The organism is Salipiger aestuarii (assembly GCF_003259905.1).
GTDB classification, from domain to species: Bacteria; Pseudomonadota; Alphaproteobacteria; order Rhodobacterales; family Rhodobacteraceae; genus Salipiger; species Salipiger aestuarii.
In genome coordinates, this window is the sequence record NZ_QLMG01000003.1 from 1 (window position 1) to 114167 (window position 114167).

Here is a 114167-nt window from a genome sequence, read left to right on the forward strand (position 1 = left end):
CTAAGAAAACCGAAAGCCGTACAAACAGTGAAGCTGACACTCAATCATCGGATCATCCAGCCAAACCACAAGGGCACAGCCAAAACATCCTAAGAGCGCGATATACAGAGACCTGATCCATCGAATGAACCAAAGTCGCCCGCATATCTCTTCAGATACCAGCAATGTCAAATAACGTGAGAGACAAAAACCAGAACGATGCGCCAATATCAAGGCGCGCCGCCCGTCCCTACCTCTCGAATGTCCGTCGCGCCCCAAACCGTCCGTAACTCAGCAGCTCCGCTACCTCATCCCGTCCAGCCCGTCCGGCGCCCCGTCCAGCGCCTCAGCGCCGCCGGTGAGGGGCTATCTACTGTTTGATGCCGAAGGTCGCAAGAGCTTTTTTCAAAAAACTCAGTTTTACCTAGCGTCACCCAAGATAAACGTCGCAAATTGTGGCCTTGCCAGCCTCAGGGCGTGATCAGCGTCACATTCTGCATGCGGCCGATCTGCCAGACATCTTCGTCGTAGATCTCGGTCAGCATGTCGACATAGGCTGCATCCCATCCCGGAAGGTCCAGTTCCTGCTCGATCGCGTCGTCCAGACCGTACTTGTCCAGAAACGCTGTCATCACCCGACGTTTTTGCGCTTCGTTCACCGTCGGGTTGTCGTTCAGGAAACTGCGGAACCGCCGCATACCCTCGGGGGTGATGATTTCGGACAGCATGGCGAACGAGCCGATGATCTTTCGATCCAGCGGGACGCCAGCCATCTCGCGCAGGATCTGCCCCCAGATCAGCGGCGTGTCCTCGTTGCACCAGCAGGTCACAGGGACGTGCGATGCGATACGCGCCACGAAATCCGACCAGCGCAGGTGCATCGGGTTCGCCCCGTTCAGAAACGCATCAAAGCTTTCCAGCGGCGAGCACTGCCAGGCCGCCGGCAGAAAGGTCGCGAAATCGCGCAACCCGAGAAACACGCGAATCTCATCGCCGGGGAACAGCCGCTGCATCGTCTCAAGCCGGGCCTCGAACTTGCGGTACAGCCCCCCCCCCGCCAGGATCAGCTTTGGCACCGACAGCAGATTCTCGTGACTGAGCACAAGGCGGCGCACCTCGTCGGGGTCCTCATCCAGCATCGTATCAAGCAGCACTTCGCGCGCTTCCGGTGCGGGCGCGCGGTCCCCCAGCTGGTGAATGGTTTCCGACAACAGGCGCCGGTAGCGCCCCGGACCGGGGATGGCGACCGCCTCCTTGCGAAAGTCGCCCGCGTTGCGCAACATCCCCCTGAGCAGCCGATCTTCGTCCGTGCAATGGGCGCCAAGGTGAAGAATGATCTGCATGGTCCGCTCTTTCGCTGTCTTGCCCGGCACTATAAGAGCATTCACCGCGAGGAAAACAGCAATTGGCGCCGGGGAACGCCCCTGACGCCGCCAATAAGGACGCCCCGATGAGCCTGGCCCAGAACCGTCATTCCAGCCGACGGGCGATCCGCCTGCCTTCGCCGTGGTCGTGGGGCGCCGCCCTCATCGCGATGCTGGTGCTTGCACCGATTCTCGCGGTGTTCTGGATCGCCGCGTTTCCGGCGGAAAACATCTGGCCGCATCTGGTGGCGACCACCCTGCCCCGGTATCTCGGCAACACCCTGATCCTGATGTTCGGTGTCGGGCTGGCGGCCGGCGCTTCGGGGTCGGGCGCGGCCTGGCTGATTTCGCGCTATGACTTCCCCGGCCGGCGCTGGCTGGAATATCTGCTGCTGCTGCCGCTGGCGATCCCCGCCTATGTCGGAGCGTATGCGCTGGTCGATTTTCTGGAATACGCCGGGCCGGTGCAGACCGGGCTGCGCCAGATCTTTGGCTGGCAGACCGCGCGCGATTACTGGTTTCCCGAAATCCGGTCGATGGGCGCGGCGATCGTCGTACTCGCGGCGGCGCTCTACCCTTATGTCTACCTGCTGGCACGCAATGCCTTTCGCGAGCAATCCGCATCGTCGCACGAGGTGGCCCAGTCGCTTGGCGCCGGGGCGCTGGGGCGATTCCTGCGTGTTGGTCTGCCGCTGGCCCGCCCCGCCATCGCCGCGGGCATGGCCATCGTCATGATGGAGGCGGTGAACGATTTCGGCACCGTCGACTATTTCGCCGTCCAGACCCTGACCACCGGCATCTTTTCCGTCTGGCTGCAAAGCAACAACGCGGGCGGCGCGGCGCAGATCGCCTCGACCGTTCTGGCGCTGGTGATTCTTCTGGTGCTGCTGGAAAAAAGCTCACGGCGCCGGATGCGGTTCTTCAACCTGTCGACCCGGCATCGCCCCGTGGCGCGCAAGCGGCTTGGCCGCAGCATGGGCTGGGGCGCCTCCATCGCCTGTTTCCTGCCGTTCGCGATGGGCTTCCTGCTGCCCGGCGGCGTGATCCTGAAACATGCGCTGGCCAACGCCGACGCCTGGACGGACCCGGCGCTGTGGCGGGCCGGGGTACATACGCTGACGGTGGGCGGCATCGCGGCGGTGGCCACGGTGCTTGGGGGGATCTTTCTGGTGTACGGCGTGCGGATCTCGCGGGCGCCGCTGCCCCGATTGCTGATGCCGGTGACCACGATCGGCTACGCGGCGCCGGGGGCGGTTCTGGGCGTGGGCATCCTTATTCCCCTCGCGGCGCTCGATCACCTGCTGGCGGACACGGTCGAGACGGTGACGGGCATCGACATCGGGCTGGTCCTGACCGGATCGGCCTTTGCGCTGGTGCTGGCCTATTTCGTGCGGTTCTTCGCCATCGCTCAAGGGGCCGCGGATGCGGCGATGGGCCGGGTGTCGCCCAATCTCGCCGCCGCCGCCCGCTCGCTCGGGCGCTCGCAGGGACAGACCCTTCGGCAGATCTACTACCCGCTGATCCGCGCCTCGGTCGCGTCGTCGCTGCTGCTGGTGTTCGTGGATTGCGTCAAGGAACTGCCCGCAACGCTTTTGCTGCGGCCGTTCAACTACGAAACCCTTGCGACGCGGGTGCATGACCAGGCATCGCTGGAAAACCTTGGCCAAGCGGCGCCGGCTGCGGTGCTGGTCACCCTGACCGGGCTGGCTGCGGTCGCATTGCTGGCGCGCACCAGTCGCTAGCCCAGGGCGCCGATCCCCCGATCACGCCCCACACCCGGCAACGCAAACGAGCGACGGGGACGCCCGCCGCTCATTGCCTTCTGTCCGCGATGACGTCGTGATGCGCGCCCGATCAGTTCGGGATTAGATCAGGCACGATGGTCACGATCCCCGGCGCGAACCACAGCAGCGCAAGCCCCGCCATCTGGATCAGCACAAAGGGAAGCACGCCGCGATAAATGTGCCCCGTCGTCACCGACGCCGGCGCCACGCCGCGCAGATAGAACAGCGCAAAACCGAACGGCGGCGTCAGGAACGAGGTTTGCAGGTTCACCGCGATCATGATCGTCACCCATTTCGGATCGAACGATCCGCCATAGATCACCGGCCCGACAATGGGCACGACGATGTAGATGATTTCCAGGAAATCCAGCACGAAACCCAGCACGAACAGCACCAGCATCACGACCAGGAACACCTTGTGTTCGTTGTCGAAGCTTTGCAGGAGTTGCTGGATGTAATGCTCGCCGCCGAAGGAAATCACCACCAGGTTCAGCAACTGAGAGGCGACGAGGATGGTGAACACCATGCTCGTCACCTTGGCCGTCTCGCGCACCGCAGGTGACAGCACCCCGGCCCTGAACAGCACCCAGCAGGCGAACAGCAGACCGAACAGCGCATAAAGATAGGCCGCCTGCGCCACCACGAAGGCGATCCAGGTTTCGGCGCCCGCGCCTTCGACGCCGGTGCGCAGGTCAAAGTTGATGCCCACAAGGATCATCACCACCACGGCAAAGGTCGACCACAGGATGACCTTGGGCGACCGGTCCTGTTCGCGCAGCTTGCGGAACGCGGCCAGCATGATCGCGCCGGCCGCCCCCAGCGCCGCTGCGGGCGTCGGGTTGGTGATGCCGCCCAGGATCGACCCCAGCACCGCGACGATCAGCACCAGCGGCGGAAACACCACGCGGATCAGTTCGTTGGTCGCCATGCGCCGAGTGGCAAGCGCCGCCCCGTAAAGCATGATCGCCCAGGGGATCGCCATCATCAGCACCGTCGCGCCGGGCGAGGTGGTGGGCCCGATGAACAGTGCGTCCACGATCAGCCCAAGCACAATACCGCCGGCTCCGATATACAGCGGCACCGGGTCCGACATCGGCGACGTCGCGCGCCCCCACGCCAGAACGATGCCGAAGAACACCGCGATGATCGCGATGCCGGTGCCGATGGGCGCGGCATTGTCGATCTTTGCCTGAAGCGCCACGGCCATCTCGTCTTCGGACAGGCGGTGGCCCCGGTCCGCGCCGCCAGCGGCGTCGATTCCCGACTGCTGCGCGACGGCGGCATCCCAGGCGGCCTGGCCGTGCAGCTCGATCATAGCCGCCTGACATTGTTCCCCGACATTGGTGCGCAGGCTGGCGGACTCGCCGGCGTCCGAAAAGCTGGAGACCACGGTGGATTGCGACCCCACCACGTTGATCTGGCTGAAACCGATGATCGCGACGATCAGCAGCGCCGGCACCCCAAGATACCAGGTAAAGGCCTCGCGCCGCGTGACCGGCTCGCCGATGCTGCCCTCGCCTTGCACGGGCGGCGCCTTGTGCGGGTTGAACATGGCATAGACAAAGGCATAGCCCGCATACAGCGTCGCCAGCAGGATTCCCGGCAGCAGCGCTGCCTGGAACAGCGTACCGACCGACACCACCGCCGGTTCGCCCAGATAGGTCAGCGCATCGGTACACCCAAACGACTGGGCGCGGGCCTCTTGCGCGGTGGAATACAGATCCCCCGCCAGCGTGCCCAGCAGAACGATCACGATCGACGGCGGGATGATCTGCCCCAGGGTGCCGGACGCGGCGATGACGCCGGTGGCCAGTTCGGGCGAATAGTTGTTGCGCAGCATGGTCGGCAGGGCCAGCAGGCCCATGGTCACCACCGTGGCCCCCACGATCCCGGTCGAGGCCGCAAGAAACGCCCCCACCACCACGATCGACACCGCAAGCCCGCCAGGCAGCGGGCCGAACACCCGCGCCATGGTCTGTAGCAGGTCGTCGGCGATCTTGGACCGTTCCAGCACGATGCCCATCATGACGAACATCAGCACCGCCAGCAGGGTTTCGATGCTGGCGCCCGCAATGACCCGTTCGTTCACGCGGTTCACGATGAACGACAGGTTGCGGTCCAGCGCGACCTCCCAACCCCGGTCGAACACCGGCATCGCATAGCGCGGCAGCTCGGGGTAGCGGAACACCGAAATCGCGTCCTCGGCCACGCCGCTCGCGACCAGATCACGGTAGGCCTGTGACCCGCTGTCGATGGCCTGGTGCACCAGCAGCCCCGCGCTATCCAGCGCGGCGATGATGCCAAAGGAAATCACCCCCGAGCCGCCAATGGCAAACGCCACCGGAAAGCCGGAAAGGATCGCGGAAAAGAGCGTGAGAAAGACGATGATCAGGCCGATCTCGACGCCGTCCAGTCCGAAAAGCATTTACGTTGTCCCTCTCAGAATTCGGCGTGATCGTAGGCTTCTTCGCCCATCTCGATCTTGTCGTGGTCGTGGTAGCGGCCTTCCGATTCCGGCCCTTCGCGCAATTCCATCAGCGAGCGCCAGAAGAAGGTGACCCCCTGCAGGAAGATGAACCCGCACATCAGAACGATGAGGATCTTGAACAGGAAATAGGCCGAAAAGCCGTTGGGGCTGAACGCGATGGTTTCGACGTTCCAGCGCAGCGCGCGGGCCTTGTTGATGAGCCGGTCCAGATCTTCGGAAGCCGACGGTTTGGGCACGATCAGGTGGCGCCACAGGAAGAACCACGAATAAAGCCACATCAACGTAGCCATCGGCAGCATGAAGATCAGGCTGCCCACCATGTCGATGATCTTTTTCGTGCGGTAGCTGACCGGTGCATAGATCAGGTCCACCCGCACATGACCGCCCTGGACAAAGGTATAGGCCAGGCACAGCGCGACAACGAGGGCGTTGTAAACCTTCAACTCTTCGGACCACCAGCTGACGTCGAAGCTGATCGGCACGCCAAAGCCAAAGGCGATCTCGGGCTGGGCAAAGATGCGCTGCACGAAGACAATGATGACCTGTTGCAGCACCATCAGCAGACCCGCCCAGGCGGCGACGCGCCCGACGCTGTTGTGAAAGCTTTCCAGCCCGCGCACCAGGCCCCACATGAACCACCCGCGCCAAAGCCCGATGGCCGTCAGCAACAGAAAGGCGGTGAAGACGACGAAAAACAGTTCGGTCGATGCGCCGTAATAGACAAACCGCATCACGGCCTGATTGTCGGACCAGTCCAGCCAGCTTGCAGGGTGGCTGAGCGCATAGCCGAAATTCCAGAACGACATGGCAATATTGCCGAAGAACCAGGCCAGACCGTCCAGCACTGCGCCGAACGCCCCGCCCGAGGCCGCCTCATCCATGGCCCTACCCCCGTTTCATGTTGTGTCGTGTGCCCGCCCGGACCGCGGGCGGCATCGTCAAAAGAGATGCGCCCCCGCAAGCCGGCGGGGGCGCATATCAGGCTACCCGCCCGATCAGATCCCCAACACGCGGTTACGCTGCGCGGTGAAGGTGCCTTCGGACCGCGCGATCCACGGGGCCGAGGATTGCAGCGAGGTCATGTAGCTGTCGTAGCATCTGGCATACAGCTCGTCGCCCATGCTTTCCTCGACCACTTCCTTGGCCGCCGCGCCGAATGCGTCCCAGACGCTGTCGGGGAATTCCATCACCTTGACGCCGCCCGACTGCAGGCGCTGAAGCGCCGCCGAGTTGTTGGCCATGAACAGCGACATCGTCCAGATGTTGCCCGCGCGGGCCACCTGCGACACGATCTCCTGCTGCACGGGTGTCAGGCTTTCGTAGACGTCCAGGTTCATGGTCAGGTTCAGGTTCGGACCCGGCTCGTGGAAACCACCGGTATAGTAGGTCTTGGTGATTTCCTGGAAACCGGCCTTTTCATCCGCCCAGGGCCCGATCCACTCGGTGCCGTCGATGGCGCCCGACGACAGCGCCTGGTAGACTTCGGCACCGGGCAGGTTCTGCACCGACGCGCCCAGCTTGCCCAACACCTGGCCGCCCTGGCCCGGCATGCGGAACTTGAGGCCCTGGAAATCTTCGGGGCTGTTCATTTCCTTGGCGAACCAGCCGCCGGACTGCGGGCCGGTGTTGCCCGACGAAAACGCCTTGAGGCCGAAGATCGAATACAGCTCGTCGGACAGCTCGCCGCCGCCATCGTGATAGATCCAGTTGGCATATTCCATGAAGGTCATGCCGAAGGGGATCTGGCTGAAAAAGCTGATCGCCGGGTGCTGGCCAAGGAAATAGTAGTCCACACCGTGGTACATGTCGGCCTGACCGGCGGACACGGCGTCGAACACCTCGAACGCCCCGACAAGCTCACCGGCGGCCTTGAGGTCGACGGTCAGCTGGCCGTCGGTCGCGGCGGTGATCTGGTCTGCGCAATATTGCGCGCTGTCGTGAACCCCGGCGAGGCCGCGACCCCAGGTGGTCACAAGCGTGAGGGTGCGCTTGCCCTGCGCATAGGCAGGCGCAGCCAGCGACGTGGCGGCAGCAGCGGCACCACCGGCGGTGGTAGCGCGCAAAAAGGAACGGCGATCCATGTATGTCCTCCCGATTTGACGTGCGGGTGAGGCTCCTCCCCTTCCCGCGCGGATCGTTTCGTGTCGGCAACTTTAAGGCTGCCGACACCGCTAGAGAATACCCACTGCTACGGAGATGGGCAGGTTTATTTCGCCCCCGGCCGGTTTTTTTTGCGATTTTTGCCTTCTGTCGACCTGTCCCGGCACAGGACAACGGGGTTTATCGGCGCGCCGCCTTGGGCTAACGCCCTTGCATGCCCGCGATTCTCGACCGCCTGCACCTGACCTATGGCCAGAAGCTTTTCCTTCTGGCGTCGGTGCCGCTGACCCTGTCGGCGGCCTCGATCGCGTTGGTCGTCGCCTGGCAATCCAACGCCATGGCCACCCGCGAGATCCACGCGCTTGAGACGCAACTGATCGAAACCAAGATGCAGGAGCTGCGCAACTACGTCACCCAGGCACGTAACGGGTTCTATTTCATCTACGGCAGCGCCGCCCCCGACGATGCAGACGCCAAGACACAGGTGGCGCAGATCCTCGCGGCGATGATCTACGGCGAGGACGGGTCGTTCTTTGTCTACGATTACGACGGGACGAACCTTGTCTCGCCGCGCCGCACCGAGATGATCGGCAAGGACTGGTCGGGCCTGACCGACCCCGAAGGCACCCCCATCACCGACCGCCTGATCGAAATCGCGCGCGCCGGGTCGGGCTACCATGACTACCTCTGGCCCAAGCCGTCGACCGGCGAAGAGGCGAGGATGATCTCGTTCGTGCTGGGCTTTCAGGATTGGCAATGGGCCGTCGGCACCGGCGTCTGGATCGACGACATCACCCGCGAGATCGCCGCCGCCCGCGCCGGGGTCGAAGCGCAGGTGAGGCACACCTTCCTGTATATCGGGGGGATCACGCTGACAGCGCTGCTGATGGTGTCCTTTTCGGGGCTGATGATGAACCTGCGCGAACGGCGGCTGGTGGATGCCAAGCTCAAGGAACTGACGCAGCGGGTGTTCGATGCCCAGGAAGAGGAACGCGGTCGCGTCGCGCGCGAATTGCACGACGGTATCAGCCAGATCCTCGTCGGGGTGAAATACACGCTGGATATTGCCAGGCGGCGCCTGAGTGCCGGCGACGCACGCGCCGGCGAGGCGCTGGCGCGGGGGCAGGAAAACCTGTCCGGTGCCATCCAGGAAGTGCGCCGCATCAGCCGCGATCTGCGCCCCGGAACGCTTGACGATCTTGGCCTTGGCCCGGCGCTCAAGGCGCTGACCGAAGAGTTCCACACCCGGACCGGCATCGACACCTGTTTCGACACTGTGGTGTTCCGCAACCGGATCGACCAGGAGGGGCGCATCGCGCTGTATCGCATCGCCCAGGAGGCGCTGACCAACGTCGACCGCCACGCCGGCGCCACCCGTGTCGACATCGACCTGCGCGGCCACCGGCGCGGTTGCACCCTGCGGATTGCCGACAACGGCTGCGGCATCGACCGCGACACCCAGGACCGGCGCGGCATCGGCCTGCGAAACATGCAGGAACGCATGGATCAACTTGGCGGCGCGCTGCGGGTGTTGTCATCGCGCGAGGGCACCGTTATCGAAGCCGAAATTCCCCTGTCGCACCTGCTTCCGCCCGAAGGCAGCATGCCCTCGGCTTGGCCTGGCACATAAGGCACCCCGCATGAGCAACACCCGCGTCGTGATCGTGGACGATCACCCCCTTGTCGCCGAGGGCATCGAGGCGATCCTGGAAAGCTATGACGATATCACCGTTGCCGCGACCCTCGCGGGTGGGCAGGAAATGATTGACCGGCTGGACGAGCTGGGCCCCGACGTGATCCTGATGGATCTGAACATGCCGGGGCTGAACGGGCTGTCCGCGACCGAAATGATCCTGGAACGCCGACCCGAAACGCGCATCCTGGTGCTGTCGATGCATGACACGCCCGAATATATATCGACCGCGCTGGGGCATGGCGCGGTGGGCTATGTTCTCAAGGACGTGCCAAGCGAAGAGGTGAAGCAGGCCATCGATGCGGTGATGCGCGGCGAACGCTACCTTTGCACCGGTGCGGTCCGGGCGCTGCGCCCGGAGATGTCGGGCGGGCGAGAGCAACTGACCAACCGTGAACAGGCTGTGCTGTTGCAACTGGCGCTGGGCAAGTCGAACAAGGAAGTCGCCGTAAAGCTGGATATTTCGGTGCGCACCGTCGAAACCCACCGCAAGAACATCAAACGCAAGCTGGGGATCAGTTCGACTGCCGGGTTGACCCGCTACGCGCTGGAACACGGCATGCTGCAGGGAACCGGGGTCAACGTCTGATGCGTCGGTCCTGGCGTCGGAGTATCAGATCACGACGCCGGGCAGCGCCTGACTGGCACCTGGCGCGCCGGTGACCGGAATGACCATCGAATGGGCGCCATCGTCATCGGCGGCAATGCCGTCGTGATGCTGTGCCGGGGTCAGCCAAAAGCCGATCCCCATAAGGGCAACAAGCACCACGGCCTTGACCATGTTGAAATCGCGAACCCGGTGGTGCGGAACCGTCTGGAGGTGCATGTCGTGATCCCTCGTCCTTGTGAAGCCGATGCCTCAACCGTTTGCGATAGCCTGCCCCAATGGCATGTTTCATGCAATTCACGTCTGCGCGCGGGAAGCGTGTAGACATGGCCTATCTGCGGGGCTGCCGACGTGCGTTTCGAATACCCCCCTATTTCTTTACGAATATTGCCGTTCTTCCAGGATATTTGAAACTTTCGAAAACAAAAACGCCGCGCGGGACAGATTCGACGGTTGACCTCTGCCCCCTGCCCGCCTAATGTCCGCTCCGCGCAACCTCAAAGGAATGCCCAGGGTGGACCGACTGGTACATATTGTAGGAACAAGGCGCATGGGCCGGTAAAACGGAGCCATAACGGATCCCCATGCGCCCCCGATCACCCTCGGGGGCTTTTTTATTGCGCAAGACCAAATGCAATGACGTCGTAAACGGAGACACGCGATGACACGTCAGATGACCGGAGCGAAAATGTTGGTTCAGGCCCTCAAGGATCAGGGTGTGGACACCGTATTCGGCTACCCCGGCGGCGCGGTGCTACCGATTTACGACGAGATCTTTCAGCAAAATGACATCCAGCACGTTCTTGTCCGCCATGAGCAGGCCGCCGTTCACGCCGCCGAAGGCTATGCCCGCTCGACCGGCAGGGTCGGCGTGGCGCTGGTGACCTCGGGGCCCGGAGCGACAAATGCAGTGACCGGGCTGACCGATGCGCTGATGGATTCGATCCCGATCATCGTGCTGTCGGGCCAGGTCCCGACCTTCATGATCGGCTCGGATGCCTTTCAGGAGGCGGACACCGTCGGCATCACCCGCCCTTGCACGAAACACAACTGGCTGGTCAAGGACACGGCCAAGCTGTCGTCGGTGATCCATCAGGCGTTCCATGTGGCCTCGTCCGGCCGCCCCGGCCCCGTGCTGGTCGACATTCCCAAGGACGTGCAATTCGCATCCGCCGAATACACCCCAAAACCCAAGGCGCCGGTCGGCCATTACCAGCCGCAGGTCAAGGGCGACATGGAAACCATCACCGCGCTGGTCGAAGCGATCGAGACCGCCGAAAGGCCGGTATTCTATACCGGCGGCGGCGTCATCAATTCCGGCCCCGGCGCCAGCCAGCTTCTGCGCGAACTGGTCGAGGCGACGGGCATTCCCATCACCTCGACGCTGATGGGGCTTGGCGCCTACCCGGCCTCGGGCAAGAACTGGCTTGGCATGCTGGGGATGCATGGCCTTTACGAAGCCAACATGGCGATGCACGGCTGCGATCTGCTGATCAACATCGGCGCGCGGTTCGATGACCGGATCACCGGGCGTCTGGATGCGTTCTCGCCGAACTCGAAAAAGGCGCATATCGACATCGACCCCAGCTCGATCAACAAGGTCATCAAGACCGACCTGCCGATCGTGGGGGACGTCGGCCATGTGCTGGAAGACATGCTCAGGGTCTGGAAGGCGCGCGGACGCAAGGTCAATCGCGAAGGCCTGGCAACGTGGTGGCGCCGCATCGACGAGTGGCGCACGGTCAAGTGCCTGACCTACAAGACCTCGGATACGGTCATAAAACCGCAATACGCGCTGGAACGCCTTGAAGCGCTGACCAAGGGGATGGACCGCTACATCACCACCGAAGTCGGCCAGCACCAGATGTGGGCGGCGCAGTTCCTCGGGTTCGAAGACCCCAACCGCTGGATGACGAGCGGTGGTCTCGGGACCATGGGTTACGGATTCCCGTCTTCCATCGGAGTGCAGATGGCGCATCCCGACAGCCTGGTCATCAACGTCGCGGGCGAAGCGTCGTGGCTTATGAACATGCAGGAAATGGGCACGGCCGTTCAGTATCGGCTGCCGGTCAAGCAGTTTATCCTTAACAACGAACGGCTTGGCATGGTACGCCAGTGGCAGCAATTGCTTCACGGCGAACGCTATTCGTCAAGCTGGTCCGAGGCGCTGCCCGATTTCGTCAAGCTGGCCGAGGCGTTCGGGGCCAAAGGCATCCTCTGCAAAAATCCCGGCGATCTGGACGATGCGATCATGGAGATGCTGAACCACGACGGCCCGGTGATCTTTGACTGCCTTGTCGAAAAGCATGAAAACTGCTTCCCGATGATCCCCTCTGGCGAGCCCCACAACAAGATGCTGCTTGGCGACGCCAAAGCCACCAACGCCATCGCGGGCAAAGGGGCCGTGCTGGTCTGAGACCGCGCCAAAGCCCAAGATTTTTCGTACGAAAAATCTTGGGCGCCCTCCGCATCCAGAAGATTTTTCGTACGAAAAATCTTCGATCTTCCGACCGGAAAGGAATTTCAGATGTCCCCGCTACAGATCAAGAAGGGCTCGAACAAGCATTCTGCCTACAACCTCCGCCCGACCTTCTCGGATGTGCAGGAAGCGCACACGATCACCGTTTTGGTGGAAAACGAACCGGGCGTTCTTGCCCGTGTGATCGGCCTGTTTTCGGGTCGCGGCTACAACATCGACAGCCTGACGGTGGCCGAGGTCGACCACCAAGGCCACCTGTCGCGGATCACCATCGTCACCACTGGCACGCCGCAGGTGATCGAACAGATCAAGGCGCAGCTGGGACGCATCGTTTCGGTGCGCGAAGTACATGACCTCACCGCCGAGGGAGCGTCAGTCGAACGCGAACTGGCGCTGATGAAGGTCACTGGCAGCGGCGAAAAACGCGTCGAGGCATTGCGCTTGGCCGACATATTCAGGGCCAACGTCGTGGATTCGACACTGGAAAGCTTCATCTTCCAGCTCACCGGCGCCCCTGATAAAATCGACGCTTTTGCCGACCTCATGCGCCCGCTTGGACTGATACAGGTCGCCCGGACCGGGGTCGCGGCTCTGGCCCGAGGTCAGGGCCAGAGCTGATCTGCGTGGTCAGCCCGCCTGGGACGCCCTGAGCGTTCCAGGCAGCAATTTCTGTGCCGGAAATGGCACGACATTGCCCTCCGGGCGCCCTGTCGTGCGGCGGGGCGCGGACCTGACGCGCGTCGTGTCGACCTTTTGCAGCACTTCGGCCAGTTCAGGGCAGTGTTTTTGTGCCAGCAGGCGCGGATTGCGCGCGAAGCGCAGATTGCGATCCTGCCTCATGTCGAATTGTATCAAATCCCCAGCATCAAGCGACACGCCCGCGTGGAGGTTGCTCTCGGTGTCGGGATAAAGTGCGAGATCTCCCTGATCTTCGCACCAGATGACCGCCTTGTGTTCCTGGCGGTCCGCCCAAAGCACCACACCGTACATCGTTTGTGTCATGGTTGTCCCCTTGTCGGTCCCCTGGGGTCGAGCATGCGCAATTCCTGCCACAGGCACATCGGAAGAAACGTGTCTCGGGGTTGCTTTTTGTGTCCGGCGTCGTATCAATTGGCGCCACATCGCGTCAGGTGTGACGCCAATGAGCATCAGACGTCCGTGTGCGACAAGAATCTTGCGCCGGGCGGCCACAGGTCAGACGATAGCATCGATATATGAAGGACAACTAAATGGCGACTCTTCCGCGCGACCGCGACGCCCAGCCCAGCCCGGCCGAATTGCGCGGCGTCTTTGGGGCGAACCTGCGTCAGCTCGGAGACCAAGCGCCGTCGATCTCGGCGCTCTGCCGCGATCTCGGAATCAACCGGACCCAATTCAACCGCTACCTTGCTGGCGAGAGCTTTCCACGTCCGGATGTGCTGCACCGGATCTGCCAGTTTTTCGACGTTGACGCGCGGATTCTGCTTGAGCCGGTCGGGGACATGGCCGCCGAACCCTCCGGAATGTTCAATCACCCCTTCATCGCGGAATTCGTCGGCGCCCAGATGACCGGCCTGACCGAAGACCACTTCCCCTCGGGGTTCTACCGGTTCAGCCGCGCCGCGTTCAGCGATACAGACCGTTTCGTGGTCGGGCTGGTGCATGTGTCGCGCGAACAGGGCTACACGTTCCTGCGCGGCTTCGAACCGAAAGAGGCCCTGAGCATGCACAACATGCCCACCGATCCGCGCACCCGCGAATTTCGCGGCCTCCTCATGCCTCAGGCCGAAGGTGTCGCCGCCATGGTCAGCCGGCGCGATGCCGTGACGAGCACCTTCAACTATCTTGCCCGGACCCCGGCCATCGCCAAGATCTTCTGGCTTGGCTACACCGTGCGCACCATGCCCGAGGACCCGATCGGCCGGCGCGTCGCCCGCCTTGTCTACGAATACCTCGGCACCAATACCGCGCAGATCCTGTCGACAGCGCGCAAGGCCGGATATGCGACCGAACAAGACCTGGAGCCGTTCCACCGCAAGCAGCTTCGCATCGCGCAGCCGTTCTTCTGATCCGGGACACCGCACGCTCATGCGGGCATCGCGCCCGTCAGATCGCCCTGGATGGCCCCGGCTTTCAGCAAATCGTACAGGTGCCAGGTGGCATGGCCCAGAACCGGCAGGACCACGAAAAGCCCGAGAAACGCGGGCAGCATCGCAAGCAGGGTCGCCAGCGCGATGAACCCCGCCCAGCCGAACATCAACACGGGCTGCGCCGCCACATATTGGAACGACGCGATCATGGCGGTGACGAAATCGATCTCGCGGTCCAGCAGCATCGGCAGCGCCAGAACGGTAATCATGTAAAGCAGCGCGGCAAAGCCCGCCCCCACCGCCGTTCCGATCAACAGCATCGTGATGCCGTTCGACGTCAGGAACACCTCGGGGCTCGACGACACATTCGTCATGACCGACAGCCCGAGAAACAGGGCAAAGATCATGTGTCCCAGAAAGAACCAGAACAGAAAGACGATCACGATCACCGCGCAGATCGACGGCAACTGGCGTTTCGACTGGCGCAGGATGACAGTGAAAACCTGCGCCCAGTCCATTGCAAGCCCACGCTCCAGCCGCCGGCTGACGTCATAGAACCCAACCGCCGCGAACGGACCCAACAGTGGAAAGCCGATCGCCGCAAGCACCAGCCAGAAGGTCTGCCCGGTGATCCATGTGACCCATGTCATGAACAGCCCTGCCGCAACGTAGAATCCCGCAAAGACCAATGCAAAGCCCGGCGCCCGTTTCAGATCCGCGCCTCCGCGACGCAGTGCCTCGATGAGAGTGGGCAAGGTCACTCGCGCCAGCGGCGGAACCCCTGGCGTCGCATCTGTGAGCATCCCGTCCTCCATGGTCCGATCCGTGCCTCCGGGGCAAACTCTGCCCGACGGTCACGCCCTCATGCAAGAAAATTTGCACACTCTCCCGCTGCCCACGCACGCTGTCCGACTTGTGAACAGTGCGCCGCGGGCCTATCTGTGGCCCCGCGAGCAAGGAGCCACCGGTGGCAAGGACGCAGAACACACGCGGCGGCGCGGCCGACTGGATTGCCGACCGGACGCTGCGCGGGCTGATCGCCCTGGCGCTGGCCCTGCCGCACCCAACGCGGGTGCGGCTCATGGGCTGGATGGTGCGGCGCGTGATCGGGCCTCTGGCCGGGTACAGGCGCCGCGCGTTGGATAACCTTGCCTATGCGCGGCCCGCTCTGACAGACGACGAGCGGCGCCGCATCGCGGACGCCGTTCTGGACAACGCGGGCCGCACGATGATCGAAAACTACGACGTGCCAGGGCTGTTGGCCCGCATGGCCGATGCCCGGATCGACGGCGCGGGCGTTCCCGACATGGAACACGCCCGCGCCGAAGGCCGCCCCATCCTGTTCGTCACCGGCCATTTCGGAAACTTCGAAGCGCCGCGCGCGGCGCTCGTGGCGCGCGGCTGGCGCATTGGCGGGCTGTATCGCCCGATGGCCAATCCGTTCTTCAACGCGCATTATGCGGCGAACATGCATGCGCTCAGCAATCCGGTGTTCGAACAGGGACGGCGCGGCACCATGGGTCTGCTGCGCCACATCAAGAAAGGCGGCATGGGCGTTCTGCTGTTCGATGTCTATTCCAGCGACGGCGTGCCCATCGACTTTCTGGGCAAGCCCGCGCCCACGCTCACCTCGGCGGCGGACATCGCGCTGCGCACCGGCGCCCTGTTCGTGCCGTTCTTCGGCATCCGGCGACCCGATGGCATCGGCTTCGATGTGGTGTTCGAAGCCGCCATTCCGCACGGCGATCCTGCCGAGATGATGCACGAGGCGACCCGACGGCTGGAAGCGCGCATCGACGCCGACCCCGGCCAGTGGTTCTGGATCCATCGCCGCTGGAAACCGCGGCGCCAGGCCAAGCGTCAGCGCAAGCGCGACGCGGCCAATATCGGGCCGTAACCCTTTTCCTGCAGGATCACGACCACCGGATCGTCGCCCGTCACCTCGGCCTGCATTTCCAGCGGGGCCTCGCCGTTCCACAGCCCCAGGACCTGCCAACCATGGGCAATGTGGGTGTAGAACACGGTGCGCCCCTCGTTCTCGCCCGCCGTGATGTCGACCGTCGCCCTGGGGGTGTAGCGCACAAGATGCACCAGCGTTTCGGGCAGCGGCCCCAGCGGATCGGCCCGGATCAGCAACATATCGCCATCGCGCGTGATCGTCAGCGTCGCGAGGGCCGGTGCGTCCAGCGCGTGCTGCACCGCGTCCATCACCTTCATCGGGCGCGATCCGACCACGTCGAACGCGCCGCCGATCATCATTTGCGGTGTGTAGATCGACCGCCGCCCCGCCGCGCGTGCATAGCCTTTTTGGCGTTTGGTAAACGCCGGATCGCCGAAGCTGTCGCGCCAGCCGATGTAATCCCAGTAATCCACATGCAGCGCCAGGGCGATCACGTCGTCGCGCTGCCCCAGTTCGGCAAGCACCGCGTCGGCTGCGGGGCAGGAAATGCACCCCTGCGAGGTGAAAAGCTCGACCACCACCGGCGAGTCATGGTCCCGCGAACGTTCCTGCGCAAGCGTGGCGCTTCCGGCGACCGCGAGGCATGTCGTCGCGATCCAGCTGGTGAGTCGGTACATATGCCGCAAGATCCCGTGTCTGTTCCCGTTCCAAGGGCTACCCAAGCCGGTTTGAAATGGCCAATCAAGGTTTTGCGAGAGCCTGTGCCTGGCTGTTAGCGCAACTAAGCGGCATTTTTTTGTATTCTACGGTATACAAGGCGGCTCATTCCCCTTGAATGCAACTACAGCTTGATGCAGATAACGTGCCAAGCGAACCCTTTTCTCAAGCATCTGCAAGGGAGCCAACCATGCCCATCACCGTCGGCCAGGATACTTCGAGCACGCGCAAGTCGCTCGACGTCAACGGCAAGTCCTATGCCTATTATTCCATTCCCGCGGCCGAAGCCGCCGGTCTTGGCGAATTTTCCAAGCTTCCCGCCGCGCTCAAGGTCGTGCTTGAGAACATGCTGCGCTTCGAGGACGGCAAGACCGTTTCCGTCGATGACATCAAGGCGTTCTCCGACTGGGGCAAGAACGGCGGCAAGGGCGATCGCGAACTCGCCTACCGGCCAGCCCGGGTGCTGATGCAGGACTTCACCGGCGTTCCCGCCGTGGTCGACCTGGCCGCCATGCGCGACGGCATCAAGGCCCTTGGCGGCGATGCGCAAAAGATCAATCCGCTGAACCCGGTCGATCTGGTCATCGACCATTCGGTCATGATCGACGAATTCGGCAACCCACGCGCGTTCCAGATGAACGTCGACCGCGAATACGAGCGCAACATCGAGCGTTACGAATTCCTCAAGTGGGGCCAGTCGGCATTCAACAACTTCCGCGTTGTCCCCCCCGGCACGGGCATCTGCCACCAGGTGAACCTGGAATATCTGGCCCAGACCGTCTGGACCGACGCGGATCAGGACGGCGTCGAAGTCGCCTACCCCGATACGCTTGTGGGCACCGACAGCCACACCACCATGGTCAACGGCGCTGCCGTTCTGGGCTGGGGCGTGGGCGGCATCGAAGCCGAGGCCGCGATGCTGGGCCAGCCGATTTCGATGCTCATCCCCGAAGTCGTCGGCTTCAAGCTGACCGGCGAGATGATGGAAGGCACCACCGGCACCGACCTCGTGCTCAAGGTCGTGGAGATGCTGCGTGAAAAGGGCGTGGTCGGCAAGTTCGTCGAATTCTACGGCCCCGGCCTCGACAACCTGCCGCTGGCGCAGCGCGCCACCATCGCCAACATGGCGCCCGAATACGGCGCGACCTGTGGCTTCTTCCCGATCGACGCGGAAACCATCCGTTACCTCGAACAGTCGGGCCGCGAAAAGGACCGCATCGCGCTGGTCGAAGCCTATGCCAAGGCCAACGGCATGTGGCGCACCCCGGATTACGCGCCCGTCTATACCGACACGCTGTCGCTGGACATGAAAACCATCGTTCCGGCCATTTCCGGCCCCAAGCGTCCGCAGGATTACATCACGCTGGACGCCGCCGCCCCGGCTTTCGCCAAGTTCGTCGAAGGTCAGCGGTCCGGCAAGGACGCCTCGGCCAGTTCCGAAGTCCGCTGGGAAGGTGAAGGCGGCGCGCCCGAACCGACCGAGATTCCCGGCGATGAAGGTCACCACAACAAGGGCTGGTATCAGACCGACGAAGGCCCCTACCAGTTGCATGACGGGTCCATCGTGATCGCGTCGATCACCTCCTGCACCAACACGTCGAACCCCTATGTGATGATCGGCGCCGGGCTTGTGGCCCGCAAGGCACGCGCGCTTGGTCTGAACCGCAAGCCCTGGGTGAAAACCTCGCTCGCGCCCGGCTCGCAGGTCGTGTCCGACTACCTTGAGGCCGCCAACCTGCAAGAGGATCTGGACGCCATCGGCTTCAACCTCGTGGGCTATGGCTGCACCACCTGTATCGGCAACTCCGGCCCGCTGGACGCGCCGATCAGCAAGGCGATCAACGATTACGACCTGATCGCCACCTCGGTGCTGTCGGGCAACCGCAACTTCGAAGGCCGGATTTCGCCGGACGTACGCGCCAACTACCTCGCCTCGCCGCCGCTCGTGGTGGCCTATGCGCTGGTGGGCGACATGAACGTCGACATCACCACCGAACCGCTGGGCAAGGACAAGGACGGCAACGACGTTTTCCTGAAAGACATCTGGCCGTCTAACGCCGAAATCGCCGAGCTGGTCGAAAAGACCGTCACCCGCGAATCCTTCCAGTCGAAATATGCCGACGTGTTCAAGGGTGACGAGAAATGGCAGGCCGTCGAGGTCAAGGGTGGCGAAACATACAGCTGGCCCGCCACCTCGACCTATGTACAGAACCCACCGTATTTCCAGGGCATGTCCAGGGATCCGGGCGTCATCACCAATATCGAGAACGCGCATGTTCTGGCGGTTCTCGGAGACATGATCACCACCGACCACATCTCGCCCGCCGGCTCGTTCAAGGAAAGCACGCCCGCCGGGCAGTACCTGATCGAACGCCAGGTCCCGGTGCGCGAATTCAACTCGTACGGGTCGCGTCGCGGTAACCACGAGGTGATGATGCGCGGTACCTTCGCCAACATCCGCATCAAGAACGAGATGCTGGACGGGGTCGAAGGCGGCTACACGCTGGACCCGAACGGCAATCAGGCGTCGATCTACGACGCGGCGATGGCCTATCAGGAACAGGGCACGCCGCTGGTGATTTTCGGCGGTGAACTGTACGGCGCGGGGTCCTCGCGTGACTGGGCGGCCAAGGGCACGGCGCTTCTGGGCGTCAAGGCTGTGATCGCCGAAAGTTTCGAGCGTATCCACCGGTCGAACCTGGTGGGCATGGGCGTCATCCCATTCGAATTCACCGGGGCGGACACGCGTGAGACGCTGAAGCTGACCGGCAAGGAAACCGTGTCGATCACCGGACTTGACGATGTGAAGCCCGGCCAGATGACCCCGTGCGTGATCACCTATGCGGATGGCGCGACCAGGGAAATCACCCTCAAGTGCCGCATCGATACCGCGATCGAACGCGAATACGTCGAACATGGCGGCGTTCTGCACTATGTGCTGCGCGACCTCGCCAAGTCGTAACGCCACAGCGACAAGACAGGAAAAGACCCGCCAGAGCGATCTGGCGGGTCTTTTTATCTGTCGGCGACGCTCAACCGCGCCCCAGCTCATCCTTCAGCGTCGGCAGCGTGTCTCCGGGCGCGGGCGTTGCCTCCCACACCGCCCGCGCGATGGCCCGCGACAGGCACAGGCTCGCCGCGTGACCAATTCCCGCAAGTTGCGCCCCCGGCGCATCAAGCGCGCGCGCGCCGGTTGACGCGGCAAACACCAGATCGCCATCCATCGGAGAATGCGCCGGCAGAATCGCCCGCCCGATGCCGTCATGAGCGGCCACCGCCATGCGGTGACACTGCGCCTTGTCCAACGCCGCATCGGTCGCCACCACCGCGATGGTGGTGTTGCCCAGCCCCGCCATGGCGGACACCTTGCGCGAGGCCGGCAAGTGGATCGACGGCACCGGATCCACGCCCAGCCCGCCGAACTCGCCCTCAATCTCAAACGGTGCCGCCCAGAAATGCCGCCCCGACGGCGTGGTCACGCTGCCCATCGGGTTCACCGCCACCAACGCCCCCACGGTCACTCCATCGTCCAGCACAAGGCTCGCCGACCCAAGCCCGCCCTTGTGCATCGCCGTCTGGGCGCCGCAGCCCGCGCCGACGCTGCCAAGCGCAAAACGATCGCCTGCCGCCCCGAACGCGGCCTGCCCCAGCGCCGGATATGGCGAAACGACCCAGCCCTTGTCCCCACCATTCAACAAATCGAACAGAATCGCCGCGGGCACGATCGGCACCCGCGCCGACAGCACCGAAAATCCGCGCCCCGCCGCGTGAAGCGACTCCATGACCCCCTGCGCCGCAGCCAGGCCAAAGGCGCTGCCCCCGGACAAGACCAGCGCATCGACGCCGGGCGCGCTTTTGTCCGGTGCCAGCAAATCCGTCTCACGCGTGCCGGGAGCGCCGCCCATTACCGCAACCGATGCCGCAAGCGGGGCATCTGCGGTCACCACGGTGACGCCGGATTTCAGCACCGCGTCCTCGGCGTTCCCGACCCGCAGGCCGTTGACATCGGTGATCAGGTTCCTGGGTCCGGGCCGCATGCTACCTCTCCATCAAGCTGCCCCGAACCTCGCCCGCGCCGACGCGGCGCGCAACCCCGCCCTTCATCTTGCCCGATAAACTCCGGGGGGCCGAAGGCGGGGGCAGCGCCCCCTGCCCGCTCGGGATTATGCGGAAATGCTCGGCCCGGTCTGGACCGGCGCGGCGAGGCACCCCGGCACTGTCATGACCGTCGAATACCGGCCGTGCATCGTCACCAAGGGTGGCCTTGCGCCATTCCCTGGCATGGAACACGACCGCCGCGTCGCACGCCCTTCCGTCAAGCGTCGCGAACCTGTCGCGGCGGCGGACGTGCAAGGCGCGGCGCCGCGTCGAGCAGCAACTTGGTATACCAATGTTGCGGAGCAGCGAAAACCGATGCGGTCGGCCCCTGCTCGACGATCTTGCCCGCCTTCATCACCAGCAGCCGGTCTGTCACACCCCGCACCACCGAAAGGTCATGGCTGATAAACAGCGACGTCAGGCCGTGCCGGGTGGTCAGTTCTGCGATCAGATCCAGAATACGCGCCCGCACCCGGACATCCAGCGCCGACACCGCCTCGTCAAAAATCACCAGCTCGGGGCGGATGATCAGCGCGCGGGCGATGGCGATGCGCTGGCGTTGACCGCCGGAAAAGGCATGGATGTGGCGGCGCGCATCTTCGGGCGACAGCCCGACCTCGGTCAGAGCCCGCGCGATGGCGTCCTGCAGGGGGGCGTCCTGCGGTGGCGCTGCCAGGTGGAACGGTTCGGACACCAGCCGCCCGACGCGATGGCGCGGATTGAAGCTGCCATAGGGGTCCTGAAACACCGCCTGCATCCGGCGGCGGGTCGGCGGGGTGCCCACGGGCTGCCCATCCAACACGATGGTGCCGCCCTGCAACGGCTCCAGCCCCAGAATGGCACGGGTCAGGGTGGATTTCCCGCATCCGGATTCGCCCACCAGGCCGACGCGTTCGCCCTTGGCGATCGTCAGGCTGACGCCATCCACGGCACGGATCTCAGGGGCGCGGCGCAGGCCGACGCGGCGGCCGGGATAGCTGCGGACGACGTCGCGCGCCACAAGAAGCGGCCCCCCCGGCACCGGGGGGGCCAGGTGCGGGCGGTGGAAGGACGCGTCCAGCAGCGCCTGCGTGTAGGGGTGACATCGCTGGCGCAGAACCTCGGCGGTGGCACCGGTTTCGACGATGGTGCCCTCTTTCATCACCGCGATCCGGTCGGCGTGTTGCGCCACCACCGCAAGATCATGGGTGATGAGCAACATCCCCATGCCGTCGTCCTTCACCAGCCGGTCCAGAAGGTCAAGGATCTGCGCTTGCGTGGTGACATCCAGCGCCGTGGTCGGCTCGTCCGCGATCAGCAGCTTGGGCCGCATGGCGATGGCCATGGCGATGACCACGCGCTGACGCTGCCCGCCCGACAATTCGTGCGGGTAGCGCGAGGGCGGAATCCGCGCCGGGTCCAGCCCGGTGCGGGCCAGCAGCTGTGCCGCGCCGTGGTGCGCCGCCGCGCGGCGCATGGCACCGTGAATGCGCAGGGTTTCTGCCACCTGGTCGCCGATGCGGTGAAACGGGTTGAGCGCGGTCATCGGTTCCTGAAACACCATGCCGATGTCGCGGCCCCGGCGGGCGTTCATGGCGCGGTCCGGCAGCGGCAACAGGTCTTGCCCGCTCAGCGCGATGCTGCCCGTGGCGGTCGCCGCATCCGGCAGCAGGCCCATGGTCGCAAGTGCGGTCATGGATTTCCCCGAGCCGGATTCGCCGGTCAGCGCGAGGATCTCACCTGGGTCGAGGGTCAGGGCGACATTGTCGAGGATCTGTTTCGACCCGATGCGCAGCGACAGGGCCGCGATGTCCAAAAGAGGCGCCGCCGCCAGCGAATCGCGGTTCTGCCCGGTGTGTTTCCCGCCCGAAGTGTCCATCAGGTCGCTCCTGGCCCCAGCCGAGGATCGAGCCGGTCGCGCAGCCCGTCCCCCAGCAGGTTCAGGCCAAGCACTGTCAGCACGATGGCGGCCCCCGGAATGATCGCCACATGAGGCGCGAGCGCCACCATGGTCTGGGCATCCGCAAGCATCCTGCCCCAGGACGGGACGGGCGGCTGTGCGCCCAGGCCGACATAGGACAGCCCCGCCTCGGCCAGGATTCCAAGCGAAAACTGGATCGTCCCCTGCACGACCAGCAGATTCAACACGTTGGGCAGGATATGTTCGGCGCTGATGCGCGGGGCGGTCTTGCCGGCGGTGCGGGCCGCAAGAATGAAATCGCGCCGCCACAGCGGCAGCGCCGCTCCGCGTGTCATCCGGGCAAAGACGGGAATGTTGAAGATGCCGATGGCAAGGATGGCGTTCACCGCGCCCGGACCCAGGATCGCCGTCAGCAGGATGGCAATGACAAGGCTGGGAAAGGCGAAAACGAGGTCGTTCAGACGCATGATGACCTCATCCAGCGCCCCGCCGTGACGGGCGGCGGCGGCAAGGCCCAGCGGCACGCCCGCTCCCATGCCGATGCCCACCGCCACCAGCGCCACCGCCAGCGACGTGCGCGCGCCGGTCATGATCATGCTCAGCATGTCGCGGCCCAGATGATCGGTGCCAAGCCAATGCGGCGCCGACGGCGGCTGCAACCGCGCGGGGATGTTCACGGTGGTGACATCCCCCGGAGTCCAGATGAACGATGCCAGCGCGGCGGCGATCATCAGCGCACTCAGCAGCGCGCCAAGGGCAAGCGTTTTCATTGCGCCCTCAGCCGGGGATCGGCGGCGACATAGGCCAGATCGGTCAGCAGGTTGACCACGATCACCGCGAACACCAGCAGCATCGTCACCGATTCCACCACGATCAGGTCGCGCTGGGTGATCGCCTGAAAGATCAGCCGCCCGAGGCCCGGCAGAAAGAACACCTGCTCGATGATGATCGCCCCCGCCAGCAGGAACGAGAATTGCAGCCCGAGAATCGTCAGCACAGGGATCAGCGCCGCCCGCAGCCCGTGCCGCCACAGCGTCTGGCGGCGCGACAGGCCCTTGGCGCGGGCGGTGCGGATGAAGTCTTCGGCAAGGATATCGATGAGCGATGACCGCAGCACCCGCGCCAGGATCGCGGCCTGCGGCAAGGCCAGCGCCACCGCCGGAAGCGTCAGCGATTTCAGCGCCAGAAGCGGGTCGGACCAGCCGGGAAAGCCGCCCGCGCTGAACCAGCGCAGCTTCAGCGCGAACAGCAGGACCAGCAGCATGGCGAACCAGAAATTCGGCACCGCGATGCCCAGTTGCGTGGCCCCGACAACCGACAGATCCGCCAGGCGCCCCCGATGCGTGGCGGCAATGATCCCGGCGGGCAGCGCAATCAGCACCGACAGCCCCAGGGCATAAAGCGCCAGCGGCAGCGACACCTGCGCCCGTTCGGCGACCATCTGCGCCACCGGCGCACGATAGGTGTAGGACAGACCCAGATCGCCCCGCAGCATGCCGCCGACCCAGGCGAAATATCGCTGCAGCGGCGGCTGATCCAGCCCCAGTTCGACGCGCAGCGCCGCCACCGTGTCGGGCCGCGCGTTCATCCCCAGCATGAAGCTGGCCGGGTCGCCCGGCGCCACCTCGATCACCACAAAGATCACCACGGATGCAGCTGCAAGGCTCAGGGTCAGAATGACCAGCCGCCGGATCAGATATGCCGCCATCCTAGCGCACGATCGTTTCAAGCGGGTCGTAGCTGACGCCGACACCCCAGGCCGCATTGCCAAGGCTATCGGGTTTGTGCCGCAGGCCCGCCAGCTCGGCACGGCTGAAAAAACGCCGTTCGGTGACGACGCCTTCGGGGTCCTGCCAGTCGTCGGACACCGCCCCGCCCACCAGGGTGCAGCGAAAGAACAGTTCGACCTGATGAAATCCGCGCGTGGGGTCGTGAAATTCATTGACCAGGGCGATGTCGCCGACCGCGATGTCCAGCCCGGTTTCCTCGTGCAGCTCGCGCCGCAGGTTGTCGGGCAGCGACCTGCCCTTTTCTACGCCACCGCCGGGCGCGCACCACAGGTCGCTGACCCCGCCCGGATAGGCGTTGACCAGCAGCAGGCGATCCTGATGCAAAAGCAGCGCGCGGGTGGCAAGGCGGGGAAAGCTCATGACACGAATCTTTGCACCTTTAACGGGGCGGCGGAAGGGCTTATTCCCACCCCCAGCCACAGGAGACCGAAGATGATCGCGCTTGGATTCGAAGGCGCCCGCGTGATGCGCCATGACGGGTGGGACGATGGCCCCCTTGCCATGGCGCAGGGACGGATCGTTGACGGCGATGCCCCCCGCGTGGATCTGTCGGGCTACGACATCCTGCCGGGAATCGTCGATATCCATGGCGACGGATTCGAACGCCACATGGCGCCCCGTCGCGGCGCGCTGCGCGAACGCGCATCCGGGATCGTCGCCTGCGCCGCCGAGCTGGCCGCCAATGGCATCACCACCGCGATGCTGGCGCAGTTCTGGTCTTGGGAAGGTGGCATGCGCGGGCCTGAATTCGCAACAGAGGTTTTCGCCTCGGTCCAGGCGGTCGCACCGACGGTGCCGGTGGATCTGCGCCTGCAATTGCGGCTGGAGACGCATTTTCTGGACAGTTTCGCGGACGCCGAGGCGGCGATTGACCGATGGGGTATCCGTCAGGTGGTGTTCAACGATCACCTGCAGCACGACCGGATCGCGGCGGGGCGCAAGCCGCAACGCCTGACCGGACAGGCGCTGAAATCCGGCCGCTCGCCCGAGGCGCATCTGGCGATGATGACCGCGCTGCACGACCGGCGCGCCGAAGTGCCCGCGGCGCTGGATGCGATCTGTGCGCGGCTTGCGGCCAAGGGCGTGAACCTTGGCAGCCATGATGACCGCACCGCAAACGACCGCGCGATCTGGCGCGCGCGCGGGGCCCGTTTGTCGGAGTTTCCCGAAACCGCCGCAGCCGCCCGCGCCGCGGGCGGCGCCGGGGACGGTATCGTGCTGGGGGCGCCGAACGTGGTGCGCGGCGCGTCGCATGCGGGCAACATCGCCGCAGCGGATCTGATTGCCGCAGGGCTGTGCGACGCGCTCGCCTCGGATTACCACTACCCCGCCCCTGCCCGCGCCGCGTGGCGCTGCGTCGAACTGGGGCTGCTGAGCGAAGCGGCGGCGTGGCGGCTGATCTCGGATGGTCCGGCCCGGCTGCTTGGCCTGCACGACCGGGGCCGCATCGCGCCCGGTCTCAGGGCCGATCTCGCGATCCTCGATCGCCGCACAAGACGGGTCGCCGCGACGATCGCGGGCGGCCGGATCGCCTGGATGTCAGGCGACATCGCATCCCGTTTCATTGCGCGCGGCTGACGGACCTCGCGCAATGAAACGGCTCAGGCCGGGCAAGGCGAGTCCGCGCTCACTTGCACCGTTTCTCGGCATCCTCGATCGCGGCGGTGAACCCCATCAACGAGAACGTGTCCTTGGTCTGCGTGCCCCGCGCCGATCGCGCGGTCAGCACCGCATCCGTGCCGGACCGCATCGCCGTGATGAGCTTGGCGTCGTCCGCCGGGCTTGCGGGCCAGGCCCATTCGCCCTCGACATAAAGCTCGAACTGATTGCCGCTGACGTTGGCGTTCACCGTCGATCCGGGCGCAAACGGATAACCCCCGGTAAAGGCGACCTGCCCGGTCACGTTGGCGCCGGGGCGATAGAACACCATCAAAAGAATGTCGCCGCGCCGCACCGATACCACGCGCCCGTCCTTGGAGTTGACGCTTTCCTTGTAGGTGGTCACCGCCCAGCATTCACGCGGGTCGTTGCCTTCGAACACCGACCAGTCGGTGATCGCGTTCACGCGGTTTTGGCTCTCTTCCTGCGCCGGAGCCGTCGTTGCGATCGCAATCGCCGCGGCCCCGATCATCGAACCGAGAAATGCCTTCATGTCCTGCAGCCTCCAGCTGTCTTATTGCCTTGCGTTCGGCGTCGCGTCACGGCCCCTGATCCGGCGGACCGGAGCACGATCTCCGGAAGCTTTGGGCACACGACAAATTTCTACTCGACGGCGGCAGAATAGCCTGAAAAACACATGGTCATAAAGCCCCCGTTGGCAAGATATCGCTTAGATGTGAGGACCCGCCATGCCCCGCCCCGCCGTTCCCATGGTCGACGTCATCCGCGGGCCCTTTGCGGAAAGCGCGCACAGCGGTCACGCGGTGCTGTGCGACGACACCGGCGCGATTGTTCAGGCCTGGGGCGATGCCGATGCGGTGATCCTGCCGCGCAGCTCGGCCAAGATGATCCAGGCGTTGCCGCTGGTCGCCTCCGGCGCTGCCGACGCGCATCGCCTCGGCCCGCAGCGACTGGCGCTGTCCTGCGCATCGCACGAAGGCGCGCCCGTGCATGTGGCAGCGGTGAACGCCTGGCTGGCGGACCTTGGGTTGGGCGATGACGACCTGATCTGCGGCCCGCAGCCATCCCGCGACAAGGCGCTGAAACTGCAAATGATCCGAAACTACGAAAGCCCCTGCCGCGTCCACAACAACTGTTCAGGCAAACACGCGGGCTTTCTCACGCTGACCCGCCACCTGAAGGCCGGCGCCGACTACGTGGACCCCGCCCATCCGGTGCAGGTCGCCATCAAGGAGGCGTTCGAATCGGTCACCGGCGCGCCCTCGCCCGGCTTCGGGATTGACGGATGTTCGGCGCCGAACCTTGCGACCACGATGCATGGCATGGCGCGCGCCATGGCGTTTTATGCGTCGGCCCATACCCGCAACGATGCGCTGTCCCGCGCCGCCGCCGCGCTGACCGACGCCATGATCGCGCATCCGCTGCTGGTCGCCGGCGAAGGGCGCGCCTGCACCCGGCTGATGCGCGCGGCCCGCGAGCGCGTCGCCATCAAGACCGGCGCCGAGGGCTATTTCGTCGCCATCCTGCCGGACCGTAGACAGGGCCTTGCGCTCAAGATCACCGATGGCGCGACCCGAGCGTCCGATTGTGCCGTGGCGGCAATCCTGGTGCAGCTTGGTGTGCTTGATGCCGCTCACCCCGATGTCAAACGCTCGCTCAACCCGGATGTCCACAACTTCGCGGGCCTGACGACCGGCGAAATCCGCCCCGCCACGACCTTCCCCTGACGCGCGCGGTCAGACGAATTCTGACCTGGCGTACCCCTGCAAATAGAGCAGCGCCGAAAGATCGCCGCGGTTGATCCGCAGACCGCACTGGGCCTGCACCGACGGCTTGGCATGCAGCGCCACGCCCATGCCCGCGCGGGTCAGCATGTCCAGATCGTTCGCGCCGTCGCCCACCGCGATCACATCGGTCGGTGTGATCCCGAGCCGTGCGGTGATCTCTTCGAGCGCCTGCACCTTGGCCGCGCGCCCCAAAATCGGACGCGCGACCTCGCCGGTCAGATGACCGTTTTCGACAAGCAGCCTGTTGGCGCGGTTTTCGTCGAACCCGACCAGGTCGGCGACCCGCGCGGTGAACGCGGTAAAGCCGCCCGACACCAGCGCCGCATAGGCCCCCCCCTGTTTCATCGTGGCCAGCAACGCCGGCCCGCCGGGCATCAGGGTAATGCGGTCGGCCAGCACCGTGTCGATCACGGCTTCGGGCAGCCCGCGCAACAGCCCTACCCGTTCGGTCAACGCGCCTTCGAAATCCAGCTCGCCGTTCATGGCGCGGGCCGTGATGTCCTTGACCCGCGCGCCGACCCCGGCCTCATCCGCCAGTTCGTCGATGCATTCCTGCTGGATCATCGTCGAATCCATATCCGCCAGCAGCATCTTCTTGCGGCGCCCCGCGGCGGGCAGCAGGTTCAGGTCGGCCCGATCGGCAACCGAGGCGCGCAGATCGTCAAGGTTCTGCGGCGCTACCGCAACCGGAAATTCCGCCGCTTCGCCGGGCGAAAGCCAGACGATGTCGCCCCCCCCAAGCCCGTTGCAAAGCGCCAGGACCAGCGCGCTGTCCAGCGTGTCCGGCCGGGCGATAAGTGAGACGATGTGCATGGCGGGCTCCTATCCGGGGTGCGGGGCGCTTCTGGCATGCGCGGTGCGGCATTTCCAGCCCCGCTGTTGCCCCGGCTGGCGCTGTGGGGGACCGCCCCCCACACCTCTGGAATATTCAAGGCAGCAAGAAACACCGGCGCGGCGTCTAGCGTTCAGTGAGTTTCAGCTCGATCCGTCGATTCTGCGCGCGCGCCTGAGGCGTGTCGGCCGGGTCGACCGGCTGGTATTGCCCGAACCCGTTGGCAGCCAGCCGTGACGGCGGAAAGCCCAGGTGATCCGTAAGGTAGCGCACCACCGAAAGCGCACGGGCCTGGCTGAGTTCCCAGTTGTCGCCATAGCGCCCGCTGCCGCTGAGCGGAATGTTGTCGGTGTGGCCATCCACCCGCAGGATCCAGTCGATGCCTTCGGGGATGTCGTTCATCACGCCGCGCAGGATGCCCGCGATCTTGGCGATTTCGCGTTCGCCGGCCGGTGACAGGTTGGCGGCGCCGGGGTCGAAGAGCACTTCGGAGGAAAACACGAAGCGGTCGCCTTCGATACGAATGCCCTGCTGGTCACCCAACACATCGCGCAGCCGCCCGAAGAATTCCGAGCGATAGCGTTCAAGATCCTTGGCCTGTTCTTCCAGCCGCCGGCGTTCGGCCTCTTCAAGCTGGCGACGGCGGCGTTCTTCGGCGGCAACGCGCGCCAGAGCCGCGTTCAGGTCCTGCCCGAGATTTTGCACCTGTACCTGGCTGGCCACGTCGCGCTGTTTCGCGTCGTCCAGCAGCGATTGCAATTGACCGAGCTGGGCGCGCAGCGCCGAAACCTGCTGGTTGAGCAATTCTGTCTGACGTTCCGCCGCCCCGGCGCGCGCTTCGGTGTCGGACAGCTCATCGCGAGCGACGCTGAGCAGGGCGGCCTGCTTTTCAGCCTCGGACAGCCGGTCGCGCAGGGTGTCGGCGTTTTCGGCGTTGGCGCGGGCGGTGTCGAGTTCGGCGGCAAGATCCTGCCGGGCGGCACGGGCGGCAGCAAGCAGCGTCAGCGTTTCCTCGGCCTCGCGGCGTTTATCTTCCAGCGCCAGCGTCATCGCGGTCAGTTCGGTGTCGGCGTTTTCCAGGCGTTTGCGCAGGGCAGAGGCGGCTTCGGCTTCGGCGAGGCGCGCGGCCTCTTCGTCGCTGAGCGACTGTTCAAGCGTATCGACCCGATCCGACAACCCGCCGATACGCGCGCTCTGGTCGGCGTTCTTGGCGCGCAGGTCTTCGGTCAGGGCCTCCAGCGCCTCGCGACGCGCGGCGGCAAGGCGCGCGGCCTCTTGCGCCGCGTCGATTTCCGACCGGCTGGCGGCCAGCGCAAGGTTCAGCGCGTCGCGTTCCGACAGCGCCTGCGCGCGCGCCGCGTCAAGACTGTCGCGATCCGCCGCAAGCGCGGCGATTTCATCGTTGGCGTCGGCTTGCTGGGCCAGCAGCGCCGCCACGCGATCTTCAAACCCGGCAATGCGCCCCTGCGCATCGACCAGGTCGGCCGCCTGTCGGTCGCGGGTTTGGCTCAGTTGCGAAATCAGCCCAAGCTGTTCTGCCATCCGGGTCTGCGCATCGGCCAGCGTGGTTTCCAGTTCTCCGACCTGAGTGTCAAGCTGCCGGTTGCGGCGTTGCGCCAGCCCCAGCGCCTGACTGAGGTCGGACAGTTCGGACGACAGCGTATCAAGCTGGCTTTCCTGCCCCGAAATCGTGTCCGACAACATCGACTGGATGACCATGAAGATGGTCAGCACGAACATCAGCACCAGCAGCAAGCCGGTCATCGCATCGACAAAGCCGGGCCAGATGTTGGCCTGAAGCCGTGCACCGGTGCGTCGCGACAAGGCCATGGGTCAGCCGCCGTCCCGTGGCGGGCGTTGTGGGCGTGCGGGGGCGGCGGGCCAGGGCTGGCCAAGCTTGGCGATGGTCCGGTTGAGATGCGCCAGATCGGTGCGCAGTTCGGCCATGGTTTCCTGCCGCCCCGCCGAGATTTCCTCGAGCAGCCGCAGCATCTGCACGTCGATGGACCGCAGGCGCATCCGGCTTTCGGCATCGAACCCGTCGGCGGTTTCGCGATCCGAAATCGCCTCGACCAGCCGTTCCTGCCCCTCGGCGATGCGGGCCAGCGAATTGGACGACGGCGCGGTGGCCTCCAGCCGTTCGGTCATGCGCTCCAGCGAATCCGCCAGCTGGCCAAGGCGTGCATCGACCTCGGCCTGCCCGTCTTGCGAGCGCGAGAACATCAGCGTCAGGCGTTCCAACTGGTCGGTCATCTGGTCCAGCACATGGGCCACGACATCGGTGCTGCCGCCTTCCCCATCGCCGGAAAAGCTGAGCCGGGTGATCGAGCTGAGCCATTCTTCCAGTTCACGGTAAAAACGGTTCTGCCCGTGACCGGCGAACAGTTCCAGCAAGCCCACGATCAGCGACCCCGCAAGGCCCAGCAGCGACGAGGCAAAGGCCACGCCCATCCCGCCAAGCTGGCTTTCCAGTCCCGTCATCAGCCGGGCGAACGTGTCCATGTTGCTTTCGCCCTCGGACGGGGCGAGACCGCGAATGGTGTCGACAAGCGCGGGCACGGTGGTCGCAAGCCCGTAGAACGTGCCCAGCAGCCCAAGGAAGATCAGCAGGGACACAAGATAGCGCGTGATCTCGCGCGCCTCGTCGATCCGCGTGGCAACCGAGTCGAGGATCGAGCGGGTCGATGTGGTGGTGATCTGCATCCGCGTGTCGCGCCGCCGCAGTAAGGCGGCAAGCGGGGCCAGCAGCCGGGGTGGCGTGGCGCCGACATCCTGTCCGGACGCAAAGCGTTCGATCCAGCGCACCGACTGGATCAGTTGCACCACCTGCCAGAAGCAGGCCACCACGCCGATCCCGAAGACAAAGGCGATGAACCCGTTCAGATAGGGATTCGACTCGAATACGGGCAGGACTCGGGGCAAGGCAAGCACCCCGCCCGCCGCGCAAAGGCCCACAGCCAAAAGCATGAGCGCAGTCTGGCGGAAGGGCTGGCTGAAATGCGGCTCGGCCTCGAAGTCGGGCTTGTCCATATCGCGTCCGGGTCGCCTTGTGAGAAACTGTCTTGCTTGACGCGAGTCTAAGGCGACATCCCTGTCAAGCCAAGCGGTTATCCGTCAGATCGCGCACACGGTCACGCAACCAGTGCAGTTCGGCATCGGGAATGCCGATCTGATCCAGATGGGCCGAGGTGTTTTCCAGATATTGCCGGTTCGGCCCCATGCCGCCGCTGGCGCGCGCGATGATTTCGGCCTGTTCTTCCAGCGGCAGACCGCCGCAATACTGCACATGGTCCGGGTCGATCACATAGGTAACCGCCTCGATCCTGCGCCCGTCGCGCAGGTCAACCCGCAAGCGCATTTCCAGATAGGCCGAAGACACAAGTTCACGCTCGCGCAGGTAGGCAAGCGTCGCCTCCTCGGTGCCCGGCGCGGCCCTCAGGGCAAGCCCCTTGCACAACGCACCGGGACTTTCATCCAGCGCAAGAACGAGGCCGGGGGCGGCAATTGATCCGCGATGATGGATCGAGCGCATGCAAAAGCTGCGGTGATAGTCGGGCAGAATGGCATGAACGCCCTCCGCGACATCAAAGCCGGGATTCCACAAAAGCGAGCCATAACCGAAGACCCAGAGCGGCATGCGTTTTCCTTTCACCTTTGGGGCTGTAAACACCATGCAAGATCGTCATGAAAGGGGCTTGCCCGTGAAACGCCTTGTTGTCGTCATCCTCGTCGCCGCGCTCGCCTGGTCCGGCGCCTGGTTCTGGCAGGCCCACGCCCAGAGAAAGGCGATCGACGCCTGGGCCGCTGAACTGGACGCACGCGGAATCGCGGTCACCTGGGACGACCTTGTGATTCGCGGCTTTCCCAACCGGCTGGACAGCACCTTCACGGGGTTTGCCAGCAGCGACCCACAGAACGATCTGAAGATCGAAGCGCCGGTGGTGCAGGTGCTGTCGATGATCTGGAACCGCGACCATGTCATCGCCGCCCTGCCCCGCGGCGCGGGCCTGACCCGTAACGGCAAGAGCTATGCGCTTGACGGAGAAGGCATTCGCGCGAGCCTGGTGCGCCACGGCACTGTGCTGCAACGGGTCCATGTCGAGGCGACGGTGCTTAATCTGTCGGGCGAGATCTCGGTCGCGATGTCGGGCGTCACCGGGGCGGTGACGCTGGCCGACGGTGAAACGGCCTACCGCGTCGCGTTCAACGCCGACGATTTCGCCTTGTCGGCGCCAACCGGGCGCGGGGCCTTGCGGCTGGACGCCACGGTCGACCTTGCCGAGAGCGCAGCGGCGCCGCACATGGCTGTCCAGAACGTGACCGCGATTCGCCTGACGCGGATGGAACTGGAACTGGGGCCGCTGACGCTTGCCGCGGCCGGCACGGTGGATGTGGATGCGGACGGCCTGCTTGACGGCGCTGTCAGCGTCCGGGCCGACAACCTGTCCGAAGCCATTGCGGCCGAACGCGCTGCGGGGGGCGGCGCGCCGAGAATGCTCCTGGCGATAGAGCAGGCGGTGTCCCTGTTTTCGGGGCTTTCTGGCCGAAAAGACGGCATCGAGGCCACCTTCGAGTTTCGCGGCGGCAAAACCTGGGTCGGCATTCTGCCCATCGGGCCTGCCCCACACCTGAGGTAAGCGCCAAAGAAAATTCGTACGAATTTTCTTGATCCCGGTTCAGCGCACTGCGCGCCGCCACGGAGCCCAAGATTTTTCGTACGAAAAATCTTGGGTGGTGCAGCACGGCTTGCGCAACCTGTCGATCTTGGAAACACTGCCTCCATGACTGACCTGCTTTCCCAACGCATCGAAGCGAAACGTGGCGACCTTGTCGCGCTGACGCAATGCCTGATCCGTATTCCCACGCTCAACCCACCCGGTCAGCATTACCATGACATCTGCGAACTGCTGCGGACCCGCCTTTCGCCAACTGGTTTCGCATGCGAGTTGATCCGTGCCACAGGAGCGCCCGGTGACAGCGACCGCTATCCCCGCTGGAACCTGATCGCCCGGCGCGAGGGCACCCGCCCCGGCGAATGTGTGCATTTCAACAGCCATCACGACGTGGTCGAGGTCGGCGCGGGCTGGACCCGTGCGCCCTTTGGCGGCGCACTTGAGGGCGACCGGATCTATGGCCGGGGGGCCTGTGACATGAAAGGCGGTCTTGCAGCTTCGGTCATTGCCGCCGAAGCCTTCGTCGAACAACATCCTGATTATGCCGGCGCAATCGAAATCAGTGCCACGGCGGACGAAGAATCCGGCGGCTACGGCGGAGTCGCCCATCTTGCCGGGCTGGGGTATTTCTCGCCCGATCGGGTGCAGCACGTCATCATTCCCGAACCGCTTGACAAGACCCGCATCTGCCTTGGCCATCGCGGCGGCTGGTGGGCCGAAATCGAGACGAAGGGCGAAATCGCCCATGGCTCCATGCCGTTCCTGGGTGATTGCGCGGTGCGGCACATGGGGGCGGTGCTTCAGGCGTTCGAAGACCGGCTCTATCCCGCAATGGCCACCCGCCACACCGACATGCCCGTCGTGCCCGAAGGCGCCCGCCAGTCGACCATGAACATCAACGCCATCCACGGCGGCCAGCCGGAAAACCCGCCCGGTTTCGACGGCCTGCCCGCGCATTGTGTGCCCGACAGCTGCCGCATCACCATCGACCGGCGTTTTCTGGTCGAGGAAACCGCGGACGGTGTGCGCGACGAGGTCATTGCCCTGCTTGACGACCTGAAACACCGCCGCGCCAATTTCAACTATGAGATCCGCGAATTGAACCGCGTCGTCCCGTCAATGACCGACAGGGACGCACCCGTGGTGACCACCGTCGCAAGCGCTATCCGCGAGATGCTGGGCACCGACCCGACCTATGTCGCCTCTCCCGGAAGCTACGACCAAAAGCACATCGACCGCATCGGCAAGCTGAAAAATTGCATCGCTTACGGTCCCGGCGTGCTGGAGCTGGCGCATAAGCCCGACGAATGGGTCGGGGTTACCGATATGATCGACAGCGCCCGCGTGATGGGGCGCAGCCTTGAGAAACTGCTGCTGCCGTGACGCGGGAACGCGGCCTCAGGCAGGCGCCCGTTCATCGACAGGCACGACATCGACCATATGGCGCGTGTCGTGCCCGCCCTCGGACCGCAACGAGCCCTTGGAGGGCGCCACGTCGGAATAGTCCCGGCCAAAGCCCACGATGACGTGATCCAGCCCCGCACGGATCGCGTTGGTGGGGTCGAATTCGACCCAGCCCGCATCGGTGCCGCACCAGGCGCGCACCCAGGCGTGCATGGCGTCGGCGCCTTCCAGCCGGGGTTGGCCCTCGGGGGGAAGCGTGCGCAGAAACCCCGACACATAGCCCGCCGGGATGCCGATTTCCCGCAAGGCGGTGATCATCACCTGGCTGATGTCCTGACACACGCCGCGTCTGGCGCGAAACGCGTCGATGGGCGTGGTCGTAACCTCGGTCGCGCCTGAATCGAAGTCGAACAGCGTGTTCAGCGCAAGGCTGAGCGCCTCGGCCGCCTCCAGCGTCGACATCGAGTCTGACACGCACTCACGCGCAAAGGCCGCGATTTCCGGTTCGTGCCGCAACCGGGGCGAGGCTCCGAGAAAATGGTGCGGACTGGTGGGTGCGATGCTGTTGATCTGCGCGATCTCACGCGGCAGGGCGCGCAAGCCACAGGACAGGTCCAGCCCATCGCCGGGGGCGTGGCGCAGCACGCGGCCCTCGAATTGGAAATCGACCTCGGACAGGCGCGCCTCGTGGGCGACCTCGACCGTTGGATTGCCAAAGAAGTCAATGTCATCCAGTCGGTAGTCCGGCGCCGGGTCGGACGTTACAACGCCGGACAGAAGCTGCTGCTGGCCCGCGATGTTGCGCGGCAGGATTCGCAGCAAGGTGCGCTGCGCCGCCGCCGGGCTGTCGTAGCTGTAGGCGATGCGAAGCCGGATGTCGTAGATTTGCGACATGGGTCTGTCCTCAGCTCAGGTATTGCGCCGTAAGCGCCTCGGAGATCGCGGCCAGCTCGCGCCGGATGCGCACCAGCCTGCGGGTCGAGATCTGTTCGGGTTCGGACACTGCAAGCATGGTCTGCATCATCAGGATACGCCGCGTCGCCTCGCCCACGCGCGGACGTGAGCTGACGGCGGCAAGCTGTTCTTCTTCCTCGCGCAGCCGGTCGATCTGAAACAGGATCGAGCGCGGGTTGTCGCGGTCAAGCGCCAGCATGTCGATCACCGTCTCGCGAGAACTTTCAATGGTATAGCGGCGCCGGTGGGTCATCACGCTGTCGCCGACCTCAACCGCCGCGTCCAGCCCGCCAGCCGGCGTTTCGGCATCCGCCAGCGCCGCCAGAACCGCGGCCATGTGATCGGCGCGTTCCAGCGCCCGGCCCAGCGTCAGGAACCGCCAGCCCAGAAAGCGGAACATGTTTTCGTGCACCAGCCCCGAAAACCCGGCCGTCTTGCGCAGCAGCACCGACATGGCGTGGGCCGCATCGTCGCCGTGATGCACGCGTTCGGCCAGCCGACCGGCGGACCCGGCCAGGTCGTTCAGCGCGTTCCAGCCATCGGTGGAAAATCGGTCGCGCACCTTGCTGGCGCAGATCACCGCCGCGTCGAGCTGGCCCAGCAGATGCGTCGGGATCGGTTCTTCGGGATCGTGTCCGAACGTGCTCAGGAAATCGCCCAGCGCGGACACCAGCGGCACGGTGCGCGTGCCGTGTTCTTCCAACCGCAAATGCCAGGCGCGCAGCACCCGCATCGCGCCTTCGGCACGTTCCACATAGCGGCCGAGCCAGAACAGGTTGTCCGCCGCTCGCGCCGGAAGCAAGCCGGGCTGGCGACGCAGGAACGGGCCCGCCGGTGCCCTGGCGAGCGTGTCCGCCGGTTTGGCGGTTTTCGACATGACCCAGACGTCGGCCACCGACCCTCCGGCCTGCATCGCCAGCGCCGTCGGATCGCCACCGCGCCCGATGCGGGCATAGCCGCCGGGCATGACCTCCCAGCCGTTTTCGGTTCGGGTGGCGAACACCCGCACCACCATGGGGCGCGGCCTGAGCATGCCGTCGATCATCGCCGGGGTGGTGGACAGCGTCACCGCCTCTTGCCCGACCAGCCGCGCGCCTTCGCGCTGGATCCATTCGGTCACCGGACCCTGCGCGCTGTCGCGAAACTTGCCGCCCAACGCGGTGGTGCGGTCGATGTCAAACGGCAGCTTGGTCGACAGGGCCGAACCGATCATCATCCGTTCAAGGTTTTCCAGCACATAGGCGCGCTCGGATTCCTGCCCGCACCACCATGTCGCGATATTGGACAGCTTCAGCGGCTCGCCCATCAGGTGCTCGCAGATGCCGGGCAGGAACGCCATCAGCGCGCGCGCTTCCAGCACGCCCGAGCCAAGGCAGTTGACCATATCCATGGCCCCTGCCCGCAGCGCCGCAACCATCCCCGGCGTGCCCAGAGCCGAGGTTTCATCCAGTTCCAGCGGATCGGCAAAACGCGAGTCCAGCCGCCGCCACAGCACCGAAACCGGTTTGGGGCCATTGATCGTGCGCACCGACAGCTTGCCGTCCTGCACCTTGAGATCCTCGCATTCCAGCAGAAGGAATCCAAGATAGCGCGCGATATAGGCGTGTTCGTAATAGGTGTCGGTGTGCTGGCCCGGCGTCAGGATCGCCACCCGCCCGTCCGCCGGCCCGCGCAGACCAAGCATCGCATCGCGAAAGCTGCGGAAAAAGCCCGCCAGCCGCGCGACTCCGCTTTTGGGAAAATGATCGTGGAACACCCGGCTGGAGGCCATGCGGTTTTCCAGCGCGAACCCCGACCCCGACGGGGCCTGCGCGCGGTCCCCCAGCACGAACCACGACCCATCGGGCGAGCGGCCGATCTCGAACGCCAGAAAATGCAGGAAATGTTTCGATCGCGGCTTGATGCCGACGACGGGCCGCAGCCATTCAGGGTTCTGCGCGATCAGGTCGGCGGGCAGAAAGCCATCCCTGACAAGTTCGGCCTTGCCATAAAGGTCGGCCATCACCCGTTCGAGCAGTTCGGCGCGCTGCGCGATACCCGCCGCCAGCCCGTCCCATTCGTTTTCCGAAATCACCACCGGCAGATGGCTCAGCGGCCAGCTGCGCACGGTGGATTCCGCGCCCGAATACTGGCGGAAATAGACGCCGGTGTCGTGCAGGTACTGGTCGCCGCGCGCAAAGGCGCGGGCCAGTTGTTCGGGGCTCTTGCCCGCGACGTAGCGCATCAGCGGCTCCCAGACGGGACGCATGGTCCCGTCGGGGCGCTTCAGCTCATCGGCGACACCCGGAAGCGGGTCATAGCCCGAAAGGAAGCGCGACAGCGCATCGGGGGTGCCAGCCTTGTTCACCTGCGGGGGCCTCCATCATCGTCACAGTCCGGGCATGCGACGCAGATCAAGCGTCATCGGAAACTCGGGGTGCGGGTGTTCCGGCGCCGGCCAGTAAGAGCCGGGGGTATGACCCAGTTTCTCGAATCGCGCAAGGCGGCGGGCGTCGGCCTCGTTGGTGTTCACCGGGAAGGTATCATAGTTGCGCCCCCCCATATGTGCGACATGATAGGTGCATCCGCCCAGCGCCCGACCGGTCCAGGTGTCGAAGATGTCGAACACCAGCGGCACGTTGACCGGCAGCGTCGGGTGCAGCGCCTCGGCGGGTTGCCACGCCTTGAACCGCACGCCGCCCACTTTCATGCCACTGGCACCCGTGGGCGTCAGGGGCACGGGGCGCTTGTTGCAGGTGACGGTATAGCGGTCCGGGTCCATCGCGGTCAGCTGCACCTGCATGCGTTCGACAGAACTGTCGGTATAGCGCACGGTGCCCCCGATCGCGCCGCGTTCGCCCAGCACATGCCAGGGTTCCAGCGCCTGGTTCAGTTGCAGGTGGACGCCTTCGTAATCGACCTCTCCGATGAACGGAAAGCGGAATTCCTTTTGCGCCTCGTACCAGTCCGAACGGAAGTCGAAGCCATGGTCGCGCAAGTCACGCAGCACGTCTTCGAAATCCTGCCAGACGAAATGCGGCAGCATGAAGCGGTCGTGCAGCGTGGTGCCCCAGCGCACCGGGCGCCCCTGCACCGGCTCTTTCCAGAACCGGGCCAGCAGCGCGCGGATCAGCACCTGCTGGGCAAGGCTCATCTTGGCATCCGGCGGCATCTCGAAGCCGCGGAATTCCACCAGGCCAAGCCGCCCCGTCGGCCCATCGGGCGAAAACAGCTTGTCGATGCAAATTTCCGCCCGGTGGGTATTGCCGGTGACGTCGATCAGCATGTTGCGCAGCAGACGGTCGGTCAGCCAGGGCTGCGGGGGTTCGCCCTGATCGGGGGCCGGGAAATGCGACAGGGCGATTTCCAGCTCGTACAGGCTGTCGTGGCGGGCCTCGTCAATGCGCGGCGCCTGAGACGTCGGCCCGATGAACAACCCCGAGAACAGATAGGACAGCGACGGGTGGCGCAACCAGTACAGCACCAGCGAGCGCATGAGGTCGGGACGGCGCAGAAACGGGCTGTCCAGCAGCGTCTCGCCGCCGACGACGACATGGTTGCCTCCGCCGGTGCCCACATGCTTGCCGTCGATCATGAACTTGTCGGCGCCAAGGCGGATCTGGCGGGCGTCCTCGTAGACGCCAAAGGTGATGTCCTTGCAATCCTGCCAGTCATGCGCGGGGTGGATGTTGACCTCGATCACGCCGGGGTCGGGGGCGACGCGGATGACGTTCAGGCGGCTGTCGCCAGGGGGCGTGTAGCCTTCGACATGGATCGGCAGGCCCAGCGCGGCGGCGGTTTCCTCGGCGGTGGTGAGCAGTTCGAGATAATCTTCAAGCTGTTCGACCGGGGGCATGAACAGGCACAGCCGCCCGTCGCGCGGTTCGACCGCGATGGCCGTGCGCACCTGCCCCGCCGCCGGATCCGTGGCCTGCTGCATCACCCGTTGCCGGTCGCCGGTGTCGCGTGCGGCGGTCACAGGCTGGTCGTGGCCAGGGGTGACATCGGGCAGCGTTTCCGCTTCTTCTTCGGCGATGCGAGTGAGTTCGCTCATCAGCGCGATGCGCTTTCCCTCACGCTCGGCGTGGAAATCGGGCAGGTCGTCGGCCGGCACCGAAGGATCCGCCGGATAGACATATGGAAAGGCCGTGGGTGCGATATGGGGCAGCGCCCCCAGCGGCAGGCGAAAGCCCACCGGGCTGTCGCCTGGGATCAGGAACAGATGGCCACGCCGGGTTCTCCATTTTTCCGACTTCCAGCGGCTGGCGGGCTGGTGCCTGGATTGCCACTGGCGCTGAAGCGGCAGCACATAGCCCGCCGCCTTGTCCAGCCCCCGGCTGAACACCCGCGCGATGCGCGCCCGCGTTTCGGGGTCTTTCAGCTTGCTGTCTTCGGGTGTCACGTTCACCGGAAGGTCGGCTTCCTTGATGATCCACTCGACCGGGTCCTCATAGGCAGGCTGGGCGTAATCCGATTCCAGCCCAAGGTTTTCCGCGAATGCGGTCATGAACCTGCCCGCATCGTCCGGGGTGACGCCGTCGGCGGTCTCGCGCGCCACCAGATCGGGGTTCTTCCACACCGGCAGGCCGTCGCGCCGCCAGTACAGCGAGAACGTCCAGCGCGGCAGCGTTTCGCCCGGATACCACTTGCCCTGCCCGTAATGCAGGAACCCGCCGGGCGCGAAGCGTTCGCGCAGGCGGCGGATCAGCTGGTCGGCCTTGTCGCGTTTGGTCGGGCCGACGGCGTCGGTGTTCCACTCGGCGCTTTCGAAATCGTCGATGCTTACGAACGTCGGCTCGCCGCCCATGGTCAGGCGCATGTCCTGTTCTTTCAGAACCTCGTCGACCTTGTCGCCCAGCGCGTCCAGCGCCTTCCAGGAATCCTCGGAAAACGGCTTGGTGATGCGCGGATGCTCGGCCACGCGGGTCACGGTCATGTCGAAATCGAACGTGGTCTTGGGATTGCCATCCGCGGCAAACCCGCCGGTGATCGGCGCGGCATTGCGGTAATGCGGCGTCGCGGCCAGCGGGATATGCGATTCCCCGGTCAGCAGCCCCGAGGTCGGGTCCAGCCCGATCCAGCCCGCGCCCGGCAGGAACACCTCGCACCAGGCGTGCAGGTCGGTGAAATCGTGATCGGTGCCGGACGGGCCGTCAAGCGACTGAAGATCGGGTTTCAGCTGGATCAGGTAGCCCGAACAGAACCGCGCCGCAAACCCGAGGTTGCGCAGGATCTGCACCAGCAGCCAGGAGGTGTCGCGGCACGACCCCTTCTTGTGCTGCAGGGTTTCCTCGGGGGTCTGCACGCCCGGCTCCAGCCGCACGATATAGTCGATGTGCTGTTGCAGCCTGGCATTGATGTCCACGAGGAAATCGACCGTGTTCATCTTTTTGCGCGGAATCGTCCTGAGATACTGTTTCAGATGCTCGCCGATCGGTTCGGGGCGGGCATAGATGCGCAGGTCGTTGCGGAATTCCTCGGGGTATTCGAACGGCCACTGATCCGCGATCTCGTCCACGAAGAAATCGAACGGGTTGTAGACAGTCATGTCCGCGACCAGATCGACCTCGATCTTGAATTCGCGCACCGGTTCGGGAAACACGAACCGCGCCAGCCAGTTGCCGTAGGGGTCCTGCTGGTGGTTGACGAAATGCCCCGTGGGCGAAACCCTGAGCGAATGCGAAATCACCCGCGTGCGCGAATGGGGCGCGGGACGCAGGCGGATCAATTGGGGACCCAGCGTGACCGGCCGGTCGTACTTGTAATGCGTCAGGTGGTGAATGCTTGCAGTGATCGCCATGTCTGTCCGTCCGCGCGAATTGAAGTTGCGTGTGTTGGCATTCACCTGAGCCGCAGTCAGCTTCAATGTAAACCCCGGCCGGGGATCGGGGCCGCCCAGCGGGAGCCGTGCCGGCGGCATCGCACCATCGTTGCGCATCGCGCCGCGCGCCTTGTCCGCTGGTCGCATATCGCGCCTGCGCCACAACCCGCATGACACCAGCGCGCGCACATATCGACAGGGTCTTTCGGACTGTCGCATCCGGGCCGTACGGCGGCCCGCTTGTCGCTGGCGGCGTCGCGGAACTGGTCGATGCGGCGTCAGGGCCTGGCCCCGGCAACCGCGACTGGCACGCGCAAGGTGATTCCACCGGCCGCTGGGGACGGACACCTCGGGCGTTACCCCGGCAGGCGGATCACCACCTTGCCCGTGGATTTGCGGTCGCGCAGCAGCGCAAGCCCCTCGGCCGCCCGGTCAAGCGGCAGCACATGGCTGACGTGGGGCCGGATGCGCCCGTGGGCGTACCAGTCGAACAGCGTGGCAAGCGACCCGGTCAGAAGTTTCGGCGCGAACCCGAGATAGCCCCCCCAATACAGCCCCATGACGGTCAGGTTCTTGACCAGCAGGTGGTTGGCCTTGATCTGCGGCACGTCTCCGCTGGCAAAACCGATGCTGAGGATGCGGGCCTCGGGCTTACAGGACCGGAAGGCGGCGGTGAACTGGTCTCCCCCCACCGCGTCGTACACCACATCCGCCCCCCCCAGCGCCAGAACCGCCTCGCGGATGTCGTCGCCAGTGGCATCAATCAGATGATCCGCCCCGGCCCTGCGCGCGATGTCCAGCTTTTCCGGCCCCCGCGCGCAGGCAACCACCCGCGCGCCCATCAGCTTGCCGATCTCGACCGCCGTCAGCCCGACGCCCCCGGCCGCCCCCAGCACCAGCAGCGTTTCGCCGGGTTGCAGCCGGGCGCGATGATCCAGCGCCAGATGCGAGGTGCCATAGGCGATCTGGAACGCCGCCGCGTCGTCAAACCCCATGACGTCGGGCATTATGACCGCGCGCGCCGCATCGAACACGCCGCGCTCGGCCAGCCCGCCCTGTCCGCCGAACACCGCCACCCGGTCGCCCACGGCAAAGCCGGTGACGCCCGCGCCAAGCGCGTCGACCACGCCCGCGACCTCCATCCCCAGGGTAAAGGGCAGCGCGGGGGTGTCCTGATAGGTGCCGCGCATCATCAGCAGATCGGCGAAATTCAGCCCGCAGGCGCGGATTGTCACACCGATCTGGCCGGGACCGGGCGCGGGATCGGGCAGATCGGTCAGCTGCGGAGATATGTCATGGGATACGAGGTGATAAGCGCGCATGGGGCCTCCGGATTTTGCCAGACCCTGCCCCGTTGCGACAATTCATGTCAATAACACGAAAATATCGAACGGGTGCTGTTGTTCACTCTACCTTAACGTGCCCAATGTTAACCGTCTTCACCGCTAGGGGCGCAAAATGCTTGATTCCACGCGGAAGGCCGATGTAGCTTCGCGCCATCCGGGAACGGCGAAGCTTCATGCATCTCCAGATGGGCATGGCCGCTGCGCCTATTGGCTATAGAATAAAAAGAAAAGCAGCCGCCTCAGCAGAGGGGCGTGGTAGAAGGAACAACCGATGACGCATCCCGTCGACGTCCATGTGGGTAAACGCATCCGCCACCGCAGATGGCTGGTCGGAATGACGCAGCAGCAGCTTGCCGAGCAGGTCGGGATCAAGTTCCAGCAGATCCAGAAATACGAAACCGGGGCGAACCGCGTCAGCGCCTCCAGGCTTTGGGACATCGCCGATGCGCTCGATGTTCCGGTCAGCTTCTTCTTCGAAGGTATCGAAACCGAACAGGACACGGACGATGCACCGGTCGCGGCGATGCCCGCCGACATTCTGGGCGACAAAGAAGCGCTGGATCTGGTGCGGTCCTATTATGCGATCCCCGAAAACCAGCGCCGCCGCCTGTTCGAACTTGCGCGCGTGCTGTCTGACGTGGCTTGAGCCTGTGCGCCCGCTGCGCTAGCTGATCCCAAGGATCAAGCAACGGAGCGGGCGACATGGCCAACCTGCGGGCCCCTGAAAAGGCTGATATTCCCGACACCCTCGCCTCCGGCCTATGGGATACCGCGCACGCGCTGGCGGATGCCGCGCGCGACGCCATCCTGCCGCATTTCCGTGCCCTTGGTCTGGATGCGGAAAACAAGGATGCAACAGGGTTCGACCCGGTCACCGTCGCGGACCGCGCCGCTGAACTGGCGATGCGCGAGGTGTTGGCCCGGCGGCGCCCGCAGGACGGCATCCTTGGCGAGGAATTCGGCACCAGCGCTGGCGATAGCGGGCTGACCTGGGTGCTTGATCCGATCGACGGCACCCGCAGCTTTCTAAGCGGCGCCCCCACCTGGGGCGTGCTGATCGCGCTATCGGATGCCACCGGGCCGCGCCTTGGGATCGTCGATCAGCCTTACACCGGAGAACGGTTCAGCGGCGGGCTGGGGCGCGCAAGTTACACCGGACCGCTGGGAGAGCGCCCGCTGGGCACCCGCAGCACCGCGATGCTGAACGAGGCGATCCTGTTCACGACCTTTCCCGAAATCGGCACCCCCGAAGACCGCGTCGCGTTCGAACGCGTCAAGACCCGGACCCGGCTGACCCGCTATGGCACCGATTGCTATGCGTACGCGCTGCTTGCGGCAGGGCATATCGACCTGGTGATCGAGGCGGGACTGTATCCCTATGACGTCGGCGGCCCCATCGCGGTGATCGAGGCCGCGGGCGGCATCGTCACCAACTGGGAGGGCGGCCCGGCCCATGGCGGCGGCCGTGTGCTGGCAGCGGCCAACGCCGGTCTGCACGCGCAGGCGCTGGCGCTGCTTCGGCGTTGATCGCCCGCGCCGTCAGTGCGCCCTGGCCAGCAGTGACGGCGCCAGGGCGGCCAGCTGCCGGATCATCAACGCCCCGAAAGCGGCGTTGGCGTGATGTTCGTCTTCGGGGTTTTCGTGACGGTACTCGGGCCGCATGAACCCGTCGGCGTCAACGCAGTCGGGCGGCACGTCCAGCACCGGAATGTGGCGCGCCGCCAGTTCTTCAAGCATGATCGCGCGATAGCCATCGAACATGGCGCGGACATGCTCGGGCGCCATCTGACGCAGCGTGGCATGATCGCGGAACATCACCGGCGGCGACACCGCGAGAACCGGCATTCCCACCCGCTGCAGCAAAGCGCACAGCGCAAGCACCTGTCCCTGATCCTCCATCACGAGGCGCCGGAACACCGCGCGCGAGATCGGCTGCCCGCCGGGAATCGCCGCATCGATGCTGTGGCGCGGCCAGACCATCTGATGCATCACCCGCATCGGCCAAAGCGGTGCCGACAGGGCGATCATGTCCGCGTTGATCGCGTGCGGCGGCAGGCGGTGGAAATTGCGCCGGTAATCGGGATCGACGATCTGGGCGTAGGTGCCCGCGTCGCGAAAAAACGGCGTGGGCAGAATATGCCCGCCGCCCAAGGGCTTGACCACGATGTCGATGCCGCCCGGCAGGCCATCCCGGACCTGCGCCAGCCCCTGCGACAAGGCGCCGGTGTGGCTGTCTCCGGTGATCAGGATTTTCATGGTTCGCCCTCGCCGAACACGGCGAGCAGCTCTTCGTCGCATTTGACCCGCTCGGCGCGCTCGGCTTCGGACAGCTCCGGTTCGGGCGGCGCGGGGGCGGCGGGCATCGGTGCCCCGCCCTGCGCCGCAAAGAAGGTTTTCATCACATGCGCCACCCCGTGCGGCGACACCTCGCGGCGGTCGGGTTCAAAGAAATACCCCTGCATGAACGGCTGGGTGATGATCTCGTACGAGGGAAAGTAATCGACGAAATCATGGGCGTCGCACAGCTCGCCCGCGACCGCGCGCAGCACCGATTTCGAATAGCTTGACGCGACAGCCACCTGCGCCTGCGTCGCGGTCGCCATCAACGGCACGGGGCTGACGGTCAGGAACACCTCGACCGACGGATTGAGCGCGCGCAGCTCGGTCAGGAACGCGTCCATGTCGGCGCGCACCTCGGCGGCCGACAGGTTGCGAAACCGGTGGCGCGCAGGGTCGAACGTGCCCCCCGCCGTGCCCGGACACAGCGGAAAGGCGGTGCCATCCGCCGCCGAAAGCCAAGCCTCGGTCAGTCCCAGCGTAAAGACAAACACCTCGGCCCGTTCGAACATGTCCAGCACCCGCGCAAGATGGTCGCGGCGCAGCATCTCAAGCTCGGCCACCGACGCAAAGGGTTCGGCCTCGATCGTCGGACGCAACGGGTCGACGACCCCGCCCCTGTGCGGCCAAGCGGTTTCGGCGGGGGTGAACCGCCCCTGCGCCCTGCGCAACAATTGCAGCAGCTGCCGCGAGGTGTAGACGTTGCCGTAGCGCGCCGAATACATGCCATAGCCGAAATCCATGTGCGCCTCGGGCGGCAGGCCCTTCGGCGCGGGTTCCGCGTCGATGTAATCGAACCCCGAACCGCGCAGCGCCCGACCGATATGCTGCGCGAAACAGCTTCCGGCGGTGGCGATGGACTTGCCCTCGAACAGGATGCGCGGGCTGTACCAGTCGCCCACATCCATCGGATGCCGGTGCGACACCGTCTTTTTCCAGAAGGCGCGCGGCGGCTGGCTGCGGTAGGGATGGGACATGGCAAAGCTCCTTGGCGCGATCCTAGCCGCGTCGCGCGCGGGGTCAACTCGGGCGCGTCCGTTCCGGCGCCGTCGCCGGACCAGACGGGTAAAATCCCAGCCATGTCGCAAACGGCACAGGTTTCGCCGCTGAAAGCGACAGACAGCCCCGCCCATGCGTGCGAGGGCGGATACAAGTCGATGTGCCGCGAGAGGAAACCGTCATGATCCAGGTACTGTCTTCGGTCTGGGCGCTGCTTGTCGGCATCGTCTTCATCATGCTGGGCAATGGCATGCAGTTCACCTTGATCGGTCTGCGCGGCGACATCGAAGGCTTCAGCCCCGCGCAACTGGCGGTGATCACATCCGGCTATTTCGCGGGCTTCCTGCTGGGTGCGCAAGGGACGCCGCGGATGATTCGCCGGGTGGGCCATGTGCGGGTCTTTGCAGCACTTGGCAGTTTCATGTCCGCAGGGCTGATCGCCTTTCCGCTGTTGACCGATCCCATCGCCTGGACCGTGCTGCGCCTGCTGGTCGGATTTTGCATGTCCGGGGTCTATGTCACTGCGGAAAGCTGGCTGAACGATGCCTCGACCAACGCGACGCGCGGCAAGGTGCTGTCGGCCTACATGATCGCGCAGACGCTGGGGCTCATCGGGGCGCAAGGCTTGCTGACGCTGGGCGATGCGGCCACGTCGGTTCTGTTCATCGGAGCATCGATCCTGGTGTCGGTGTCGTTTGCGCCGATCCTGCTGTCGGTCAGCCCGGTGCCCGCCGCCGCGATCACCCGGCCGATGTCGCTGCCCCGGCTGTTTTCATTTGCGCCGCTCAGCACCGTCGGGATTCTCATCCTGGGCGGCAGCTATTCGACCCTGCTGGGGATGGGCGCGGTGTTCGGCACGCAGGCCGGGCTTTCCCGGAACGAGATCGCGCTGTTCGCCGCCATGCCCTTTGCCGGGGCGCTGCTGCTGCAATATCCCATCGGCTGGCTGTCCGACCGGATCGACCGCCGCCTGCTGATCACCGGCTGTGCCGTCATTGGCACCGCCGCCAGCGCGCTGGGATGGATCGGGGGCGATGACCCGGTGCCGCTGTTCGCCGCGGCCTTCATCGCCGGGGGGGTCACCACGCCGCTTTATGCGCTGTTTCTGGCCTATACCAACGACTACATCACCGTCGAAGACATGCCCGCCGCGTCCGGGGGGCTGGTGTTCACCTTTGGCATCGGGGCCATCGGGGGCCCCTTTCTGACCGGCTGGGCCATGCAGGCGATCAGCCCCTATGCGTACTGGCTGGCACTGGCGCCGACCTTTGCGGCCATCGCGCTGTATGCCGCATGGCGCATGACCCGGCGCGACTCGGTGCAGGTGTCGGACACCGAAAGCTATCTCGGCGTCCTTCCCAGCGCCTCGCCCGTCGCGGTCGAGGCCGCAGGAGCCTGGGCAGTAGAGCAGGCAGAGGGCGGCGACGCGCTGGGCTAAGGGTCGCGGATCACAATCCCGCCCCGCGTGCGATCGCACCGGCCTGTTGAGTCGGGCACAGACCGATGCGACCAAATGATCTCTTGATAATTCGACTGGCTGGGGGTGAAAACACCCGCGTCGCAGGCAGGCCCGACAGTGCGACCCGAACACCGCTTCGACCATCGCGCGACGGCGCGGGATCATTCGCGTCTTGATACCCCCCGCCCGCACGCGATAAGGCAGGCGCCATGAGTCACCCTTGCGGAGCCCGCGTGTCCCGTTTCACCGCCCCCCTGCTTTTTGGCCTGATCGGCGCCGGTATCCTCGTCGCGCTGGGGACGTGGCAGATGCAGCGGCTCGATGAGAAACTGGGCATACTGGCCCAGATCGAGTCCCGCATCAGTGGCCCGCCAGAGCCGTTGCCGGTCGTGGTGTCGCCCGCGGATCAGAAATACCAGCCGGTCGCCCTGCAAGGGGAAATCCTGCCGGCAGAGATCCGCATCCTCGTGAGCCGCAAGCAGGTTGGCGCGGGCTATCTGATCGTGTCCCCCTTTCGTACCAAGGATCGCCTGATCCTGCTGGACCGGGGCTTTACCCGCGCCGAAAACAAGGACGCGGCCCGCACCTCTGGCCCGGCCGAGGTGGTGGGCAACCTGCACTGGCCGGACGATCGCAATTCGGCGACCCCCGAAAACGATGTCGATGCCAACATCTGGTTCGCCCGCGACATCGCGGCCATGGCCGAACAGCTGGGAACCGAACCCCTGCTGGTGGTGGCCCGCAAGATCGACCCCCAAGACCCCGATATCGAGCCGATGCCGGTGGACACCGCCGGCATTCCCAACGATCACCTGCAATATGCCATCACTTGGTATTCGCTTGCCGTGGTGTGGCTGGGCATGACCGCCTATTACATCTCGCGCCAACGCAAGACCGGAGAGACCTGAATGCGCTATATCTCCACCCGCGGCCAATCGCCGTCGCTGAGCTTCGAAGAGGCCATGCTGTCGGGGCTGGCGCGCGATGGCGGGCTGTATGTGCCCGAAACCGTGCCGACCCTGTCGTCCGATGACATCCGCGCCCTGCACGGGCTGTCGTATGAGGAAACCGCGTTTCGCGTGATGCGCCCCTTTGTGGGCGACAGCTTTACCGATGCGACATTTGGTGACCTGATCGCCAGGGCCTATGCGGGCTTCGGCCACGATGCGCGCGCACCGCTGGTGCAGTTGGCGCCGGGGCATTTTCTGCTGGAACTGTTTCACGGCCCGACGCTGGCGTTCAAGGATTTCGCCATGCAGCTGATCGGCCAGCTGTTCGAAGAGGCGCTGACCCGGCGCGGCGAACGCGTCTGCATTGTCGGCGCGACCTCTGGCGACACCGGCAGCGCCGCGATCGAGGCGTTCCGGGGTCTGGACGCTGTCGACGTGTTCATCCTCTATCCGCATGGCCGCGTGTCCGAGGTGCAGCGCCGCCAGATGACCACGCCAACCGAGACCAACGTGCATGCGCTCGCGATGGACGGGCATTTCGATGACTGTCAGGCTCGGCTCAAGGATATGTTCAACGATTTCGCCTTTCGTGACGAGGTGCGGCTGGCGGGCGTGAACTCCATCAACTGGGCGCGGGTGCTGGCACAGGTGGTCTACTATTTCAGCTCTGCCGTGTCGCTGGGCGCGCCGGACCGCACCGTCAGCTTCACCGTGCCGACGGGCAATTTCGGAGACATCTTTGCCGGATATATCGCCAAAAAGATGGGCCTGCCCATCGACCGGCTGGTGGTCGCCACCAATCAGAACGACATCCTGCACCGCTGCCTGACCTCGGGCGATTACGCCACCAGCGAGGTGCATCCGTCGATTTCGCCGTCGATGGATATTCAGGTCAGCAGCAACTTCGAACGGGTGCTGTTCGATGCCTATGACCGCGATGGCAAGGCCGTGGCGCAGCTGATGGACGAGCTGAAGGCAGGCGGATTCAAGGTCAGCCAGGGCGCACTACAGGCCCTGCGGGAAAATTTCGATTCGGGGCGCGCGTCCGAGGGCGAAACCCTTGCCACCATCCGCACCGCCCAGGGCACGATGGGCGAGCTGCTGTGCCCGCATTCGGCCATCGGTGTCAAGGTCGCCGGCGAACACCGCGACCCGACGGTCCCGATGATAACCCTTGCCACCGCCCATCCGGCGAAATTCCCCGATGCCGTCGAAAAGGCCAGCGGCATCCGCCCGCCCCTGCCCGACCGCATGGCCGACCTGTTTGATCGCCCCGAACGCCTCACCCGTGTCGGCAACGACCTGACGGCCCTTGAAACCCTGATCCGCGAGCGTACCCTGAAGTGACCGTCGAACTGACCACCCTTTCCAATGGCCTGCGCATCGTTTCGGAACGTATGGACGGGCTACAGTCCGCATCCATCGGCATCTGGGTGTCGGCCGGCGGGCGCAACGAGCGCCTCGAACAGAACGGCATCGCACATTTCCTGGAACATATGGCGTTCAAGGGCACCGGAACCCGGACCGCGTTGCAGATCGCCGAGGCGATCGAGGATGTGGGCGGCTATATCAACGCCTATACCTCGCGCGAGGTGACAGCGTATTACTGCCGCGTGCTGGAAAACGACACGCGTCTTGCCATGGAAGTTATCGCCGACATCCTGCGCAATCCGCTGTTCGACCAGCGCGAGATCGAGATCGAGCGCGGCGTCATCCTACAGGAAATCGGCCAGGCGCTGGATACCCCCGACGACGTGATCTTCGACTGGCTTCAGGATCGGTGCTATCAGGACCAGCCGCTGGGCCGCACCATCCTGGGCGAAACCGCCAACGTGCGCGGCTTCAGCCAGGACGACCTGAAGCGCTTTGTCGGCGAACATTACGGCCCCGAGCAGCTTATCCTGTCGGCGGCGGGCGCCGTCGATCATGCCGAACTGGTCGCGCAGGCCGAGGCGCTGTTCGGAGACATGCCCCGGCGCGGCGCGATGGCCTTTGAACCGGGGCGGTTTACCAGCGGCGAAATGCGCCGGGAAAAGCCGCTGGAACAGGCGCATTTCGCGCTCGCCTTCGAGGGGCCGGGCTATCGCGATCCGGACTTTTACACCGCGCAGATCTATTCCATCGCGCTTGGCGGGGGCATGTCGTCGCGGCTTTTTCAGGAGATCCGCGAAAAGCGGGGCCTGTGCTACACGATCTTTGCCCAGACCGGCGCCTATGAGGACACCGGCCTGATGACCGTCTATGCCGGCACCAGCGGCGACGAAATGGCGGACCTGGCGGGCATCACCATCGACGAGATGAAGCGCGCCGCCGAAGACATGTCCCCCGAAGAGGTCGCGCGCGCCCGCGCCCAGATGAAGGCAGGCATGCTGATGGGGCTGGAAAGCTCGTCCAACCGGGCCGAACGCATGGCCCGCATGGTGCAGATCTGGGGCGATGTCCCCCCGATCGAGGACACGGTCGCCAAAATCGACAACGTCACCACCGGCGATGTGCGCGACTTTGCCGAGCAGATGGCCACGACCGCCCCCGCAGCACTGGCGCTGTACGGCCCGGTAACTAAGGCGCCGGATCTAGGCACACTTCAGGCCCGCCGGGCGGCGTGATGCTGGGCCGGAAGCGCAGGTTCCGGCTGGATACCGAACGGCTTGTGCTGCGCCCGCCGCAGCACGGCGATTTCGCGCCATGGGTGTCGCTGCGGGTGGAAAGCCGCGCCTATCTGGTGCCGTGGGAACCGTCCTGGGCAACCGACCACCTCAGCCGCCGCGCGTTCACCAACCGTGTCTATTGGGCCAACAGGTCCGTCGCGGCGGGCACGGCGGTGCCGTTGTTCATCTTTCGGCGCGACGACGAACAACTGCTGGGCGCCATCACGCTGGACAACATCCGCCGCGGCCCGGCGCAATCGGGCGTTCTGGGATACTGGACCGGACAGCCCTACGCGCGGCACGGATACATGCACGAAACCATCGCGGCGCTGGTGCACCACGCGTTCGACCGGCTGGACCTGAGCCGGATCGAGGCGGCCTGCCTGCCGGAAAACGTCGCCTCACGCGGGTTGCTGGAACGGTCGGGCTTCAAGTTCGAAGGCGTGGCGCAAAGCTATCTTCAGATCAATGGGCGCTGGCGGACCCATGTTCTGTATGCCTCGCTGCGCCATGACCGGCGCGGCAAGACCCAGATCGGGTGACCTGATCGGGGCGGCGCGCGCGCCCTGAGCGTGAAAAACCGTCATCTGACACGATTGTCAGGCCGGTGCGCGCACGGACCTGATAGCCTGACCTCACGCACCCCGGAGGTCACAGATGCTGCGCCCGCTCGCCACAGTCGCTTTCGTCATTGCCACATTCGCCCCGCCACTGGCGGCACAGGACGCGCGCCGCCCATCCCATTGCATCGCCATTGCCGATGCCGCGCCCGGCCTGCGGTATCTGCACAAGGCCGCGTGGAGCGACCCGATCCCCGATCATGCGGTGCGCATCCACTACATTGCCCATGCCAGTTTCATGATCCAGACGCGCGGAGGGCTGGCGGCGATCACCGATTACAGCGGCTTTGTCGGCCAGACCGGGCTGATTCCCGACATCGTCACGATGAACCACGCTCACAGCACCCACTGGACCGCCAGCCCCGATCCGGCAATCCCGCACATCCTGCAAGGCTGGGGCGCCTTCGGGCAGGGCATCGAGCATCACCTCGATCTGGGTGAAATGCTGGTGCGCAACGTGTCCACCGACATCCGCTCGCAATATGGTCGCGCCGAAGAGCGCGGCAATTCGATTTTCGTGTTCGAGGTCGAAGGCCTGTGCATCGGCCACCTTGGCCATCTGCACCACGAACCGAACGACCGCCAATATGCCGCGCTCGGGCGGCTGGACGTGGTGATGGTGCCCGTCGACGGCGGCTATACCATGGGGCCAGACACCACGGTCAAGGTGGTCGACCGGCTGAAAAGCCGCATCATCCTGCCAATGCACTGGTTCGCGGGCAGCGCGCTGGAACGGTTCATCGCCGATGTGTCGGACCGGTTCGCCATCGACCGCCGCGCCGGCCCCGATATGCTTGTCAGCCTGCGCGACCTGCCCGCGCGTCCCACGGTCGTGGTCTTGCGGCCCGAATGGCTGAGCGACTGACCCCCTTGGCATCCGCCGCGAACAATCGCAGTCTTGGCGCCCGACAAAGGAGCGCCCGATGACCCTGACCGCCGCCGACGACAGCTTTGCCTCTGGCCTGGCCGCGCTGTTGCCCGACAACACGCTGCGCCGCGCCGAACCGCGCCATCTTGAGGAACCGCGCGGGCGCTGGACGGGCGTCTCGCGCTGGATCGCCCTGCCCCGCAGCACCGAAGAGGCCGCCATCATCATGCGCCACTGCAACGCCGCGCGGGTCGGGATCGTGCCGCTGGGCGGCGGTACCGGGCTCGTCGGCGGGCAGGTCGCCCCGGAGGCGCCCGCGCCGCTGATCCTGTCGCTGGAACGGATGACCGCCATCCGCGCCACCTACCCTGAGGAAAACGTGATGATTGCCGAGGCCGGCGCGGTGCTGGTGGATGTACAGGGCGCCGCAACGGATGCCGGGCGGCTGTTCGCCCTGTCGCTGGCGTCCGAAGGCACGGCGCGCATCGGCGGCCTGCTGGCGACCAACGCCGGCGGCGTCAATGTGCTGCGCTACGGCAATGCGCGCGATCAGGTGCTGGGGCTGGAGGCGGTGCTGCCCGACGGCACCGTCTGGAACGGCCTGAAGCGGCTGCGCAAGGACAACACCGGGTACGACCTGCGCCATCTGCTGATCGGGGCCGAGGGCACGCTGGGCCTGATTACCGCCGCCGCGCTGAAACTGTCGCCCGTGCCCGCCGCCACCGGCACCGCGCTGTTCACCGTGCCCGACCCCAGGGCGGCACTCGGGCTGCTTGCGCTGGTCCGCAGCCGGCTGGGCGAAGGCATTTCCGCGTTCGAGCTGATCTCGCGCCAGGGGCTGGCGTTTCTGGCCGAAACCATTCCCGACCTGCGCCAGCCCTGGGACAGCCCGCCGGACTGGTGCGTGCTGGTCGACCTGGGTCTTGCGCGCGGGCTGGACCCGGCGGCCGCGCTGGAAGACATCTTTGCCGCCGCGTTCGAGGCGGATCTTGTGTCCGACGGCATCGTCGCGCAATCGCAGCAGCAAAGTCAGGATTTCTGGGCGATCCGCGAACGCATCCCCGAAGCGAACCGCGCCATCGGCGCCATATCCTCGCATGACATATCCGTGCCGCTGGGGCGGGTGCCCGACTTCATCGCGCAGGCGGGGCCGAAGCTGGCGGCGCTCGGGGCGTTTCGCATCAACTGCTTTGGCCACCTCGGTGACGGCAACCTGCACTACAACGTCTTTCCCCTGCCCGGCGGCGACAAGGCCGACCACCAGCACCAGCGCGAAGACATCACGCGCACGGTCCATGACCTCGTGCACAGCTTTGGCGGATCGGTCAGCGCCGAACACGGGATCGGGCGGCTCAAGGTCGCCGACCTGGAACGCTATGGCGATCCCGCCAAGCTGGCGGCGATGCGCGCCATCAAGGCGGCACTTGACCCGAACGGCATCATGAACCCCGGCGCGGTGCTGCGCGTGCGCTAGTTCGTCGTGCCGCGTGCGCCCTGGTTCAGCGACGCGACCTGAAACACGCAGCCGTCCGACACCAGCATCGGCGGCGTGAGACACAGCGCCCGCGCCACGCTGAACGCCGCCAGAACCTTGGGCACATAGTCGCGGGTTTCGGCATAGGGCGGCACACCGTCGAATTTCGGGATCGAATTTTCCCCCGCGTTGTAGCCTGCCAGCACAAGGATGGGATCGCCATCAAAGGTTTCCATCAGGAAATCCAGAAACCGCACCGCGCCCCGGATATTGTCAGCGGGATCGAAAGCATCTGTCACGCCGAACCGCTCGGCCGTGGCAGGCATCAGCTGCATCAGCCCCTGCGCCCCGGCGCCGCTTTTCGCATCGGCCTGCCCGCCGGATTCCACCGCCATCACCGCCAGCGCCAGCGCGGGGGAGACCTGCGTGCCGACGGTCGCCTTCAACAGCTCGATTCCGTGCGCGGCGGCCATGCCTTGCAGCGCCTGAAGGCGCGGCGCCGCGACGCCCTTGCCCACGGGCGGCTTTGACAGCCCGGCCAGCGCCGGTTCCAGCCGCCCCGGCCCACTTTCGCGCAACGAGGGCGAAACCACATCCCAGAACCAGTCGTAATTGCCAGGCCCCGCAGGCCGCCCCGTCGGCGCCGCGCCTGGTACGGGGGGCGCCGCGACGGCAGGCACGATCGCCTGCGGTTCGATCTGAACGGTGATGCGCTTCTTGGTACCGGGTTTGGGCACCTTGACGCGCTTTGCCGAAAACTCGGGGAACGCAGGCGGAGATTCGGCCCATCCCGCCCCCGCGCAGGCCATCGCCCCGCAAAAGGCGGCGAGGGCCGCCCAACCCGCTGCTCGATACATCGGTTTCACTGCCTCTGGTGTCTTGTTTTGCCGGATTCTGACACGATGGCCCGTTTGCGCCAATACCGTTGCCGCATTCTTCGCCGGCGCGTGCCATTTTCGCCCGGATTGCAGCCCTTTTACCCCTTTCCCGCAAATTTCATAAATTTTTATCCTCACTAAACAATGCGTTAATCTTGATTTGGCAGGAAACCTTCCTCTTACCAAAATCACACCAATTGCGCCCAAATCCTGCCCGATTCCGGGGGCTATATATCCTCATACCGCAGCGAGACGGGGCAAAGAGAGAGGCCCTTAACGGATCGCAGCGGTGAACGTGAGCAACAAGATACCCCATCCTACCTCTGGAGAGAGACATGCTGAATTTCATCAAAAACTTCCGCGCAGACGAAGACGGTGCCGTGACGGTTGACTGGGTTGTGCTGACCGCAGCCGTGGTCGCCATGGCGATCGGCGCGTACAGCACCATCCGCGACAACTCGGACAACATGATCAACGCCGCAGGCGATGCAGTCGCTGCCGAGCAGCTCGAACTGTTCCCGGCCGCCGACGGCTAAGTCCACCTGAATGCGCCACCGGATCGACCTTCGGGCCGATCCGGTGGATGTTGCAAGACCAGGTTCCACGGCGACAGGTTTAACGATGGTTCGCAAGTTCAAGACCTTTCTACAAAGTGACGCGGGGGCGGTGACCGTTGACTGGGTCGTCTTGACCGCTTCGGTGGTTGCCATGGCGGCGATTTCATTCTTTGAAATTCGCGACAACGCCGACAATATGGACAACGCCGCAGGCGATCGGCTTGGGCAAGAGATCACCGTTCTGTACCCCGCAGATTGACGCCCTTGCGCCACCTTGCCAAAAGCCGCTTCGCTTTCGAGGCGGCTTTTGGCGTTGCGAAGGCGCCTGGCGGCGTGATCGCGAAACAAAGCCCCGAAAGCGATCCGCAATGGGCCAGAAACAGCCACAATCCCCCCTTAAACCTGAAACCTGAACGCGCCACGGACCCAACCGGCGCGGCGATGAAACCCGAGAGGAACACGACATGCGACTGGTTTTCGGACTCGTGCTGCTCGCAGGACTGGCGCTGGCCGGCTTCGCGGTGCATATGGCCAAGCAACAGTTCGGCGCCTATCAAAGCGCGCTGCAACAGGAGCGGGACAGGGCCGGAGCGGCGATCCCGACCCGACAGGTTTATGTGGCCACCCGTGCGCTTGTCCGCGGCGAAGAGCTGAAGCCCAACGATATCCGCATCGCCCCCTGGCCGGTCGAGATCCTGCCCGAGGGCGTCTTTGGTGAACAAAACCCCCTGTTCCGCGACGGCGAGGATGCCCGCGTGGTGGTTCGCGCGATGGACAAGTTCGACGCTCTGACCGAAACCCGCGTCAGCGCGCCGGGCGGCGACGCCGGACTGACGTCGCAGCTGCGCCCCGGCGAGCGCGCCTTTGCCATCCGGGTCGATGTGGCCTCGGGCGTGTCGGGCTTTCTGCGGCCGGGCGACCGGGTCGATGTATACTGGACAGGCCGGATGCCCGGTTCCGACGCGAACCTGCCGCGCGGAGATGTAACCCGGCTGATTGAAACCGGCGTGCGACTGATCGCCATTGACCAGAAGGCGGATGCCAGCGCCGCCGACCCCAGCATCGCCCGCACCGTCACCGTCGCCATCAGCCCGCAGCAGGTTGCCGGACTTGCACAGGCGCAAAGCACGGGCCGCCTGTCGCTGTCTTTGATGGCGGTGAATGACGAAAGCGTCGCCGAAGCCATCGAGATGGATCAGCGCCAGTTGCTTGGCCTGACCGAACAGGTGCAGGTGGTTCAGCAGGCCGCGCAGGTCTGCAACACCCGCGTGCGCCGCGGCGCCGACGTGGTCGAAATCCCGATTCCCTGCCCGAACTGAACGATTACAGAGACTTGTCTGACGGGGGCGCGCATGACGCCCCCGTCCTGTTGCGCGATACCCACATAAGGCTTTCGCCCGAACCCTTTGATTCTTGCAAAAAAATACAAACTGGCCCACAGTCCACCGAAAGCAGGCGCAAGAAGACCTGCACCCGAGGCGTGATCGAGAGGCAGGTCACATGACAGTCAAGAAGACCCTGAAGGCAGCCCTGCTTGGGCTGACCTTGAGCGTGAGCCCCCTCGCGCTGACGGCCAACGCCGATACCCTGCGCGTCGTGCAAACCGGGACCGAGCGTGTGCTCAATGTTCCGATGAACCGCGCCGTGGTGGTCGAAAGCGAATCTCCGTTCGCGGAATTGTCGATCGCAAACCCGGCCATCGCGGATATTTCATCCTTGTCCGAACGCACGATTTACGTTCTGGGCAAGACGCCGGGAATCACCACGCTGACCATTCTGGACCAGAACGGCCAGTTGATCACCAATGTCGACGTGGTCGTCGCCGCCGATATCACCGAATTCAAGGAACGCCTGCGCCAGATCCTGCCGGGTGAAAAAATCGAGGTGCGCACGGCCAATGACGGCATCGTGCTGTCGGGCGTGGTGTCCAGCGCGCAAAAGCTTCAGCGCGCGCTGGACCTTGCCGAACGCTATGCGCCCGAGCGGGTGTCGAACCTGATGACGGTCGGCGGCGTGCAGCAGGTCATGCTCAAGGTGCGCTTTGCAGAGATGCAACGGTCGGTCGCCAAGACGCTTGGCTCGTCGCTGGCGTTGTCGGGGACGATCTTTGGCGACACCCAACTGGAAACCGAAACCGGGACCTGGCTGAACGGAACCAACGGGCTTGGCCAGAGCGTCGAGATCAGCTCGGGGGCGCAGGGCGTCACCTTGCTTGGCTTTGACGCGGGCAGCGTCGCGGTGGGTATCCTTCTGGAAGCGTTGGAAAACAAGGGCGTGTCGCGCACGCTGGCCGAACCCAACCTCACCGCCCTGTCGGGGCAAGAAGCAAAATTCCTCGCCGGCGGCGAATATCCGATCCCGGTGTCGCAGGGCGATGGCGTGGTGACGATCGAATACAAGCCATTCGGTGTCGAGCTGAATTTCATTCCGCGCGTGGTGGATGGCGACCTGATCAACCTGGAACTGACCGGGGCGGTGTCGTCGATCGACAGCGCCAACGGCATCACATCGGATTCGATCTCGGTCGATGCGTTCCGGCGGCGCGAAATCGCGACCACTGTCGAAATGCGCGACGGCGAAAGCTTTGCCATCGCCGGGCTGCTGCAGGACGATTTCACCGATCTCAGCGGCCAGGTGCCGTGGCTGGGCGACATCCCGGTGCTGGGGGCGCTGTTCCGCAGCGCCGAATATCAGCGCGAACAATCCGAACTGGTCATCATCGTCACTCCGCATCTTGTCAGCCCGACCCGCGGGCAGGTGCTGGCGCTGCCGACCGATCGGGTGAAGCCGCCCACCGAATCCGAGCTGTTTCTTTTTGGCAAGACCACGGGCGGCAACACCCGCCCCCGCACCGGCGGCGCGGCCGAGGTTGCCAAGCAGGATTTCACCGGCTCTTATGGCTATGTGATGGACTGACGTGACACGCAGAAAACAAAGACGATTCGAGGGCTCCAGCAAATGATCAGGAACAGCGTGGCGGTCGCCGCTCTTGGGTTCGCCGCAGCCTGCGCCGGACCGCAAGCGGACCCCCTTTACAGCCAGTTCTGGAGCGAGGCGGGCGTGATCGCGGATGCCGGCGATTTCGGCAACGCGACGATGCAGAACACCCAAGCCATGCGCAATCCGCAATCCTACGCGTTCGATCTGGGCCGCCGCTTTGCGCAGGAAGTGCCGACAACCGTCAACTTTGCCTATAACAGCGCGTTTCTGGACGCCGAAGCGCAGAGCACCCTGCGCGAACAGGCAAACTGGATCCGCCAGTTCCCCGAGGTTCGCTTTCGCGTCTACGGCCACACCGACCTGACCGGATCGAACGCCTACAACAAGCGGCTGGGCATGGCCCGCGCCCGCGCGGTCGTGGCCTATCTTGCCACGCAGGGCATTTCGACGTCGCGGTTGGAAGCGGTGGTTTCGTTTGGCGAGACCCAGCCGCTGATCGTCACCGCCGGGCGTGAACGCCGCAACCGCCGCACTGTGACCGAGGTCTCGGGGTTCGTGGAAACCAATCCCGCCGTGCTGGACGGACGCTATGCGGAAGTCGTGTACCGTGAATACATTCGCAGCGCACAGGTTCCCAGCACGCTCAGCGGCCTGACCGCGTCTGAGGAATAGGCGCCAATCCCGCCCTTCGGGGCGGGCATCGTCCGACGATACCGCACAATTTCGGCTTTTCGGCCAAAATGTTGCCCACATTCCCAGAGATATTGCCCCAAAGGGAGACCCGCGCCGGACCGACTCGGCGCGGGGGAACCGGAAACCGGGCATCCGGCCGGGCCTCGTGCCTTGCCTCTTGTTGTTCCTGTCTTCGGGCCCCGTTCCCAAGAAGCGATAGGACAAGAGGCAATGACGAGCAAGTCAGCACCGCAGAACGACCCTGCCCCGATCGTGGCCTGCACGATCAGCCGGAACGTGCAGAATTTCGATCTTCTTATCGAGGACATGGAAGCCCTGCTTGGCGAAGGCTGGGGCGATCTGGGCTTTGGCGAGGCGCTGGCCTTTCTCAGCCAGCCGGATGCCGACGCGCTGGAATTTGTCGCCATGGCCATCGACGAAGAAGACGAGGATGATCTGGCGCTGCTGTCCGAGGTGATCTCGGCCGCCAAGACCCGGCGCGTCAAGGTGATCCTGATCGCCGAAGACGTCACGCCCGCCGCGCTGCATCAGTTGCTGCGCGGGGGCGCGGATGAATTCGTGCCCTATCCGCTGCCCGAAGGCGAATTGCGCGCCGCCGTCGAGCGGCTCAAGCGGGCGCGCACCGACGATACGCCCCAATACGGGCGAAGGGCGGCAGACGGGGTAAAGCTGAGCGGGGGCGGCGACGGGGTACTGATGGCGGTGCAGGGCATGTGCGGCGGCAGCGGCGCCACCACCTTTGCCGTCAACCTGGCCTGGGAACTGGCCAACGTGACCAAGGAAAACGCCCCGCGCGTCTGCATTCTGGATTTCGGTCTGCAATTCGGATCGGTCGCCACCTACCTTGACCTGCCCCGCCGGGATGCGGTGATGGAGCTGCTGTCGGACATCGAATCCATGGACGGCGACAGCTTCGGACAAGCGTTGGTGACCCATGGCGACAAGCTGCATGTGCTGACATCGCCCTCGGAGGTGATCCCTCTGGACCTTGTCGGCCCCGACGAGATCCGCAAGATCCTGGATGTCGCGCGCGAGCATTTCGACTTTGTCATTGTCGATATGCCGTCCACGCTGGTGGGCTGGACCGATGCGGTGCTGACGCAGGCGCAGGTCTGTTTCGCGCTGATGGAACTGGACATGCGATCCGCCCAGAACACCCTGCGCCTCAAGCGGGTGATGCAGGCCGAGGATCTGCCGTTCGACAAGCTGCGATTTGCGGTCAACCGGGCGCCCAAGTTCACCGACCTGCAAGGTAAAAGCCGGATCAAGCGCATGTCGGAAAGCCTTGGCATCAATCTGGAGCTGCAACTGGCCGACGGCGGCCGCCAGGTCGCGACCGCCTGCGATCATGGCGAACCGCTGGCCGTGCACGCCGCCAAGAACCCCCTTCGCAGGGACATCGCCAAGCTTGCGGCGGAACTCTACAGCATTGGCGTCGCCGATGCGGAAGCCGCCTGATCAGGAGCCCGCGACATGTTTTCCCGCTACAAGAAACCGACCGGCAAAGAGGCGGCGCCCGTCGCCCAACCCGCTGCGCCCCCCGCAGCCGGGACCAAGCCCAAGGCGCCGTCGATGCGCAAGCCCAAGGTCGCCGCGCTGGTGGATGCCGCCCCGCAGGACCGCGAGAAAAAGCGCAAGGAACGGCTGGGCGACATCAAGCTCGAACTGCACCGGGTGCTGCTGGACAACCTGAACCTGGCGGCGATTGATGCCGCCACGGAAAAGGATCTGCGCGAAGAGATCAGCGCGATCGTGTCGGAAAACCTGTCCGACAAGGGCATCGTCCTGAACCGCGAGGACCGGCAGACCGTCAATCAGGAACTCTATGACGAGGTCAAGGGCCTCGGCCCGCTGGAAACCCTGCTGAAAGACGACAGCGTTTCGGATATTCTGGTCAACGGCCCGCATCAGATCTTTGTCGAGCGCGGCGGCAGGCTGCAAGTGTCGGACGTGGTGTTCAAGGATGAACGCCACCTGATGCGCATCATCGACAAGATCGTCTCCGCGGTGGGCCGCCGGGTCGATGAATCCAACCCCTATGTCGACGCCCGCCTTGCGGACGGGTCGCGTTTCAACGCCATGGTGCCGCCCATCGCCGTCGACGGCAGCCTCGTCTCCATCCGCAAATTCAAGAAGGACAAGCTGTCGATCGACGATCTGATCAGCTTTGGCGCCTTTACCGAAGAAATGGCGGTGTATTTGCAGGCCGCCGTATCTACCCGTCTGAACATCGTGGTATCGGGCGGCACGGGGTCCGGCAAGACGACCACGCTGAACGCGCTGTCCTCGTTCATCGACGACGCCGAGCGTATCCTGACCATCGAGGATACGGCGGAACTTCAGCTCCAGCAATCCCATGTGGGCCGCATGGAAAGCCGCCCCCCCAACGTCGAGGGCAAGGGCGCGGTTACCCCCCGCGACTGTCTGAAAAACGCGCTGCGGATGCGCCCCGACCGCATCATCGTGGGCGAAACCCGCGGCGAGGAAGTCATCGACATGTTGCAGGCCATGAACACCGGCCACGACGGATCAATGACCACGATCCACGCCAACAACGCCCGCGACGGCATTTCGCGCCTTGAAAACATGATCGCCATGGCGGGAATCGAAATGCCGCTGAAAGCCATGCGCAGCCAGATTTCATCGGCTGTGAACGTGATCGTGCAGGCCAGCCGCTTGCAGGACGGGTCACGTCGCATGACCTCGATCACCGAAATCACCGGCATGGAAGGCGACGTGATTTCCATGCAGGAACTGTTCCGCTTTCAGCGGGTGGGCCTGACCCCCGATAACAAGATCATCGGGCATTACACCGCCACCGGCGTCCGCAGCCATTATTCGGAACGCTTCAAGATGTGGGGTTTCGACATCCCCCCGTCGATCTACGACCCCTTTCGCCCGGAGTAACGCGACATGTTTTCCGCAGAACTGATTATATACGGCCTGATCTTCGTCGGCGTTCTGGTGCTGGTCGAAGGCGTCTATCTCGTGGCCTTTGGCAAGTCGATCAGCCTGAACAGCCGCGTCAACCGCCGGCTGGAGATGATCGAAAAGACATCCAACCGCGAAGAGGTGCTCGCCAAGCTCCGCAAGGAGATGGACCAGCACCTGAAAAGCCGCGGCATCCCGCTGTATTCGCTGCTGGCGGACCGGGCGCAAAAGGCCGCCATCGCCTTTACCCCCAATCAGCTGATCGCGATGATGGCCGGGGTCAGCGTGTTCGCCTTTCTGGGGCTGTCCATCGGCACCGAAGCCGGGCTGCCGGTGCGCATCGTGCTGGGCCTCGCCATGGGGATCGGTGGCGTGTTCATGTGGGTCAACGGCAAGGCGCGAAAACGCCTTGCCCTGATCGAAGAACAACTGCCCGACGCGGTCGAACTGATGGTGCGCTCGCTTCGCGTCGGCCACCCGTTCAGCTCGGCTATCGCGGTGGTGTCCAAGGAAATCAAGGACCCGCTGGCGACTGAATTCGGCGTGATCTCGGACGAATCGACCTACGGGCGCGACATCGGCGAAAGTCTGAAACATATGGCCGAACGGCTTGATATGCAGGATCTGCGCTTCCTTGCGGTCGCCGTGTCGATCCAGCAGCAATCGGGGGGCAACCTCGCGGAAATCCTCGACGGGCTTGCCAAGGTGATCCGCGCCCGCTTTCGCCTGTTCCGCCGGGTCAAGGCGATCACCGCCGAAGCGCAATGGTCGGGCAAGTTCCTGTCGGGCTTTCCCGTCGGCGTGCTGCTGGTGATCCAGGTCACCGACCCGCACTACTATGACGAGGTGCTCGACCACGCCTGGTTCATTCCCGCCTGCTTTATCGTGGCGGTCTTCCTGGCGCTGAACCTGCTCGTCATGCGCTTTCTTGTGAATATCAAGGTCTGAGGGGTCCACGCCGATGTTTGACACTTTGAACGCCATGCTGGTGGATATGCTGGGACCGGCGGGGCCGCTGATGGCGGTCGCCGCTTTGGCGCTGTTGCTGATCCTGGCGGCGATTCCGCTGATGCTGAGCAGCAAGCCCGACCCGATGGACAAGCTGGCCAAATCGGGCCGCACCAAGATCGACGCCGAGACCAAGGCGATCCTGCGCGACACCCGCCGCAACGCCAAGCTGAACAAATACGCGCAGTATCTTGAACCGCAAAGCGCCGAAGAACTGGGGCAGATGCGGCTTAAGCTGTTGCAGGCCGGATATCGCACCCGCGACGCGGTGCGGCTGTTCTACCTGGCACAGATGGTGCTGGGGATCGGCCTGCTGGTGGCGGGCACGGTCTATTACCTCCTGTTCATCGACAGCCCCGAAAGCACGATGCAGCAAAAGCTGATCTACATCCTGCTGCCCGGTACCGTCGGCTATCTGGCGCCGAAATACTGGATTCAGAAACGCGTCGAAGAACGCCGCAAGCAGATCGAAGAAGGCTTTCCCGACGCGCTGGACATGATGCTGGTCTGCGTCGAAGCAGGTCAGGCCCTGGATCAGGCCATCGTGCGTGTCGCGGGCGAGCTGCACGCCTCCTACCCTGCCCTCGCGGATGAATTCGAAATCATCAGCCATGAGATGAAGGCGGGCAAGGACAAGTCGGCGGTGCTGAACGACATGGGCGAACGCTGCGGCGTGCAGGATGTCGCCTCTTTTGTCACCGTTCTGAATCAGGCTGCCAGCTTCGGCACCTCGATCGCCGATGCGCTGCGCATCTACGCGTCGGAAATGCGTGACAAAAGGGTCATGCGGGCCGAGGAAAAGGCAAACAAACTGCCGACAAAGATGACGCTCACGACTATGATGTTCACGGTGCCACCGCTGCTGATCATTCTGGTCGGTCCGTCGATCGTCGGCATCACGCAACTTGGGACCATCGCCCCCTAAGCCCTGATGACAGGACATCCATGCGCATCGGCCCGGCCGCCTGCCTCACGACACTGATCCTTATGGCCGCCTGTGAAAACACTGGCGGCCATGGCATTGCAGACGGTCAGGTTTACGCACCCGCCCTTGATCCGCGTGGCGACGCCGTCGACGGCCAGCTTGTCGGCCACCGCCTGATGGCCGCGGGCGAATACGAACTGGCGCTCGAAGCCTATTTGCGCGCCGCCGGACGGTCCGGCATCGACGGCGAGCTTCTGACCTCGCTCGGGTCGGCCAACCTTGCGCTGGGGCGTCTCAACCAGGCCGAACGCCAGCTGCGCGAGGCGGTCAAGGTCGCCCCGGACTGGCCCGAGGCCTGGAATAATCTGGGCGTGGTGCTGATGGAACGGGGCAAGGTCTCCGAAGCATCCGAGGTGTTCCGCCGGGCCTACGCGCTGGATGATGGCCAAAGCAACGCAATCCGCGACAATCTGCGCTTGGCGCTCGCAAAAATGCAAAATCCGGGCTATTCTGAAACCGAGCAAGAGGAATTTCAGTTGATCCGCCGGGGCAGCGGCACTTACCTGATCCGGCCAAACAATTGATTTATTAAAAAGATGGCCGGCATCGACCGGCTGCATGACGAGGCAAGAGCAGTAAAAGGACGCACAAAATGCGCCATCCCATTCTTGTGGCCCTCTGCATTGCAGGGGCCTTGGGCCTTTCCGCCTGTGACAAGGAAATCGACAAGGACGCGGTCGACCGCGACTTTACCGATGTGAATGTGATCGACGGCACCGGGCTGAACGAGGTGATGCTGACCTCGGGGGATCCGGCGGCGGCAGTGAACTACTTTGTCCGCGCGGGCGAAATCGCACCGGGGCGCATCGACCTGATGCGCGGGCTTGGTAAATCGCTGGTGCGCGCCAAGCGCAACCGCGAAGCGGCCAGGGCCTGGGCCGAGGTGGTGGCCCACGAAGAGTCCACCGACGAAGACAAGGTCCAGCTGGCCGACGCCCTGATCCGCGACAACCAGTGGGAGCAGGCCGAAAAGGTGCTTACGGCAATCCCACCGACCCATGAAACATATCTGCGATACCGGCTCGAAGCGATGATCGCGGACAGTCACAAGCAGTGGGACAAGGCCGACAGCTTTTATGAAATCGCCAGCGGGCTGACCACCCAGCCCGCCCCGGTGCTGAACAACTGGGGCTATTCCAAGCTGTCACGCGGCGATGCCTCTGGCGCCGAAAAGCTGTTTTACGAGACGTTGCGCCACGACCCCGGGATGTTCACCGCCAAGAACAACCTCGTGCTGGCGCGCGGTGCCCAGGGCAATTACACGCTGCCAGTGCTGGACATGACCCAGACCGAACGTGCCGAACTGTTGCACACGCTGGCGCTGTCGGCGATCAAACGCGGCGATACCAAGACCGGCAAGGGCCTGCTGGAAGACGCCATCGAAACCCATCCCCAGCATTTCGAGGCCGCGGCAACGGCGCTTTCCGCGTTGCAAAACGGCGGCGCAAGCTGAGCCGATGCTGTCGATATCCGCCCTCGCAGCAACCTGGTTCCTGCCCTTTGTTCTGCCGGTCTGCCTGTATGTCTGCTTTACGGACATGCGTGAGCTGCGCATCACCAACCAGGCCAACCTGGCGCTTCTGGTGATCTTTGTCATCGTGGGGCTGATCGCCCTGCCATTCGACGCGTATTTGTGGCGCTACAGCCATTTCGCCGTGGCTTTGGTGGCAGGAATGGCCCTGAATGCGGGGGGCGCCATGGGGGCCGGGGACGCCAAGTTCCTGGCGGTGGCGGCCCCGTTCATCCATCTGGGAGACCTGCGGTTTCTGATGGCGCTGCTCGCCGCGAGCCTGATCGGCGCCTTCATCACCCACCGGCTGATCAAGCACTCGCCGCTGCGCAAACTTGCCCCCACATGGAAAAGCTGGACCAGCGGCAAACGGTTTCCGATGGGCATGGCTCTGGGAGCGACGCTGGCGGCCTATCTTGTGTTCGGCATCCTCTACGGAAGCTGACCGCACCGCGTTTCCAACCAAAATTTTTATCTAAAAATTTTGGCGCTCAGCTTCTGGGGCGCAGGCAGGTGGTCGGGGTCTCGCCGGGCGGGGCCTCGACCACGGCGCCACACTGAATGCAGGTCCAGCGGGACGCATCGCGCCGCCTGTATTCGCGCCAGCGGCACAGCCGCCTGTCGCGGTTTTTGCGGTTCCAGAACAGCAGGACGACAAAGGCGACGAGAAGGCCGGCAGCGAAGATCACCGCCGGCCCCGAAAATGATAAATCCGTGTCATGAGGATGGACCTGTTTCGGGACACGCGCAGGTCAACCCCGATCACGCGGCATGGTAATAGGCAAAACCATCCGTTTCATCGCGGACGTCTTCGACGGCGGCGCGCGGGGCCCCTTGCACAAGCAAGGGTTCGGGCTGGTAATAGGCATAAGCCTGATCGAGCGCGGCCAGCGCGGCTTTGGGGTCGATCCGGGTCTGCTTGGTCATCGGGTGGCCTTTCGGTATGTCGATCCGTCACTTCCTCCCACGGGTGTCAGATAGCTGATGCTGCGTCGCAGCACACCCCCTGTCAGCGCAAGGACGGGTTGCGTGTCATGCAACCGTTGTCACGGTTCCTGCGCCGACTTTGCCCCCACGCAAAGCGCCGCCCCTTTTCAAGAGCGGCGCCATGTCGGTCTGCGATAGACGTCAGACGTGCCGGTTGAGCAGCATCTTCTTGATTTCGGCGATGGATTTCGCGGGGTTAAGACCCTTGGGGCAGGTCTTGGTGCAATTCATGATGGTGTGACAGCGGTACAGCTTGAACGGGTCCTCAAGCGCATCCAGACGCTCTGGCGTCGCCTCGTCGCGGCTGTCGATGATCCAGCGATAGGCGTGCAGCAGCGCCGCCGGGCCGAGGTAGCGATCGGAATTCCACCAATAGCTCGGGCATGCGGTCGAGCAGGACGCGCACATCACGCATTCATAGAGACCGTCAAGCTTCTTGCGGTCTTCGATCGACTGCTTCCACTCTTTCTCGGGGCGGTTGGTCTTGGTTTCCAGCCACGGCATGATCGACGCGTGCTGCGCGTAAAACAGGTTGAGGTCGGGGATAAGATCCTTGACCACCGGCATGTGCGGCAGCGGATAGATCTTGACGTCGCCCTTGATCTCGTCAAGCCCGTAGATGCAGGCCAGCGTGTTGATCCCGTCGATGTTCATCGCGCAGGACCCGCAGATGCCCTCGCGGCAGGACCGGCGGAAGGTCAGGGTGGGATCTACCTCGTTCTTGATCTTGATCAGCGCGTCCAGGACCATGGGGCCGCACTTGTCCATATCCAGATGATAGGTGTCGACCCGCGGGTTTTCGCCATCTTCGGGATTCCAGCGATAGATCTTGAACGCCCGGACATTGGTCGCGCCGGCCGGCTTGGGCCAGGTCTTGCCGGTGCGGATCTTCGAGTTCTTGGGCAGGGTAAATTGAACCATGGGTCTCTCCTATCGGATGAGCGCCGGCAGCCCCTCGGCGGCCAGGCAGGTCAGTGTCTCGGGTTTCGAGACGATCTCGATGACGATCTCGACGCTGCTTTGCGTGGGACCGGTGACGGATTCGGACGCCAGCGCATAGATCTGTTGCGCGTTGGCATTGTCGATGACGCAGTTCAGCGACGGTTCAACCGGGATGCCGGGGAACCGTTGGACAACTACCTTCGACGCCGTGGACCGCGCCGCGCTGCGGGCGACGGCATCCTGGGTTTGAGCATCGCACGCGGCGAGGGTCGCGAGGGCCAGCGTGGAAAGAAGGATCTTGCGCAAACCTGTTGTCCCTATCCGAACAGCCAATAGATCGGACCCCCGCGCAAGCAAAAGCGGGTGCCCTCGTCATACAGGATATCAAGCACGATATCGTCGTTCAGGTCTGGCTGACCCAGTGCCGAGTTCTGCGCCAGCGCCTGGATCTGATCGGTCTGGGCGTGTTCGAACACACAGCGCAGCGCCTTTTTGGTCGGAATACCCGGTGTCATGCGCGCAAGGATCGGCGCGGCAGCGTTAAAGGCCACCTGTTCGTTGAAAGCCAGCCGTTCAGGCGGCAAAACCTGAAGCTGACCCACCTTGCGGGGCACCACATCGGCGCAGCCCGTAACCGTGGCAGCCAGCATCAGGGAACATATCATCCGCAACAAATCAACGTCCCCCGATACATGCCGGAAACGCCCGGCGGGCAGCCCGCACTTGCGCGAAACTGTCTCGCTGACGGTTGGGCCGCGTTTTCTAACGGCGTTGTCGCGTCCGACGGCGGCGTGCCGCCGGTGTAGGTCTGGGCCGTGGTATTCCCCGCGCCGCGACGCACGACCGTGCACTCGGGGATACCACCCCGCGTCGGTCCCTGAGGGACAGGCTGCGGCACATCCGCGGCCACCCGTTTCCCCAGCACGCAGGCATTGATTGCGTCAGCCCCTTCTTGCGTCCCGCTTGGCCCCGGCGTCACCGCCGCGGCATTGCCGTCACGATATTCGTAACCGCCCTCGGGCGAGAGCTGGAGCATGCGTCGCGTGACAAGATCCGCCTTTCGGACATTGCCGCATGCCGCAGCCGGCAAACGCAGGGCAAGCAGGAGCAGCCGCATCATCAGAAGGTACGTGCTTTCGGTGCGATCTTGGCAAGGCTGATGCCGCCGACCTCTTCGGTGGTCAGCGGATCAACGATCACCGGGCGGTGGGTCAGCGTGACCTCGGTGCCGTTGACGCGGCTGATGGTGTGAACGCGCCAGTTGTCGTCATCGCGAGTCGGATAATCCTCGTGGGCGTGCGCCCCGCGGCTTTCCTTGCGCGCTTCGGCGCCGACGATGGTGGCCAGCGCGTTGGGCATCAGGTTGGTCAGTTCGAGCGTTTCCATCAGGTCCGAGTTCCAGATCAGCGTGTGATCGGTGACTTTGACGTCCGACATCCTGGAGGCGACGGCGGTCATCTTTTCGACGCCTTCGACCAGGGTCTTGTCGGTGCGGAACACGGCGGCGTCCGACTGCATGGTGCGCTGCATCTCAAGGCGCAGCTCGGCGGTCGGCGTGTCGCCATCGGCGTAGCGCAGCCCGTCGAACCGATCAAACGCCTTGTCCACCGACGGCTGATTCAGCGTGTGCGGCGATGCTTCGCGGTCGACAACCTCACCGGCGCGGATCGCGGCGGCGCGGCCAAAGACCACAAGGTCGATCAGCGAGTTCGACCCAAGGCGGTTGGCACCGTGCACCGACGCGCAGCCTGCCTCACCCACGGCCATCAGGCCCGGCACGACGGCGTTGGGGTTGTCGGCGGTCGGGTTGAGCACCTCGCCCCAATAGTTGGTCGGGATGCCGCCCATGTTGTAGTGCACCGTCGGCAGAACCGGGATCGGCTCCTTGGTCACGTCCACGCCGGCAAAGATCCTGGCGGATTCCGAAATGCCCGGAAGCCGCTCGGCCAGCGCCTCGACGGGCAGGTGCGACAGGTTGAGGTGGATGTGGTCGCCATGCTCGCCCACGCCGCGGCCTTCGCGAATTTCCATCGTCATCGAACGGCTGACATAGTCGCGCGGCGCAAGGTCCTTGTAGGTCGGCGCGTAGCGCTCCATGAACCGCTCGCCTTCGGAATTGGTGAGGTAGCCGCCCTCGCCCCGCGCGCCTTCGGTAATCAGGCAGCCCGATCCGTAGATGCCGGTGGGGTGGAACTGCACGAATTCCATGTCCTGCAACGCCAGCCCCGCGCGTGCCACCATGCCGCCACCGTCGCCGGTGCAGGTGTGGGCCGAGGTCGCCGAGAAATACGCCCGGCCATAGCCGCCGGTCGCCAGCACCACGGTTTTCGCACGGAAGATATGGAAGGTGCCGTCTTCGAGCTTCCAGCAGACGACGCCCTGACAAACGCCATCCTCGCTCATCACCAGGTCGATGGCGAAATATTCGATATAGAATTCAGCGTTGTGCTTGAGCGACTGGCCATACAGCGTGTGCAGGATGGCGTGGCCGGTGCGGTCGGCCGCGGCGCAGGTGCGCTGCACGGGGGGGCCTTCGCCGAATTCGGTGGTGTGGCCGCCAAAGGGGCGCTGATAGATCTTGCCCTCGTCGGTGCGGCTGAACGGAACGCCGTAATGTTCCAGTTCATACACGGCGGCGGGGGCGGAGCGCGCAAGATATTCCATCGCGTCGGTATCGCCCAGCCAGTCCGACCCCTTGACGGTGTCGTACATGTGCCATTGCCAGTTGTCGGGGCCCATGTTCGACAGCGACGCGGCGATGCCGCCCTGCGCGGCCACGGTGTGCGATCGGGTCGGGAACACCTTGGTGACGCAGGCGGTGCGCAGCCCCTGCTCGGCCATGCCAAGGGTGGCGCGCAGGCCCGCGCCGCCGGCCCCCACGACCACGACGTCAAACGTATGCGTCTCGTATTCGTATGCTGCCATTTTTCCGGTCTTTCTGTCTCAGAGCGCGATCTTGACGAGCGCGAACATCCCGCAGGCGATCATTACATAGGAAAAGCCCGTGTAGGCCATGATCAGCAGCTTGCGAGCGGTGCCTTGGGTGTAATCCTCGATCATCACGCGACCGCCCTTGTTGAAGTGCAGCATGCCCACGATCAGCACCAGCGCGGTCAGGATCGCCGGAAACGGGCGCGACATGGTTGCCAGCGACGCCTCGTAGCCGGACCCCAGTGCGTTGCCGAAAATGTAGATCCAGGTCGGCACCATGCAGGCCAGCGCAACCGAGCTGACGATCATGAACCAGTGGTGTTCCGCGCCGGAATGGGCCGAGCCCTTGCCTGCGGCGCGCTTGCGGTCGGTCTGGTAGTGCATTTTGCTATGCCTCCCTCAGAGCCAGATAACGATGACGGTCAGGATGGTCAGCACGACAGAGCCGTAGACACAGATCCAGCCCATCTTTTCGGCGGTTTCGATTTCCAGCCCCTTGCCGGCGTCGAAAATCAGGTGACGCAGACCGCCCAGGTAGTGGTACCAGACCGACCAGAGCATGAAAAACCAGAACAGGTCGAAGATGAAGCTGGTCAGCCACCATTCGACGGTCTCGAACGCGTCCGGCCCCGAGGCAAGCGCCAGCAGCCAGACGATCAGGAAGAACACCGCCGCCATCAGCGCGTTGCCGGTGAAGCGGATCATCACCGATGTCACGGCTGTCAGTTGCAGGCGGTAATACTGCACGAACATGAACGGGGAGAGCGGGCGCTCGATTCGTTTCGCTTCGGCCATGGCCAATCCTTTCGGTTCCCTTGCGCAGGTTCTAGCGGGTTTCATCTGCCCCTGTCACGGTCTCGCAGGTGCGGCAGACGCGTTTTTTGATCGCATTTGGAAAAAAGTCCGAATTTTGTGATCACGGCAGAAAACCTGTGATCACAACGCCGGACCGTTAGCGCCGCCATTGAAATATCAGGGTTTTTGTCAGGTTTAGACGGGATAGATCTTGAATCGCCCTTCAGACCGGGAAGCCAAGCTTTTGCAATGCGCGCACGCCGCTTTGACGCAGCGCGGCATCCGGTGAGCGAAGATCAACGTGGATCCGCGAGACAAGATCGCTGAACTCCCGGCGCTGGACAAGGGCGCTGATGGCATCGGGTATATCGGCGACGGGCATCCGAAGCACATCGCCGGTTTCGTGCGGCAGGTCGGTGGCAAAGTCGTTGGCAGGCATGGCGCGGTCTCCTGACTGGCTGCGAATCTCTCCCCTGACTTCGGATGTTATCCGAGCCAGGGGGGCATGGGTAACGAAACCTTTGTGCGGCGGCTGTGACCTATCGTGGCATCAGCGCCCAGTAATCGAGATCCAGCAGCACATCCGGCGTGTACTTTCCATCCTCGTCTTTCAGCGCGAAGGGCGCGCCGCCCCTGGTGGCGACCAGCCGCAGACGGATCGCGCCGACACCGGGTGCGGCGGTTTCGGCCTTGTCCAGAACCTGCGACCACGCTTTCACCGTGTTGCCCGAAAAACAGGGGTTGGCGTGCGCGCCCGCGTTCAGCGCAACGATCATCTGCGCATTGGCCAACCCGTTGAACGACAGCGCGCGGGCCATCGAAATGATGTGTCCGCCGTAGATCAGGCGCTGTCCGTCGGCGCGGAAGGTCGCGTCGAAATGCACCTTGGCGGTGTTCTGCCACAGGCGCGTGGCCATCATGTGCTCGGCCTCTTCGATCGTGACGCCATCGACGTGGTCGATGGTCTCGCCCACGTCGTAATCGCCCCAGCGGTGCGGCTCGCCCGCCAGCGTGAAATCGTAACCGCTGAAATCCAGACCCTGCGGAATCACCAGATCGTCAGGGGTCAGCACCTTTTTCAGATCTGGCACCACGGCTTCGGGCGCGGCGGCGTCCATGTCGCGCTTGCGCACCATCACCCAGCGGCAATATTCCAGCACCGCGTCGCCGTGCTGGTTCCTGCCGCGTGTGCGCACATAGACCACCCCGGTCTTGCCGTTGGAGTTCTGCTTCAGCCCGATTACCTCGGAAGAGGCGCGCAGCGTATCGCCCGGATAGACCGGCGTCAGCCAGCGCCCTTCGGCATAGCCAAGGTTGGCCACCGCGTTCAGCGACACGTCAGGCACGCTCTTGCCGAACACCACATGGAACGCGGCGAGATCATCCAGCGGAGACCCGGGAAGCCCGCAGGCCCGCGCGAATTCATCCGACGCATACAGCGCGTGGCGCGCGGGATACAGCGCGTGATACAACGCCCGCTCGCCCTGCCCCACGGTGCGAGGCACCGCATGGTCGATGACCTGCCCGATGCGGTAATCCTCGAAGAAGCGGCCCGGATTGGTCTTGGCCATCACTGTTCCCCCAGCTTGATGTCCGGGGCGTAGTCGCCGGGCACGTCCTTGGTGACCGCCTGTCCGCAGCGCATCACCCCGTTGGCGGCATCGAAGGCGTAGGTCGGATTTCCATGCAGCGCCCAGCCGGCGTTCAGCGCGGCGGTCACCTTGTGGCAGAAGGCCGAGGTGTCATCCTCGGACAGGAAGCGGTAGAGTTTCATTTCAGTCCCTTATCCAAAGGCGGGATAGCCGAGCCAGGTGTGGATCAGGCCGATGACGACCAGCAGAATAACGCTGATCGCGGCGAACATGATATCCTTGACGATGGTGCCCCTGGCGGGCGGCGTCCAGTCCGGCTCGGCGCGGTTGATGACGATCATCTCGGCAACGGCCCAGATGCCCAGGCCCCCGAACAGCACGAACGACGGCACATCGCCATTTACCAGCAGATGCGCAACGGCCCACAGCAGAAAGCCGGTCAGCATCGGGTGGCGCATCCTGTAAAGCAGCGCGCCTTTCTTCGGGCCGGGCGTGGTCAGGTACAGCGCGACCAGGATCATCAGGTTGTTGATGCCGACGGTGGCCGGATGCCGCCCCCAGAAAGCCGCGCCATCGGCCATGCGGTAGCCGAAGATCATCAGCAGGATCGACACGGCAAGAGCCAGTGCGACCAGCCCCTTGCCCCTGCCGCCAAGGCTGGCCCGGGGACCGGGCGCGAACCGCTTGAAAAAATGCGCTGCCCACCAGAGCGCCACGCCAAGAACGAGAAGGACCATGGGGATCTCCTTTGGTCAGATCGGATCGCGGGCACCCTGCGATCATTTCCGCCGCGCGGCAATGCCTGATAGCCCCAGCGGTGGGGCTGTCCGTCTACGCCCCCATCGCGGCGATCGCTTCGGCCCTGGCAAGGATGCTCCTGGCGGTCACCACATGCAGGTTCTCGACGATCCTGCCGTCGACCACGGCCACCCCCTGCCCGGCGGCCTCGGCCTCTTGATAGGCGGCGATCTGGCGTCTGGCGATGTCGATCTCGGCCTCGGTCGGGGCAAAGGCGGCGTTGGCGACATCGACCTGCGCCGGATGGATCAGCGTCTTGCCGTCAAAGCCCATGTCCCGGCCCTGATCGCATTCCGCCGCAAGGCCCACATCGTCCTTGAACGCATTGTAAACGCCATCGACGATCACGCAGCCGGCAGCCTTGGCCGCAAGCAGGCACAGCGACAGCGCGGTCAGCATCGGCAGGCGATCGGCGCGAAACCGGGCATTAAGCTCCTTGGCCAGATCGTTGGTGCCCATCACCATGCCACCCAGGCGCGGATGCGCACCGATGGCGGCCGCGTTGGACATGCCGCGCGGGGTCTCCATCATAGCCCATAGCGGTTTGTCGGTGTGCCTTGCCAGCGCGTCAAGCTGATCGGGGCTTTCGACCTTGGGCAGCAGCACCGCATCGCAATCCATCGCGTCGGCTGCGCGGGCATCATCGGCGCCCCACTGCGTATCAAGCCCGTTGATCCGCACGATCCGGGTGCGTTTGCCATAGCCCCCCGTTGCCAGCGCGGCGGTCAGGGTGTCACGCGCGGCGGGCTTTTCCGCAGGCGAAACCGCGTCTTCCAGATCGAAGATGATCGCGTCCACCGGCAGACTGCGCGCCTTGTCCAGGGCGCGGTCCTTTGAACCGGGGATATACAGTACCGAACGGTAAGGGCGGGTCGAAAGATCCATGCGGCCACTCCTTGGGTAATAAAGTTGCGTGGTAAAGGGCATTTTTTACCGATTGATGCAAGGATAATTGCGCCGCGATGCAGAAAAAAGCCAGGCGTTCAAGGTGCCTGTTGCGCGAACGTCCGCCCGAGCGCGCGGGTCCGTTAACCTTTTTTTGGGCTTTGGCGCGCAGTCTTTTGACCAAGGCAGCACCGACACGTCTGCTGCGAAGCAAGGAGAACGCGAAGCCGGGGGCACGACCGGTCCAAGGGCCGTTACCCCCGCGCCACAGCCGAAAGGGCAAAACGATGAAACGGACGTTTGCATCCATGGCACTACTGGCGGCTGGCGTCGCCGTCTTCCTTGCGGGCCCGGCCCGCGCCGAACAAGTCAACGCCTGCGCGCCGCGCGATCAGGTTGTAGAAAAGCTGGCCCGGACATACGGCGAGACACGTCAAAGCATCGGCCTTGGGTCCAACAACGCGGTGATGGAGGTGTTCGCCTCGGACACCACAGGCACCTGGACGATCACCGTAACCACGACCGCCGGGATGACCTGCCTTGTGGCCAGCGGCCAGGCGTTCGAAGCCCTTGCCGAGGCGCTTTCCGCCCCCGATCAGGACGCCTGACTCCGCCCGGCACCGCCCGAGAATCAAGCGTTGCGCCGGCGCAAACCGGCACCGGGCTTTGCAAACAGCCCCCCCTCGCGGGAAATTGGCGGGGTTTCTTTGCCTACGACAACTGCTCTAAGCCATGGAATTGCTTGTCTTTAGCGCCACCACCCCGCGTCGGTTGAATACGCTGCGCGTGCGCGCCGCGCCGCAGCACCCTTGCGCGCGACTTGCCAAACCCTTACGCAAACAGCGGAATTGACAAATGGAGCGGAGATTAGATCCATGGCAAGACCCAAGATCGCCCTGATCGGCGCGGGACAGATCGGCGGCACGCTCGCCCACCTCGCGGCCCTGAAGGAACTGGGTGACGTCGTCCTCTTCGACATCGCTGAAGGCACCCCGCAGGGCAAAGCGCTCGACCTTGCGGAATCCGGTCCGTCGGAGGGCTTCGATGCCGCTCTGAAGGGCACCAACGACTACGCCGACATCGCCGGCGCCGACGTCTGCATCGTGACCGCAGGTGTTCCGCGCAAGCCCGGCATGAGCCGTGACGACCTGCTTGGCATCAACCTCAAGGTGATGAAATCGGTCGGCGAAGGCATCCGCGACAATGCTCCGGACGCGTTCGTGATCTGCATCACCAACCCTCTCGACGCGATGGTGTGGGCGCTGCAAAAGTTCTCGGGTCTGCCCGCGAACAAGGTCTGCGGCATGGCCGGTGTGCTTGATTCGGCCCGTTTCCGCCACTTCCTGTCGGTGGAATTCAATGTGTCGATGAAGGACGTGACCGCCTTCGTTCTGGGCGGCCACGGCGACACGATGGTGCCCTCGGTGCGCTATTCGACCGTTGCGGGCGTCCCCCTGCCCGACCTGATCGCAATGGGCTGGACCACGCAGGACAAACTGGACGCGATCGTGCAGCGCACCCGTGACGGCGGTGCCGAAATCGTCGGCCTGCTCAAGACCGGGTCGGCGTTCTATGCCCCCGCGACCAGCGCCATCGAAATGGCCGAAGCCTATCTCAAGGATCAAAAGCGCGTGCTGCCCTGCGCCGCCTTCTGCGACGGCGATCTTGGCGTGTCCGACATGTATGTCGGCGTGCCCACGGTGATCGGCGCCGGTGGCGTTGAACGGATCCTGAACATCAAGCTCAACAAGGAAGAGCAAGAGATGTTCGACACCTCCGTCAACGCCGTGAAAGGCCTTGTCGAAGCGTGCAAGGGCATCGACAGTTCGCTCGCCTGACCACTTTGCCACGAACCAAAAGCCGGGGTGCGCCAACGCGCCCCGGCTTTTTCGTGCGCGGCGTCATCTGACGTGATCGCCGCCCATGCCTTGAAATACCTCACCCCGAGGTGATTCGCCTGCGGCTGCGCTAACATCGGCGGCGGCTGGCGCAAGCTTGTGATCACACGTTTTGGACCTGTGATCACAAAGCACGAAAATCACTCCCAATTGAAGCTTTCCGCCAATATTTCCGCTGACGAGGGCCGGCAAGCCTGCGTATACCCGGCATTGAAATCGCAGCAAGATGGGAAGAGTCTTCCATGAACATCCACGAATATCAGGCGAAAGCGCTTCTGCGCGACTATGGCTGCCCGGTCTCGGACGGTCGTGTCGTGCTGAGTGCGAACGAAGCCAAGGCGGCGGCTGGCGAACTGGACGGACCTCTCTGGGTCGTAAAGGCCCAGATCCATGCGGGCGGCCGCGGCAAGGGCAGCTTCAAGGAATCCGGCGCTGGCGAAAAGGGCGGCGTGCGTCTTGCCAAGTCGGTCGAAGAGGCGGCCGAAGAAGCCAACCGCATGCTTGGCCACACGCTGGTCACGCACCAGACCGGCCCGGCGGGCAAGCAGGTCAATCGCGTCTACATCGAAGACGGCTCGGACATCACGTCCGAATTCTACCTCGCGCTGCTGGTCGATCGCGTCAGCTCGCGCGTGTCGATCGTCTGCTCGACCGAGGGCGGCATGGACATCGAAGAGGTGGCCGAGAACACCCCCGAAAAGATCCTCAGCTTCGAAATCGACCCGGCCATCGGCTATCAGGGCTACCATGGCCGTCGCGTCGCGTTCGAGCTGGGTCTGACCGGCAAGGCCGTGCGCCAGTGCACCCAGCTGATCGGCAACCTGTACCGCATGTTCCTGGACAAGGACATGGAGATGCTGGAAATCAACCCGCTGATCCTGACCACCGACGGCGACATGAAGTGCCTGGACTGCAAGGCCGGATTCGATTCCAACGCGCTGTACCGTCATTCCGACATCATGGGCCTGCGCGACGAATCCGAGGAAGATCCCAAGGAACTCGCCGCCAGCCAGCACGACCTGAACTACATCGCGCTTGATGGCGAAATCGGCTGCATGGTGAACGGCGCAGGCCTGGCCATGGCGACCATGGACATCATCAAGCTGTACGGTGCCGAGCCTGCCAACTTCCTCGACGTGGGCGGCGGCGCCACCAAGGAAAAGGTCACCGAGGCGTTCAAGATCATCACGTCGGACCCCAACGTCAAGGGCATCCTGGTGAACATCTTCGGCGGCATCATGCGCTGCGACGTCATCGCCGAAGGCGTAATCGCCGCGGTGAAAGAGGTCGGCCTGAAGGTTCCGCTGGTGGTCCGCCTCGAAGGTACCAACGTCGATCTGGGCAAGAAGATCATCAACGAATCCGGCCTGGACGTGATCGCGGCGGACAACCTCAGCGACGGCGCCGAGAAGATCGTCAAAGCCGTCAAGGGCTGAACGGAGGTCCGGCGCCCCGCGCCGCGATCCCCCATCGAACATCCGCGGGCACCGTCCCGCAAAACAGGAGAACGCCACCAATGGCAGTCCTCGTAGACGCAAATACCAAAGTCATCTGTCAGGGCTTCACCGGCTCGCAGGGCACATTCCACTCGGAACAGGCCATCGCCTATGGCACCAAGATGGTCGGCGGCGTGACCCCCGGCAAGGGCGGTCAGGAACACCTTGGCCTGCCCGTGTTCAACTCGGTGCACGAAGCCAAGGCCAAGACCGAAGCCAACGCCTCGGTGATCTATGTGCCCCCGCCCTTCGCGGCGGATTCGATCCTTGAAGCCATCGACGCGGGCATCGAGCTGATCGTCTGCATCACCGAAGGCATCCCGGTGCTGGACATGATGCGCGTCAAGCGCACGCTGGTGGACAGCCCGTCGCGCCTGATCGGACCGAACTGTCCCGGCGTCATCACGCCCGATGAATGCAAGATCGGCATCATGCCCGGCCACATCCATAAGCGTGGCAAGGTCGGCGTCGTGTCGCGTTCCGGCACCCTGACCTATGAGGCGGTCAAGCAGACCACCGATCTTGGCCTTGGCCAGTCGTCGGCCGTCGGCATCGGCGGCGACCCGATCAAGGGGACCGAGCATATCGACGTGCTGAACATGTTCCTCGACGATCCGGAAACCGAATCCATCATCATGATCGGTGAAATCGGTGGTTCGGCCGAAGAAGAGGCCGCCGAGTTCATCGCCGAGCAGAAGAAAAAGGGCCGCTGGAAGCCGATCGCCGGTTTCATCGCGGGCCGCACGGCGCCTCCGGGCCGCCGCATGGGCCATGCCGGTGCGATCGTCGCCGGTGGCAAGGGCGATGCGGAATCCAAGATCGAGGCGATGAAATCCGCCGGAATCGTGGTGGCCGACAGCCCCGCAACGCTGGGCGAAGCCGTCGTTAAGGCGATGGAAGCCTAAGCGGTGTTTCTCTGCGGCGGTCGCTTGCGGCCGCCGCGGTCAGGATTAGGTGAACGGGCAGGAAGAACGCTTGCCCTTTCACCGCCCCGCGGCAGAACATCGCGACAGGGGCCCTGAGCACGGGCTTCTTTCCCGCAGCTACTGCGCCGGTCAAACCAAGGATACCTGCGATGACGGATCAAAGCCCGAACGACCAGTTCCACGCCTCTAGCTTCATGCAGGGCGCGAACGCCGAATATCTCGAACAGATGTATGCGCGTTACGCCAATGACCCGAACGCGGTCGATGACGCCTGGGCGGAGTTTTTCAAGGCGCTCGGAGATGACGAGACCAGCGTCAAGGCCGAAGCGGCGGGCGCATCCTGGCAGAGGGCCGACTGGCCTCCCGTGCCGAGCGACGACATCACCGCGGCGCTGACCGGCGAATGGCCAATGCCGATGGTCCCCACCGAAGCCAGGGGCGCGGGCAAGAAGATCACCGAAAAGGCCGCCGCGGCCGGCGTGCCGGTGAGCGACGACCAGATCAAGCGCGCCGTGCTGGATTCGATCCGTGCGCTGATGATCATCCGCGCCTACCGCATCCGGGGCCATCTTGCCGCCAACCTCGATCCGCTGGGCCTGCACGGAAATGACGCCCATCCCGAACTTGATCCCAAGGCCTACGGCTTCACCGAGGCCGACATGGACCGGCCAATTTTCATCGACAACGTGCTTGGCCTTCAGATCGCGTCGCTGCGCGAGATCATGGGCGTGCTCAAGCGCACCTATTGCGGCACCTTCGCGCTGCAATACATGCATATTTCCGACCCCGAACAATCGGCCTGGCTGAAAGAGCGTATCGAAGGTTACGGGCGCGAGATCAAGTTCACCCGCGAGGGGCGCCGCGCCATCCTCAACAAGCTGGTCGAGGCCGAGGGTTTCGAGAAATTCCTGCACGTCAAATACATGGGGACCAAGCGGTTCGGTCTGGACGGCGGCGAAAGCCTGATCCCCGCGATGGAGCAGATCATCAAGCGCGGCGGCAACCTGGGCGTCAAGGAAATCGTGATGGGGATGCCCCACCGCGGCCGACTGTCGGTTCTGGCCAACGTGTTGAACAAACCTTACCGCGCGATTTTCAACGAATTTCAGGGCGGCAGCTTCAAGCCCGACGATGTGGACGGTTCGGGCGATGTGAAATATCACCTCGGTGCCTCGTCGGATCGTGAATTCGACGGCCATCCGGTTCACCTGTCGCTGACCGCCAACCCCAGCCACCTTGAAGCGGTCAACCCCGTCGTGCTGGGCAAGGTGCGCGCCAAGCAGGACCAGATGGGCGATGTGGAACGCCGCCAGGTGCTGTCGATCCTGCTGCATGGCGACGCGGCCTTTGCCGGCCAGGGCGTCGTGGCCGAATGTTTCGCGCTGTCGGGCCTGCGCGGGCACCGCACGGGCGGCACCATCCACATCGTGGTGAACAACCAGATCGGGTTCACCACCGCGCCGCATTTCTCGCGCTCCTCGCCCTATCCCACCGACAACGCGCTGGTGGTCGAGGCGCCGATTTTTCACGTCAATGGCGACGATCCCGAAGCCGTCGTGCACGCCGCCAAGGTCGCGACCGAATATCGCCAGAAGTTCGGCAAGGATGTGGTCATCGACATCTTCTGCTACCGCCGCTTTGGTCACAACGAGGGCGACGAGCCCATGTTCACCAACCCGGTGATGTACAAGAAGATCAAGCAGCAGAAAACCACGCTGACGCTGTACACCGACCGCCTTGTCAAGGACGGCCTGATCCCCGAGGGCGAGATCGAGGATATGAAGGCGCAGTTCCAGTCGCATCTGAACAGCGAATTCGAGGCGGGCAAGACCTACAAGCCCAACAAGGCCGACTGGCTGGATGGCCGCTGGAGCCACCTAGACAAGCAAAAAGAGGGCAATTACCAGCGCGGCGAAACCGCCATCAAGCCCGAAACCCTGGCCGAGATCGGCAAGGGGCTGACCGCCACGCCCGCCGATTTTCCGCTGCACAAGACCATCGGGCGCTTCCTTGACGCGCGCTCGAAGATGTTCGAAACCGGGCAAGGGTTCGATTGGGCGACGGGCGAGGCCATCGCCTTTGGCTCGCTGCTGACCGAAGGCTACCCGATCCGCCTGTCCGGGCAGGACAGCACGCGCGGCACCTTCTCGCAGCGCCATTCGGGGCTCGTGAACCAGGACAACGAAGACCGCTACTATCCGCTGAACCACATCCGTGAGGGCCAGTCCCGCTACGAGGTGATCGACAGCGCGCTGTCGGAATACGCGGTCTGCGGCTTCGAATACGGCTATTCGCTGGCCGAACCCAACGCGCTGACCCTGTGGGAAGCCCAGTTCGGCGATTTCGCCAACGGCGCGCAGATCATGTTCGATCAGTTCATCAGCTCGGGCGAATCCAAGTGGCTGCGCATGTCGGGGCTTGTCTGCCTGTTGCCCCACGGGTTCGAAGGTCAGGGCCCCGAACACAGCTCGGCGCGTCTGGAACGGTTCCTGCAACAATGCGGCCAGGACAACTGGATCGTGGCGAACTGCACCACGCCCGCCAACTACTGCCACATCCTGCGCCGCCAGCTGCACCGCAGCTACCGCAAGCCGCTTATCCTGATGACGCCGAAATCGTTGCTGCGTCACAAGATGGCGGTGTCGACCGCGGATGATTTCACCACCGGGTCCAGCTTTCACCGGGTGCTGTGGGACAGCGCGCAATCGGGCGAAAGCGACATCCAGCTCAAGCCTGACACCGAGATCAAGCGCGTGGTAATGTGTTCGGGCAAGGTCTATTACGACCTGCTCGAAGAGCGCGACGCGCGGGGCATCGACGATGTGTATCTGCTGCGGGTCGAACAGTTCTATCCGTTCCCGGCGCTCAGTCTCGTCAAGGAGCTGGAGCGGTTCAAGGGCGCCGAGATGATCTGGTGTCAGGAAGAACCCAAGAACCAGGGCGCCTGGACCTTCATCGAGCCGAACATCGAATGGGTGCTGGGGCGCATCGACGCCGTCTCGAAACGGCCGCGTTATGTGGGCCGCGCCACATCGGCGTCCCCCGCGACGGGACTGGCCAGCCAGCACAAGGCACAACAACAGGCGCTCGTGGACGAAGCGCTGACCATCGAAGGGAACTGATCTGATGACGACCGAAGTGCGCGTCCCCACGCTCGGGGAATCCGTGACCGAGGCGACCGTCGCCACCTGGTTCAAGAAACCGGGCGATGCGGTGGCGGTTGACGAGATGCTCTGCGAGTTGGAAACCGACAAGGTCACCGTCGAGGTGCCCTCGCCGGTCGAAGGCATCCTCGAAGACATCGTGGCGAGCGAAGGCGACACCGTCGGCGTCGATGCCCTGCTGGCCAATGTCGCGCCCGCGGGCGAGGCCGGCTCTGCCACGGTCGAGGAACGCCCCTCGGCCTCCAAACCCGCCGAAGCGCCCAAGGGCGACGCGGCGCCGGTCGACGTGATGGTCCCCACCTTGGGCGAATCCGTCTCGGAGGCGACGGTGTCGACCTGGTTCAAGAAGGTCGGCGACAGCGTCGCGCAGGACGAGATGCTGTGCGAGCTGGAAACCGACAAGGTGTCGGTCGAGGTTCCCTCGCCCGCCGCGGGCACCCTGACCGAGATCCTCGCCAATGAGGGCGACACCGTCGAAGCCGGCGGCAAGCTGGGCGTTCTGTCTTCGGGCGCCGGCACCACGTCGGGCGCGGTCACAGCCCCCGCGCCCAGCTCGGCCTCGGACGCCGAGCCGTCCATGTCGGGACGCGCCGATGTCGAGGATGCGCCGTCGGCCAAGAAAGCCATGGCCGAAGCCGGTCTTGACGCGGGCAGCGTCAAGGGGTCGGGCAAGGACGGCCGCGTGATGAAGGAAGACGTGAGCGCTGCCATCGCCGCGACCAAATCCTCGCCCGCGCCCACCCCGGCCCCGGCAGCAGTCAAACGCGCGCCCAGCCCCGCCGAGGACGCCGCCCGCGAAGAGCGCGTCAAGATGACCCGCCTGCGCCAGACCATCGCCAAGCGGCTCAAGGACGCGCAGAACACCGCCGCCATGCTGACCACCTTCAACGAGGTGGACATGACCGAAACGATGGCGCTGCGCAGTCAGTACAAGGATCTGTTCGAGAAAAAGCACGGCGTCCGGCTGGGGTTCATGTCCTTCTTCACCAAGGCCTGCGTGCATGCGCTGAAAGAGGTCCCCGAGGTGAACGCCGAAATCGACGGCACCGATGTGGTCTACAAGAACTTCGTCCATATGGGCATCGCGGCTGGCACGCCCCAGGGTCTGGTGGTGCCGGTGCTGCGCGACGTCGACCAGAAAAGCTTTGCCGAAATCGAAGGCGAGATCGCCGAAAAGGGCAAGCGCGCCCGTGATGGCAAGCTGTCCATGGCGGAAATGCAGGGCGGCACCTTCACCATCTCGAACGGCGGCGTCTACGGGTCGCTGATGTCGTCGCCCATTCTGAACCCGCCGCAGTCGGGCATTCTGGGGATGCACAAGATCCAGGACCGCCCCATGGTCGTCAACGGCGAGATCAAGATCCGCCCGATGATGTATCTTGCGCTGTCCTACGATCACCGTGTCGTCGATGGCAAGGGCGCCGTGACCTTCCTTGTCCGCGTCAAGGAAGCGCTCGAAGATCCACGTCGCCTGCTGATGGATCTGTAAAATGCAGGTCGCGGCTCACATTGTCCATCGGTGGTCCGCGAAACAATTCGGCGAGTTTTTCAGTTTCTCAGAAGAACTCGCCGGGTATCCGACGATTGTGTTTCCGGTCGATGAAGACGATGCAATCCTCATGAACGAAGACCGCTCGGGGGTGATTGACGCGGCTAACGTCGCCCCTTTGAAGGAACAGTCGACAAGCTGTGGCTCGCCGCGATCGGGTGAGCTGACCGATCCCGGAACATGCCCCGGGCAGTTTCGCTCGGTCCCGGAGTTTCTGTTTGAGCGGCGGGATCTCGGAAACCTTGTCGCCTTGACGAGCAAGAGCGAGCGCCAAGACTACAAACCCGGAAGCCGCGACCATCGAGGGAACATCATGAGCTATTTCCAGAAAATCCACGACGGGTCGGACTGCTCGATGGCTCCGCGCCCGGCGTTTTCAGTCCGGCGGTCATTGAGCAGCGGGTGACCTCGATTGAAAACTCCAAAGAATGATGTCCGACCGCCGAGCCCGTTTTTCTGCAATCCCAGGAGGCCGCATGAGCCTGCAACTCCTCGTCCGCCACGCCACCTTTGACGACGCTTCCTTCGACAGCGACGCCGAAAACCGCGCAACTGCCGGGCTGACCCTGCTGCAACGCTGGTTCGAACCACAAGGCGCTGCACATTGGCTGCTGTATCAGGTCAGCGACCAGCCCAGGGCCCAAGGCTGGCTCGAAAAATCCGCCGCACTCGGCCACGCGCCCGCAGATGCGCATTTTCTGCAAACCGCATCATGACCCCCGAACTTATCGCCCTCATCCTCGCAGCGCTGCTTCAGATATTGCAAATCGCGCTGTTCTCGGTGCTGGCGCAGAAACAGGTCGGCCGGACATACGCGGCCTCGCCGCGCGACGAACCGCGCCAACTGACCGGCATGGCCGGTCGCGCCCAACGCGCCATGAACAACCACTTCGAAGGCCTGATCCTGTTCACCATCGCCGTGCTCGCCGTCACCTACGCGGATCAGGGCACCGGCGTGACCGCCGCCTGCGCCGTGCTTTTCGTGCTGGCGCGCGTGGTCTACGTTCCCGCCTATCTCTTTGGCTGGTCGCCCTGGCGCTCGCTTGTCTGGGCCGTCGGCCTTTTTGCAACAGCGACCATGCTGGTCGCGACATTGATCTAGGCCTGTTCTGGCCCGAAATATCCCGGGGAAGTCCGCGGCATGCGGACGGGGGCGCCCCCCCCCTTTCCCGCAAGCATGAAAGAAAGGACATCCCATGGCTGAATACGACGTCATCGTCATTGGCGCTGGCCCCGGCGGCTATGTTGCCGCCATCCGCTGCGCGCAACTCGGGCTCAGGACCGCCTGCGTCGAAGGCCGCGAAACCCTTGGCGGCACCTGCCTGAACGTCGGCTGCATTCCGTCCAAGGCGCTGCTGCATGCCAGCCATCAGTTGCACGAGGCGCAGCACAACTTTGCGGCCATGGGTCTGAACGCCGACAGCCCCACCGTCGACTGGGCCAAGATGCTGTCCTACAAGGACGACGTGATCGGTCAGAACACCAAGGGCATCGAATTCCTGTTCAAGAAGAACAAGATCGACTGGCTCAAGGGCTGGGCAACGATCCCCGAGGCGGGCAAGGTGTCGGTCGACGGCGAAACCTACGGCGCGAAGAACATCATCATCGCCTCTGGCTCGGTGCCCGCCTCGGTGCCCGGCGCGGATGTGACGGTCGATGAGAAAACCGTGGTCACGTCCACCGGCGCGCTGGAACTGTCCGAGATCCCGAAGAAAATGATCGTTATTGGCGCCGGTGTCATCGGGCTTGAGATGGGGTCGGTCTATGCCCGCCTTGGCGCCGAGGTCGAGGTGATCGAATACCTTGACGCCATCACCCCCGGCATGGACGCCGAAGTCCAGCGCGCGCTGCAAAAGCTTCTGACCAAGCAGGGGCTGAAATTCACCATGGGCGCCGCCGTGTCCAAGGTGGACGTGGCGGATGGCAAGGCCAGCGTGACCTACAAGCTGCGCAAGGACGACAGCGACCATACGTCGGATGCGGATGTGGTGCTGGTGGCGACGGGTCGCAAACCCTTGACCGACGGGCTTGGCCTTGAAACGCTCGGGGTCGAGTTGACCGACCGTGGCCAGATCAAGACCGACACCCATTGGCAGACCACGGTCAAGGGAATCTATGCCATCGGCGATGCCATCATCGGCCCGATGCTGGCCCATAAGGCCGAGGATGAGGGCATGGCCTGCGCCGAGGTCATCGCGGGCAAGCATGGCCATGTGAATTACGGCGTGATCCCCGGCGTGATCTACACTTGGCCCGAAGTGGCGAGCGTCGGCAAGACCGAAGCCGATCTCAAGGACGAGGGTCGCGCTTACAAGGTCGGCAAGTTCTCGTTCATGGGCAACGGCCGCGCCAAGGCCGTTTTCGCCGGCGACGGGTTCGTCAAGATCCTGGTGGACAAGGAAACCGACCGCATTCTTGGTTGCCACATCATCGGCCCGTCGGCGGGCGACCTGATCCACGAGGTCTGCGTGACCATGGAATACGGTGGCTCTGCCGAGGATCTGGCGCTGACCTGCCACGCGCATCCGACATTTTCGGAAGCGGTGCGTGAAGCCGCACTGGCCTGCGGCGACGGCGCGATTCACGCCTGACCTATGAAAAAGGCCCCCATCCGTGCGAGATGGGGGCCTTTTTTGAAAAAATTTTCTTTCCGCGCTACCACAGCGTTGTCTTTGCCCGTTCAGCGAAATCGCGATCCCAAGCCCCGGCTTCAATATCGCCACGGGTCATTTCCGACAGAATGTCGCCCAAGCTGGGCACCGTTCCCGCATCGTCGCGCTTCCAAAGTCCCGAGCGCATCAGCGATTTGGGGCATTGGGCATAAACCTCGGCGATTTCGACCACGATCACCGTGGCTGGATGCTTGCCTGCCTGTTTGAAACGCCCACAAAGCGTGGCATCATCGGTCAGCCACGCCTGCCCGTTCACCCGCACCACGACGTTTTCGCCCGGCACCATGAACATCAGCGCAATGCGCCCGTCGCGCACGATATTGCGCAGGCTGTCCAAACGGTTATTCCCCCGCCAATCGGGCAACGCCAGCGTGCCGGCGTCAAGTTCATGTACAACCGCACCGTCATCGCCGCGCGGGCTGGCATCCATGCCCTCAGGCCCTGCCGTCGCCACGACACAGAACCGCGATCCCGCGATCCAACGCCGATAAGCGGGTGTCAGACGCCCGGAAACCTTGCGCACGGCCGCCTCGCTGACAGTGCCGTAAAGCGTCGTCAGGGCGTCAATGTTTTCAATCCGCCGCATCGCGGGCCTCCTGCAACAATCGCTCGCTTGCGGTTTCGACGACCTGTTCCAGCATGGGCAGGTATTCGGTCTTGTTCACGTCCGCCGGAATGACGGGCAGAAATTCGACCACCGCCAGACCGGATTTGCGATAGACCCCGGTGCGCGGCCAGAAATATCCGACATTGGTGGCAGCCGGAATGCAAGGTTGTTTCAACTGTCGGTGCAACAATGCCGCCCCGACCTTGTAGTCCGCCTTGACGCCCGGTGCGACACGGGTGCCCTGCGGGAAGATGATAAGCTGACCGGGATAGGTCTGATTGCTGGCCGCCGCCTCGCGCAACATCTTGGCGATCGCCGCGCCACGCTTGCCGCGATCGACCGGAACACAGCCGATGCGGGTCGCGTACTGGCCGACCACGGGGGTAAACAGCAGCTCGCGCTTCATGATGAACTTGCCGTTGGGCACGGCGTCGAACAGCACGATGATGTCGAGAAAGCTCTGATGCTTGGACGCGATCAGCACCTCGCCGGTGGGCACCTCGCCGCGCACCTCGGTGCGCAGGCCGATCATCCAGCGCGCGGCCCAAAGCGTGAACCGGCACCACAGCTTGGCGACGCGCAGCGCGCCGTGCCGCGACATCAGCGTATAGGGAAACAGGCCAAGGCCGATCACGGCCATGCCCCCGTACATCACCAGGGTGAACGCCAGGGACCGCACCCATTGCACCGCATAGGCCATTCAGCTGAGCCCTCCCAGAACGCGCCGCGCCGCAACGGCGGTGGCGGCAAAGGCGACCGCCCCGGCCAGCGGCGGGATCAACGCGGGCATAACCCAATGCCAGCCCTGAAAGCCAAGGCCGGTCAGAAAACCCGCCGTCTCGCCCCCCGATGGCATAAGCAGCACCGCCACCACGCCAAGCGCCGTGCCCGCCGCCGCACCGATCAGCGCACGCAGCGTAAACCGGCGTACAAATGCGCGCGCGATGTAGTTGTCGGTGGCGCCCACAAGGCGCAGCACCGCGATGACCTGCGCGTTCGCCGCCAGCGCTGCGTTCGCCGCCAGCGTCACCATTGCGCCGACCGCAGCGGCGATCAGCCCGGCGGACACCCAGCCCAGCAGCGTGAGTCGTCCCGCCGCCTGCGCCAGCGGACGGCGCCAGCGGGCGTGATCGTCCAGCACGGCGCCGGGCACCTCGGCCTGAAGCCGCAATCGCAGCCCGGCGGGGTCATAGCCCTGCGCGGTTTCCTGCACCTCGATCAGCTGCGGGACCGGAAGCTGGTCCACCGGCAGCTCCGGGCCGAACCAGGGCGCCAGCAGGGCCTGCTGTTCGGCCTCGCTCAGCGCGCGGGCCGATGCGACGCCGGGGGTTTGCTGCAACAGGCGCAGCGCCGCCGAGGTCTGCGCCACCATCTGTCCTGCCGGGGCCGAGATGCGCACCGTCGAAGACCGCGCCAGCTCATCCCCCCAGTTGCTGGCCAGCCGCCCCGCCGCCAGAGACAGCGCCAGCGCGAACACCGCCAGAAACGCCATGGCGCCCGCCGCAAACAGCGTCAGCCTCGCGGTGAACCCCGTCGGAGGCACAACGCGGTCGGCCGCCTTGTCCCCGCGCCCCAACGCCCGCAACGTATCCAGTGTCTGGTTCAAAGATCCGCCCCCGCCGTTGCAATCCGCCGGTTCGCGATGCGCAGCACCCGCGCCTGCACCTGGCTTTTCGCCGCGCGGATCAGCGACAGATCATGCGTGGCGATCAGGACGGTCTTGCCCATGCGGTTCAGTTCCACCAGTAATTGCAACAGGCGCTGCGACATCTCCCAGTCGACGTTGCCGGTGGGTTCATCCGCAAGAATGACCTCGGGCGACATGATGACGGCGCGGGCCAGCGCGGCGCGCTGACGTTCGCCGCCGGACAACTCGGGCGGCAGCGCGGTGGCGCGCTCGGTCAGCCCGACCCAGGCGAGCAGTTCGCGCAGGTTTTCAGCCTGCCCCGCGACCGCCTGCCCCGATACCGTCAGCGGCAGCGCCACGTTTTCATGCACCGCAAGGTGGTCGAGAAAGGCACAATCCTGATGGACCACACCGATGCGGCGACGGGACATCGCGATGTCATCGCGCCCCATCTGCCGCACGTCCTGCCCGAAAATCCGCGCCTGCCCCGAGGTCGGACGCAGCGCTCCGTAACAGAGTTTCAGCAAGGTGGTCTTGCCCGCGCCGGACGGACCGGTCAGAAAATGGAAGGTCCCCGGCGCCAACTGAAGCGAAAGTTCGCTCAGCAGTTCCGCGCCGCCATAGCTGTACGCCACGTTCTCCAGCTCGATCACGGCCGCCTCGCCCTTGTCAGGCCGCTCTTGTCGCAGTGACAAGGCAGGCCGAAAATCTCGGTCTGTTGTGCATGAGCCGCGCAGCATATGCAATCCGCGCGGCTGCCGGAAAATGGGCTTTCCCCTCCGGGTGCGGCAACCTATTGTCGCTGAGTGAAACGCGGCGCCCTGCGGCGCACAGGATCATGGGGACCAGATGCGGCTGATTTGCCCGAACTGCGGCGCGCAATACGAGGTGCCGTCCAACGTCATTCCGACGGGCGGGCGCGATGTGCAATGTTCCAGTTGCGGCCACACCTGGTTTCAGGCGCACCCCCAGGATGACGACGTGCCCCCGCGCCCGGACGACTGGGATACCGGGCCGGACCGCGACGAAGACCCCGAGCCTGACACCGCCCCGCCCGTGCCGGCCCCCGATCGCAAACCCCGCAGCCTTGATCCTTCGGTGATCGAGGTCCTGCGCGAAGAGGCCGACCGCGAGGCGCGCCAACGCGCCGCCGAAACCGGCGCCCTGGAAACCCAGCCCGATCTGGGGCTGGCGGCGCCGCAAGACAGCGAAGCCGCCCGGCGCGCCCGTGATTCCCGCGAGCGCACGGTCGAGGAGAAAAGCGATTCCCCCGCGCCCGCGCCTCTCCCCGACCGGATCGCCGACGGGGCCGTGACCGCCGGCGCCGCTGCCGGTTCGCGTCGGGAACTGCTGCCCGATATCGAAGAGATCAATCAGACGCTGCGGGCGTCTCCCGGCCGCCGGGGCGATGCGCAGAATCGCGACATGACGACGCCCCAGGGCCGCGCGGCAACGGATGAAGACATCGTCGCCCGGCGCAGCGGGTTCAGCGCCGGGTTCCGCACCGTGATCCTGATCGCTGTTCTGGCAATCGCGCTTTACGTTATGGCGCCCACCCTTGTGGACATGGCCCCTGCCCTTGGGGCGGTGCTGAACCCTTATGTCGACGCGATCGACGCGGCGCGCCTGTGGCTTGACGGGCAGATCGTGGCGCTGTTGCAGATGCTGGACGGCTACAGTTCGGAAGCCGCTGCGCAGTAGCGGCCCGCCCCGTCAGCCGTCATCCCCCTGCCCCTCCAGGGCAACTCAACCCTTGCCCCTCCAGGGCACCAGCGCACGCTCGGCGGCGCGCATCAGCATGTCGATGCCAAACCCGATGACACCGATCAGAATGATGCCCATGATCACGATGTCGGTCAGCTGAAACTTCGACGCCACCATGATCATCATGCCCGCGCCCTTTTCCGCCGCCACCAGTTCCGCCGCCACGACCGTGCCCCAGCATACGCCCATCGCCACGCGCGCGCCGGTAAAGATGTCGGGCAGCGAATTGGGAATGATGACGTGTCGCATGATCTGCGCCTTGCTCGCGCCGAGCGAATAGGCGGCGTGCACCTTCGAGATGCTGACCCCCGAGACGCCCGAGCGCGCCGCGATAGCCATGATCCACAGCGCGGCCAGGAACAGCAGGATGATCTTGCCGGTTTCGCCGATGCCCGCCCAGATGATTACCAGCGGGATCAGCGCAAGCGGCGGCACCGGGCGCATGAATTCGACGATCGGGTCGAACCAGCCGCGAAACCAGTCCGACAGGCCCATCGCATAGCCCAGCGGAATTCCGGCCAGCGCACCAAAGAAAAATCCCGCGACGACCCGGAACAGCGACCAGCCCAGATGTTCCCAAAGGGTGCTGTCGCGATAGCCGTTGCGCGCGATGTCGATCATGCGGGCGACGACCGCCTCGGGCGGCGGCAGCCAGATCGGTTCCATCTGCCAGCCCTTGGCCGGTTCGACGTTCAGCGTGCCCTTGGGCGACATACCGATGCGCCCGAAGTCGGTCAGAACCTCCTTGCCCGGCGCGATGAGCTGGCCGTTGATGGCGATCACGCGGTGCCCGGCGTCGCGCCCCAGATCGTCGTTGCGATCGACCCGCACCAGCCCCGAACGCCAGGCGGCGATCGCGTCGCTGTCGTTCCTGGCCCAGCCCGTGCCGGGATCGACCGGCGGCGGGTCGGACTGGGTTCCCGCGGCAAAGACACGGATGGTGACAGTCGCGTCATCCGGGTCGACCCCGTCGGCGGTCGCGGTATAGGTGAATTGCGCGTCGCCGGTGAAGGGGCCCGGCGCATGCAAGACCCCCGGCACCCACGCCGAGCCGGTAAAGGCGCCCCAGAGCAGAAAGATGCTGAGCACGGACACCACCGAGGCAATGCGGTTCGGTCGCACCGCGCTTTCATCGCCAAAGGTCACGGTCTTGCGGGCGGTGAAATCCCGCGTGCCGCGGTGGACCAGCAGCTTCACCAGGAAATACGCGCCGGCAAAGATCGCGACATAGATCAGCAGAACGATCATTGCGTCGTCTCGGTGCGGCCCATGATTTCTTCTTCCATGTCCCAGATCATGCCGAGAATCTCTTCGCGGGTGCGGGCGAAATCGGGGTGTTTCTTGACCGCCCGAAGGTCTTCGGCAACGCCAAGATCGGCAAAGGGCAGCCGGTATTCCCGGTGAATGCGCCCCGGCCGCGGCGCCATCACCAGCAGCCGTTCGCCCAGCAACAGCGCCTCTTCGACGGAGTGGGTGATCAGGATGACGGTCTTGCCGGTTTCCTTCCACAGCTTCAGCACGAGGCTTTGCATCTTTTCGCGGGTCAGCGCATCGAGCGCGCCAAGCGGCTCATCCATCAGGATCACGTCGGGATCGTTGGCAAGACACCGGGCCAGCGCCACGCGCTGCTGCATGCCGCCCGACAATTCGTACACGGCCTTGGCCTTGAAATCGCGCAGGCCCACCACGTCAAGCAGGTGATCCACATGTTCCGCCCAGTGGCGTTCGCGCTTGCCTGCCATACGCGGGCCAAAGCTGACATTGTCACGCACATCCATCCATTCGAACAGCGCGCCTTGTTGAAACACCATGCCCCGCTCGGCGCCGGGGCCGGTGACCGCGTGGCCGTTCATTTGGATCTTCCCGGACGTAGGGGCAAGAAACCCGGCGACGATGTTCAAAAGCGTGGTCTTGCCACAGCCTGACGGGCCGAGCACCGACAACAGCTCGCCCGCCGCAAGATCGAGGCTGACGTCCTTCAGCGCCTGCACCGAGCTGCCGTTGGGCAAATCGAAACGCATGGAGATGCGGTCGATGGAAAGTCCGCTCATCGGTGTTCTTTCGATAAGGAAACAGGCGCCAAGGAATTTTCTGCGACCATTCTGGAAAATTCTCCGGTGAAGAATTTTGGCGCGGGGCGGCACCGGATGGCGCCGCCCCGCAGCGTTACATGCCCAAGGCGGTGTCGAGCGGGCCGGTGTTCACCGTGCCCTCATAGCTGCCAAGGGCGGCGTCGATCGAGCCTGCCTCGACAAAGACGTCCGCGACGCCCTTCATGAATTCCTGCGCCCCGCCCCCCAGCCATTTTTCTGTCAACTGCGCATCTACGGGCGGGAAAACGAACGTGGCGAGGGTTTCGGCGGTGGCGTCTTCGTCCATGCCCGCATCCCTCGCGATGACGGGCAGCATCCTGGCCCGGTTCGATTCATCCGCCCACATGGCGTTCGCCCTGGCGGTCACCGACAGGAATTGCGCCACCGTGTCGGAATTTTCGGCGATCCAGCCAGCGGGGCCCGACGTCAGGTCGAAGACGAGGATGCCGAGTTCTTCCTTTTCTGCGCCGGACAGCAGCACGTTGCCGTGTTCCTTCATGCGACGCAGGCTGCCACCCCAACCGCAGGCCATGTCGACCGAGCCCTGCGCCAGCGCCGCCGCGCCGTCGGGCGGGGCCATGTCGACGATTTCCATGCCCGAAATATCCACGCCGAAATGGGACATCTGCTTGAGAAACCCGTAATGCGCCGCAGTGCCCAGCGGAACGGCGACCTTTTTGCCAGCCAGCTCTTCGGCAGAGGTCTTGTCGATCTCAAGCGCCTCGGCCACCACGCAATTGTCGTTATCGGCATAGCTGACCGCAACGTCGATCGCCTGAAGATCCTGCCCCGCGCTGACGGCAACCACGAAAGGCGGCACGCCCTGGCTGACCGACAGATGCACATCGCCCGACGCCATCGCCGCGCTCATTGCGGTGCCGGTGTCGAAGCTGACCCAGTTGATCCCGGTGCCAAGCGCCTCTTCGTACATGCCCGTGGCCTTGGCATACTCAAAGGGCATCGGCCATTCCAGAAAATAGCCCACGGTGATGTCGGCACCGGCGCTGCCCGCAATCAGGGCGGATGCTGCGGCACCTGCTGCAAGGCTTTTGAAGGTGGTCATGGTGGTTCTCCCCGAAGTCGGCCCCGCTCGTGTCGGCGCCGTCCTGCATGATATGGGCGGCACATGCGCCGCGTGCCCCCGCTGTGATCGGACCGGAAATCGACTGACGGATCAATACAAGCCTGTCTCATTTGCCCGTTTTTTCGCCCGACCGCGCGAAACTGGCGCATTTCCGGTGCAGCATGACCCGGCGTGTCATCCGCGACAACCATCGCGGCGCCGGTATCCGGGCGGGTGGTGTTGCCTCTGGCGCTCAAAGCTGTGCTAACATTCCCCCGAGCCGGCAGACCGCGCCGGTGCGACCAGATTCCCGGAGACAGCACGATGGACGGCACCCTTACCCAGAACGACCTGAGCCACGTTGTCGAGGCCGACAAGGCCCATGTGTGGCATCACCTGTTACAGCACAAGGCGCTGGAAACCAGCGATCCGCGCATCATCGTCGAGGGCAAGGGTATGCGGGTCTGGGACCAGCACGGGCGCGAATTCATCGACGCGGTGTCCGGCGCGGTCTGGACCGTCAACGTGGGCTACGGGCGTCGGTCGATCGTCGATGCCATGTCCGAGCAACTGATGAAACTGAACTATTTCGCAGGCTCCGCGGGATCAGTGCCGGGGGCGCTGTTCGCTGAAAAGCTGATCGACAAGATGCCGGGGATGAGCCGCGTCTACTATACCAACTCCGGCTCCGAGGCGAACGAGAAGGCGTTCAAGATGGTCCGTCAGATCGCCCACAAGCGGTATGGCGGCAGGAAACACAAGATCCTGTTCCGCGAGCGCGACTACCACGGCGGCACCATCGGCGCGATGTCGGCGGGCGGGCAGCTGGAACGCAACCTGCAATACGGCCCCTTTGCGCCGGGGTTCGTCATGGTGCCCCATTGCCTGGAATACCGCGCCGCCGATCAGGGCTGGGGCGACCTTTCGGGCGAGGCGTATGGCGAACGCGCCGCCAATGCCATCGAAGAGGTGATCCTGCGCGAAGGTCCCGACACCGTGGGCGCGCTGTGTCTGGAACCGGTGACCGCGGGCGGCGGCGTCATCGTGCCCCCCGTGGGCTACTGGCAGCGCGTGCAGGAAATCTGCCGCAGGTACGACATCCTGCTGCATATCGACGAGGTGGTCTGCGGTGTCGGTCGCACCGGCACGCATTGGTTCGGCTACCAGCATTACGGCATCGAACCCGATTTCGTGACCATGGCCAAGGGCGTCGCATCCGGTTACGCCGCCATCGCATGCTGCGTGACCAACGAACGGGTGTTCGACCTGTTCAAGGACGACCCAAGCGATCCGCTGAACCACTTCCGTGACATTTCGACCTTTGGGGGCTGCACCGCCGGGCCCGCCGCCGCGCTGGAAAACATGCGCATCATCGAGGATGAGAACCTGCTGGAAAACTGCACCGCCATGGGGGATTACATGTACGAAAGCCTCGGTGCGCTGGCGGACAAGCATGCCGTGGTGGGCGATGTGCGCGGCAAGGGACTGTTCCTCGGGGTCGAACTGGTCGCGGATCGCGACACCAAAACGCCGGTCAGCGAGGCGCAGGTCGGCGCCACCGTGGCGGGCTGTGCCGCCGAGGGCGTCATCATCGGCGCCTCGAACCGGTCCTGCCCCGGCCTGAACAACGTGCTGTGCCTTGCGCCCGCGCTGATTTCGACCAGGGACGACATCGACCAGATCGTCGATGCGGTGGACAAGAGCCTTGGCAAGGTCTTTGGATGACCCGGACCAACGATGCCGGCCAGCCTGTCGGATCGCCCGTCACGGGTCGCTTTCCCTGCGCGCGGCCCGCGCGTGCGCCTCTGGCCGGACCGCGCGTGCGTCTGGAACCGCTGCGCACCGATCACACCGAGGGGCTGTTTGCCGCCTTTGCCGAGGATAGCGAAGGGCGCGGCTGGACCTACCTGCCGCGCGGCCCCTTTGCCGATCTCGCCGATGCACACAGCTGGGCAGCGGATGCGATCGCCAGTGAAGACCCGCTGTATTTCGCCATCTGCGCCCCCGACGGCACGCCGCTGGGCTTTTGTTCCTATCTTCGGATCGACCCTGCGAATGGCGTGATCGAGGTCGGTTTCATTCATATGTCGCCGCGCCTGCAACGCACCGCCGCCGCGACCGAAGCGATGTTCCTGATGATGGCGCGCGCCTTCGACGCGCTGGGCTATCGACGCTATGAATGGAAATGCGACGCGCTGAACATGCCGTCGCGCGGCGCGGCGCAACGGCTTGGCTTCAGCTATGAAGGTACCTTTCGCCAGGCCACCATTGTCAAGGGGCGCAACCGCGACACCGCCTGGTTTTCGGTGATCGACAGCGAATGGCCGGAATTGAAGGCACGGTTCGAACATTGGCTCGATCCGGATAATTTCGACGCGGACGGCGGCCAGATCGCCGCGCTTGGCAAGCTCTAGGATCCGCGCGCCCTGAGCCGGTCGCGCACGCCAAGGATGTCACCGCGCAGGCGGACAAGATCGTCCATCGGCAGGCCCATGCGGTCCGCCATCCGCTGCGGAATCCACGCGGCGGTGTCCTGCATCGCCTGCCCGGCATCGGTCAGTCGCACCAGCACGCGGCGTTCATCCTGCGGATCGCGGGCGCGATCCAGCAAGCCCTGCGCCTGCATGCGCTTCAGCAACGGGGTCAGAGTGTTGGACGACAGCCCCAGCTCTTTCCCCAGCGCGCCGACGCTGCGCCCGTCCTGCCCCCACAGCGACATCATCACCAGATATTGCGGATAGGTCAGCCCAAGCGGCGCAAGCAGGTCTGCGTAGGCCTGCTGTACCGCGTGTTGGGCGGAATAGAGCGCGAAACACAGCATATCGGGGGGTGTTACTGTCATCCCCACAAGGTAGATCGTGCGCGATTGTCTCGCAAGTGGCTTGACTTTGGCACCCGTGGCGCCATTTCAATCGTGCACGATATAATCGCTCATGAAAGGAAAGTCTCATGGCAATCGATATGGCAATCGACACGAAATACCAGACTGAAGGCTACGCCACCGGCGGCGGGCGCAACGGGATCGCCGGCCTTGCCAGCGGCCAACTGACAGTGACCATGGCCAGCCCGCCCGCACTTGGCGGTGACGGCAAGGGTCACAACCCCGAAGAACTGTTCGCGATGGGCTATGCTGCCTGCTTCCTCAGCGCCATGCACGCCGTTGCCAGGATGGAAAAGCTGGGCGATGTCCCGGAGGACGCAAAGGTGACCGCAACGGTCGGCATCGGCCCACGCGGCGATGGCGGCTTTGGCATCGCCGTGAAACTGGCCGTCAGCCTGCCAGGACTGGACCGCGCCGTGGCGCAGAAGATTGTCGAGCGCGGGCATTTCGTCTGCCCCTATTCGGACGCGACCAAAGGCAACATCGACGTCGATCTGTCGCTGGTCTGACCGCCCCCGGAAACGCAAAAAGGACCACCCCGGAGGTGGTCCTTTTCATGTCATGTCAGTGTCAGAGGGACCCGCCGGAACTTAATCGGGGATCAACCGTTGACGCTGTCTTTCAGGGCCTTGGCGATGGTCACCTTGACCTGCTTGTCGGCTTCTTTCTTGAACTGCTCGCCGGTGGCGGGGTTGCGCACCATGCGCTCGGGGCGCTCGCGGCAGTAGATCTTGCCGACGCCCGGCAGGGTCACCGCGCCGCCGTCGGCCACCGCCTTGGTGATGATGCCGGTGATCGCGTCAAGCGCCGCGGTCGCGGTCTTCTTGTCCGCGTCCATCTCGGTGGCCAGGGCGGCCACAAGCTCGGTCTTGGTCATCGGTTTCGCCATTTCATGGTCTCCTTGGACTGCCCGTTTTATTGGGGCTCTTGTTGTATGTAGATCATCATGTCGTGTTCAAACACAATGGAATGGGTCGGTTTGCAAGGGAAAAACGTATGTTTTTCGCCGCTGCGCCGCGGTTGTGGCCCCAGTTACAGGAATGCCGTCTCTTCGAAACTGCGAAGCTTGCGGCTGTGCAGTCTTTCAAGCGGCATTCCGCGCAAGCGTTCCATCGCGCGGATGCCGATCATCAGGTGACGCGCCACCTGGGTCTTGTAGAAATCCGACGCCATGCCGGGCAGCTTCAGCTCGCCGTGCAGGGGTTTGTCGCTGACGCACAGCAGCGTTCCGTAGGGCACGCGAAACCGGAATCCGTTGGCGGCAATCGTGGCCGATTCCATATCCAGCGCCACGGCGCGCGACTGGCTGAGCCGCTGCACCGGGCCGGAATGGTCGCGCAGCTCCCAGTTCCGGTTGTCGACGGATGCAACGGTGCCGGTGCGCATGATCCGCTTGAGGTCATAGCCATCCAGCTGGGTTTCCTGTGCCACCGCCTGTTCCAGCGCCACCTGAATTTCCGCCAGCGCCGGAATCGGCACCCAGACCGGCAGGTCGTCATCCAGCACCTTGTCTTCGCGCAGATAGGCATGGGCCAGCACGAAATCGCCCAGCGATTGAGAACTGCGCAAACCGGCGCAATGGCCGACCATCAGCCAGGCATGCGGGCGCAGCACGGCGATGTGGTCGGTCGCGGTCTTGGCGTTTGACGGCCCCACCCCGATATTGACCAGCGTGATGCCCGCCCCGTTGGGCCGCTTGAGGTGATAGGTCGGCATCTGCGGCATCTTGGGGCTGAGCGGTATCGGCGTTTCAGGGTCGGTGATCTCGACATTGCCGGTGGACACGAAGCTGGAATAGCCGCTGTCGGGGTCGGCCAACTGCGCGCGGGCGTAGGCTTCGAATTCGCTGACGTAGAACTGGTAGTTGGTGAACAGCACATGGTTCTGGAAATGGCCCGGATCGGTGGCGGTGTAATGCGCCAGACGGGCCAGAGAATAGTCGATGCGCTGCGCGGTAAAGGGCGCCAGGGGCTGCGCGCCATCGGCGGCGGGCTGCGCGACGCCGTTGACGATATCGTCGTTGGTGACGTTCAGGTCGGGCACATCGAACACATCGCGCAGGATGAATTCCGCCGCCCCTTCCTGCGGAACCGCAATCTCGGGATAGTTGGACACCGCGAAATGCACCGGCATCGGCGTTTCCGACAGCCCCACCTGCACTGGCACCTGATGGCTTTCCAGCAACAGGCCGATCTGCTGTTCCAGATAGTGCCGGAACAAGTCGGGACGGGTGATCCCGGTGGCAAATGTGCCCGGCGCGGGAACGTGGCCAAAGCTGAGGCGGCTGTCGACCTTTGCGTGTGTCGTCGTGGTGACGCGGATCTCGGGGTAATAGGCCCGGATCCGCACGCCGGGGTGACCGTCGCGCATCGCCCCCAGAAAACGGTCGTGCAGGAAGCCGATCGACAGATCGTAAAGCGCGACAAGCCGGTCGACCGCGGCGGAGGCGTCGGTAAACAGCTCTGGCGCGGGGGGCGTGGGCGTCACGATTTTCAGCGGCTGGATGCTGTCCTGCATTGGGTTTCTTCCCTGTTGTTACCGCACAAACTGGCACCGGCGGCGCGGGCGTTCAAGGCGTCGCGTGGCGCCGGCAGAAAAACGCCCCCGCACGCAGGGTGCGGGGGCGTTAATTACGCATCCCGAATGCAGCACCCGATCAGCTGCGGACGAGTTTTTCGTAGGTGTCCATGATGTCCAGCGTCAGGGCGCCGACCTCGAAACGATAGTCACGGATCTGACCCACCGGCGTGACCTCGGCGGCGGTGCCGGTCAGCCAGCACTGTTCGAATCCGTCCAGTTCTTCGGGCATGATGTGGCGTTCATGCACGGCGATACCCTTTTCCGTGAGCAGCTTGATGACCGTCTGGCGGGTCAGGCCGTTCAGAAAACAATCGGCCAGCGGGGTGTGGACCTCGCCATCCTTGACGAAGAATATGTTCGCGCCGGTCGCCTCGGCCACATAGCCGCGATGATCCATGAACAGCGCATCCGAACAGCCCCGCGCCTCGGCCTCGTGCTTGGACATGGTGCAGATCATGTAAAGACCGGCGGCCTTGGCGTGCACCGGCGCGGTCTCGGGCGACGGGCGTTTCCAGCGCGCGATGTCCAGCTTGGCGCCCTTGAGCTTGGCATCGCCGTAGTAGTTACCCCATTCCCAGGCGGCCACGGCCAGATGGACCGGGTTGCGCGACGAGGCGACCCCCATCTCCTGCCCTGCCCCGCGCCACGCCACCGCGCGCACATAGGCGTCGGTAAAGCCGTTGGCCTGAAGCACGGCGTCTTTGGCGGCGTCGATGTCTTCGGCGGTGTAGGGGATTTCGAAATCCAGTTCGGACGCGGAAAAGCGCAGCCGTTTGGAATGTTCGTGCCCAAGGAAGATCTTGCCACCGTAGCAACGTTCGCCTTCGAACACCGACGAAGCGTAGTGCAGCGCGTGAGTCAGGATGTGCACCTTAGCGGCCCGCCAGTCCACCAGCTTGCCGTCCAGCCAGATCTTGCCGTCACGGTCGTCATATGCACCTTCCATCGCTCATTCTCCTTCAGCGTGGGATATGTCCTGATCTTCGCATTTTATTTCCATTTGTTGCGCCAGATATGGCCGTTATGGACATATAATTACGCGAAAACTGCGACTCGCTACCAGTTGACACTTGGAATGTCAACAAGGCTGACTTAAAGTCCCAACAAAAGACGGCACAGAAAGAGGGACGGCATGGCGGATCTGCCTGGAACGCAAGGGCACACGGGGGAATCTCTGCTTTTCCTGACGGACGAGCAGCTTCGCCAGGGGATCGAGGCGATGTTCTTTGCCTATCGCGGCTTTACCGCCGACCCCGACCGCATTCTGTCTGAAATGCACTACGGGCGGGCGCACCACCGGGCGGTCCACTTCATCCACATCGTGCCGGGCACCACCGTCAACAACCTGCTGTCGATCCTGGGGGTGACGAAACAATCGCTTAACCGGGTGTTGCGCACGCTGATCGACGACGGGCTGGTCGAAAGCCGGATCGGGCGGACCGACAAGCGCGAACGCCACCTGTTCCTGACCCCGGACGGGCGCGACCTGGAACACCGCCTGTCCGATGCGCAGCGCGCCCGCATGCGGGCCGCCTATCGACAAGCCGGCCCCGAGGCGGTGGTCGGCTTTCGCAAGGTGCTGGAGGCGATGATGGACCCCGACCTGCAACGCCACTACTCAGGCCTGAGGGAACCGCGCTGATGGCCGAACCCGACGCCCATATCCTTGTCGTCGATGACGATGAACGCATCCGTCAGCTGCTGCAGAAATTCCTGATCCGCAACGGATTTCTGGTCACCGCCGCGCGCGACGCCGCCCATGCAAGGCGCATCTTGCGGGGACTGGATTTCGACATGATCGTGCTGGACGTGATGATGCCCGGCGAAGACGGTGTCAGCCTGACGCGCGGCATCCGCGAAACCTCGACCACGCCGATCATGCTGCTGACCGCGCGGGGCGAAACCGACGACCGCATCAAGGGGTTCGAAGCGGGCGCCGACGACTACCTGCCCAAGCCGTTCGAACCCAAGGAACTGCTGCTGCGCATGGCCGCCATCCTGCGCCGGATGCCGGACCCGCCGCGCGATGCCTCGGCGCCCAAGCTGCTGACACTTGGGCTGATCCGCTACGACATCGAACGCGGAGAGATGTGGCAGGGCGAGGACCAGATCCGCCTGACCGCCACCGAAAGCCAGTTGATGCGGATCTTTTCCGCCAGACCCGGCGAGGCGCTGACCCGCACGGAACTGGTCGAGGAACTGGGCCGCGACAAGGGCCAGGCGCAGGAACGCGCCGTCGATGTGCAGATCACCCGCCTGCGCCGCAAGATCGAATCCGACCCCAAACAACCGCGCTATCTGCAAACGGTGCGCGGCGCGGGCTACATGCTGGCCCCTGACTGACGCGCGGCCCCCGAAATACCGTCCCTGCGGGTGGTCCCGGGGGACGAACACGACTATGATCCGGACGCGCCCAAGGCCACAGGCCCGGCGCCGATAACAGAACTGATCGAGGCCAGAAAAATGACCGACACCGCCGTCAAGGACATGACATTCGAACAGGCCATGGCCGAGCTTGAACAAGTGGTCGGCCAACTTGAACGCGGCGATGTGCCGCTTGAGGCGTCGATCGAACTGTACAAGCGTGGCGACGCGCTGAAAAAGCACTGCGAAGCCAAGCTCAAGAGCGCCGAGGAAAAGGTGGCCGCGATCCAGCTCGACGCTGCGGGCGAGCCGACCGGCCTGAAGCCCGTCGAAGGTCTGTAACGCCCGATGTTCAAGGACAGTCTTGGCCGCGGCGCGCGCGCTGTGGATGCGCATTTCGCCGGCGTTCTGGGCGGGGTTGACGACCTGCCCGTGACCCGCGCCATGGGCTATGCCGTATCCGGCGGCAAGGGGCTGCGCGGCTGGCTGGTGCTGGAAAGCGCGCGCCTGCACGACGTGCCGCGGGACCGCGCGCTTTGGCCCGCCTGCGCGATCGAGGCGATCCACGCCTATTCGCTGGTGCATGACGACCTGCCCTGCATGGATGACGACGACCTGCGCCGGGGCCGGCCCACGCTGCACCGCGAATGGGACGAGGCCACCGCCGTTCTGGCCGGCGACGCGCTGCAGGCACTGGGGTTCGAGATGGTCAGCGATCCGCGATGCCACCCGGATGCAGCCGTGCGTGCGGACCTGACCCTCAGCCTTGCGCGGGCCGCCGGGGCGCGCGGCATGGTGCTGGGCCAGGCGCTGGACATGGCCGCCGAAAGGACCACCCGGCCGCTGACGCTGGATCAGATCACCGCGTTGCAGTCGGGCAAGACCGGCGCGCTGATCACATGGTCGGCGCAGGCGGGCGCGCGGTTGGCACGGGCCGACCTTGCACCGCTGACCGCCTATGCCGAACGCCTTGGCCTTGCGTTTCAGATCGCCGACGACATTCTGGATGTCACCGGCGATGCGGACACCGTGGGCAAGGCGGTGGGCAAGGACGCCGCGCGCGGCAAGGCCACCTTTGTGTCGCTGCTGGGGCTGGACGGTGCGAAACGGCGCGCACAAACCCTCGTGACTGATGCCTGCGACGCGCTATCGTCATACGGCGCCGGGGCGGATGCCTTGCGGGAAGCCGCCCGCTTCGTTATCTCCCGACGAACCTGACCGCGAGAGACGCCATGACCGCCAGCCCCGACACCCCGCTTCTTGATCGCGTCTCCGCACCGGCGGATCTGAAACGAATGTCGGACGCCGAACTGGAACAGCTTGCGCACGAACTGCGCGCCGAAACCATCGCGGCGGTGTCGCAAACCGGCGGTCATCTGGGGGCGGGCCTTGGCGTCGTCGAACTGACGGTCGCGCTCCATGCGGTATTCGACACGCCGCGCGACAAGCTGATCTGGGACGTGTCGCATCAGGCCTATCCGCACAAGATCCTGACCGGGCGGCGGGATCGCATCCGCACCATCCGGCAGCAGGGCGGGCTGTCCGGTTTTACCAAACGCAGCGAATCGCCTTACGATTGCTTCGGGGCGGGGCACAGCTCGACCTCGATTTCCGCCGCGCTCGGCTTTGCGGTGGCGCGCGATCTGGGCGGCACCACCGACACCGGCGCGGGCGATGCCATCGCAGTGATCGGCGACGGGGCCATGTCGGCGGGCATGGCGTTCGAGGCGATGAACAACGCCGGCCATCTTGGCAAACGGCTGATCGTCATCCTGAACGACAACGAAATGTCCATCGCCGCGCCCACCGGCGCGATGTCGTCCTACCTGTCGCGGCTCTATGCCGAAGCACCGTTTCAGGATCTGAAAGTCGCCGCCAAGGGCGCGGTTGCGCTGTTGCCCCCGCCCTTGCGCGAGGGCGCCAAGCGCGCCAAGGAGATGATCAAGGGCATGGCCGTCGGCGGCACCCTGTTCGAGGAACTCGGATTCAGCTACCTTGGGCCCATCGACGGTCACGACCTGCACCAGCTGCTGCCGGTGTTGCGCACCGTGCGCGACCGCGCCACAGGTCCGATCCTGATCCACGCGCTCACGAAAAAGGGCAAGGGGTACGCCCCCGCCGAAGGCTCTGCCGACCGGGGCCACGCGCGCGCGAAATTCGACGTTTCGACCGGCGAGCAGAAAAAGGCGCCATCGAACGCGCCCAGCTACACCTCGGTCTTTGCCAAGGAACTGACCCGTCTGGCCGAGGTCGACCCCCGCATCTGCGCCGTAACCGCCGCCATGCCCGACGGCACCGGGCTGGACCTGATGGCCGAACGCTTTCCGGCGCGCGTGTTCGACGTGGGCATCGCCGAACAGCATGGGGTGACCTTTGCCGCCGGGCTGGCCGCGGGCGGGCTGCGGCCGTTCTGCGCGATGTATTCAACATTCTTGCAACGCGGATACGACCAGGTTGTGCATGACGTGGCGATCCAGCGCCTGCCGGTGCGCTTTGCCATCGACCGCGCCGGGCTTGTCGGCGCCGACGGCGCGACCCATGCGGGCGCCTACGACATCGCCTTCATGACCAACTTGCCGGGCATGGTGGTCATGGCCGCCGCCGACGAGGCCGAGCTGAAGCACATGGTTGCCACCGCCGCGGCGTATGACAGCGGCCCCATCGCCTTTCGCTACCCGCGCGGCGAAGGGCGCGGAGTCGACATGCCCGAACAGGGCGAAATCCTTGAAATCGGACGCGGACGCCTGATCCGGCAAGGTGCCCGCGTCGCCCTTCTCAGCTTTGGCACGCGGCTGGGGGAAACGCTTGCCGCCGCCGAAAGGCTCGACGCGCGCGGCATCGCTGCGACCGTTGCCGATGCCCGCTTCGCCAAGCCGCTCGACCGCGATCTGATCCTGCGACTCGCCACCACGCATGAGGCGCTTGTCACCATCGAAGAAGGCGCGATCGGGGGCTTTGGCAGCCACGTCGCGCAGCTTTTGGCGGACGAAGGCATCTTTGACCACGGGTTGAAATTTCGCTCGATGGTGCTGCCCGACAGCTTTATCGACCACGCCAGCCCCGACGCGATGTACGCCGCCGCCGGGCTGGATGCCGCCCGCATCGAAGAAAAGGTGCTGACGACTCTCGGCGTGGATCTGATCAGCCGCAAGGCGTAGCGCGCGGCGCCTCTTGGGGTTGGGATGCCGGCGGGGCGCAAGGGCGCAGGCGGCGCCCCGCCCCGGTCAGGCTCCTTGCAGCCCTTCTTCGGCAAGCAGGGCCCGCAGCCCCGTCCGGTAGTCGGGATACATCAGCCGCACCCCCAGATCTTCCTTGAGCCGCCGGTTCGAGACCCGTTTGCTTTCGGCGTAGAAACTGCGCGCCATCGAGGTCATTTCTGCCGTGGCGAAATCTTCTTCGGCCGGCGGGGTGACGCCCAGAAGCTCGCACGCGAACAGAATGACATCCTGCGGAGGCGCCGGGGCGTCGTCGCACAGGTTGTATATTCCACCGGGCTGCGGACGCCTGATCGACGCTTCCAGGCTTTGCGCGATATCCGCGGCGTGGATGCGGCTGAACACCTGTCCGGGCTTCACGATACGACGGGCAGTGCCGCCGCGCACCTTGGCAAATGGCCCGCGACCAGGGCCATAAATCCCCGCAAGGCGGAAGATGTGCAGCGGCAGATCGGGAATGGCCTGCCATGCGGTTTCCGCCTCGACCCGCAGGCGGCCGCGACGGGTCGACGGATCAAGAGCGGCGTTTTCATCGATCCACTCCCCCGCGTGATCTCCGTAAACGCCGGTGGTCGACAGATAGCCGGCCCATGTCAGATCAGGCGCGCGGGCGGCAAGCGTTTCATGCGCAAGCGCAAGCGACGGGTCTCCGTCGGGGCCCGGTCCGGCAGAGATCAGCAGATGGCTCGCCAGGTTCAGCGCGGCTGAAACGGCCTCGCGCGTCCAGGCAACCGGGGTCATGCCGCGCGCCCGCATCCGGTCGGCTTTTGCCGGATCGCGGGTGGTGCCCAGAACCTTCCAGCCCAGAGGCAAAAGGCGATCGGCAAGCGCCTGGGCGGAATACCCGTGCCCAAGGGAAAGCAGTACATTCTTCATACAGACAGCCTGCCGGGCGGCGCCGGAACATGCAAGCCGCGCCGGATGGGCAAACTCGCGCCGATGCACCCGGCACGGGATAGGCAGCCACCGCCGGTTGCGCTAGTCAGGCGCCAGGCTTGGACAGTTTTCACGAGGAACCATGATTCCGTTTACCCGCCGACATGTGCTGTCGCTGTTCCCCGGCGCGCTTGCCGCCTGTGGCCTTCCCCCGGAACAGGCCGCACCCCAACGGACGATGAAGTTCAACCCGCCGCTTTATCCGAACGAAACCGCCGAACTGCGCAGGCTGATCAACAAGTGGTCGGACAATTACGAGGTGCCGCGCGAACTGGTTCATCGGCTGGCCATTCGCGAAAGCACGCATAATCCGGGCGCGCGCAACGGCCCCTATTACGGGCTTCTTCAGATCCTGCCGCAAACCGCGCGAGGCATGGGATTTCGGGGCAGCGCGACCGAACTGCTGAACGCTGATACAAACCTGCAATATGCCGTGAAATACCTGCGCGGCGCCTGGCTGGTGTCCGACGGCGATCAGGACAAGGCGATTTCCTGGTATGCGCGCGGCTATTATTATGAAGCCAAGCGGCGCGGCATGTTGATTGCAACCGGGCTGCGCAAAGGCTGACCATGGGCAGGGCGCCGGGCGCGTTGGGTGTTATTACAGCCTCGTGATGGCGATCAGCGCGCAATGACGGGTCTTGCCACATGTGCACACCGGTCAAAGCGGGTGGCAACCTGGCGCCGATCTCCTGGACCTGCGGAATCAGCTTGCGAACAGCCCGCCTGTCGCGGACGGCGTCTTTCGCCGAATTGCACCCCTGGACCGGCCAGGAGTTTCTGGCGCGCGTGGCCGGTTTGACCGCCGGGCAAGGTTCCTCCGACGCGGCAAGTGGCGGAACACGTCGGGGGCGGGCCCTGGTTGCGGTTCCGCTGATATCGGCGAAGATCGCCTCGGGCGGTGTGCAGACAGGGCAGGTAAAGCGGGTCGCGGACCATGGTGCCGACCGGTATTTGCGAAGAACCCGGTCCCTTTGGCTCAGGTTTCATACCGCATGGTCAGAAGATGGGAACGACCGCGACGCGTACCGACAGGAGGATCACCGCTGGTGAAGCGCTCCTGACGCAAGGGCCTTTTCCTGTTCAGGTATCCTGAACAACATAACCATCCCCGGCCATTCTGCGCTTGGGGTGCTTCGCAGCGTGTCCCTGTCTGAACCGCGCGTGACCAGATGAGGGTGTGACAGTCTTCTCTGAGGCAAGCCGCGGATACGGGGGCTGCTGGCTCGTTTGTCATCGCGTGAGCGTCTCGTCGACAGTGAGTGACGTGGCTGGCGTTGTGCGGGCCGAAGGCGCTTTCGGAGCGGCTTGCGCGTTGTGAGGCTGGCAATTGGGGGGCACCGGCGAATTTTGCAGCGGCAGTCCGCCCGTCCACCCCGGCCTGATGCTGTTGAAAAACAGAGGGTTTGATCGGGGCAAGGGTTTTGCTGTTGATGCCGGCCAGCGGACGGCGGCGCGCAAGGGCCCGGCTTTCTTCGCCTATTCAGGCAATTACCTGATCGACACGGATCACGGGATCATCATGGATGTCGATGCGACCCGTTCTGTCCGGCAGGCTGAGGTCAGGATTGACGCTTGCGAAGCTGGATCGCACGGCAGAACGCTCCGCTGTCCGCGCCGACTGGCCGGTCGCCGAGACGGTCTTTGACTCCGAAGAGTGCTTGGTCGAAATCGTCCTGAGACGGCGAATTCTGCCCTTCATCCCGGTGATCGACAAGGGTGCGCGCACGGGCGGAACGTTGTCACCTTCCGACTTTACCTGCGAGGAAGAGAATGACTGCGAAGTCTGCCCCAAAGCTAGGGAGCTGGCGCACAGGCAACGGAATTATCCAGGTCCGGGGCGACTCGCGCCCGAGATGAAACCACGCAGGTATCGCGCTGCGAAAGCCGACTGTCTGGCTTGTCCATTGAAGGCGCAATGCTGCCAGAACAGCGAAACGCACAGCCTGCAGCGCGGGAAGAACGGATCGTGCGCGACTTCGCCCGAATCTGCAAAGCGTCTGGCGCCAACGAGACGACCGCGAGGCGGCGCCGGGAGGTCGAGATTCTGCAACGTATCCTTGGGCTCAACCGACTACGGCTGAGGGGGCCATCAGGAGTGAAGGACGAGTTGATACCCGCCGCCACCGCCCAGGACCTCCGGAAATTGACCAAGCTCTGCCCCACAACGGCCCCCGCGATGCGGACCGGCTGAAAAGCCGATCATGCACGCGTCAGGCGTCGAAGGGTCGCTGCGAAAGAATGCGCCGAATTGCTCCCGATCACGATAACCGAGCGTTTTAACAGCATCGGCCAGAGCCTGCCGTTCGCTCTGGCGCTGCGCCGCGCATCACCATCCCCGCTTGCAGCCAGTCGTTCCCGAGCCTGGGCGGCGCGGCGACAGTGCGCCCGATCCCATGCACGGCAGGTAAAATGCCGGCGTTGACGGACTGCATCCATTCAGTCCCTCGACCGCTACGAATCTAGTGCACGGCGCGCAGCATAGCCGTGTTCGACTGGATCGTTGTGTTCAAGTCGACGATTCTGGCAAGACGCGCCTCGATCTCGTCCTGACCGGCATCGAGTTGGTCCACGATTCCCGCGAGCGAATCCCCGGACCCATTGAGCGCCGCGCTTTCGATCTTGCACATCATTCGGGTTGAGCTTAGCCCGGTGACATAACGCTTCATGTCCAGGACGCTTCGTCCAAGGCGCGTGGCTTCGGTTTCAACAACCTTCAACGCATCGCCGCTGCGGCGGTTGAAATTATCCGCTTCCTTGCGCAGGGTGTCGCGGTCTTCGTGAAGCGCAGCTACGTTCGTAGCCAGGCGGATGTCTTCTTCGAAGAGCGTCGACATTTCGCGTTGCAGGGTCGCAGCACAAACAAGGAACTGGCCGCGTTCGATGGTTTCACGCATACGGACGTAGGTGCTGTCCTTGCCGTCGACAAAGGTGCGGACCCAAGTGGCCATCTCGTCCAGCATGGAACCGTAGTTCACAGAAATCGCGCTGATCGGCCCGCCGGCGTTTTCCAGTCGCGACGCCAGGATACGCATGTTCATCGGCACCGTGCGGATCGCCTTGATGACCTCCGTCATCTCGTCGGCTTCCTGGCGGATCTGCGCGATCGTCCGCGTCATCGTCAGAAACCGCTGCTGGCTGGAGTCGAAGCTGATGCCCAGCTTTTTCGCCCGCTCTTCCAGTTCCAGCGACAATGCCGCAGACATGAAGGATTCATAGGTATCGAAGCCTTTGTCGGCAAGTGCCGCCAACAGGGCCTCGGCGCTGCGCTGAGCGTTGACGTTGTCGTCGCGCTCGGCCCGGCGCAGTTCGGTATAAATTTCGGTCACATCGCGAAAAAGCTGCGTATGCGGCTTGATCCGCACCGAAATATAGCCATCGGGAATGGGCCATGACACCGCGAGAACCCAGTAATAACGCCCGTCCTTGGCCCGGTTCTTGACATAGGCGGCCACTTCCTTGCCTGCCTTCAACCGATCCCAGAACAGTTGGAACACACCTTTGGGCATGTCCGGATGGCGGATGACCTTGTGCGGCGCGCCTTTCAGTTCGTCCCAGTTGAACCCCGAGATACGACGGAAAACGCTGTTGCCTTCGACGATCACGCCACCCTGATCGGTGCGGGAATAGAACATGCTCGATGCCTCGAAAGGCACCTCTCCGACGCCGGAAGACCGGGTTTGCGAGATGAGCTGGGAATCGTGTTGTGACATCGGGGCCTCGTGCAATCAGAGCGGCGTTCACCCCGGACAATGCCTTCGGCACCCTTTCCAAATGCTGAACGCGGGCAGAGATTTCCGCCCGCGTTCGAAAGTTGTCGGCAATGCCGGGACCGAAGCCGCCGCAATCAGCTCGGGCTTAGTCCGCGCAGCCGCTCAGACCGGCGGCGCAGCAGTTCCACCGTGGCAAGCAGCATGATCGAGATGCCCACGAGAATCGTCGCGGCGGCAAGGATCGTCGGCGAGATCTGTTCGCGCAGGCCGGTAAACATCTGCCAGGGCAGCGTCTGCAATTCGGCCGAGCCGATGAACAACACCACGACCACCTCGTCAAAGGACGTGATAAACGCAAACAGCCCGCCCGAAATCACGCCCGGCAGGATCAGCGGCATCTGCACCCTGAAGAAGGTGGTCACAGGGTCCGCGCCCATGTTCGCCGCCGCCCGCGTCAGCGACCGGTCAAAGCCCACGAGCGTCGCGGTCACGGTGATGATGACAAAGGGAATGCCCAGCACCGCATGCGCCAGAACGACGCCCCAGTAGGTGCCCACGATGCCGATCTTGGAATAGAAGAAATACATACCCGTGGCCGAAATGATCAGCGGCACAATCATCGGCGAAATCAGGATCGCCATGATCGCGCGTTTGCCCGGAACGTGGCTTTGCGACAGGCCGATGGCCGCCAGCGTGCCCAGAGACACCGAAATCACCGTCGCCACGGGTGCGATCATCAACGAATTCCGGACCGCACTAGTCCATTCGGAATTCGTCAGGAAATCGCGGTAATGCTTCAGCGAATACCCCGCGGGATCGAAGCTCAGCATTTCGGGGGTGAAGGTGAAGAAATTCTCGGCGTTGAAACTGAGCGGCATGACCACCAGGATCGGAGTGATCAGAAAGACAAAGATCGCGCCGCAAATCACCCGAAACGTATAGTGCCACAACACCTGACCTGACGTCAGATAAGGCACCAGCGCGCGGCGGTAGCGGCCAAAGCCGATCCAGTAGGTGAACCAGCCAAAGAACCAGCCGAACAGCGCGCCCATGACCAGACCGGGCTTGCCCCCCAGCAAGAACCCGACAATGGCGAACAGCACGATCACGCCCCAGCGCGCGGGTTTCTCATGGCGCTCGCCCAGCAGCCTGACCAGCACAAAGGCGATGCCCGCCATGACGATGGCCCCGGCCACGATGCCAAGCGGCGAAGACCCGTTGGCCGCCCCGACAAAGATCCCGGCAAAGGCGCCGGCGGCGGCAAGAACCCCAAGGGTGAAGCCCAGCGGCTTTTCGCTCTCGGGTGTCAGGATGACGTCGTTCATATCCGTTACCCCAATTTCACGTTGTCGATGCCCACGATACGGTCGTAGGCCCAGTAGAGAATAAGAACCACCGCAAGCAGGATCGTCCCGAGCGCAGCCGCGAGGCCCCAGTTGAGCGAGCTTGAAATGTGGTAGGCGATGCGGTTCGAAATGAACGTCCCGGTGGTGCCGCCGACGATCTCGGGCGTGATGTAATAGCCGATCGACAGGATGAACACGAGGATCGACCCAGCCCCGATGCCCGGAATGGATTGCGGGAAATACACCCGCCAGAAGGTCGTCCAGTCGGTCGCCCCCAGCGATTTCGCCGCCCGCACATAGGTGTGCGGGATGGTCGACATCACCGAATACATCGGCAGGATCATGAACGGCAGCAGGATATGCGTCATTGCCACGATCGTGCCGAACTGGTTGTTGATCATCGCAAGGCGCGAGTCATCCGCCACCAGACCCAGCCAGACCAGCACGTCGTTGATGACGCCCTGCTGTTGCAGCATCACCTTCCATGCGCTGGTGCGCACCAGAAGCGATGTCCAGAACGGCAAGAGCACCAGGATCATCAGCAGGTTGGCCTTGCGCGCTGGCAGGTTCGCCAGAATATAGGCCACCGGATAGGCCAGCAGGATGCAGCTGCAGGTGATGACCATCGACATGAAGATCGTACGCTTGAACAGCAGCATGTAGATGCGCTGGTTGTCGGGGCGCATTTCCACGCCCTCGGGCGTCAGCTGCATGTCGACCGAATTCAGGAAATAGCCCGGAGTCATTTCGGGGGAATACAGTTTTATGGTGCGCCAGATCTCGGGGTCGGCCCAGTCCTCGTCGATGTCCTCGAAACCCCGGGCAAAGCTGACCGTCTCGAAATCGGGGCTGTCGACCAGCGCATCCGCCGCCACAAGCATGTCGGCGCGCGGGCCGCTGTAGCCCGACAGATCGCCAGCGGCGAGATCTTCGTACAGTGCGGTGTGGACCGCCGACCAGGGTTCTTCGTCGAGCGGGCTCTTGTTGTCTTCGTCCTGGAGATACAGCGCAAAGGCCTCGTATTGCTCGGCGGTCCGGGGCAACAGATCCGCGATACCGTCGCGCAGGATAAATTCGGGCTGGCGCGCGCCCTTTGTCCAGGCGGCCTGTTCGGACAACCACTCGGGGTCGCCCATCAGCTCGGCCCAGGGCATGGCTTCGTCCCAACCCTCGTCGAGATCCTCGAACTGGTCCTGATAGACCTCTCCGATGTCATCAAGCCCGCGGCCCGATTTGCGGAACAGCGACGAGGCGCCGGTCTGTTCGTAGTTCAGGCGCGTGCCGAGACGCGTGTGCAGCTTGCGCTCGGCGGCGATATACAGATCGAAATACGCCGCCTCAAAGGCGGTTTCGGGCGGCATGCCCTGCCCGTCCCAATCCGCCAGCACGGCGGTCGTGCGCGGCATGGTATCGGAAACGATGTCGTTCTCGACCGAGCGAAACAGCATGTCCGCGATCGGGGCGATGAAAGTGACGAGCACAAAAAGCAGCAGCGGCGCGATCAGCATCAGCGCGCGCATCTTCTGCATGCGCAGGGCACGCGCCAGGCTTTTCTTGAGAGGCGTTCCGTCGGCGGCCATCATGGGCCCGGCAGAGCCCTCTGTGGCGTCCCCTTTGGCGTCGGTCATATCATCCCCGTGGATTTGTTTGTATAGCGCGATCTCTGACGGATCGTCTGCGCGGGGCACCCGCCCCGAAATGGCGCGGCGCGGGCCGAAACCCGCGCCGCCCTGATTTTACTGAGCCAGCCAGGCCTGGAATTTCGCGTCGATGTCGTCACGATAATCTGCCCAGAACTCGTAGTTATAAAGCAGCGTGTTGGACGCATTCCTGGGATCGGTCGGCATGTGCGGCGCCATGGCGATACCAAGCTCGGCGTGTTCGCCAACCAGCGGCGCCGAGGATTCGCGTGCCGGTCCGTACGAGATGTACGCGGCCTGGTCCGCAAGGCGCTGGGTGTCGGTGGCGAAGTAGAGGAAATCCTTGACGCGGGCGAGCGCCTCGTCCGACAGGCCGGTCGGAATGATCCAGCCGTCAAGGTCGAACACCTGCATGTCCCACAGCATGCCCACGGGCTGGTCCTGCTCTTCGATGACCGAGAACAGGCGACCGTTGTAGGTCGAGCCCATCACGACTTCGCCGTCGGCCAGCAGTTGGGGCGTATCGGCACCGGCGGACCACCACACAACCTGGTCCTTGATGGTGTCCAGCTTGGCAAGCGCCTGATCCTGGCCCTCGGGGGTTTCCAGCACGTCGTAGATCTCGGCCTTGGCGACGCCGTCGCAATACAGAGCCCATTCCATGTTGTTGATCGGGCGCTTTTCCAGCGAACGCTTGCCCGGATAGGTGTCCAGATCGAACAGGGCGCAGATCTCGGTCGGGGGCGTGTCGCCCACCAGGTCGGTGCGATAGCCCACGGTGGTCGAATAGACGATCTGCGGGATATAGCAGTCCGACACGATCAGATCGCCGAAATCGTCCGACGCCTTGGTGCCGTCGGGCGCGGCGGCCAGCAGTTCGTCGGGGTCGTATTCCATGGCGAGACCTTCATCGCACAGACGGATGGCATCCGACGCAACGACATCGACGAGATCCCAGGTGATGTTGCCGGCCTCGTTCATGGCGCGCAGCTTGGCCACGGCCTCATTCGAGGATTCATCCCACGAGATGGTCACATCGGGGTGCATCTCGGCATAGGGCTGGGCATAGGCCTTGTCCTGGCTCGCCTGATAAGCGCCGCCCCAGGAGACGAGCGTCATGCTGTCGGCCATGTCCTGTGCGGCCACCGCGCCAGCGGCGACGGTCAGTGCCGTCGTGGCCAGGAGGGTCTTGGTCAGTTTCATTGGGTGCTCCCTGGTGTTGTACCCGTTTGGTCGATGAAGCCGCGCCACGGGTCACGGTCGCGGCTTCGGTTGCGGAACGGGCGCGGCGCCATGCGCCTCCGCCTGCCCCGTATGCGTGTGTCAGTCGGCGTCGAGCGCGCGGCAATCTTCGGGCAGCCAGCCGATGGCCACCTCCTGCCCCGGCGTCAGGCGTTCCTGATCGGCGCGGTTGCGCGTCTTGATGACGAAATCGCGGTTGCCGGCCACTTCCAGCCGGGTG

General features: G+C 64.4%; 109 protein-coding genes (1 of these 109 running past the window's edge). 54 read left to right on the forward strand and 55 right to left on the reverse strand.

Annotated elements, in window-relative coordinates; translation table 11 throughout:
* Positions 1-449 precede the first annotated feature (449 nt).
* Positions 450-1322, reverse strand: coding sequence for a hypothetical protein (locus tag ATI53_RS02465; protein ID WP_009507182.1), 873 nt, complete (start codon positions 1320-1322; stop codon positions 450-452).
* 107 nt (positions 1323-1429) lie between these two features.
* Here ATI53_RS02465 and ATI53_RS02470 point away from each other — a divergent pair, with 107 nt between their 5' ends.
* A complete protein-coding gene (locus ATI53_RS02470; protein WP_009507181.1) occupies positions 1430-3085 on the forward strand; it encodes an ABC transporter permease in 1656 nt (551 codons plus the stop codon).
* A 112-nt stretch (positions 3086-3197) separates the two neighbouring features.
* On the opposite strand, the gene ATI53_RS02475 is transcribed toward ATI53_RS02470, so the two are convergent.
* The 3 genes from ATI53_RS02475 to ATI53_RS02485 all read right to left on the reverse strand — a co-directional run bounded on the left by ATI53_RS02475 (position 3198) and on the right by ATI53_RS02485 (position 7696).
* Positions 3198-5552: a TRAP transporter large permease gene (locus ATI53_RS02475; protein ID WP_009507180.1), complete on the reverse strand. Its 2355-nt coding sequence runs from the start codon at positions 5550-5552 to the stop codon at positions 3198-3200.
* 14 nt (positions 5553-5566) lie between these two features.
* Positions 5567-6496 carry a TRAP transporter small permease subunit gene (locus ATI53_RS02480; RefSeq protein ID WP_009507179.1) on the reverse strand — a complete coding sequence of 310 codons (930 nt, stop codon included), beginning with the start codon at positions 6494-6496 and terminating at the stop codon, positions 5567-5569.
* Between the two features lie 114 nt (positions 6497-6610).
* A complete protein-coding gene (locus tag ATI53_RS02485) occupies positions 6611-7696 on the reverse strand; it encodes a TRAP transporter substrate-binding protein (RefSeq protein ID WP_009507178.1) in 1086 nt (361 codons plus the stop codon).
* 233 nt (positions 7697-7929) lie between these two features.
* Here ATI53_RS02485 and ATI53_RS02490 point away from each other — a divergent pair, with 233 nt between their 5' ends.
* On the forward strand, positions 7930-9345 hold the full coding sequence (locus ATI53_RS02490; RefSeq protein ID WP_111549662.1) for a cache domain-containing protein: 1416 nt from the start codon (positions 7930-7932) through the stop codon (positions 9343-9345).
* A gap of 10 nt (positions 9346-9355) precedes the next feature.
* Entirely contained in the window at positions 9356-9997 is a 642-nt protein-coding gene (locus ATI53_RS02495) for a response regulator transcription factor (RefSeq protein ID WP_009507176.1), read from the forward strand.
* 24 nt (positions 9998-10021) lie between these two features.
* On the opposite strand, the gene ATI53_RS02500 is transcribed toward ATI53_RS02495, so the two are convergent.
* Entirely contained in the window at positions 10022-10234 is a 213-nt protein-coding gene (locus ATI53_RS02500) for a hypothetical protein (protein WP_111549663.1), read from the reverse strand.
* A 442-nt stretch (positions 10235-10676) separates the two neighbouring features.
* Between ATI53_RS02500 and ATI53_RS02505 the strand changes: the two genes are divergently transcribed.
* Together ATI53_RS02505 and ilvN are read left to right on the forward strand one after the other, a co-directional pair.
* The gene (locus ATI53_RS02505; protein WP_111549664.1) at positions 10677-12431 is read left to right on the forward strand and encodes an acetolactate synthase 3 large subunit; all 1755 of its coding nucleotides are present in this window, start codon (positions 10677-10679) and stop codon (positions 12429-12431) included.
* A 111-nt stretch (positions 12432-12542) separates the two neighbouring features.
* The gene (gene ilvN / locus ATI53_RS02510) at positions 12543-13112 is read left to right on the forward strand and encodes an acetolactate synthase small subunit (RefSeq protein WP_111549665.1); all 570 of its coding nucleotides are present in this window, start codon (positions 12543-12545) and stop codon (positions 13110-13112) included.
* A 9-nt stretch (positions 13113-13121) separates the two neighbouring features.
* On the opposite strand, the gene ATI53_RS02515 is transcribed toward ilvN, so the two are convergent.
* Positions 13122-13643 carry a hypothetical protein gene (locus ATI53_RS02515; RefSeq protein WP_249033395.1) on the reverse strand — a complete coding sequence of 174 codons (522 nt, stop codon included), beginning with the start codon at positions 13641-13643 and terminating at the stop codon, positions 13122-13124.
* Positions 13644-13723: 80 nt separating this feature from the next.
* Between ATI53_RS02515 and ATI53_RS02520 the strand changes: the two genes are divergently transcribed.
* On the forward strand, positions 13724-14542 hold the full coding sequence (locus ATI53_RS02520) for a helix-turn-helix domain-containing protein (RefSeq protein WP_009507171.1): 819 nt from the start codon (positions 13724-13726) through the stop codon (positions 14540-14542).
* A 17-nt stretch (positions 14543-14559) separates the two neighbouring features.
* Here the strand turns inward: ATI53_RS02520 and ATI53_RS02525 are convergent, their stop codons facing one another.
* The gene (locus ATI53_RS02525; RefSeq protein WP_223865867.1) at positions 14560-15366 is read right to left on the reverse strand and encodes a DUF2189 domain-containing protein; all 807 of its coding nucleotides are present in this window, start codon (positions 15364-15366) and stop codon (positions 14560-14562) included.
* Positions 15367-15530: 164 nt separating this feature from the next.
* On the opposite strand from ATI53_RS02525, the gene ATI53_RS02530 reads away from it, so the two are divergent.
* A complete protein-coding gene (locus ATI53_RS02530; protein ID WP_111549668.1) occupies positions 15531-16460 on the forward strand; it encodes a lysophospholipid acyltransferase family protein in 930 nt (309 codons plus the stop codon).
* On the opposite strand, the gene ATI53_RS02535 is transcribed toward ATI53_RS02530, so the two are convergent.
* Positions 16424-17140, reverse strand: coding sequence for a DUF1223 domain-containing protein (locus tag ATI53_RS02535; RefSeq protein ID WP_009507168.1), 717 nt, complete (start codon positions 17138-17140; stop codon positions 16424-16426). The two genes, ATI53_RS02530 and ATI53_RS02535, sit on opposite strands and share 37 nt — an antisense overlap.
* A 230-nt stretch (positions 17141-17370) precedes the next feature.
* Here ATI53_RS02535 and acnA point away from each other — a divergent pair, with 230 nt between their 5' ends.
* The gene (gene acnA, locus ATI53_RS02540; protein WP_111549669.1) at positions 17371-20142 is read left to right on the forward strand and encodes an aconitate hydratase AcnA; all 2772 of its coding nucleotides are present in this window, start codon (positions 17371-17373) and stop codon (positions 20140-20142) included.
* Positions 20143-20212: 70 nt separating this feature from the next.
* On the opposite strand, the gene ATI53_RS02545 is transcribed toward acnA, so the two are convergent.
* From ATI53_RS02545 to ATI53_RS02565, 5 genes are all read right to left on the reverse strand, one after another.
* A complete protein-coding gene (locus tag ATI53_RS02545) occupies positions 20213-21217 on the reverse strand; it encodes a P1 family peptidase (RefSeq protein WP_111549670.1) in 1005 nt (334 codons plus the stop codon).
* Between the two features lie 278 nt (positions 21218-21495).
* Positions 21496-23136: an ABC transporter ATP-binding protein gene (locus ATI53_RS02550; protein WP_111549671.1), complete on the reverse strand. Its 1641-nt coding sequence runs from the start codon at positions 23134-23136 to the stop codon at positions 21496-21498.
* Positions 23136-23948, reverse strand: a complete 813-nt coding sequence (locus ATI53_RS02555) for an ABC transporter permease (protein ID WP_009507163.1) — start codon at positions 23946-23948, stop codon at positions 23136-23138. Before ATI53_RS02555 ends, ATI53_RS02550 begins: the two co-directional genes overlap by 1 nt.
* Positions 23945-24886, reverse strand: a complete 942-nt coding sequence (locus ATI53_RS02560) for an ABC transporter permease (protein ID WP_009507162.1) — start codon at positions 24884-24886, stop codon at positions 23945-23947. The genes ATI53_RS02555 and ATI53_RS02560 overlap by 4 nt, the downstream gene beginning before the upstream one ends.
* A 1-nt stretch (position 24887) precedes the next feature.
* Positions 24888-25328 (reverse strand): NUDIX domain-containing protein, encoded by a 441-nt coding sequence (locus tag ATI53_RS02565; protein WP_009507161.1) that lies wholly within the window; start codon positions 25326-25328, stop codon positions 24888-24890.
* 72 nt (positions 25329-25400) lie between these two features.
* On the opposite strand from ATI53_RS02565, the gene ATI53_RS02570 reads away from it, so the two are divergent.
* On the forward strand, positions 25401-26546 hold the full coding sequence (locus tag ATI53_RS02570; RefSeq protein ID WP_111549672.1) for an alpha-D-ribose 1-methylphosphonate 5-triphosphate diphosphatase: 1146 nt from the start codon (positions 25401-25403) through the stop codon (positions 26544-26546).
* 49 nt (positions 26547-26595) lie between these two features.
* Here ATI53_RS02570 and ATI53_RS02575 read toward each other — a convergent pair whose 3' ends face one another.
* Positions 26596-27120, reverse strand: a complete 525-nt coding sequence (locus ATI53_RS02575) for an invasion associated locus B family protein (protein WP_009507159.1) — start codon at positions 27118-27120, stop codon at positions 26596-26598.
* A 196-nt stretch (positions 27121-27316) separates the two neighbouring features.
* Here ATI53_RS02575 and ATI53_RS02580 point away from each other — a divergent pair, with 196 nt between their 5' ends.
* A complete protein-coding gene (locus ATI53_RS02580; protein WP_009507158.1) occupies positions 27317-28315 on the forward strand; it encodes an asparaginase in 999 nt (332 codons plus the stop codon).
* A 9-nt stretch (positions 28316-28324) separates the two neighbouring features.
* Here ATI53_RS02580 and serB read toward each other — a convergent pair whose 3' ends face one another.
* The 4 genes from serB to ATI53_RS02600 form a co-directional block, all read right to left on the reverse strand.
* Complete coding sequence (serB, locus tag ATI53_RS02585) at positions 28325-29188, reverse strand: phosphoserine phosphatase SerB (RefSeq protein ID WP_111549673.1); 864 nt, start codon at positions 29186-29188, stop codon at positions 28325-28327.
* 145 nt (positions 29189-29333) lie between these two features.
* Complete coding sequence (locus ATI53_RS02590) at positions 29334-31037, reverse strand: peptidoglycan -binding protein (RefSeq protein WP_111549674.1); 1704 nt, start codon at positions 31035-31037, stop codon at positions 29334-29336.
* A 3-nt stretch (positions 31038-31040) separates the two neighbouring features.
* Positions 31041-32237 (reverse strand): hypothetical protein, encoded by a 1197-nt coding sequence (locus tag ATI53_RS02595; protein WP_009507153.1) that lies wholly within the window; start codon positions 32235-32237, stop codon positions 31041-31043.
* 64 nt (positions 32238-32301) lie between these two features.
* Positions 32302-32844 (reverse strand): gamma-glutamylcyclotransferase, encoded by a 543-nt coding sequence (locus ATI53_RS02600; protein ID WP_009507151.1) that lies wholly within the window; start codon positions 32842-32844, stop codon positions 32302-32304.
* Between the two features lie 64 nt (positions 32845-32908).
* Here ATI53_RS02600 and ATI53_RS02605 point away from each other — a divergent pair, with 64 nt between their 5' ends.
* Both ATI53_RS02605 and ATI53_RS02610 read left to right on the forward strand, forming a co-directional pair.
* Positions 32909-33844 (forward strand): DUF2125 domain-containing protein, encoded by a 936-nt coding sequence (locus ATI53_RS02605; RefSeq protein WP_170134514.1) that lies wholly within the window; start codon positions 32909-32911, stop codon positions 33842-33844.
* A gap of 144 nt (positions 33845-33988) precedes the next feature.
* The gene (locus tag ATI53_RS02610) at positions 33989-35263 is read left to right on the forward strand and encodes an acetylornithine deacetylase/succinyl-diaminopimelate desuccinylase family protein (protein ID WP_009507148.1); all 1275 of its coding nucleotides are present in this window, start codon (positions 33989-33991) and stop codon (positions 35261-35263) included.
* Positions 35264-35278: 15 nt separating this feature from the next.
* Here ATI53_RS02610 and ATI53_RS02615 read toward each other — a convergent pair whose 3' ends face one another.
* The 4 genes from ATI53_RS02615 to ATI53_RS02630 all read right to left on the reverse strand — a co-directional run bounded on the left by ATI53_RS02615 (position 35279) and on the right by ATI53_RS02630 (position 43360).
* Positions 35279-36178: a transglutaminase family protein gene (locus tag ATI53_RS02615; protein WP_009507146.1), complete on the reverse strand. Its 900-nt coding sequence runs from the start codon at positions 36176-36178 to the stop codon at positions 35279-35281.
* Positions 36179-36188: 10 nt separating this feature from the next.
* Positions 36189-38585 carry a circularly permuted type 2 ATP-grasp protein gene (locus tag ATI53_RS02620; RefSeq protein WP_111549676.1) on the reverse strand — a complete coding sequence of 799 codons (2397 nt, stop codon included), beginning with the start codon at positions 38583-38585 and terminating at the stop codon, positions 36189-36191.
* A gap of 21 nt (positions 38586-38606) precedes the next feature.
* Positions 38607-42017 carry a transglutaminase family protein gene (locus ATI53_RS02625; RefSeq protein WP_009507142.1) on the reverse strand — a complete coding sequence of 1137 codons (3411 nt, stop codon included), beginning with the start codon at positions 42015-42017 and terminating at the stop codon, positions 38607-38609.
* A 377-nt stretch (positions 42018-42394) separates the two neighbouring features.
* Positions 42395-43360 carry an NADPH:quinone oxidoreductase family protein gene (locus tag ATI53_RS02630; RefSeq protein ID WP_009507140.1) on the reverse strand — a complete coding sequence of 322 codons (966 nt, stop codon included), beginning with the start codon at positions 43358-43360 and terminating at the stop codon, positions 42395-42397.
* A 295-nt stretch (positions 43361-43655) separates the two neighbouring features.
* Here ATI53_RS02630 and ATI53_RS02635 point away from each other — a divergent pair, with 295 nt between their 5' ends.
* Both ATI53_RS02635 and hisN read left to right on the forward strand, forming a co-directional pair.
* A complete protein-coding gene (locus tag ATI53_RS02635; RefSeq protein ID WP_009507139.1) occupies positions 43656-44030 on the forward strand; it encodes a helix-turn-helix domain-containing protein in 375 nt (124 codons plus the stop codon).
* A gap of 56 nt (positions 44031-44086) precedes the next feature.
* The gene (gene hisN / locus ATI53_RS02640; protein ID WP_190325547.1) at positions 44087-44911 is read left to right on the forward strand and encodes a histidinol-phosphatase; all 825 of its coding nucleotides are present in this window, start codon (positions 44087-44089) and stop codon (positions 44909-44911) included.
* A gap of 12 nt (positions 44912-44923) precedes the next feature.
* Here the strand turns inward: hisN and ATI53_RS02645 are convergent, their stop codons facing one another.
* Complete coding sequence (locus ATI53_RS02645; protein WP_111549677.1) at positions 44924-45640, reverse strand: hypothetical protein; 717 nt, start codon at positions 45638-45640, stop codon at positions 44924-44926.
* Positions 45637-46698: a GSCFA domain-containing protein gene (locus ATI53_RS02650; protein ID WP_009507134.1), complete on the reverse strand. Its 1062-nt coding sequence runs from the start codon at positions 46696-46698 to the stop codon at positions 45637-45639. The genes ATI53_RS02645 and ATI53_RS02650 overlap by 4 nt, the downstream gene beginning before the upstream one ends.
* A gap of 203 nt (positions 46699-46901) precedes the next feature.
* On the opposite strand from ATI53_RS02650, the gene ATI53_RS02655 reads away from it, so the two are divergent.
* The 7 genes from ATI53_RS02655 (at position 46902) to ATI53_RS02685 (ending at position 54739) form a co-directional block, all read left to right on the forward strand.
* A complete protein-coding gene (locus tag ATI53_RS02655; protein ID WP_111549679.1) occupies positions 46902-48158 on the forward strand; it encodes an MFS transporter in 1257 nt (418 codons plus the stop codon).
* Between the two features lie 254 nt (positions 48159-48412).
* The gene (locus ATI53_RS02660) at positions 48413-49087 is read left to right on the forward strand and encodes an SURF1 family protein (protein ID WP_009507130.1); all 675 of its coding nucleotides are present in this window, start codon (positions 48413-48415) and stop codon (positions 49085-49087) included.
* The gene (thrC, locus tag ATI53_RS02665; RefSeq protein WP_111549680.1) at positions 49088-50476 is read left to right on the forward strand and encodes a threonine synthase; all 1389 of its coding nucleotides are present in this window, start codon (positions 49088-49090) and stop codon (positions 50474-50476) included.
* Positions 50473-51735 (forward strand): M16 family metallopeptidase, encoded by a 1263-nt coding sequence (locus ATI53_RS02670; RefSeq protein ID WP_009507126.1) that lies wholly within the window; start codon positions 50473-50475, stop codon positions 51733-51735. The genes thrC and ATI53_RS02670 overlap by 4 nt, the downstream gene beginning before the upstream one ends.
* Positions 51735-52319 carry a GNAT family N-acetyltransferase gene (locus ATI53_RS02675; RefSeq protein ID WP_009507124.1) on the forward strand — a complete coding sequence of 195 codons (585 nt, stop codon included), beginning with the start codon at positions 51735-51737 and terminating at the stop codon, positions 52317-52319. Before ATI53_RS02670 ends, ATI53_RS02675 begins: the two co-directional genes overlap by 1 nt.
* A gap of 115 nt (positions 52320-52434) precedes the next feature.
* The gene (locus ATI53_RS02680) at positions 52435-53262 is read left to right on the forward strand and encodes an MBL fold metallo-hydrolase (RefSeq protein WP_009507122.1); all 828 of its coding nucleotides are present in this window, start codon (positions 52435-52437) and stop codon (positions 53260-53262) included.
* A gap of 58 nt (positions 53263-53320) precedes the next feature.
* On the forward strand, positions 53321-54739 hold the full coding sequence (locus tag ATI53_RS02685) for an FAD-binding oxidoreductase (protein WP_009507120.1): 1419 nt from the start codon (positions 53321-53323) through the stop codon (positions 54737-54739).
* Here the strand turns inward: ATI53_RS02685 and ATI53_RS02690 are convergent.
* Complete coding sequence (locus ATI53_RS02690) at positions 54736-55596, reverse strand: lytic transglycosylase domain-containing protein (RefSeq protein ID WP_111549681.1); 861 nt, start codon at positions 55594-55596, stop codon at positions 54736-54738. The two genes, ATI53_RS02685 and ATI53_RS02690, sit on opposite strands and share 4 nt — an antisense overlap.
* Positions 55597-55952: 356 nt before the next feature.
* On the opposite strand from ATI53_RS02690, the gene ATI53_RS02695 reads away from it, so the two are divergent.
* The 12 genes from ATI53_RS02695 to ATI53_RS02750 all read left to right on the forward strand — a co-directional run bounded on the left by ATI53_RS02695 (position 55953) and on the right by ATI53_RS02750 (position 66686).
* The gene (locus ATI53_RS02695) at positions 55953-56153 is read left to right on the forward strand and encodes a Flp family type IVb pilin (RefSeq protein WP_009507117.1); all 201 of its coding nucleotides are present in this window, start codon (positions 55953-55955) and stop codon (positions 56151-56153) included.
* Positions 56154-56163: 10 nt separating this feature from the next.
* Positions 56164-56433, forward strand: coding sequence for a hypothetical protein (locus tag ATI53_RS02700; RefSeq protein ID WP_223865868.1), 270 nt, complete (start codon positions 56164-56166; stop codon positions 56431-56433).
* Positions 56434-56638: 205 nt separating this feature from the next.
* Positions 56639-57493, forward strand: a complete 855-nt coding sequence (gene cpaB / locus ATI53_RS02705) for a Flp pilus assembly protein CpaB (protein WP_009507115.1) — start codon at positions 56639-56641, stop codon at positions 57491-57493.
* 181 nt (positions 57494-57674) lie between these two features.
* Positions 57675-59090 (forward strand): type II and III secretion system protein family protein, encoded by a 1416-nt coding sequence (locus ATI53_RS02710; protein ID WP_009507114.1) that lies wholly within the window; start codon positions 57675-57677, stop codon positions 59088-59090.
* A gap of 42 nt (positions 59091-59132) precedes the next feature.
* Entirely contained in the window at positions 59133-59786 is a 654-nt protein-coding gene (locus ATI53_RS02715) for an OmpA family protein (protein ID WP_009507113.1), read from the forward strand.
* Between the two features lie 231 nt (positions 59787-60017).
* Positions 60018-61265: a CpaE/TadZ family protein gene (locus ATI53_RS02720; RefSeq protein ID WP_111549682.1), complete on the forward strand. Its 1248-nt coding sequence runs from the start codon at positions 60018-60020 to the stop codon at positions 61263-61265.
* 15 nt (positions 61266-61280) lie between these two features.
* A complete protein-coding gene (locus tag ATI53_RS02725) occupies positions 61281-62714 on the forward strand; it encodes a TadA family conjugal transfer-associated ATPase (protein ID WP_009507110.1) in 1434 nt (477 codons plus the stop codon).
* 6 nt (positions 62715-62720) lie between these two features.
* The gene (locus ATI53_RS02730) at positions 62721-63686 is read left to right on the forward strand and encodes a type II secretion system F family protein (protein ID WP_009507108.1); all 966 of its coding nucleotides are present in this window, start codon (positions 62721-62723) and stop codon (positions 63684-63686) included.
* Between the two features lie 13 nt (positions 63687-63699).
* Entirely contained in the window at positions 63700-64671 is a 972-nt protein-coding gene (locus tag ATI53_RS02735) for a type II secretion system F family protein (RefSeq protein ID WP_009507106.1), read from the forward strand.
* 20 nt (positions 64672-64691) lie between these two features.
* Entirely contained in the window at positions 64692-65255 is a 564-nt protein-coding gene (locus ATI53_RS02740; protein WP_111549683.1) for a tetratricopeptide repeat protein, read from the forward strand.
* Positions 65256-65323: 68 nt separating this feature from the next.
* Entirely contained in the window at positions 65324-66184 is an 861-nt protein-coding gene (locus ATI53_RS02745) for a tetratricopeptide repeat protein (protein WP_009507102.1), read from the forward strand.
* A 4-nt stretch (positions 66185-66188) separates the two neighbouring features.
* Entirely contained in the window at positions 66189-66686 is a 498-nt protein-coding gene (locus ATI53_RS02750; RefSeq protein WP_009507100.1) for a prepilin peptidase, read from the forward strand.
* Between the two features lie 46 nt (positions 66687-66732).
* Here ATI53_RS02750 and ATI53_RS02755 read toward each other — a convergent pair whose 3' ends face one another.
* The 13 genes from ATI53_RS02755 to ATI53_RS02810 form a co-directional block, all read right to left on the reverse strand.
* The gene (locus ATI53_RS02755; RefSeq protein WP_009507098.1) at positions 66733-66930 is read right to left on the reverse strand and encodes a hypothetical protein; all 198 of its coding nucleotides are present in this window, start codon (positions 66928-66930) and stop codon (positions 66733-66735) included.
* 73 nt (positions 66931-67003) lie between these two features.
* Entirely contained in the window at positions 67004-67168 is a 165-nt protein-coding gene (locus ATI53_RS23155) for a hypothetical protein (RefSeq protein ID WP_170134515.1), read from the reverse strand.
* Positions 67169-67369: 201 nt separating this feature from the next.
* Complete coding sequence (locus ATI53_RS02760) at positions 67370-68149, reverse strand: succinate dehydrogenase iron-sulfur subunit (protein WP_009507093.1); 780 nt, start codon at positions 68147-68149, stop codon at positions 67370-67372.
* A gap of 9 nt (positions 68150-68158) precedes the next feature.
* Positions 68159-68476, reverse strand: coding sequence for a hypothetical protein (locus tag ATI53_RS02765; protein WP_009507091.1), 318 nt, complete (start codon positions 68474-68476; stop codon positions 68159-68161).
* 11 nt (positions 68477-68487) lie between these two features.
* Positions 68488-68820 (reverse strand): hypothetical protein, encoded by a 333-nt coding sequence (locus ATI53_RS02770; protein ID WP_111549684.1) that lies wholly within the window; start codon positions 68818-68820, stop codon positions 68488-68490.
* A gap of 469 nt (positions 68821-69289) precedes the next feature.
* Positions 69290-71095, reverse strand: coding sequence for a succinate dehydrogenase flavoprotein subunit (gene sdhA, locus ATI53_RS02775; RefSeq protein WP_111549685.1), 1806 nt, complete (start codon positions 71093-71095; stop codon positions 69290-69292).
* An 18-nt stretch (positions 71096-71113) separates the two neighbouring features.
* On the reverse strand, positions 71114-71485 hold the full coding sequence (gene sdhD, locus ATI53_RS02780) for a succinate dehydrogenase, hydrophobic membrane anchor protein (RefSeq protein WP_009507086.1): 372 nt from the start codon (positions 71483-71485) through the stop codon (positions 71114-71116).
* A 15-nt stretch (positions 71486-71500) separates the two neighbouring features.
* Positions 71501-71896: a succinate dehydrogenase, cytochrome b556 subunit gene (gene sdhC / locus ATI53_RS02785; RefSeq protein WP_009507084.1), complete on the reverse strand. Its 396-nt coding sequence runs from the start codon at positions 71894-71896 to the stop codon at positions 71501-71503.
* A 223-nt stretch (positions 71897-72119) separates the two neighbouring features.
* Entirely contained in the window at positions 72120-72335 is a 216-nt protein-coding gene (locus tag ATI53_RS02790; RefSeq protein WP_009507082.1) for a hypothetical protein, read from the reverse strand.
* Positions 72336-72435: 100 nt separating this feature from the next.
* A complete protein-coding gene (locus ATI53_RS02795) occupies positions 72436-73467 on the reverse strand; it encodes a MaoC family dehydratase (RefSeq protein ID WP_009507080.1) in 1032 nt (343 codons plus the stop codon).
* Positions 73467-73670 (reverse strand): DUF1737 domain-containing protein, encoded by a 204-nt coding sequence (locus ATI53_RS02800; RefSeq protein ID WP_009507078.1) that lies wholly within the window; start codon positions 73668-73670, stop codon positions 73467-73469. Before ATI53_RS02800 ends, ATI53_RS02795 begins: the two co-directional genes overlap by 1 nt.
* A gap of 9 nt (positions 73671-73679) precedes the next feature.
* The gene (locus tag ATI53_RS02805) at positions 73680-74225 is read right to left on the reverse strand and encodes an NnrU family protein (protein WP_111549686.1); all 546 of its coding nucleotides are present in this window, start codon (positions 74223-74225) and stop codon (positions 73680-73682) included.
* 94 nt (positions 74226-74319) lie between these two features.
* Positions 74320-75171 (reverse strand): HpcH/HpaI aldolase/citrate lyase family protein, encoded by an 852-nt coding sequence (locus ATI53_RS02810; protein WP_009507074.1) that lies wholly within the window; start codon positions 75169-75171, stop codon positions 74320-74322.
* A gap of 287 nt (positions 75172-75458) precedes the next feature.
* On the opposite strand from ATI53_RS02810, the gene ATI53_RS02815 reads away from it, so the two are divergent.
* The 10 genes from ATI53_RS02815 (at position 75459) to lpdA (ending at position 86795) form a co-directional block, all read left to right on the forward strand.
* Positions 75459-75779, forward strand: a complete 321-nt coding sequence (locus ATI53_RS02815) for a hypothetical protein (protein ID WP_009507072.1) — start codon at positions 75459-75461, stop codon at positions 75777-75779.
* Between the two features lie 267 nt (positions 75780-76046).
* Positions 76047-77009, forward strand: coding sequence for a malate dehydrogenase (mdh, locus tag ATI53_RS02820; protein ID WP_009507070.1), 963 nt, complete (start codon positions 76047-76049; stop codon positions 77007-77009).
* Between the two features lie 302 nt (positions 77010-77311).
* Positions 77312-78505, forward strand: coding sequence for an ADP-forming succinate--CoA ligase subunit beta (gene sucC, locus ATI53_RS02825; RefSeq protein WP_009507068.1), 1194 nt, complete (start codon positions 77312-77314; stop codon positions 78503-78505).
* A gap of 80 nt (positions 78506-78585) precedes the next feature.
* On the forward strand, positions 78586-79470 hold the full coding sequence (gene sucD, locus ATI53_RS02830) for a succinate--CoA ligase subunit alpha (RefSeq protein ID WP_009507065.1): 885 nt from the start codon (positions 78586-78588) through the stop codon (positions 79468-79470).
* A 170-nt stretch (positions 79471-79640) separates the two neighbouring features.
* Entirely contained in the window at positions 79641-82613 is a 2973-nt protein-coding gene (locus tag ATI53_RS02835; protein WP_009507063.1) for a 2-oxoglutarate dehydrogenase E1 component, read from the forward strand.
* 4 nt (positions 82614-82617) lie between these two features.
* Positions 82618-84144, forward strand: coding sequence for a 2-oxoglutarate dehydrogenase complex dihydrolipoyllysine-residue succinyltransferase (gene odhB, locus ATI53_RS02840; protein ID WP_009507061.1), 1527 nt, complete (start codon positions 82618-82620; stop codon positions 84142-84144).
* Between the two features lies 1 nt (position 84145).
* Positions 84146-84610, forward strand: coding sequence for a hypothetical protein (locus ATI53_RS02845; protein WP_111549687.1), 465 nt, complete (start codon positions 84146-84148; stop codon positions 84608-84610).
* Between the two features lie 70 nt (positions 84611-84680).
* On the forward strand, positions 84681-84920 hold the full coding sequence (locus tag ATI53_RS02850; RefSeq protein WP_009507057.1) for a hypothetical protein: 240 nt from the start codon (positions 84681-84683) through the stop codon (positions 84918-84920).
* Positions 84917-85306 (forward strand): MAPEG family protein, encoded by a 390-nt coding sequence (locus ATI53_RS02855; protein ID WP_111549688.1) that lies wholly within the window; start codon positions 84917-84919, stop codon positions 85304-85306. The genes ATI53_RS02850 and ATI53_RS02855 overlap by 4 nt, the downstream gene beginning before the upstream one ends.
* A gap of 94 nt (positions 85307-85400) precedes the next feature.
* The gene (lpdA, locus tag ATI53_RS02860; protein ID WP_111549689.1) at positions 85401-86795 is read left to right on the forward strand and encodes a dihydrolipoyl dehydrogenase; all 1395 of its coding nucleotides are present in this window, start codon (positions 85401-85403) and stop codon (positions 86793-86795) included.
* A 64-nt stretch (positions 86796-86859) separates the two neighbouring features.
* Here the strand turns inward: lpdA and ATI53_RS02865 are convergent, their stop codons facing one another.
* From ATI53_RS02865 to ATI53_RS02880, 4 genes are read right to left on the reverse strand one after another with little or no spacing between them, the layout of a single operon-like run.
* The gene (locus ATI53_RS02865; RefSeq protein WP_111549690.1) at positions 86860-87462 is read right to left on the reverse strand and encodes a pyridoxamine 5'-phosphate oxidase family protein; all 603 of its coding nucleotides are present in this window, start codon (positions 87460-87462) and stop codon (positions 86860-86862) included.
* The gene (locus tag ATI53_RS02870; RefSeq protein ID WP_009507050.1) at positions 87449-88183 is read right to left on the reverse strand and encodes a lysophospholipid acyltransferase family protein; all 735 of its coding nucleotides are present in this window, start codon (positions 88181-88183) and stop codon (positions 87449-87451) included. The genes ATI53_RS02865 and ATI53_RS02870 overlap by 14 nt, the downstream gene beginning before the upstream one ends.
* Positions 88184-89089 carry a cell division protein FtsX gene (locus tag ATI53_RS02875; RefSeq protein ID WP_034453602.1) on the reverse strand — a complete coding sequence of 302 codons (906 nt, stop codon included), beginning with the start codon at positions 89087-89089 and terminating at the stop codon, positions 88184-88186.
* Positions 89086-89763 (reverse strand): cell division ATP-binding protein FtsE, encoded by a 678-nt coding sequence (locus ATI53_RS02880; protein WP_009507047.1) that lies wholly within the window; start codon positions 89761-89763, stop codon positions 89086-89088. The genes ATI53_RS02875 and ATI53_RS02880 overlap by 4 nt, the downstream gene beginning before the upstream one ends.
* A 196-nt stretch (positions 89764-89959) precedes the next feature.
* Between ATI53_RS02880 and ATI53_RS02885 the strand changes: the two genes are divergently transcribed.
* Positions 89960-90811, forward strand: coding sequence for a zinc-ribbon domain-containing protein (locus tag ATI53_RS02885; RefSeq protein ID WP_009507045.1), 852 nt, complete (start codon positions 89960-89962; stop codon positions 90809-90811).
* A 45-nt stretch (positions 90812-90856) separates the two neighbouring features.
* Here the strand turns inward: ATI53_RS02885 and ATI53_RS02890 are convergent, their stop codons facing one another.
* From ATI53_RS02890 to ATI53_RS02900, 3 genes are all read right to left on the reverse strand, one after another.
* A complete protein-coding gene (locus tag ATI53_RS02890) occupies positions 90857-92122 on the reverse strand; it encodes an ABC transporter permease (RefSeq protein ID WP_111549691.1) in 1266 nt (421 codons plus the stop codon).
* Positions 92119-92925: a taurine ABC transporter ATP-binding protein gene (locus ATI53_RS02895; RefSeq protein ID WP_009507042.1), complete on the reverse strand. Its 807-nt coding sequence runs from the start codon at positions 92923-92925 to the stop codon at positions 92119-92121. The genes ATI53_RS02890 and ATI53_RS02895 overlap by 4 nt, the downstream gene beginning before the upstream one ends.
* 115 nt (positions 92926-93040) lie before the next feature.
* Entirely contained in the window at positions 93041-94030 is a 990-nt protein-coding gene (locus tag ATI53_RS02900; RefSeq protein ID WP_111549692.1) for a taurine ABC transporter substrate-binding protein, read from the reverse strand.
* A gap of 324 nt (positions 94031-94354) precedes the next feature.
* On the opposite strand from ATI53_RS02900, the gene ATI53_RS02905 reads away from it, so the two are divergent.
* The gene (locus ATI53_RS02905; protein ID WP_009507038.1) at positions 94355-95755 is read left to right on the forward strand and encodes an aminotransferase family protein; all 1401 of its coding nucleotides are present in this window, start codon (positions 94355-94357) and stop codon (positions 95753-95755) included.
* Positions 95752-96444: a GNAT family N-acetyltransferase gene (locus ATI53_RS02910; RefSeq protein ID WP_009507036.1), complete on the forward strand. Its 693-nt coding sequence runs from the start codon at positions 95752-95754 to the stop codon at positions 96442-96444. The genes ATI53_RS02905 and ATI53_RS02910 overlap by 4 nt, the downstream gene beginning before the upstream one ends.
* Here the strand turns inward: ATI53_RS02910 and ATI53_RS02915 are convergent.
* Positions 96441-96872, reverse strand: a complete 432-nt coding sequence (locus ATI53_RS02915) for a MarR family winged helix-turn-helix transcriptional regulator (RefSeq protein ID WP_034453600.1) — start codon at positions 96870-96872, stop codon at positions 96441-96443. The two genes, ATI53_RS02910 and ATI53_RS02915, sit on opposite strands and share 4 nt — an antisense overlap.
* A 107-nt stretch (positions 96873-96979) precedes the next feature.
* Here ATI53_RS02915 and ATI53_RS02920 point away from each other — a divergent pair, with 107 nt between their 5' ends.
* On the forward strand, positions 96980-97420 hold the full coding sequence (locus ATI53_RS02920) for an organic hydroperoxide resistance protein (protein WP_009507033.1): 441 nt from the start codon (positions 96980-96982) through the stop codon (positions 97418-97420).
* Positions 97421-97512: 92 nt separating this feature from the next.
* Here ATI53_RS02920 and ATI53_RS02925 read toward each other — a convergent pair whose 3' ends face one another.
* From ATI53_RS02925 to ATI53_RS02935, 3 genes are all read right to left on the reverse strand, one after another.
* The gene (locus ATI53_RS02925; RefSeq protein ID WP_009507032.1) at positions 97513-97800 is read right to left on the reverse strand and encodes an HU family DNA-binding protein; all 288 of its coding nucleotides are present in this window, start codon (positions 97798-97800) and stop codon (positions 97513-97515) included.
* Between the two features lie 143 nt (positions 97801-97943).
* The gene (locus tag ATI53_RS02930; RefSeq protein WP_009507031.1) at positions 97944-99428 is read right to left on the reverse strand and encodes an AMP nucleosidase; all 1485 of its coding nucleotides are present in this window, start codon (positions 99426-99428) and stop codon (positions 97944-97946) included.
* Between the two features lie 139 nt (positions 99429-99567).
* Positions 99568-100437: a branched-chain amino acid aminotransferase gene (locus ATI53_RS02935; protein ID WP_009507030.1), complete on the reverse strand. Its 870-nt coding sequence runs from the start codon at positions 100435-100437 to the stop codon at positions 99568-99570.
* 186 nt (positions 100438-100623) lie between these two features.
* Here ATI53_RS02935 and ATI53_RS02940 point away from each other — a divergent pair, with 186 nt between their 5' ends.
* The 5 genes from ATI53_RS02940 (at position 100624) to dxs (ending at position 105013) form a co-directional block, all read left to right on the forward strand.
* Positions 100624-101133, forward strand: coding sequence for a MarR family winged helix-turn-helix transcriptional regulator (locus ATI53_RS02940; protein ID WP_009507029.1), 510 nt, complete (start codon positions 100624-100626; stop codon positions 101131-101133).
* The gene (locus ATI53_RS02945) at positions 101133-101834 is read left to right on the forward strand and encodes a response regulator (RefSeq protein WP_009507027.1); all 702 of its coding nucleotides are present in this window, start codon (positions 101133-101135) and stop codon (positions 101832-101834) included. The genes ATI53_RS02940 and ATI53_RS02945 overlap by 1 nt, the downstream gene beginning before the upstream one ends.
* 120 nt (positions 101835-101954) lie before the next feature.
* Positions 101955-102197 carry an exodeoxyribonuclease VII small subunit gene (locus ATI53_RS02950; protein WP_009507026.1) on the forward strand — a complete coding sequence of 81 codons (243 nt, stop codon included), beginning with the start codon at positions 101955-101957 and terminating at the stop codon, positions 102195-102197.
* A gap of 6 nt (positions 102198-102203) precedes the next feature.
* Positions 102204-103073, forward strand: coding sequence for a polyprenyl synthetase family protein (locus ATI53_RS02955; protein ID WP_009507025.1), 870 nt, complete (start codon positions 102204-102206; stop codon positions 103071-103073).
* 14 nt (positions 103074-103087) lie between these two features.
* Entirely contained in the window at positions 103088-105013 is a 1926-nt protein-coding gene (gene dxs / locus ATI53_RS02960) for a 1-deoxy-D-xylulose-5-phosphate synthase (RefSeq protein WP_111549693.1), read from the forward strand.
* Between the two features lie 66 nt (positions 105014-105079).
* On the opposite strand, the gene ATI53_RS02965 is transcribed toward dxs, so the two are convergent.
* Entirely contained in the window at positions 105080-105946 is an 867-nt protein-coding gene (locus ATI53_RS02965; protein ID WP_009507023.1) for an SDR family oxidoreductase, read from the reverse strand.
* 142 nt (positions 105947-106088) lie between these two features.
* Here ATI53_RS02965 and ATI53_RS02970 point away from each other — a divergent pair, with 142 nt between their 5' ends.
* Positions 106089-106574 carry a lytic transglycosylase domain-containing protein gene (locus tag ATI53_RS02970; protein ID WP_111549694.1) on the forward strand — a complete coding sequence of 162 codons (486 nt, stop codon included), beginning with the start codon at positions 106089-106091 and terminating at the stop codon, positions 106572-106574.
* An 816-nt stretch (positions 106575-107390) separates the two neighbouring features.
* A complete protein-coding gene (locus tag ATI53_RS02980; RefSeq protein WP_146609878.1) occupies positions 107391-107654 on the forward strand; it encodes a hypothetical protein in 264 nt (87 codons plus the stop codon).
* Between the two features lie 814 nt (positions 107655-108468).
* Here the strand turns inward: ATI53_RS02980 and ATI53_RS02990 are convergent.
* The 5 genes from ATI53_RS02990 to ATI53_RS03010 form a co-directional block, all read right to left on the reverse strand.
* Complete coding sequence (locus ATI53_RS02990) at positions 108469-109719, reverse strand: PAS domain-containing protein (RefSeq protein WP_034453598.1); 1251 nt, start codon at positions 109717-109719, stop codon at positions 108469-108471.
* A gap of 134 nt (positions 109720-109853) precedes the next feature.
* Complete coding sequence (locus ATI53_RS02995) at positions 109854-111044, reverse strand: ABC transporter permease (protein WP_009507017.1); 1191 nt, start codon at positions 111042-111044, stop codon at positions 109854-109856.
* Between the two features lie 5 nt (positions 111045-111049).
* On the reverse strand, positions 111050-112693 hold the full coding sequence (locus ATI53_RS03000) for an ABC transporter permease (protein WP_111549696.1): 1644 nt from the start codon (positions 112691-112693) through the stop codon (positions 111050-111052).
* A gap of 108 nt (positions 112694-112801) precedes the next feature.
* Positions 112802-113908 carry an extracellular solute-binding protein gene (locus tag ATI53_RS03005; protein WP_009507015.1) on the reverse strand — a complete coding sequence of 369 codons (1107 nt, stop codon included), beginning with the start codon at positions 113906-113908 and terminating at the stop codon, positions 112802-112804.
* 120 nt (positions 113909-114028) lie between these two features.
* Positions 114029-114167: the end of an ABC transporter ATP-binding protein gene (locus tag ATI53_RS03010; protein ID WP_009507014.1), read on the reverse strand. It continues 962 nt past the right edge of the window; only the last 139 of its 1101 coding nucleotides appear in the window; its start codon lies beyond the right edge, outside the window; the stop codon is at positions 114029-114031.

Bases quoted from the DNA above. Each gene is read 5' to 3' on its own strand.
- ATI53_RS02955 (WP_009507025.1), top strand. From the start codon at position 102,204: ATGTTCAAGGACAGTCTTGGCCGCGGCGCGCGCGCTGTGGATGCGCAT.
- ATI53_RS02850 (WP_009507057.1), top strand. From the start codon at position 84,681: ATGAGCCTGCAACTCCTCGTCCGCCACGCCACCTTTGACGACGCTTCC.
- ATI53_RS02995 (WP_009507017.1), bottom strand. From the start codon at position 111,044: ATGAACGACGTCATCCTGACACCCGAGAGCGAAAAGCCGCTGGGCTTC.
- ATI53_RS02750 (WP_009507100.1), top strand. From the start codon at position 66,189: ATGCTGTCGATATCCGCCCTCGCAGCAACCTGGTTCCTGCCCTTTGTT.
- ATI53_RS02810 (WP_009507074.1), bottom strand. From the start codon at position 75,171: ATGGATCTTTCGACCCGCCCTTACCGTTCGGTACTGTATATCCCCGGT.
- ATI53_RS02490 (WP_111549662.1), top strand. From the start codon at position 7,930: ATGCCCGCGATTCTCGACCGCCTGCACCTGACCTATGGCCAGAAGCTT.
- ATI53_RS02895 (WP_009507042.1), bottom strand. From the start codon at position 92,925: ATGAGCGGACTTTCCATCGACCGCATCTCCATGCGTTTCGATTTGCCC.
- lpdA (WP_111549689.1), top strand. From the start codon at position 85,401: ATGGCTGAATACGACGTCATCGTCATTGGCGCTGGCCCCGGCGGCTAT.
- ATI53_RS02595 (WP_009507153.1), bottom strand. From the start codon at position 32,237: ATGGACAAGCCCGACTTCGAGGCCGAGCCGCATTTCAGCCAGCCCTTC.
- ATI53_RS02535 (WP_009507168.1), bottom strand. From the start codon at position 17,140: ATGTACCGACTCACCAGCTGGATCGCGACGACATGCCTCGCGGTCGCC.
- ATI53_RS02920 (WP_009507033.1), top strand. From the start codon at position 96,980: ATGGCAATCGATATGGCAATCGACACGAAATACCAGACTGAAGGCTAC.
- ATI53_RS02505 (WP_111549664.1), top strand. From the start codon at position 10,677: ATGACACGTCAGATGACCGGAGCGAAAATGTTGGTTCAGGCCCTCAAG.
- ATI53_RS02935 (WP_009507030.1), bottom strand. From the start codon at position 100,437: ATGGAAGGTGCATATGACGACCGTGACGGCAAGATCTGGCTGGACGGC.
- ATI53_RS02945 (WP_009507027.1), top strand. From the start codon at position 101,133: ATGGCCGAACCCGACGCCCATATCCTTGTCGTCGATGACGATGAACGC.
- ATI53_RS03005 (WP_009507015.1), bottom strand. From the start codon at position 113,908: ATGAAACTGACCAAGACCCTCCTGGCCACGACGGCACTGACCGTCGCC.
- serB (WP_111549673.1), bottom strand. From the start codon at position 29,188: ATGCACATCGTCTCACTTATCGCCCGGCCGGACACGCTGGACAGCGCG.
- ATI53_RS02570 (WP_111549672.1), top strand. From the start codon at position 25,401: ATGATCGCGCTTGGATTCGAAGGCGCCCGCGTGATGCGCCATGACGGG.
- ATI53_RS02520 (WP_009507171.1), top strand. From the start codon at position 13,724: ATGGCGACTCTTCCGCGCGACCGCGACGCCCAGCCCAGCCCGGCCGAA.
- ATI53_RS02465 (WP_009507182.1), bottom strand. From the start codon at position 1,322: ATGCAGATCATTCTTCACCTTGGCGCCCATTGCACGGACGAAGATCGG.
- ATI53_RS02685 (WP_009507120.1), top strand. From the start codon at position 53,321: ATGACCCTGACCGCCGCCGACGACAGCTTTGCCTCTGGCCTGGCCGCG.
- ATI53_RS02710 (WP_009507114.1), top strand. From the start codon at position 57,675: ATGACAGTCAAGAAGACCCTGAAGGCAGCCCTGCTTGGGCTGACCTTG.
- sdhC (WP_009507084.1), bottom strand. From the start codon at position 71,896: ATGGCCGAAGCGAAACGAATCGAGCGCCCGCTCTCCCCGTTCATGTTC.
- ATI53_RS02905 (WP_009507038.1), top strand. From the start codon at position 94,355: ATGGACGGCACCCTTACCCAGAACGACCTGAGCCACGTTGTCGAGGCC.
- ATI53_RS02790 (WP_009507082.1), bottom strand. From the start codon at position 72,335: ATGCCTGCCAACGACTTTGCCACCGACCTGCCGCACGAAACCGGCGAT.
- ATI53_RS02560 (WP_009507162.1), bottom strand. From the start codon at position 24,886: ATGGCGGCATATCTGATCCGGCGGCTGGTCATTCTGACCCTGAGCCTT.
- ATI53_RS02805 (WP_111549686.1), bottom strand. From the start codon at position 74,225: ATGGTCCTTCTCGTTCTTGGCGTGGCGCTCTGGTGGGCAGCGCATTTT.
- hisN (WP_190325547.1), top strand. From the start codon at position 44,087: ATGGCCAACCTGCGGGCCCCTGAAAAGGCTGATATTCCCGACACCCTC.
- ATI53_RS02915 (WP_034453600.1), bottom strand. From the start codon at position 96,872: ATGACAGTAACACCCCCCGATATGCTGTGTTTCGCGCTCTATTCCGCC.
- ATI53_RS02480 (WP_009507179.1), bottom strand. From the start codon at position 6,496: ATGGATGAGGCGGCCTCGGGCGGGGCGTTCGGCGCAGTGCTGGACGGT.
- ATI53_RS02700 (WP_223865868.1), top strand. From the start codon at position 56,164: ATGCGCCACCGGATCGACCTTCGGGCCGATCCGGTGGATGTTGCAAGA.
- ATI53_RS02925 (WP_009507032.1), bottom strand. From the start codon at position 97,800: ATGGCGAAACCGATGACCAAGACCGAGCTTGTGGCCGCCCTGGCCACC.
- ATI53_RS02610 (WP_009507148.1), top strand. From the start codon at position 33,989: ATGACTGACCTGCTTTCCCAACGCATCGAAGCGAAACGTGGCGACCTT.
- ATI53_RS23155 (WP_170134515.1), bottom strand. From the start codon at position 67,168: ATGACCAAGCAGACCCGGATCGACCCCAAAGCCGCGCTGGCCGCGCTC.
- sdhA (WP_111549685.1), bottom strand. From the start codon at position 71,095: ATGGCAGCATACGAATACGAGACGCATACGTTTGACGTCGTGGTCGTG.
- ATI53_RS02800 (WP_009507078.1), bottom strand. From the start codon at position 73,670: ATGAAACTCTACCGCTTCCTGTCCGAGGATGACACCTCGGCCTTCTGC.
- ATI53_RS02650 (WP_009507134.1), bottom strand. From the start codon at position 46,698: ATGTCCCATCCCTACCGCAGCCAGCCGCCGCGCGCCTTCTGGAAAAAG.
- ATI53_RS02795 (WP_009507080.1), bottom strand. From the start codon at position 73,467: ATGGCCAAGACCAATCCGGGCCGCTTCTTCGAGGATTACCGCATCGGG.
- ATI53_RS02715 (WP_009507113.1), top strand. From the start codon at position 59,133: ATGATCAGGAACAGCGTGGCGGTCGCCGCTCTTGGGTTCGCCGCAGCC.
- sucC (WP_009507068.1), top strand. From the start codon at position 77,312: ATGAACATCCACGAATATCAGGCGAAAGCGCTTCTGCGCGACTATGGC.
- ATI53_RS02740 (WP_111549683.1), top strand. From the start codon at position 64,692: ATGCGCATCGGCCCGGCCGCCTGCCTCACGACACTGATCCTTATGGCC.
- ATI53_RS02625 (WP_009507142.1), bottom strand. From the start codon at position 42,017: ATGGCGATCACTGCAAGCATTCACCACCTGACGCATTACAAGTACGAC.
- ATI53_RS02965 (WP_009507023.1), bottom strand. From the start codon at position 105,946: ATGAAGAATGTACTGCTTTCCCTTGGGCACGGGTATTCCGCCCAGGCG.
- ATI53_RS02815 (WP_009507072.1), top strand. From the start codon at position 75,459: ATGAAACGGACGTTTGCATCCATGGCACTACTGGCGGCTGGCGTCGCC.
- ATI53_RS02730 (WP_009507108.1), top strand. From the start codon at position 62,721: ATGTTTTCCGCAGAACTGATTATATACGGCCTGATCTTCGTCGGCGTT.
- ATI53_RS02835 (WP_009507063.1), top strand. From the start codon at position 79,641: ATGACGGATCAAAGCCCGAACGACCAGTTCCACGCCTCTAGCTTCATG.
- ATI53_RS02590 (WP_111549674.1), bottom strand. From the start codon at position 31,037: ATGGCCTTGTCGCGACGCACCGGTGCACGGCTTCAGGCCAACATCTGG.
- ATI53_RS02910 (WP_009507036.1), top strand. From the start codon at position 95,752: ATGACCCGGACCAACGATGCCGGCCAGCCTGTCGGATCGCCCGTCACG.
- ATI53_RS02690 (WP_111549681.1), bottom strand. From the start codon at position 55,596: ATGTATCGAGCAGCGGGTTGGGCGGCCCTCGCCGCCTTTTGCGGGGCG.
- ATI53_RS02745 (WP_009507102.1), top strand. From the start codon at position 65,324: ATGCGCCATCCCATTCTTGTGGCCCTCTGCATTGCAGGGGCCTTGGGC.
- ATI53_RS02760 (WP_009507093.1), bottom strand. From the start codon at position 68,149: ATGGTTCAATTTACCCTGCCCAAGAACTCGAAGATCCGCACCGGCAAG.
- ATI53_RS02645 (WP_111549677.1), bottom strand. From the start codon at position 45,640: ATGAAAATCCTGATCACCGGAGACAGCCACACCGGCGCCTTGTCGCAG.
- ATI53_RS02980 (WP_146609878.1), top strand. From the start codon at position 107,391: ATGCTGTTGAAAAACAGAGGGTTTGATCGGGGCAAGGGTTTTGCTGTT.
- ATI53_RS02990 (WP_034453598.1), bottom strand. From the start codon at position 109,719: ATGTCACAACACGATTCCCAGCTCATCTCGCAAACCCGGTCTTCCGGC.
- ATI53_RS02970 (WP_111549694.1), top strand. From the start codon at position 106,089: ATGATTCCGTTTACCCGCCGACATGTGCTGTCGCTGTTCCCCGGCGCG.
- ATI53_RS02890 (WP_111549691.1), bottom strand. From the start codon at position 92,122: ATGATCGTTCTGCTGATCTATGTCGCGATCTTTGCCGGCGCGTATTTC.
- ATI53_RS02470 (WP_009507181.1), top strand. From the start codon at position 1,430: ATGAGCCTGGCCCAGAACCGTCATTCCAGCCGACGGGCGATCCGCCTG.
- ATI53_RS02930 (WP_009507031.1), bottom strand. From the start codon at position 99,428: ATGCAGGACAGCATCCAGCCGCTGAAAATCGTGACGCCCACGCCCCCC.
- ATI53_RS02845 (WP_111549687.1), top strand. From the start codon at position 84,146: ATGCAGGTCGCGGCTCACATTGTCCATCGGTGGTCCGCGAAACAATTC.
- dxs (WP_111549693.1), top strand. From the start codon at position 103,088: ATGACCGCCAGCCCCGACACCCCGCTTCTTGATCGCGTCTCCGCACCG.
- ATI53_RS02940 (WP_009507029.1), top strand. From the start codon at position 100,624: ATGGCGGATCTGCCTGGAACGCAAGGGCACACGGGGGAATCTCTGCTT.
- ATI53_RS02695 (WP_009507117.1), top strand. From the start codon at position 55,953: ATGCTGAATTTCATCAAAAACTTCCGCGCAGACGAAGACGGTGCCGTG.
- sucD (WP_009507065.1), top strand. From the start codon at position 78,586: ATGGCAGTCCTCGTAGACGCAAATACCAAAGTCATCTGTCAGGGCTTC.
- ATI53_RS02870 (WP_009507050.1), bottom strand. From the start codon at position 88,183: ATGGCCTATGCGGTGCAATGGGTGCGGTCCCTGGCGTTCACCCTGGTG.
- ATI53_RS02475 (WP_009507180.1), bottom strand. From the start codon at position 5,552: ATGCTTTTCGGACTGGACGGCGTCGAGATCGGCCTGATCATCGTCTTT.
- ATI53_RS02555 (WP_009507163.1), bottom strand. From the start codon at position 23,948: ATGAAAACGCTTGCCCTTGGCGCGCTGCTGAGTGCGCTGATGATCGCC.
- sdhD (WP_009507086.1), bottom strand. From the start codon at position 71,485: ATGCACTACCAGACCGACCGCAAGCGCGCCGCAGGCAAGGGCTCGGCC.
- ATI53_RS02720 (WP_111549682.1), top strand. From the start codon at position 60,018: ATGACGAGCAAGTCAGCACCGCAGAACGACCCTGCCCCGATCGTGGCC.
- ATI53_RS02615 (WP_009507146.1), bottom strand. From the start codon at position 36,178: ATGTCGCAAATCTACGACATCCGGCTTCGCATCGCCTACAGCTACGAC.
- ATI53_RS02495 (WP_009507176.1), top strand. From the start codon at position 9,356: ATGAGCAACACCCGCGTCGTGATCGTGGACGATCACCCCCTTGTCGCC.
- ATI53_RS02885 (WP_009507045.1), top strand. From the start codon at position 89,960: ATGCGGCTGATTTGCCCGAACTGCGGCGCGCAATACGAGGTGCCGTCC.
- ATI53_RS02900 (WP_111549692.1), bottom strand. From the start codon at position 94,030: ATGACCACCTTCAAAAGCCTTGCAGCAGGTGCCGCAGCATCCGCCCTG.
- ATI53_RS02655 (WP_111549679.1), top strand. From the start codon at position 46,902: ATGATCCAGGTACTGTCTTCGGTCTGGGCGCTGCTTGTCGGCATCGTC.
- ATI53_RS02500 (WP_111549663.1), bottom strand. From the start codon at position 10,234: ATGCACCTCCAGACGGTTCCGCACCACCGGGTTCGCGATTTCAACATG.
- ATI53_RS02950 (WP_009507026.1), top strand. From the start codon at position 101,955: ATGACCGACACCGCCGTCAAGGACATGACATTCGAACAGGCCATGGCC.
- ATI53_RS02515 (WP_249033395.1), bottom strand. From the start codon at position 13,643: ATGCTCATTGGCGTCACACCTGACGCGATGTGGCGCCAATTGATACGA.
- ATI53_RS02485 (WP_009507178.1), bottom strand. From the start codon at position 7,696: ATGGATCGCCGTTCCTTTTTGCGCGCTACCACCGCCGGTGGTGCCGCT.
- ATI53_RS02565 (WP_009507161.1), bottom strand. From the start codon at position 25,328: ATGAGCTTTCCCCGCCTTGCCACCCGCGCGCTGCTTTTGCATCAGGAT.
- thrC (WP_111549680.1), top strand. From the start codon at position 49,088: ATGCGCTATATCTCCACCCGCGGCCAATCGCCGTCGCTGAGCTTCGAA.
- ATI53_RS02865 (WP_111549690.1), bottom strand. From the start codon at position 87,462: ATGCGGCGGATTGAAAACATTGACGCCCTGACGACGCTTTACGGCACT.
- acnA (WP_111549669.1), top strand. From the start codon at position 17,371: ATGCCCATCACCGTCGGCCAGGATACTTCGAGCACGCGCAAGTCGCTC.
- odhB (WP_009507061.1), top strand. From the start codon at position 82,618: ATGACGACCGAAGTGCGCGTCCCCACGCTCGGGGAATCCGTGACCGAG.
- ATI53_RS02770 (WP_111549684.1), bottom strand. From the start codon at position 68,820: ATGCTGGCTGCCACGGTTACGGGCTGCGCCGATGTGGTGCCCCGCAAG.
- ATI53_RS02525 (WP_223865867.1), bottom strand. From the start codon at position 15,366: ATGCTCACAGATGCGACGCCAGGGGTTCCGCCGCTGGCGCGAGTGACC.
- ATI53_RS02600 (WP_009507151.1), bottom strand. From the start codon at position 32,844: ATGCCGCTCTGGGTCTTCGGTTATGGCTCGCTTTTGTGGAATCCCGGC.
- ATI53_RS02630 (WP_009507140.1), bottom strand. From the start codon at position 43,360: ATGCGCGCTTATCACCTCGTATCCCATGACATATCTCCGCAGCTGACC.
- ATI53_RS03000 (WP_111549696.1), bottom strand. From the start codon at position 112,693: ATGACCGACGCCAAAGGGGACGCCACAGAGGGCTCTGCCGGGCCCATG.
- ATI53_RS02545 (WP_111549670.1), bottom strand. From the start codon at position 21,217: ATGCGGCCCGGACCCAGGAACCTGATCACCGATGTCAACGGCCTGCGG.
- ATI53_RS02680 (WP_009507122.1), top strand. From the start codon at position 52,435: ATGCTGCGCCCGCTCGCCACAGTCGCTTTCGTCATTGCCACATTCGCC.
- ATI53_RS02580 (WP_009507158.1), top strand. From the start codon at position 27,317: ATGCCCCGCCCCGCCGTTCCCATGGTCGACGTCATCCGCGGGCCCTTT.
- ATI53_RS02725 (WP_009507110.1), top strand. From the start codon at position 61,281: ATGTTTTCCCGCTACAAGAAACCGACCGGCAAAGAGGCGGCGCCCGTC.
- ATI53_RS02635 (WP_009507139.1), top strand. From the start codon at position 43,656: ATGACGCATCCCGTCGACGTCCATGTGGGTAAACGCATCCGCCACCGC.
- ATI53_RS02550 (WP_111549671.1), bottom strand. From the start codon at position 23,136: ATGGACACTTCGGGCGGGAAACACACCGGGCAGAACCGCGATTCGCTG.
- ATI53_RS02735 (WP_009507106.1), top strand. From the start codon at position 63,700: ATGTTTGACACTTTGAACGCCATGCTGGTGGATATGCTGGGACCGGCG.
- ilvN (WP_111549665.1), top strand. From the start codon at position 12,543: ATGTCCCCGCTACAGATCAAGAAGGGCTCGAACAAGCATTCTGCCTAC.
- mdh (WP_009507070.1), top strand. From the start codon at position 76,047: ATGGCAAGACCCAAGATCGCCCTGATCGGCGCGGGACAGATCGGCGGC.
- ATI53_RS02675 (WP_009507124.1), top strand. From the start codon at position 51,735: ATGCTGGGCCGGAAGCGCAGGTTCCGGCTGGATACCGAACGGCTTGTG.
- ATI53_RS02855 (WP_111549688.1), top strand. From the start codon at position 84,917: ATGACCCCCGAACTTATCGCCCTCATCCTCGCAGCGCTGCTTCAGATA.
- ATI53_RS02575 (WP_009507159.1), bottom strand. From the start codon at position 27,120: ATGAAGGCATTTCTCGGTTCGATGATCGGGGCCGCGGCGATTGCGATC.
- cpaB (WP_009507115.1), top strand. From the start codon at position 56,639: ATGCGACTGGTTTTCGGACTCGTGCTGCTCGCAGGACTGGCGCTGGCC.